This is a genomic window from Mycolicibacterium fallax (genome assembly GCF_010726955.1).
Classification (GTDB): Bacteria; Actinomycetota; Actinomycetes; order Mycobacteriales; family Mycobacteriaceae; genus Mycobacterium; species Mycobacterium fallax.
Window position 1 is genome coordinate 2,737,017 of record NZ_AP022603.1, and the last position, 111,708, is coordinate 2,848,724.

Annotated in this window: 109 protein-coding genes and 1 pseudogene (2 of these 110 running past the window's edge); 51 read left to right on the plus strand and 59 right to left on the minus strand. The window is 70.9% G+C overall.

What is annotated here, in order from left to right:
• Window positions 1–1,678 carry the 5' portion of a flavin-containing monooxygenase gene (locus tag G6N10_RS13045; RefSeq protein ID WP_234810433.1) on the minus strand. Its footprint begins 275 nt before the window's first position, so 1,678 of the gene's 1,953 nt are visible here — the first part of the coding sequence; it begins with the start codon at window positions 1,676–1,678; its stop codon lies beyond the left edge, outside the window.
• Between the two features lie 82 nt (window positions 1,679–1,760).
• Here G6N10_RS13045 and G6N10_RS13050 point away from each other — a divergent pair, with 82 nt between their 5' ends.
• Both G6N10_RS13050 and G6N10_RS13055 read left to right on the plus strand, forming a co-directional pair.
• Window positions 1,761–2,375, plus strand: a complete 615-nt coding sequence (locus G6N10_RS13050; RefSeq protein ID WP_163742432.1) for a TetR/AcrR family transcriptional regulator — start codon at window positions 1,761–1,763, stop codon at window positions 2,373–2,375.
• Window positions 2,376–2,401: 26 nt separating this feature from the next.
• Window positions 2,402–2,914: an SRPBCC family protein gene (locus G6N10_RS13055; protein ID WP_085093119.1), complete on the plus strand. Its 513-nt coding sequence runs from the start codon at window positions 2,402–2,404 to the stop codon at window positions 2,912–2,914.
• Here the strand turns inward: G6N10_RS13055 and G6N10_RS13060 are convergent.
• The 6 genes from G6N10_RS13060 to G6N10_RS13085 are packed head-to-tail and all read right to left on the minus strand — an operon-like array spanning window position 2,823 to window position 8,175.
• Window positions 2,823–3,767 (minus strand): alpha/beta hydrolase, encoded by a 945-nt coding sequence (locus G6N10_RS13060; protein WP_085093117.1) that lies wholly within the window; start codon window positions 3,765–3,767, stop codon window positions 2,823–2,825. The two genes, G6N10_RS13055 and G6N10_RS13060, sit on opposite strands and share 92 nt — an antisense overlap.
• Before the next feature lie 6 nt (window positions 3,768–3,773).
• Window positions 3,774–4,499 (minus strand): SDR family NAD(P)-dependent oxidoreductase, encoded by a 726-nt coding sequence (locus G6N10_RS13065; protein WP_085093116.1) that lies wholly within the window; start codon window positions 4,497–4,499, stop codon window positions 3,774–3,776.
• Window positions 4,496–5,269 carry an HpcH/HpaI aldolase family protein gene (locus G6N10_RS13070; RefSeq protein WP_085093114.1) on the minus strand — a complete coding sequence of 258 codons (774 nt, stop codon included), beginning with the start codon at window positions 5,267–5,269 and terminating at the stop codon, window positions 4,496–4,498. Before G6N10_RS13070 ends, G6N10_RS13065 begins: the two co-directional genes overlap by 4 nt.
• Complete coding sequence (locus G6N10_RS13075) at window positions 5,266–6,234, minus strand: zinc-binding dehydrogenase (protein ID WP_085093112.1); 969 nt, start codon at window positions 6,232–6,234, stop codon at window positions 5,266–5,268. Before G6N10_RS13075 ends, G6N10_RS13070 begins: the two co-directional genes overlap by 4 nt.
• A gap of 3 nt (window positions 6,235–6,237) precedes the next feature.
• A complete protein-coding gene (locus tag G6N10_RS13080) occupies window positions 6,238–7,413 on the minus strand; it encodes a cytochrome P450 (RefSeq protein WP_085093110.1) in 1,176 nt (391 codons plus the stop codon).
• 57 nt (window positions 7,414–7,470) lie between these two features.
• Window positions 7,471–8,175, minus strand: coding sequence for an NIPSNAP family protein (locus G6N10_RS13085; RefSeq protein ID WP_085093108.1), 705 nt, complete (start codon window positions 8,173–8,175; stop codon window positions 7,471–7,473).
• 55 nt (window positions 8,176–8,230) lie between these two features.
• Here G6N10_RS13085 and G6N10_RS13090 point away from each other — a divergent pair, with 55 nt between their 5' ends.
• Window positions 8,231–9,061: an SMP-30/gluconolactonase/LRE family protein gene (locus G6N10_RS13090; RefSeq protein ID WP_085093106.1), complete on the plus strand. Its 831-nt coding sequence runs from the start codon at window positions 8,231–8,233 to the stop codon at window positions 9,059–9,061.
• Entirely contained in the window at window positions 9,058–9,888 is an 831-nt protein-coding gene (locus G6N10_RS13095) for a thioesterase family protein (protein ID WP_085093104.1), read from the plus strand. The genes G6N10_RS13090 and G6N10_RS13095 overlap by 4 nt, the downstream gene beginning before the upstream one ends.
• A 70-nt stretch (window positions 9,889–9,958) precedes the next feature.
• On the opposite strand, the gene G6N10_RS13100 is transcribed toward G6N10_RS13095, so the two are convergent.
• Entirely contained in the window at window positions 9,959–11,212 is a 1,254-nt protein-coding gene (locus G6N10_RS13100; RefSeq protein WP_085093102.1) for a cytochrome P450, read from the minus strand.
• Window positions 11,213–11,438: 226 nt separating this feature from the next.
• Here G6N10_RS13100 and G6N10_RS13105 point away from each other — a divergent pair, with 226 nt between their 5' ends.
• Complete coding sequence (locus tag G6N10_RS13105; RefSeq protein ID WP_234810437.1) at window positions 11,439–11,954, plus strand: TetR/AcrR family transcriptional regulator; 516 nt, start codon at window positions 11,439–11,441, stop codon at window positions 11,952–11,954.
• On the opposite strand, the gene G6N10_RS13110 is transcribed toward G6N10_RS13105, so the two are convergent.
• The 4 genes from G6N10_RS13110 to G6N10_RS13125 are packed head-to-tail and all read right to left on the minus strand — an operon-like array spanning window position 11,946 to window position 15,030.
• Entirely contained in the window at window positions 11,946–13,088 is a 1,143-nt protein-coding gene (locus tag G6N10_RS13110) for a phosphotransferase family protein (protein WP_085093100.1), read from the minus strand. The genes G6N10_RS13105 and G6N10_RS13110 overlap by 9 nt on opposite strands.
• A 3-nt stretch (window positions 13,089–13,091) precedes the next feature.
• Entirely contained in the window at window positions 13,092–14,018 is a 927-nt protein-coding gene (locus tag G6N10_RS13115) for an LLM class F420-dependent oxidoreductase (RefSeq protein ID WP_085093098.1), read from the minus strand.
• An 11-nt stretch (window positions 14,019–14,029) separates the two neighbouring features.
• Window positions 14,030–14,515 (minus strand): VOC family protein, encoded by a 486-nt coding sequence (locus G6N10_RS13120; RefSeq protein WP_085093096.1) that lies wholly within the window; start codon window positions 14,513–14,515, stop codon window positions 14,030–14,032.
• Window positions 14,512–15,030: a nuclear transport factor 2 family protein gene (locus G6N10_RS13125; protein ID WP_085093095.1), complete on the minus strand. Its 519-nt coding sequence runs from the start codon at window positions 15,028–15,030 to the stop codon at window positions 14,512–14,514. Before G6N10_RS13125 ends, G6N10_RS13120 begins: the two co-directional genes overlap by 4 nt.
• Window positions 15,031–15,114: 84 nt before the next feature.
• Here G6N10_RS13125 and lipE point away from each other — a divergent pair, with 84 nt between their 5' ends.
• The gene (gene lipE / locus G6N10_RS13130) at window positions 15,115–16,386 is read left to right on the plus strand and encodes a lipase LipE (RefSeq protein ID WP_085093093.1); all 1,272 of its coding nucleotides are present in this window, start codon (window positions 15,115–15,117) and stop codon (window positions 16,384–16,386) included.
• On the opposite strand, the gene hrpA is transcribed toward lipE, so the two are convergent.
• Window positions 16,343–20,296, minus strand: a complete 3,954-nt coding sequence (gene hrpA / locus G6N10_RS13135) for an ATP-dependent RNA helicase HrpA (protein ID WP_085093091.1) — start codon at window positions 20,294–20,296, stop codon at window positions 16,343–16,345. The two genes, lipE and hrpA, sit on opposite strands and share 44 nt — an antisense overlap.
• Before the next feature lie 64 nt (window positions 20,297–20,360).
• On the minus strand, window positions 20,361–21,470 hold the full coding sequence (locus tag G6N10_RS13140; protein ID WP_085093089.1) for a DUF1214 domain-containing protein: 1,110 nt from the start codon (window positions 21,468–21,470) through the stop codon (window positions 20,361–20,363).
• A gap of 78 nt (window positions 21,471–21,548) precedes the next feature.
• Here G6N10_RS13140 and G6N10_RS13145 point away from each other — a divergent pair, with 78 nt between their 5' ends.
• Window positions 21,549–22,805: a sulfotransferase family protein gene (locus G6N10_RS13145; RefSeq protein WP_085093087.1), complete on the plus strand. Its 1,257-nt coding sequence runs from the start codon at window positions 21,549–21,551 to the stop codon at window positions 22,803–22,805.
• A 63-nt stretch (window positions 22,806–22,868) separates the two neighbouring features.
• Window positions 22,869–23,540 (plus strand): DUF427 domain-containing protein, encoded by a 672-nt coding sequence (locus tag G6N10_RS13150; protein WP_085093085.1) that lies wholly within the window; start codon window positions 22,869–22,871, stop codon window positions 23,538–23,540.
• On the opposite strand, the gene G6N10_RS13155 is transcribed toward G6N10_RS13150, so the two are convergent.
• From G6N10_RS13155 to G6N10_RS13165, 3 genes are read right to left on the minus strand one after another with little or no spacing between them, the layout of a single operon-like run.
• Window positions 23,532–24,704: an acyl-CoA dehydrogenase family protein gene (locus G6N10_RS13155; protein WP_085093083.1), complete on the minus strand. Its 1,173-nt coding sequence runs from the start codon at window positions 24,702–24,704 to the stop codon at window positions 23,532–23,534. The genes G6N10_RS13150 and G6N10_RS13155 overlap by 9 nt on opposite strands.
• Window positions 24,705–24,738: 34 nt before the next feature.
• Window positions 24,739–26,472, minus strand: coding sequence for an ABC transporter ATP-binding protein (locus G6N10_RS13160; RefSeq protein ID WP_085093171.1), 1,734 nt, complete (start codon window positions 26,470–26,472; stop codon window positions 24,739–24,741).
• A complete protein-coding gene (locus tag G6N10_RS13165) occupies window positions 26,469–29,114 on the minus strand; it encodes an ABC transporter ATP-binding protein/permease (RefSeq protein WP_085093081.1) in 2,646 nt (881 codons plus the stop codon). Before G6N10_RS13165 ends, G6N10_RS13160 begins: the two co-directional genes overlap by 4 nt.
• A 230-nt stretch (window positions 29,115–29,344) precedes the next feature.
• Between G6N10_RS13165 and G6N10_RS13170 the strand changes: the two genes are divergently transcribed.
• Complete coding sequence (locus G6N10_RS13170) at window positions 29,345–30,295, plus strand: PfkB family carbohydrate kinase (RefSeq protein ID WP_085093079.1); 951 nt, start codon at window positions 29,345–29,347, stop codon at window positions 30,293–30,295.
• A gap of 32 nt (window positions 30,296–30,327) precedes the next feature.
• Here G6N10_RS13170 and G6N10_RS13175 read toward each other — a convergent pair whose 3' ends face one another.
• The 4 genes from G6N10_RS13175 to G6N10_RS13190 form a co-directional block, all read right to left on the minus strand.
• The gene (locus tag G6N10_RS13175; protein ID WP_085093169.1) at window positions 30,328–30,702 is read right to left on the minus strand and encodes an acyl-CoA thioesterase; all 375 of its coding nucleotides are present in this window, start codon (window positions 30,700–30,702) and stop codon (window positions 30,328–30,330) included.
• Between the two features lie 89 nt (window positions 30,703–30,791).
• Window positions 30,792–32,102, minus strand: coding sequence for a hydroxyacid-oxoacid transhydrogenase (locus G6N10_RS13180; RefSeq protein ID WP_085093077.1), 1,311 nt, complete (start codon window positions 32,100–32,102; stop codon window positions 30,792–30,794).
• Window positions 32,102–33,310: a CoA transferase gene (locus G6N10_RS13185; protein ID WP_085093075.1), complete on the minus strand. Its 1,209-nt coding sequence runs from the start codon at window positions 33,308–33,310 to the stop codon at window positions 32,102–32,104. Before G6N10_RS13185 ends, G6N10_RS13180 begins: the two co-directional genes overlap by 1 nt.
• A gap of 21 nt (window positions 33,311–33,331) precedes the next feature.
• Window positions 33,332–34,504, minus strand: a complete 1,173-nt coding sequence (locus tag G6N10_RS13190) for an acyl-CoA dehydrogenase family protein (protein ID WP_085093073.1) — start codon at window positions 34,502–34,504, stop codon at window positions 33,332–33,334.
• Window positions 34,505–34,571: 67 nt separating this feature from the next.
• Between G6N10_RS13190 and fabG the strand changes: the two genes are divergently transcribed.
• The 3 genes from fabG to G6N10_RS13205 all read left to right on the plus strand — a co-directional run bounded on the left by fabG (window position 34,572) and on the right by G6N10_RS13205 (window position 37,179).
• Window positions 34,572–35,318, plus strand: a complete 747-nt coding sequence (gene fabG / locus G6N10_RS13195; protein WP_085093071.1) for a 3-oxoacyl-ACP reductase FabG — start codon at window positions 34,572–34,574, stop codon at window positions 35,316–35,318.
• Window positions 35,315–36,340: a CobW family GTP-binding protein gene (locus tag G6N10_RS13200; protein ID WP_085093069.1), complete on the plus strand. Its 1,026-nt coding sequence runs from the start codon at window positions 35,315–35,317 to the stop codon at window positions 36,338–36,340. Before fabG ends, G6N10_RS13200 begins: the two co-directional genes overlap by 4 nt.
• A gap of 161 nt (window positions 36,341–36,501) precedes the next feature.
• Entirely contained in the window at window positions 36,502–37,179 is a 678-nt protein-coding gene (locus G6N10_RS13205; protein ID WP_085093167.1) for a Crp/Fnr family transcriptional regulator, read from the plus strand.
• Window positions 37,180–37,193: 14 nt separating this feature from the next.
• Here the strand turns inward: G6N10_RS13205 and G6N10_RS13210 are convergent, their stop codons facing one another.
• The 4 genes from G6N10_RS13210 to G6N10_RS13225 all read right to left on the minus strand — a co-directional run bounded on the left by G6N10_RS13210 (window position 37,194) and on the right by G6N10_RS13225 (window position 40,670).
• On the minus strand, window positions 37,194–38,618 hold the full coding sequence (locus tag G6N10_RS13210; protein WP_085093067.1) for a glycoside hydrolase family 183 protein: 1,425 nt from the start codon (window positions 38,616–38,618) through the stop codon (window positions 37,194–37,196).
• A gap of 249 nt (window positions 38,619–38,867) precedes the next feature.
• Complete coding sequence (locus tag G6N10_RS13215) at window positions 38,868–39,335, minus strand: hypothetical protein (RefSeq protein ID WP_085093065.1); 468 nt, start codon at window positions 39,333–39,335, stop codon at window positions 38,868–38,870.
• A 5-nt stretch (window positions 39,336–39,340) separates the two neighbouring features.
• Entirely contained in the window at window positions 39,341–39,694 is a 354-nt protein-coding gene (locus G6N10_RS13220; RefSeq protein ID WP_085093063.1) for a VOC family protein, read from the minus strand.
• A gap of 64 nt (window positions 39,695–39,758) precedes the next feature.
• Window positions 39,759–40,670 (minus strand): cutinase family protein, encoded by a 912-nt coding sequence (locus tag G6N10_RS13225; protein WP_109750394.1) that lies wholly within the window; start codon window positions 40,668–40,670, stop codon window positions 39,759–39,761.
• A 170-nt stretch (window positions 40,671–40,840) separates the two neighbouring features.
• On the opposite strand from G6N10_RS13225, the gene G6N10_RS13230 reads away from it, so the two are divergent.
• A complete protein-coding gene (locus G6N10_RS13230; RefSeq protein WP_085093059.1) occupies window positions 40,841–42,223 on the plus strand; it encodes an aspartate aminotransferase family protein in 1,383 nt (460 codons plus the stop codon).
• A gap of 11 nt (window positions 42,224–42,234) precedes the next feature.
• On the opposite strand, the gene G6N10_RS13235 is transcribed toward G6N10_RS13230, so the two are convergent.
• A complete protein-coding gene (locus G6N10_RS13235; RefSeq protein WP_085093165.1) occupies window positions 42,235–43,512 on the minus strand; it encodes a cytochrome P450 in 1,278 nt (425 codons plus the stop codon).
• 137 nt (window positions 43,513–43,649) lie between these two features.
• On the opposite strand from G6N10_RS13235, the gene G6N10_RS13240 reads away from it, so the two are divergent.
• The 3 genes from G6N10_RS13240 to G6N10_RS13250 all read left to right on the plus strand — a co-directional run bounded on the left by G6N10_RS13240 (window position 43,650) and on the right by G6N10_RS13250 (window position 45,622).
• Entirely contained in the window at window positions 43,650–44,252 is a 603-nt protein-coding gene (locus tag G6N10_RS13240; RefSeq protein WP_085093057.1) for a TetR/AcrR family transcriptional regulator, read from the plus strand.
• Window positions 44,253–44,350: 98 nt separating this feature from the next.
• A complete protein-coding gene (locus tag G6N10_RS13245; protein ID WP_085093055.1) occupies window positions 44,351–45,190 on the plus strand; it encodes a mycofactocin-coupled SDR family oxidoreductase in 840 nt (279 codons plus the stop codon).
• Window positions 45,191–45,199: 9 nt separating this feature from the next.
• Complete coding sequence (locus G6N10_RS13250) at window positions 45,200–45,622, plus strand: nuclear transport factor 2 family protein (protein WP_085093053.1); 423 nt, start codon at window positions 45,200–45,202, stop codon at window positions 45,620–45,622.
• On the opposite strand, the gene G6N10_RS13255 is transcribed toward G6N10_RS13250, so the two are convergent.
• Window positions 45,615–46,802 carry a lipid-transfer protein gene (locus tag G6N10_RS13255; protein WP_085093051.1) on the minus strand — a complete coding sequence of 396 codons (1,188 nt, stop codon included), beginning with the start codon at window positions 46,800–46,802 and terminating at the stop codon, window positions 45,615–45,617. The two genes, G6N10_RS13250 and G6N10_RS13255, sit on opposite strands and share 8 nt — an antisense overlap.
• Window positions 46,803–47,062: 260 nt before the next feature.
• Between G6N10_RS13255 and G6N10_RS20605 the strand changes: the two genes are divergently transcribed.
• Window positions 47,063–47,617 carry a hypothetical protein gene (locus G6N10_RS20605; protein ID WP_263993501.1) on the plus strand — a complete coding sequence of 185 codons (555 nt, stop codon included), beginning with the start codon at window positions 47,063–47,065 and terminating at the stop codon, window positions 47,615–47,617.
• A gap of 14 nt (window positions 47,618–47,631) precedes the next feature.
• Here G6N10_RS20605 and G6N10_RS13265 read toward each other — a convergent pair whose 3' ends face one another.
• Complete coding sequence (locus tag G6N10_RS13265; protein ID WP_085093049.1) at window positions 47,632–48,492, minus strand: L,D-transpeptidase; 861 nt, start codon at window positions 48,490–48,492, stop codon at window positions 47,632–47,634.
• A gap of 104 nt (window positions 48,493–48,596) precedes the next feature.
• Window positions 48,597–49,067 carry a cupin domain-containing protein gene (locus G6N10_RS13270; protein ID WP_085093047.1) on the minus strand — a complete coding sequence of 157 codons (471 nt, stop codon included), beginning with the start codon at window positions 49,065–49,067 and terminating at the stop codon, window positions 48,597–48,599.
• A gap of 114 nt (window positions 49,068–49,181) precedes the next feature.
• On the opposite strand from G6N10_RS13270, the gene G6N10_RS13275 reads away from it, so the two are divergent.
• Entirely contained in the window at window positions 49,182–50,003 is an 822-nt protein-coding gene (locus tag G6N10_RS13275) for an SDR family NAD(P)-dependent oxidoreductase (RefSeq protein ID WP_109750393.1), read from the plus strand.
• Window positions 50,004–50,025: 22 nt separating this feature from the next.
• The gene (locus G6N10_RS13280; protein ID WP_085093045.1) at window positions 50,026–51,330 is read left to right on the plus strand and encodes a flavin monoamine oxidase family protein; all 1,305 of its coding nucleotides are present in this window, start codon (window positions 50,026–50,028) and stop codon (window positions 51,328–51,330) included.
• Between the two features lie 4 nt (window positions 51,331–51,334).
• Here the strand turns inward: G6N10_RS13280 and G6N10_RS13285 are convergent, their stop codons facing one another.
• Both G6N10_RS13285 and G6N10_RS13290 read right to left on the minus strand, forming a co-directional pair.
• On the minus strand, window positions 51,335–52,351 hold the full coding sequence (locus tag G6N10_RS13285) for a glycoside hydrolase family 6 protein (RefSeq protein WP_234810431.1): 1,017 nt from the start codon (window positions 52,349–52,351) through the stop codon (window positions 51,335–51,337).
• Window positions 52,352–52,427: 76 nt separating this feature from the next.
• Window positions 52,428–52,964 (minus strand): glutathione peroxidase, encoded by a 537-nt coding sequence (locus G6N10_RS13290; RefSeq protein WP_085093159.1) that lies wholly within the window; start codon window positions 52,962–52,964, stop codon window positions 52,428–52,430.
• A 303-nt stretch (window positions 52,965–53,267) separates the two neighbouring features.
• Between G6N10_RS13290 and G6N10_RS13295 the strand changes: the two genes are divergently transcribed.
• Window positions 53,268–54,647, plus strand: coding sequence for a serine hydrolase domain-containing protein (locus G6N10_RS13295; protein ID WP_163742684.1), 1,380 nt, complete (start codon window positions 53,268–53,270; stop codon window positions 54,645–54,647).
• Here the strand turns inward: G6N10_RS13295 and G6N10_RS13300 are convergent.
• Entirely contained in the window at window positions 54,644–55,357 is a 714-nt protein-coding gene (locus G6N10_RS13300; protein WP_085093041.1) for an IclR family transcriptional regulator, read from the minus strand. The genes G6N10_RS13295 and G6N10_RS13300 overlap by 4 nt on opposite strands.
• 95 nt (window positions 55,358–55,452) lie before the next feature.
• On the opposite strand from G6N10_RS13300, the gene G6N10_RS13305 reads away from it, so the two are divergent.
• Window positions 55,453–56,412: a TauD/TfdA dioxygenase family protein gene (locus tag G6N10_RS13305; protein WP_085093157.1), complete on the plus strand. Its 960-nt coding sequence runs from the start codon at window positions 55,453–55,455 to the stop codon at window positions 56,410–56,412.
• 248 nt (window positions 56,413–56,660) lie between these two features.
• Here G6N10_RS13305 and G6N10_RS13310 read toward each other — a convergent pair whose 3' ends face one another.
• A complete protein-coding gene (locus G6N10_RS13310; RefSeq protein ID WP_085093039.1) occupies window positions 56,661–57,098 on the minus strand; it encodes a rhodanese-like domain-containing protein in 438 nt (145 codons plus the stop codon).
• 69 nt (window positions 57,099–57,167) lie between these two features.
• Here G6N10_RS13310 and G6N10_RS13315 point away from each other — a divergent pair, with 69 nt between their 5' ends.
• Complete coding sequence (locus tag G6N10_RS13315) at window positions 57,168–57,563, plus strand: DUF2237 family protein (RefSeq protein ID WP_085093037.1); 396 nt, start codon at window positions 57,168–57,170, stop codon at window positions 57,561–57,563.
• A gap of 30 nt (window positions 57,564–57,593) precedes the next feature.
• On the opposite strand, the gene G6N10_RS13320 is transcribed toward G6N10_RS13315, so the two are convergent.
• From G6N10_RS13320 to G6N10_RS20460, 5 genes are all read right to left on the minus strand, one after another.
• Window positions 57,594–58,568 (minus strand): VldE C-terminal domain-containing protein, encoded by a 975-nt coding sequence (locus tag G6N10_RS13320; RefSeq protein ID WP_085093035.1) that lies wholly within the window; start codon window positions 58,566–58,568, stop codon window positions 57,594–57,596.
• Window positions 58,569–58,677: 109 nt separating this feature from the next.
• Entirely contained in the window at window positions 58,678–59,427 is a 750-nt protein-coding gene (locus tag G6N10_RS13325) for an SDR family oxidoreductase (RefSeq protein ID WP_085093033.1), read from the minus strand.
• Between the two features lie 94 nt (window positions 59,428–59,521).
• Entirely contained in the window at window positions 59,522–60,274 is a 753-nt protein-coding gene (locus tag G6N10_RS13330) for an isocitrate lyase/PEP mutase family protein (RefSeq protein WP_085093031.1), read from the minus strand.
• A gap of 82 nt (window positions 60,275–60,356) precedes the next feature.
• Window positions 60,357–60,584: a PNPOx family protein gene (locus G6N10_RS13335; protein ID WP_085093029.1), complete on the minus strand. Its 228-nt coding sequence runs from the start codon at window positions 60,582–60,584 to the stop codon at window positions 60,357–60,359.
• Window positions 60,581–60,865 carry a hypothetical protein gene (locus G6N10_RS20460; RefSeq protein WP_234810430.1) on the minus strand — a complete coding sequence of 95 codons (285 nt, stop codon included), beginning with the start codon at window positions 60,863–60,865 and terminating at the stop codon, window positions 60,581–60,583. Before G6N10_RS20460 ends, G6N10_RS13335 begins: the two co-directional genes overlap by 4 nt.
• A gap of 295 nt (window positions 60,866–61,160) precedes the next feature.
• On the opposite strand from G6N10_RS20460, the gene G6N10_RS13345 reads away from it, so the two are divergent.
• Window positions 61,161–62,375 (plus strand): YVTN family beta-propeller repeat protein, encoded by a 1,215-nt coding sequence (locus G6N10_RS13345; protein ID WP_109750392.1) that lies wholly within the window; start codon window positions 61,161–61,163, stop codon window positions 62,373–62,375.
• A gap of 12 nt (window positions 62,376–62,387) precedes the next feature.
• Window positions 62,388–62,879: a DUF6653 family protein gene (locus G6N10_RS13350; RefSeq protein WP_085093025.1), complete on the plus strand. Its 492-nt coding sequence runs from the start codon at window positions 62,388–62,390 to the stop codon at window positions 62,877–62,879.
• Window positions 62,880–62,885: 6 nt separating this feature from the next.
• On the opposite strand, the gene G6N10_RS13355 is transcribed toward G6N10_RS13350, so the two are convergent.
• Complete coding sequence (locus tag G6N10_RS13355; protein WP_085093023.1) at window positions 62,886–63,896, minus strand: AraC family transcriptional regulator; 1,011 nt, start codon at window positions 63,894–63,896, stop codon at window positions 62,886–62,888.
• 143 nt (window positions 63,897–64,039) lie between these two features.
• Here G6N10_RS13355 and G6N10_RS13360 point away from each other — a divergent pair, with 143 nt between their 5' ends.
• From G6N10_RS13360 to G6N10_RS13375, 4 genes are read left to right on the plus strand one after another with little or no spacing between them, the layout of a single operon-like run.
• Window positions 64,040–64,588: a hypothetical protein gene (locus G6N10_RS13360; RefSeq protein ID WP_085093021.1), complete on the plus strand. Its 549-nt coding sequence runs from the start codon at window positions 64,040–64,042 to the stop codon at window positions 64,586–64,588.
• Window positions 64,585–65,916, plus strand: a complete 1,332-nt coding sequence (locus tag G6N10_RS13365) for a Dyp-type peroxidase (RefSeq protein WP_085093019.1) — start codon at window positions 64,585–64,587, stop codon at window positions 65,914–65,916. The genes G6N10_RS13360 and G6N10_RS13365 overlap by 4 nt, the downstream gene beginning before the upstream one ends.
• Entirely contained in the window at window positions 65,913–66,920 is a 1,008-nt protein-coding gene (locus G6N10_RS13370) for a hypothetical protein (RefSeq protein WP_085093017.1), read from the plus strand. The genes G6N10_RS13365 and G6N10_RS13370 overlap by 4 nt, the downstream gene beginning before the upstream one ends.
• Window positions 66,921–66,930: 10 nt before the next feature.
• Window positions 66,931–67,782 (plus strand): bile acid:sodium symporter family protein, encoded by an 852-nt coding sequence (locus G6N10_RS13375; protein ID WP_234810429.1) that lies wholly within the window; start codon window positions 66,931–66,933, stop codon window positions 67,780–67,782.
• A gap of 32 nt (window positions 67,783–67,814) precedes the next feature.
• Here the strand turns inward: G6N10_RS13375 and G6N10_RS13380 are convergent.
• Both G6N10_RS13380 and G6N10_RS13385 read right to left on the minus strand, forming a co-directional pair.
• Window positions 67,815–68,750, minus strand: a pseudogene (locus tag G6N10_RS13380) (TauD/TfdA family dioxygenase).
• On the minus strand, window positions 68,741–69,094 hold the full coding sequence (locus G6N10_RS13385) for an Rv2640c family ArsR-like transcriptional regulator (RefSeq protein WP_085093013.1): 354 nt from the start codon (window positions 69,092–69,094) through the stop codon (window positions 68,741–68,743). The pseudogene G6N10_RS13380 and the gene G6N10_RS13385 overlap by 10 nt, the downstream one beginning before the upstream one ends.
• Before the next feature lie 93 nt (window positions 69,095–69,187).
• Here G6N10_RS13385 and G6N10_RS13390 point away from each other — a divergent pair, with 93 nt between their 5' ends.
• The 4 genes from G6N10_RS13390 to G6N10_RS13405 all read left to right on the plus strand — a co-directional run bounded on the left by G6N10_RS13390 (window position 69,188) and on the right by G6N10_RS13405 (window position 71,637).
• Window positions 69,188–69,691 carry an ArsI/CadI family heavy metal resistance metalloenzyme gene (locus tag G6N10_RS13390; RefSeq protein ID WP_085093155.1) on the plus strand — a complete coding sequence of 168 codons (504 nt, stop codon included), beginning with the start codon at window positions 69,188–69,190 and terminating at the stop codon, window positions 69,689–69,691.
• Window positions 69,692–69,711: 20 nt separating this feature from the next.
• Window positions 69,712–70,080: an ArsR/SmtB family transcription factor gene (locus G6N10_RS13395; protein ID WP_085093011.1), complete on the plus strand. Its 369-nt coding sequence runs from the start codon at window positions 69,712–69,714 to the stop codon at window positions 70,078–70,080.
• Window positions 70,077–71,153, plus strand: a complete 1,077-nt coding sequence (arsB, locus tag G6N10_RS13400; protein ID WP_085093009.1) for an ACR3 family arsenite efflux transporter — start codon at window positions 70,077–70,079, stop codon at window positions 71,151–71,153. Before G6N10_RS13395 ends, arsB begins: the two co-directional genes overlap by 4 nt.
• 127 nt (window positions 71,154–71,280) lie before the next feature.
• Window positions 71,281–71,637 carry a hypothetical protein gene (locus G6N10_RS13405; RefSeq protein ID WP_085093154.1) on the plus strand — a complete coding sequence of 119 codons (357 nt, stop codon included), beginning with the start codon at window positions 71,281–71,283 and terminating at the stop codon, window positions 71,635–71,637.
• A 48-nt stretch (window positions 71,638–71,685) separates the two neighbouring features.
• On the opposite strand, the gene dnaB is transcribed toward G6N10_RS13405, so the two are convergent.
• From dnaB to rpsF, 5 genes are all read right to left on the minus strand, one after another.
• Complete coding sequence (gene dnaB / locus G6N10_RS13410; RefSeq protein ID WP_085093007.1) at window positions 71,686–73,068, minus strand: replicative DNA helicase; 1,383 nt, start codon at window positions 73,066–73,068, stop codon at window positions 71,686–71,688.
• Window positions 73,069–73,566: 498 nt separating this feature from the next.
• Window positions 73,567–74,025, minus strand: a complete 459-nt coding sequence (gene rplI / locus G6N10_RS13415) for a 50S ribosomal protein L9 (protein ID WP_085093005.1) — start codon at window positions 74,023–74,025, stop codon at window positions 73,567–73,569.
• Between the two features lie 36 nt (window positions 74,026–74,061).
• Window positions 74,062–74,316 carry a 30S ribosomal protein S18 gene (gene rpsR / locus G6N10_RS13420; protein WP_085093003.1) on the minus strand — a complete coding sequence of 85 codons (255 nt, stop codon included), beginning with the start codon at window positions 74,314–74,316 and terminating at the stop codon, window positions 74,062–74,064.
• 33 nt (window positions 74,317–74,349) lie between these two features.
• On the minus strand, window positions 74,350–74,859 hold the full coding sequence (locus tag G6N10_RS13425; RefSeq protein WP_085093001.1) for a single-stranded DNA-binding protein: 510 nt from the start codon (window positions 74,857–74,859) through the stop codon (window positions 74,350–74,352).
• A gap of 74 nt (window positions 74,860–74,933) precedes the next feature.
• On the minus strand, window positions 74,934–75,224 hold the full coding sequence (rpsF, locus tag G6N10_RS13430; RefSeq protein WP_085092999.1) for a 30S ribosomal protein S6: 291 nt from the start codon (window positions 75,222–75,224) through the stop codon (window positions 74,934–74,936).
• A 146-nt stretch (window positions 75,225–75,370) separates the two neighbouring features.
• On the opposite strand from rpsF, the gene G6N10_RS13435 reads away from it, so the two are divergent.
• Window positions 75,371–76,261, plus strand: coding sequence for an alpha/beta hydrolase (locus G6N10_RS13435; protein WP_085093150.1), 891 nt, complete (start codon window positions 75,371–75,373; stop codon window positions 76,259–76,261).
• On the opposite strand, the gene G6N10_RS13440 is transcribed toward G6N10_RS13435, so the two are convergent.
• From G6N10_RS13440 to G6N10_RS13450, 3 genes are all read right to left on the minus strand, one after another.
• On the minus strand, window positions 76,215–77,888 hold the full coding sequence (locus G6N10_RS13440) for a glycosyltransferase family 87 protein (protein ID WP_085093152.1): 1,674 nt from the start codon (window positions 77,886–77,888) through the stop codon (window positions 76,215–76,217). The two genes, G6N10_RS13435 and G6N10_RS13440, sit on opposite strands and share 47 nt — an antisense overlap.
• A gap of 89 nt (window positions 77,889–77,977) precedes the next feature.
• Complete coding sequence (locus tag G6N10_RS13445) at window positions 77,978–80,299, minus strand: transglycosylase domain-containing protein (RefSeq protein ID WP_163742687.1); 2,322 nt, start codon at window positions 80,297–80,299, stop codon at window positions 77,978–77,980.
• A gap of 307 nt (window positions 80,300–80,606) precedes the next feature.
• Window positions 80,607–81,029, minus strand: a complete 423-nt coding sequence (locus G6N10_RS13450; RefSeq protein WP_085093146.1) for a DUF5318 domain-containing protein — start codon at window positions 81,027–81,029, stop codon at window positions 80,607–80,609.
• A 61-nt stretch (window positions 81,030–81,090) separates the two neighbouring features.
• On the opposite strand from G6N10_RS13450, the gene G6N10_RS13455 reads away from it, so the two are divergent.
• The 5 genes from G6N10_RS13455 (at window position 81,091) to G6N10_RS13475 (ending at window position 85,332) form a co-directional block, all read left to right on the plus strand.
• On the plus strand, window positions 81,091–81,939 hold the full coding sequence (locus G6N10_RS13455; RefSeq protein WP_085092997.1) for a DUF1707 SHOCT-like domain-containing protein: 849 nt from the start codon (window positions 81,091–81,093) through the stop codon (window positions 81,937–81,939).
• Between the two features lie 147 nt (window positions 81,940–82,086).
• Window positions 82,087–82,632: a PadR family transcriptional regulator gene (locus tag G6N10_RS13460; RefSeq protein WP_085092995.1), complete on the plus strand. Its 546-nt coding sequence runs from the start codon at window positions 82,087–82,089 to the stop codon at window positions 82,630–82,632.
• A gap of 49 nt (window positions 82,633–82,681) precedes the next feature.
• Complete coding sequence (locus G6N10_RS13465) at window positions 82,682–83,791, plus strand: inositol-3-phosphate synthase (protein WP_109750390.1); 1,110 nt, start codon at window positions 82,682–82,684, stop codon at window positions 83,789–83,791.
• 91 nt (window positions 83,792–83,882) lie between these two features.
• The gene (locus G6N10_RS13470) at window positions 83,883–84,773 is read left to right on the plus strand and encodes an Rv0045c family esterase (RefSeq protein ID WP_085092993.1); all 891 of its coding nucleotides are present in this window, start codon (window positions 83,883–83,885) and stop codon (window positions 84,771–84,773) included.
• Between the two features lie 70 nt (window positions 84,774–84,843).
• Window positions 84,844–85,332: a MarR family winged helix-turn-helix transcriptional regulator gene (locus G6N10_RS13475; RefSeq protein WP_085092991.1), complete on the plus strand. Its 489-nt coding sequence runs from the start codon at window positions 84,844–84,846 to the stop codon at window positions 85,330–85,332.
• 6 nt (window positions 85,333–85,338) lie between these two features.
• Here the strand turns inward: G6N10_RS13475 and ggh are convergent, their stop codons facing one another.
• On the minus strand, window positions 85,339–86,679 hold the full coding sequence (ggh, locus tag G6N10_RS13480) for a glucosylglycerate hydrolase (RefSeq protein WP_085092989.1): 1,341 nt from the start codon (window positions 86,677–86,679) through the stop codon (window positions 85,339–85,341).
• Window positions 86,680–86,741: 62 nt separating this feature from the next.
• Here ggh and G6N10_RS13485 point away from each other — a divergent pair, with 62 nt between their 5' ends.
• Complete coding sequence (locus tag G6N10_RS13485) at window positions 86,742–87,407, plus strand: SDR family oxidoreductase (protein WP_085092987.1); 666 nt, start codon at window positions 86,742–86,744, stop codon at window positions 87,405–87,407.
• A gap of 8 nt (window positions 87,408–87,415) precedes the next feature.
• Here G6N10_RS13485 and leuS read toward each other — a convergent pair whose 3' ends face one another.
• On the minus strand, window positions 87,416–90,286 hold the full coding sequence (gene leuS, locus G6N10_RS13490) for a leucine--tRNA ligase (protein ID WP_109750389.1): 2,871 nt from the start codon (window positions 90,284–90,286) through the stop codon (window positions 87,416–87,418).
• A gap of 242 nt (window positions 90,287–90,528) precedes the next feature.
• On the opposite strand from leuS, the gene G6N10_RS13495 reads away from it, so the two are divergent.
• Both G6N10_RS13495 and G6N10_RS13500 read left to right on the plus strand, forming a co-directional pair.
• The gene (locus G6N10_RS13495; protein ID WP_085092983.1) at window positions 90,529–91,578 is read left to right on the plus strand and encodes an LpqN/LpqT family lipoprotein; all 1,050 of its coding nucleotides are present in this window, start codon (window positions 90,529–90,531) and stop codon (window positions 91,576–91,578) included.
• Between the two features lie 42 nt (window positions 91,579–91,620).
• The gene (locus G6N10_RS13500) at window positions 91,621–91,965 is read left to right on the plus strand and encodes a hypothetical protein (RefSeq protein ID WP_085093142.1); all 345 of its coding nucleotides are present in this window, start codon (window positions 91,621–91,623) and stop codon (window positions 91,963–91,965) included.
• Here G6N10_RS13500 and G6N10_RS13505 read toward each other — a convergent pair.
• A complete protein-coding gene (locus G6N10_RS13505; protein WP_085092981.1) occupies window positions 91,962–92,567 on the minus strand; it encodes a YqgE/AlgH family protein in 606 nt (201 codons plus the stop codon). The two genes, G6N10_RS13500 and G6N10_RS13505, sit on opposite strands and share 4 nt — an antisense overlap.
• 125 nt (window positions 92,568–92,692) lie before the next feature.
• Between G6N10_RS13505 and G6N10_RS13510 the strand changes: the two genes are divergently transcribed.
• Window positions 92,693–93,967 (plus strand): MFS transporter, encoded by a 1,275-nt coding sequence (locus G6N10_RS13510; protein WP_085092979.1) that lies wholly within the window; start codon window positions 92,693–92,695, stop codon window positions 93,965–93,967.
• Window positions 93,968–93,976: 9 nt separating this feature from the next.
• Window positions 93,977–94,756 (plus strand): TIGR03084 family metal-binding protein, encoded by a 780-nt coding sequence (locus G6N10_RS13515; protein WP_085092977.1) that lies wholly within the window; start codon window positions 93,977–93,979, stop codon window positions 94,754–94,756.
• A gap of 66 nt (window positions 94,757–94,822) precedes the next feature.
• On the opposite strand, the gene G6N10_RS13520 is transcribed toward G6N10_RS13515, so the two are convergent.
• Both G6N10_RS13520 and G6N10_RS13525 read right to left on the minus strand, forming a co-directional pair.
• Window positions 94,823–95,347, minus strand: coding sequence for an FG-GAP-like repeat-containing protein (locus G6N10_RS13520; protein WP_085092975.1), 525 nt, complete (start codon window positions 95,345–95,347; stop codon window positions 94,823–94,825).
• Between the two features lie 7 nt (window positions 95,348–95,354).
• Entirely contained in the window at window positions 95,355–96,824 is a 1,470-nt protein-coding gene (locus tag G6N10_RS13525) for a CCA tRNA nucleotidyltransferase (RefSeq protein ID WP_085092973.1), read from the minus strand.
• 228 nt (window positions 96,825–97,052) lie between these two features.
• Here G6N10_RS13525 and G6N10_RS13530 point away from each other — a divergent pair, with 228 nt between their 5' ends.
• From G6N10_RS13530 to G6N10_RS13565, 8 genes are all read left to right on the plus strand, one after another.
• Window positions 97,053–97,832, plus strand: coding sequence for an NUDIX hydrolase (locus tag G6N10_RS13530; protein ID WP_085092971.1), 780 nt, complete (start codon window positions 97,053–97,055; stop codon window positions 97,830–97,832).
• Entirely contained in the window at window positions 97,829–100,186 is a 2,358-nt protein-coding gene (locus G6N10_RS13535) for a DUF6049 family protein (protein ID WP_085092969.1), read from the plus strand. Before G6N10_RS13530 ends, G6N10_RS13535 begins: the two co-directional genes overlap by 4 nt.
• Complete coding sequence (murJ, locus tag G6N10_RS13540) at window positions 100,183–103,560, plus strand: murein biosynthesis integral membrane protein MurJ (protein ID WP_085092967.1); 3,378 nt, start codon at window positions 100,183–100,185, stop codon at window positions 103,558–103,560. The genes G6N10_RS13535 and murJ overlap by 4 nt, the downstream gene beginning before the upstream one ends.
• Before the next feature lie 252 nt (window positions 103,561–103,812).
• Window positions 103,813–104,328, plus strand: a complete 516-nt coding sequence (gene sigM, locus G6N10_RS13545; RefSeq protein WP_234810435.1) for an RNA polymerase sigma factor SigM — start codon at window positions 103,813–103,815, stop codon at window positions 104,326–104,328.
• Window positions 104,329–104,414: 86 nt separating this feature from the next.
• Window positions 104,415–104,888, plus strand: a complete 474-nt coding sequence (locus G6N10_RS13550) for an RsmA family anti-sigma factor (protein WP_179962837.1) — start codon at window positions 104,415–104,417, stop codon at window positions 104,886–104,888.
• 83 nt (window positions 104,889–104,971) lie between these two features.
• Window positions 104,972–105,964 (plus strand): thioredoxin-disulfide reductase, encoded by a 993-nt coding sequence (gene trxB / locus G6N10_RS13555; protein WP_085092963.1) that lies wholly within the window; start codon window positions 104,972–104,974, stop codon window positions 105,962–105,964.
• Window positions 105,961–106,284 carry a thioredoxin gene (gene trxA / locus G6N10_RS13560; RefSeq protein ID WP_085092961.1) on the plus strand — a complete coding sequence of 108 codons (324 nt, stop codon included), beginning with the start codon at window positions 105,961–105,963 and terminating at the stop codon, window positions 106,282–106,284. The genes trxB and trxA overlap by 4 nt, the downstream gene beginning before the upstream one ends.
• A 143-nt stretch (window positions 106,285–106,427) precedes the next feature.
• Complete coding sequence (locus G6N10_RS13565; protein WP_085092959.1) at window positions 106,428–107,651, plus strand: N-acetylmuramoyl-L-alanine amidase; 1,224 nt, start codon at window positions 106,428–106,430, stop codon at window positions 107,649–107,651.
• A 31-nt stretch (window positions 107,652–107,682) separates the two neighbouring features.
• Here the strand turns inward: G6N10_RS13565 and G6N10_RS13570 are convergent, their stop codons facing one another.
• From G6N10_RS13570 to G6N10_RS13590, 5 genes are all read right to left on the minus strand, one after another.
• The gene (locus G6N10_RS13570; protein ID WP_109750388.1) at window positions 107,683–108,432 is read right to left on the minus strand and encodes an acetyltransferase; all 750 of its coding nucleotides are present in this window, start codon (window positions 108,430–108,432) and stop codon (window positions 107,683–107,685) included.
• A gap of 228 nt (window positions 108,433–108,660) precedes the next feature.
• A complete protein-coding gene (locus G6N10_RS13575; protein ID WP_085092955.1) occupies window positions 108,661–109,695 on the minus strand; it encodes a ParB/RepB/Spo0J family partition protein in 1,035 nt (344 codons plus the stop codon).
• The gene (locus tag G6N10_RS13580) at window positions 109,692–110,642 is read right to left on the minus strand and encodes a ParA family protein (RefSeq protein ID WP_085092953.1); all 951 of its coding nucleotides are present in this window, start codon (window positions 110,640–110,642) and stop codon (window positions 109,692–109,694) included. Before G6N10_RS13580 ends, G6N10_RS13575 begins: the two co-directional genes overlap by 4 nt.
• Window positions 110,639–111,325, minus strand: coding sequence for a 16S rRNA (guanine(527)-N(7))-methyltransferase RsmG (gene rsmG / locus G6N10_RS13585; RefSeq protein ID WP_085092951.1), 687 nt, complete (start codon window positions 111,323–111,325; stop codon window positions 110,639–110,641). The genes G6N10_RS13580 and rsmG overlap by 4 nt, the downstream gene beginning before the upstream one ends.
• Before the next feature lie 51 nt (window positions 111,326–111,376).
• Window positions 111,377–111,708 carry the 3' portion of a Jag family protein gene (locus G6N10_RS13590; RefSeq protein WP_234810434.1) on the minus strand. It continues 190 nt past the right edge of the window, so the window shows 332 of its 522 coding nt (coding positions 191–522); the start codon falls outside the window, past its right edge; its stop codon occupies window positions 111,377–111,379.

The window sequence follows — 111,708 nt, forward strand, 5'->3', positions numbered from 1 at the left end:
ACATCACGCTGCCGGCGTGCGCCAGCCCGGTTCCGGGGCCGGAGAAGATGAAGAGGTTCGGGAATCCGGGCACCGAAATACCGTTGTAGGCGGCGGGTTTACCGTCCCAGACCTCGCCGATCGACAACCCCTCCCGGCCGATGATCTCCATCGGGGCGAGCACCTCGCTGGCCCGGAATCCGGTGGCCAGCACCAGCACGTCGGCGTCGTGGCGTCCGGAATCGGTGACGATGCCGTCGGCGTCGATATCACGGATGGTCTCGCTCACCAGTTGGACGTGCGGGCGTTTGAGGCAGCGCAGCCAGCTGCCGTTGTCCTGCAACATCCGCTTGGCCATCGGCGGGTAGTCCGGGGTCACCCGGTCGGCGAGCTGCGGATCCTCGGCGAGTTGATCGGCGATCCAGTCGGCGAAGACCGCGCGCCGGGCGGCACTGGCGGCGTTCGCGGTGCGCGGGAAGTCCGGCCAATCCTCCTGGGCGCGAACCAGTTCCAGCATCTTGTCGCTCGACTGCAGCATCAGCATGAACCGGTACCAGCGGGAGTAGCCGGGCAGCGCCCGCATCGCCCAGCGCTCCCCCTCCCCGACCGCCGCGTGGTACCGGGGGTTGGGCGCCATCCACTGCGGGGTGCGTTGGAAGACGGTCAGCTCGGCGACCTCGTCGACGATTGCGGGGCCGATCTGAAAGCCGCTGGCACCGGCGCCGACCAGCGCGACCCGCTTGCCGGCCAGATCCACCGAATGATCCCAGCGCGCGGCGTGGAACACCGGCCCGGCGAAGGACTCCAGATTGGGCAGGTCCGGGATCAGCGGCCGGTTGAGGAACCCGACGCCGGCCAGCAGCACCGGCGCGCAACGTGTTTCACTGCGCCCGTGTGGGCCGACCGCGCTGACCTGCCAGGTCGCGGTGTCCTCGTCCCAGCGCGCGCGGGTGACCTCGTGGCCCCACCGGACGTGCTCGGCGATGCCGAATTCGTCGAGCAGGCCGCGGAAGTAGCGGTGCAGTTCGGGCTGTCGGGCGTAGTAGTCACTGAACTGATCGGTGTGGGTGAACGAGTACGAGTAGAAGTGGCTGGCCACATCGACCCGGCAGCCGGGGTAGGAGTTTTCGTACCAGGTGCCGCCGACGTCGTCGTTCTTCTCGAAGATCTCGAACGGGATGCCGGCCTCCTGCAGCCGCAGCGCGGCCAGCAACCCCGCCTCACCGAGGCCGATGATGAGTACCGAGAACCCCGCCGGCACCTCCCCGGGCGCCAACCCGATCGCCCGCGGATTGTCCCCGGCCAGGTCCATCTCCTCGGCGTAGAGCTCGGCGTAGTCCTCGGCGACGGGTTCACACGCGATCCAGTCGATGATCTCGCGGGTGAGTTCGGGCCCGGGCGGCTCCGCCCAGGGGCAGCCGGCGTCGCGCCAGGAAGTGATGGCCCGCAGCGCGCCGGCGCGCAGTTCGGCGAGCTCGGCGGCGGTCATCTTGCCCTGGAACTCGTTCTGAACGAACTCCCGCGGCCGGGCGGGGCCGCGCAACCAGCCCGGGTCGCCGGTGATCTGGACGACCGCGGCGATCAGCGCGGGCACCGACAGTTGCTGCAGGTGGGCGGCGATGGTGTCGTCGTCGGCGGTGATCGGCTCGACGGTCAGATGCCGTCGGCCCAGCCGGGTGTCGAGTTGCGTCGGATGCACGCCAACCCCTCTCTTGACACTCCACAGTGTCGAATATGGCACTCCTCAGTGTCAAGGGTGGATTTTCCGCTACGCTGCCCAGATGTCCGAACCGAGCCCGCGCCCGCTGGCCGAGGCCAAGCGCGCCGCGGCCACCGATCACGTGCTGGCCGCCACCCGGCGACTGGTGATCGGCTCGGGACTGGACGTCACGATGGACGCGCTCGCCGAGGTTTCCGGGGTCAGCCGCCGCACCCTGTTCCGGATGTTCGGCACCCGGGAGGCGCTGATCGCCGCCGCCTTCGACGCCGGGATGGCCGGCTACGGCCGGAAGCTGCCCGAGTTCGACGGCGACCTGAACGGTTGGCTGCGGGCCACCTGCGCCGAGGCGCACCGGATGAACTCGGTGATCGGGCCCGGCTTCTTCGAGCTGGCCTCCCGGACCGATCTGCCGCCGGACCTGGCTCGCTCGGAACGACGACGGCGCAGCGACTTTCGCGCTATGGCGGTTCGCACCGCCGAGACGGCCTGGCGCGCCGCCGGACGCGACGGGGCACCCCCACCGGAGCTCATCGACACCGTCGGCGCGCACCTGAGCCCGCACTTCACCGCGGCGGCCACGGTCGAGGGCGGCCGGGATTGGCGCACCGCCGCCGAGCTGGCGTACGCCGCGATCCTGGCGGCCCTGCAGCGGCTCCAGCGTGACACTTTGACGTAGGTCCGTAACGTCGCTAGCATCCGCGGATGGGCATCGTCACCACCTCCTCGGAGACCGCGTTTCACCAAAGCGCCGACGTGATCTGGGATTTCGTCACCAACCCGGCAAACTGGACCAAGACCTACCCGGGCAGCGAACGCATCGGTGAGCTGCCCGCGGTGCCGCTGCAGGTGGGCGACACCTGGACCGAGGCAGGCCCGGACGGTGAGCGCATCTACACCTGGCAGTGCGCGATCGCCATGCGGCCGCGGATGTTCGTGTTCAACTCGGTGGGCCGGCTCGGGCACCGGCGCGACGGCAGCGGCGGCCTCGACGGCCGGATGACCATCGAGTACCAGTTCAGCGAGCCGGGCCCGGGGGTCACGCTGTTTCGTCGCACCATGACCATCGAATCGCCCAAGGGCGCACCGCTGCCCGATGGCTTCTACCGGATCGTCAACCCCGCCTTCATCGATGCCTACCACGCCGCGGTGGCCCGGGAGCTGGAGCAAGAGCAGTCCGCAGCGCCGCGCCCTGCAACTCGAACAGCCGCCGGCTGACCGGCCAGTCCGGGGCAAGCGAATCGAAGCCGTGGCAGGTGCCCGGCCACAGGTGCAGTTCCACCGCGACGCCGGACCGGGCCAGCCGCCCGGCGTAGTCCAGCGCCTCGTCGCGCAGTGGGTCGAGCTCCGAGCAGCTGATGAACGCCGGCGCCAGGGCGGCCAGTCGCTCGCGCCGGGCCGGGACCGCGGCGGCGTCGGGGGCGTGCCGGCCCAGGTAGAGCTGCCACATCGCGGCCGCGGCCGGCCCGTCGAAACCCGGGGTGTCGACGAACTCGGCCTTGGCCGGGCTGCCGCGGTCGTCGAGCACCGGTTGGTGCAGCAGCTGGAACACCACGGCGGGGGCGGCGCCGTCGACGCTGCGCTGGGCCAGGGTGGCCGCCAGCCCGGCCCCGGCGCTGCTGCCCGCGACCGCCAGCGGCCCCGGCAGCCGCTCGGCCGCCCACACCAGCACCTCCAGGCAGTCCGCCAGCCCGGCCGGATAGGGATGTTCGGGGGCCAGCCGGTAGTCGACGGAGACGACGGTGCAGCCGGCCCCGCGGGCCAGCTGCACGCATTGGCGGTGATCGGTGTCGAGGTTGCCGAGCACGAACGCCCCGGAGTGGCAGAACAGCACCGTCGGCGCGTCGGGCCCGCCGCCGCGGTAGATCCGCACCCCGATGCCGCGGCCCTCCCCCGGCACCGTCTGCTCGGTGATCAGCACACCGGTGGTGTCGATGCCCGGCGCCGCCTCCGCGCGGCGCGCGTTGAGTCCGGCGCGCACCCGGTCCAGCGTGGTGCGGTCCACACTCGTTCGCGCCGAGGCAAATTCACGCAACGCCGGAGCCAGCCGGTCGGCGATCGAGGCGGCCATCGGGGCTCAGCCGATCGTCAGCGACTGACCGCCGTCGACGACCAGCTCGGCACCGGTGATGAAGGACGCGTGCTCGGAGACCAGGAAGGCGACGGCGTCGGCGACATCGCCGGGCACGCCCAGCCGGCCGGCCGGGATCCGCTCGGCCAGCCGGGACTGGGTGGTCGAGTCGAGCATCGGGGTGGCGATCGGGCCGGGCAGCACCGCGTTGACCCGGATGTCCGGGGCGAGCTCGGCGGCCAGAATCTGGGTCAGACCGCGCAGTCCCCACTTGGCGGTGCCGTAGGCGGCGTGCTGCGGGAACGGCCGGACCGCACCGGTGCTGCAGGTGTTCACCACCGACGCGCCGGTGCCGGTGCGCAGCTGCGCGAGCGCGGCCTGCACACCGAGGAACGGCCCCAGGCAGTTGATCCGCCAGCTGCGCTCGAAGGCCTCCTCGGTCTCGTCGGCGACGGCGGCGCGGTGCAGCACCCCGGCGTTGTTGACCAACGCGGTCAACCCACCGAAGGCCTTGGCGGTGCGGGCGACGGCCGCGGTCCAGTCCGCGGCCGAGGTCACGTCGAGGGCCAGCGGCAGCACCTCGGGACCGAGATCGGCGGTGCCGGCGGCAAGTTCGTCGGTGAGCACGTCGGCGGCGGCAACCCGGAACCCGTCGTCGAGCAGGCGCCGCACGATCGCGGCGCCCTGGCCGCGGGCCGCCCCGGTGACCAGGGCAATCTTGCTGGCGGTCATTGGTAGCCTCCGGCTGGTTTGGTCTGGCCCGTCGCGGTCTGGCTCGGTTCGGTCCCGGCCGCCTCGGCGAGGAATTCCGCGGCCCCGCGGCGCAGCGCCTGCGACTCGGCGGCCAGCGTCAACATGGTGTAGCCGCGGGCGGCCAGCATTCGGCCGGCCGCTCCGGTCCCGGCGTGAATGCCCGGGGTGATGCCCGCCGCGGTGGCCAGCGCCTGGATGTCGTCGATGGCCCCCAGCACCCGGGTGTCCGTCAGCCCGTCGGCCACCGCGACGCCCATCGAGATGGCCAGGTCGGCGGGTCCGACGTACACCCCGGCCAGTCCCGGCACCGCGCAGATCTCGGCGGCGGCCTGCACGCCGCGAACGGTTTCGATCATCACGTAGACGCTGGTGCGGGTGGCCAGCGTCGCCAGGTCGGTGCCGAGGTCGGCGCGCAGCGGCCCGAAGCTGCGGACCCCGGTCGGCGGGTAGCAGGCCGCGGCCACCGCGTCGGCGGCCTGCTCGGCCGATTCCACCAGCGCGATGATCACCCCGTCGGCGCCGGCGTCGAGCACCCGGCCGATCGGGGCGGGGTCGGCGCTGGGCAGCCGCACCAAGGTGGTGATCGGGACCCCGGACAGCCGGCGCAGCAGCCGGGCCGCGCCGGCGTCGTCGAAATAGCCGTGCTGGGTGTCGATGCCGACGTAGTGGTAGCCGGCGCGGGCGAACTCCTCGGGCCCGATGGCGGTCGGCCCGGTGATCCAGCCGCCCCAGCGCACCGCGGCGCTCACGGCACCAGCACGATCTTGATCCGCCCCGGGGTGGGGCGGGCGGCGAGCTCGAAGGCCTGCTGCACATCGTCGACCCCGAAGGTGTGGGTGACGTAGGCCGGCAGCAGCTCCGGGTGCTCGCGGGCGAACCGGTCGGCCTCGGTCAGCACCCGGCGCCGGTCCAGGGTGATGCCGGAGATCAGGGTCAGGTTGCTGCGCAGCATGTTCCGCATGCTGATCGGGTAGCAGTCATCGTCGGGAACCCCGAAGTAGAACACCGTGCCCCGCCAGCCGACCGCCTCGATGGCATGCCCGAGGGTGGCGACCTGGTGACCGACGGCCTCGATGACGATGTCGGGTCTGGCGCCCGGGTCGAGGTGGGCCAGCCAGCGGTCACTGGTGGCGCGCACCGCGTCGTCGACACCGAAGGTCGCCGCGACGGCGCTGCGGTCCACCGGGTCCACGCCGGTGACCCGGGCCGCGCCGGCGGCCTTGGCGACATAGCTGAACAGCAGCCCGATCGAGCCCTGGCCGATGACCGCGACGTGCTTGCCGGCCAGCGGCGGCAATTGTTCGACGGCGTAGAGCACACAGGCCAGCGGTTGCAGCGCCACCGCGTGCTCCGGCGCCAGCCCCGGGTCGTAGGGGGCCAGGCCCTCCCCGTCGGAGACCAGCTGGGCCTTGAGCCCGTCGAAGGCCGACGCCCAGCCGACCACTCGACTGCCAACCTGGTGTTCGGGGTGCGCGCTGGCCAGCACCTCGCCGACGATCTCGTGGATCGGGAAGCCGTCGATGTCGGCCGCGCACGGGCCGACGTCGGCGGGCAGCTTGCCCTGGGTGCCGCGGAATCCCGGCATGTCGCTGCCGCAGATCGCGGCCGCGCAGAACTTCAGCAGCACCTGGCCGGGTGCCAGTGTGGTCGGATCAGGTTCGGGCAGTTCGATCTTTTCGAAGGTGTACGGCGCGACGACCCGATGACACCACACGTTTCAGACCTCCACTGGGATGTTGTTCCAGCCCCATTGGAAGCTCGACGGCGGACGCGACGCGGCCATCTCGTCGATCCGGTAGTCGGGCACCCGCTTGAGGAACTCCTGCATCATGATTGTCACCTCGAGGCGGGCGACGTGTACCCCCATACAGAAATGTTGGCCGTGTCCGAAGGAGAGCAGTCGCTCGATCGGGCGGTCCCAGATGAACCGGTCCGGGTCGGGATATTCGCGCTCATCGCGGGCGGCCGAGGCCATCAGTGCGATGACCCGCTGCCCCGGCGCCATGGTGGTGCCGTGAATCTCGTAGGGCCGGCGCAGCGTTCGGGCGAACCACTGGGCCGGGGCGCTGTAGCGGATGATCTCCTCGCGGGCGACCGGGATGTTGGCGGTCAGGTCCTCGCGGACCGCGGCGAGTTGATCGGGATGGGCCAGCAGATGCCAGAGCCCGGTCGCGGTGATCTTCGGGACGGTTTCGGTGCCGCCGATGAACACCGCGAGCATCTGGGTGGCGGCCTCGGTGTCGCTCAGCGCCGAGCCGTCGGGCAGCCGGAAGTTGATCAGCGCGTCGGCGATCGGGTTGGCGCCGTCGGCGCCCGCGGCGCGGCGGCGTTCGATGATCGGGGTGAGGTAGGACAGGTAGCCGGGCCGGGAGTTCCCGATCTCGACGCCCTCGCCGGGCTGGGTCAGCGTGCTGGCGTTGATGGTGGCCAGCACCTCCGGTGCCAGTTCGGTTGGCAGCCCGAGAAAGTCACACACCATGGTGGCGGCGACGATGCCGCCGTAGTCCTGGGTGAGGTCGAAGCGGCCGCGGGGCAGCAATTCGTCGAGCCGCTCGTTGGCCAGCGTGCGGATCCGGTCGTCGAGTTTGGCCGCGGCCCGCGGCCGGAACTGCGCCGAGGTGCAGCGCCGGACGTTTTCGTAGATCGGCGAGTCGAAGTTGGCGTGAAAGGGCATGGGGTGCAACGGCGGGTCCGGAACCGGGCCATCGTTGTGGCGTTCCAGCACCGCGGCCGAGGGCAGGGTGCCCTCGGAGGCGACGAAGGTGCCGTCGGTGTTTCCGAGCACGGTCCAGATGTCCTCGAACCGGGACAGCGCGTAGGTGTCGAGTTCCTCGACGTAGTACACCGGATGCTCGTCGCGCAGCACCCGGTAGTACGGCAGCGGATCGGCCATCACGCCCGGGTCAAAGGGGTTGTAGCGAAAGGTCGTTGGGCTGCTCACCGGCTTCTCCTACTTCAGCGGGGAGGGCGGCAGCGCCGACAGGATGGAATCCTCCCAGCCGTCGCGCAGCGCGGGCGCCACGCTCATCCAGGTGACGATCTCCGCCGGCGGATCGCCCTTCCAGGACGGGTAGTGGTTCTCGAAGCAGTCCCAGTCCCCATCCAGCGCCCAATAGTGGATCACCTCGTTGAACCGGAAGGTGGTGATGAAGGAGCCGAGCCAGCGCTTGCCGGTGGACTCCGACCACGGCACGTAGAGCCGTTCGAGTTCGCGGATGTAGTCGTCCTGGCGGCCCGGTTTGGTCTCCATGATCTCCTGGATGACCAGACCGGCGCCGAAGCCCTCGGCGCTCAGCTGCGCCAGCGTCTTGTTGTACTTGCCCGCGTACATGATTCGGCCCTCGCCGGTGGCGCCGATGCCGCCGAGATAGCGCGACCAGGCGGTCGCGGCCCGCTCGTGGCTGCCGCCGCGGGCCTGCGCGGCACCGATCCGCGCATAGTCGGCGAACGCGTCGATCTCCCAGATCACGGTGACCTGAGGCCAGTGCCCGTTGTACCGGGTGGTCTCCCACAGCGCGAACAGCCGGGCCCCCAGCTCGGTCATCATCGGCTGGTAGATCTCCAGGAATTTCTCGGTGAACCCCGCACCGTCACCGGAGCCCAGCGATATCGTTTCGTGCAGATACAGCAGGGTGTGACCGTAAAACTTCTTCATCGACGGGTATCCGTCCTCGTTGACAACGCCACCCGCAAAGCGTGACACTTAAGCAATGATTTGTAAAGCGCCGCGGCCGCTGGCGGGCGGCTTCTGCTTCGGCGAGGGCCCGCGCTGGCGGGACGGGGCGCTGTGGTTCTCCGACATGCTCGGGGCGGCCGTGCACACCGTCGACCCCAGCGGCGCGATGACGACGCTGCCGCTGCCCGGACACCGCCCCTCCGGGCTCGGCTTCACCTCCGACGGGGCCCTGCTGATCGCCTCCACCACCGCGCGCACCCTGCTGCGCCGCGACGCCGACGGGCTGCGCGTCATCGCAGAGCTGGCCGAACTGGCGCCCGCCGACCTCGGGGACCTGGTCGTCGACAACCACGACCGGGTGTACCTGGGATCCCAGGCCCGCACCGACGGGGTGCTGATCCGGGTCGATCCCGACGGCGCCGCGGCCGTCGTCGCCACCGGGCTGGACTTCCCCAACGGCATGGTGATCACCGACGACGGCCGGACGCTGATCGTCGCGGAGTCCACCGGCCGGCGGCTGACCGCCTTCACCATCGCCGCCGACGGCGCGCTGCACGAACCGCGGGTGTTCGCCGGCGGCCTCGACGGCCCGCCCGACGGCCTGGCGATCGACGCCGACGGCGGCGTCTGGACCGCGCTGACACTGGCCAACCGCTTCGACCGGATCGTCGAGGGCGGCGCGGTCACCGATCGGGTCGAGCTGGGCGAGCGGGTGGCGATCGCCCCGGCGCTGGGCGGGCCCGACGGCCGCACCCTGTTTCTGTTGTCGAGCACCCTGGCCTATCCCGAGCGCCTGGTGGGCACCAAGCTGGCACGGGTGGACACCGTGACCGTCGAGATTCCCCGTGGAGGACTGCCATCGTGACGGACTGCTACTACGAACTGCTCGAGGACGACGCCCCGGTGGGCCCGGCGCGGGGGCAGCGGCTGCGCCCGACCGCGATGGCGATCAGCACCTGGACGTCCGCGATCCAGCACGGCGCCCCGGTGTCCGCGCTGCTGGTGCGGGCCCTGGAGCGGTGCGCGCCGCGGCCCGACACCCGGCTGTCCCGGGTGGTGGTGGACCTGCTCGGACCGGTGCCGATGGCCGAAAGCCTCTGGGTGACCGCACAACTGGAGCGCGGCGGCACGCAGATCGAACTGGTCGGCGCCACGCTGTGGGCACCGGGTCCCGATGGTTCGCCGCGCGCGGTGGCCCGGGCCAGCGGCTGGCGGCTGCAGACCCTGGACACCGCCGAGCTCGGTGCCGCGCCGACCGAACCGCTGCCCGGCCGGGAGGCGGGCATCGACCGCGAGCTGGCCGGTAAGTGGGACCCCAACTACGTGCACAGCGTGGACTGGCTGTGGCTCAAGGTTCCGCCGCACGACGGACCGGGCGAATCCTGGATGCGGCCGCGGGTGGCGCTGGTCGACGACGAACCGCTCACCCCGATCCAGCGGCTGTTCACCGTCGCCGACTGCGCCAACGGGCTGGGATCCAAGCTCGACATCCGGCGCTGGACGTTCATGAACACCGACATGTCGGTGCACCTGCACCGGGTGCCGACCGGGCAGTGGTCGGGCATCCGCGCCGACACCCACTACGGCCCGGACGGCATCGGCAGCACCGTCGGCACGCTGTTCGACGACCAGGGTCCGGTCGGCGTGATCGCCCAGTCGGTGCTGGTGCGGCCGCGCCCGCCGAAGCCGTGATCAGGGGTTGTTGAGCCCAGCGGCGCGCCGGCGGCAGCCGGGATCGGGCCGGCAATTGCCGCACCACGGCCTACCCGATATGCGCGGGCACCCGCTTGATGCCGTGGATGAAGCTGCTCTGCAGGTATTCCGGCTGGCCGAACTCCACCGTCTTCAGCCGGGTCAGCAGCTCCCGGAACAGATGGCGCAGTTCGGTTTTCGCCAGGCTCGCGCCCAGGCAGAAGTGCGGCCCGCCGCCGCCGAAGCCGAGGTGCGGGTTCGGGGATCGGCTCAGGTCGAATTCCCGAGGCCGCTCGAACACCGCCTCGTCGCGGTTGGCCGAGCAGTAGAACATGCAGATCTTGTCGCCTTCGCGCAGCTGCTGACCGCCCAGTTCGGTGTCGCGGGTGACGAACCGGGCGAACTGCATCACCGGGCTCGACCACCGAATGAACTCCTCGATCGCCGGCCCGATCCGGCCGTCGAAGTCCGCCATCAGCCAGGCCCGCTGCTCGGGGTTGGCGGCCAGCGCCATCATCGCGTGGGTGGTGGTCTGCTTGGTGGTGTCGTTGCCGGCCGAGGCCAACAGCACCAGGAAGGCGCCGACCTCCTCGTCGGTGAGCCGGTGCCCGTCCACCTCGGCGTTGACGATCGCGGTCATCAGATCGTCGGCCGGGTTGGCCCGCCGGTGCTTGGCCAGTTCGATGCCGGTGCTCGACAGCAGGATCATCTCGTTGATGGTGTCGGTGGCCCGCTCCTCCAGGGAGCTGTAGTCGTCGTCGCTCATCGAGAAGAGCTTCTCCGCGGCGTGCGCGACGGCCTCCCGATCGGCCGCGGGCACCCCGAGCATCTCCGAAATGGTCATCATCGGGAGCTGACTCGAGCAGGCGGCGACGAAGTCCACGTCGCCGGCGCCGATCAGGCCGTCGACCACCCGCACGGCGTTGGCGTGGATCTGCTCCTCGATCTTGCGGACGTTGCGCGGGGTGAACGCCGAGCTGACCAGCCGCCGGTACACCGTCTGCTGCGGCGGGTCCATCGTCAGGAAGAACGTCGCGATGCGCTGCATCTCCACCGGCATCGGATCCGGCGCCACGCCCTGGGCCGAGGAGAACACCTCGTAGTTGAGGCTGGCCTCAACAATGTCGGCGCGCCGGGTGACCGCCCAGTAGCCGGGTTCCTCCAGGTCGAACAACGACGAGAACGGCCGCTGCCAGGACAGCCCCGGTTGGGCGCGCAGCTGCGCGAAGGTTTCGTCGCGCGCGGTGAAGGGCTGGGCCCAGAACTCCCGGGCCGAAATGTCGAGTTCGCTGTGCTGCCGCTCGGCGGCATCGACGACGGTCATGCGATCAGCGTGACACTAACTACAATTGATGTAAAGCTATGCGGATGGTTTTCCGCACCGTCCGGTTCACTTCGGCCCGCGCCAACCCGGTCGCCAGCTACCATCTGATCGGCAAAGACATTCCGATGGGCATGAAGGTCGGTGGCTGGTGACGGCAAAGAAGACGGCGGGCGCCGCGGCGAATGGCGCCAGCTCCCGGCGGGGCGCGCCGGACCCCGCCGCCGCCGTGCACACCAGCCGGCGGATCCTGGACGCCACCGCCGAAGTGATGAGCCGCAACGGGATGAGCAAACTCAGCCTGTCCGACGTGGCGCAGGAGGCCGGGGTTTCCCGGCCCACCCTCTACCGCTGGTTCTCCTCCAAGGAAGAACTCATCGACGCGTTCACCCGATACGAGCGCGACCTGTTCGAGGGCGGCATCGCCAATGTCACCGCGGGCCTGCGCGGCGCCGAACGCCTCGACGCGGCACTGAAGTTCATCGTGGAGTTTCAGCAGTCCTACTCCGGCGTCCGGATGATCGACATCGAGCCCGAGCAGGTGATCGCCCGAATCGCCGAGGTGCTGCCGGTGATGCGCGACCGGCTCGAGCGGTTGATCCCGGGTCCCGACGCGGCGATCGCCGCGGCCACCGCGACCCGGGTCGCGGTGTGCCACTACGTCGTTCGCAGCGAGGACTCCGAGCAGTTCCTGGCCCAGCTGCGCCACGCGGTGGGGCTCAAGAACCGCAACGCCTCACACTGAGGATCGCAGCGCCGGCACGGTCTGCAGGTCATCGATCGCCGCCACCGCCCGGCGCAGTCCCTCCAGCGCGATGTTCTCGGTCTGCATGCCGCCCAGACCCGCCGTCGCCAGCGCCGAGACGTAGGAATAGACCGCGTTCTGTCGGTACCGCTCGAACAGTTCCGCGCCGTCGAGTTCCGGCCCGCCCGCTTCGACCAGGGCCTCGCGGTAGCTGTCCAGCAGTTCGCGCTGACGCTCCCGGCGTTCCTCGGTGGTCATCCCGAGCACCAGCGTGTAGGCCAGGTCGCGGGACGGGTGCCCGCGGCGGACCACCTGCCAGTCCAGCAGGCCGGCCCGCCCGGCGCGGAAATAGGTGTTACCCGGGTGCGAGTCGCCGTGCAGCACAAAGTGCCGGCCGCGATCGTTGAACACCGCGATCTGCTGCAGGTGCTCCCACAGGTACTGGCCCCGGTAGACGTCGATATCGGTGCAGCGGGAGAGCTTTTCGGCGGATTTGCGCATCAGCATCGGGGTCAGCGGGTTGGCCGGATCGGTCGACGGCGGCGACAGCCAGCCCAGCGGCCCGGCACCGCCGGGTTTGACCGGCATTCGGTCGGCGAACGTGCCGTGCAGCTGCCCAAGCGCGCGCATCACCCCGGTCATCTGGTCGGCGCTCAGCGGGTTGAGGGTGTCCGGGAAGACGCAGTCGGTGACCGACATATCCTCCAGCACCACAATGTAACGCCCGGTCAGGTCGTCGAAGGCGGTGCCGTGACAGCGCGGCACACCGTCGCCGAGGTCCGGGGCCAGCCAACGGTAGAACCGGCATTCGGTTTCGGCCAGCCGGGCCAGTTCGCCGAGCATCCGGGTGGCGACGGTGGCCGCGGGCATCTTCACGAACACCGTCTCGGGGACATCGTCGCCGACCAGCGCCAGCCGGGCCCGACACGAGGTGCCGTCGGCACCGTCCAGGCGCCGGACCTGCTCGACATGCCGGCGCAGTACCCGGGACAGGAAGGCGGCGTCGAGCTCGTCGACCGAGCGCGGGAACGCCCGCAGCCCACCCAGCGTCGCGTCGGTGGCAACCCGCAGCACCCCACCGGCGACGTGCGCGCCCAGCCGCGCGATCGGCGCAATCGCGTTGTTCTCCAGCACCTCTCAGCCCGCGATCCGCGCGATGACGCGTTCGCCGAACAGCCCGATCGCGTCGAGCACCTGGGCCAGGCTCTCCCCCGGCAGCGGGACCTGCAGCCAGCTGACCCCGGCGGCGGCCAGTTCGGTGGCACCGGCCAGGTAGGCGTCGGGGTCGAAGTCCGGCTGCCCGGGAGTGCCGCCGACCAGGTTGGTGAAGCTGACGTCGATGTCGGTGAATTCCCTTCCCGCCACATCGAATCGGCGACGCAGGTCGTCGATGCCGGATCGCAGCGCCGCCACCGAGTCCAGCGCGGCGGTGCCGGCGGCCTTGGCCAGCCCGGGCGGTGCGGCGAACGGCGCCCACCCGTTGCCGTGCTCGGCCACCCGCTGCCGGGCCGCACCGGTGTTGCCGCCGATCCAGATCGGCGGGTGCGGGCCGCTGACCGGCCGGGGGTGCGCGGTGATGCCGCGCGCGCTGAAGTGCGCGCCCTCCACGGTCACGTCGTCGCCGGACCAGACCGCCCGGATCACCGCGAGCGCCTCGTCGAAGCGCTCCGCGCGGGTGTCGAAATCCACGCCCAGCGCAGCGAATTCGCGCTTGAGATAGCCGACGCCGACGGCCAGGGTGAATCGGCCGCCGGACAACCGGTCCAGGGTCGCGCCCTGCTTGGCCACCACGAACGGACTGTGGTAAGGCAGCACCACAATGTTGGGGATCAGCCGCAGCTCGGTGGTGCGCGCGGCGGCATAACCCATCGCGGTGAACGGATCGAGGCTGTCGTGGCCGCCGGCCTCCAGCCAGCGCTGCGGCGGGGCGGGATGATCGGTGAAGCCCAGCGCACCGAACCCGGCGGCCTCCAGCGCCTCGGCGACCGCCGCCACACCGGCTCCGTCGACGAGCTCGGGGTTGGCGGGGTGGCTGATGATCGGGTGGGTACAGGCGAATCGCATCAACGGGCTCCTCACGACGTGCTCAACTGGGCCAGGAAACCGGGCCAGTCGGGGAACAGGGCACGGTCGACGATCTCGATGCGCACCCCGGAGGGGTCGATGAAATAGCCGAAGGTGTGCAGGGTGTCATCGGCGGGCGCCGCTTCCAGGGTGTAGCCGGCCCGGCGCAGGCCCGCGGCGGCCGCGGCGATGTCGTCGACCCAGTAGCCCAAATGGTGCACCGCCCGCCCCGGGGTTTCGGTCCAGACGGTGCCCGGTACCGCGGCCACCAGTTCCAGGTGCGGGGCCCCGACCGTGAAGGCCACCCGGAATGGCATGTCGACGTCGACGGTCTCGCCGCCGGCGTCCCAGATCCGCACCGCGACGGTGTATTCCAACGGCCGGGTCCAGCTGCAGCCGGTGGCCGCGGTCAGCCGGGCCGCAGCCCCGTCGAAGTCGTCGACGACGATGCCGCTGTGATACAGGTCGGCCGCCCGCAGCGGCGTCGTCGCGGTCATGACCGCCGATTCTTCCGCGCCATCGCCCGGCCGGCGGCGGCGCGCATCCGGTCCGAGACGAACAGCGTGCCCACCGGGGTGTGGATGTCCTCGCGCAGCCGGGTCAGCGTCGAGGTGGCGATCTGCCACCCGGCGTCGGATTTGCGGTAGGTCTCCCGGTAGTGCCCGTAGCCCACCAGGGTCGCCAGCCGGCCGAACCGCACCACGTCCTGCAGTGCCCACACCCCGGTGGCGGTGGTCGGCGTGGTGATCTCCAGTTCGGGGGCGTGCACCTGGTGCACGGTGGGGCGGGACGGCCGGCCCAGGGTGGCGCGGGTGAACGCGACGAAGTCGTCGGCGCCGGCGATCCGCAGCCCGCCGGCCCGGGAGGTGTCGCTGATGAAGTCGTCGGTGAACAGCGTCCGCCAGCGGGTCCAGTCCTTGGCGTCCAGGTAGCGGCAGTACCGGGCCTTGAGGGTTTTGAGCGCCTCGAGCTCGAGCAGCGAGTCGTCGGCGTCCACCACCGGCCTTCCCATTGATTACAGATTCACCTTGCACTGTAATGCGCGACGGTCGTCGGTGCCACGGTTCGGTGATCTCGGGGTCGTAGGCTGGGCGGCATGACTTCCGACGGCCGGATCCGGGTGCCCCGCGACCTCGACGCGGTGACCACGATCGGCGCGGAGTCGCGCGGCCCGATCGACACCGCCCCGGTCGAGCGGATCTGGGAGTCGGTCCGGCGCTGGTACCGCGCCGGGATGCATCCGGCCATCCAGGTGTGCCTGCGCCGCGACGGCGAGGTCATCCTGAACCGCTCGATCGGGCACGGCTGGGGCAATGCGCCCACCGACCCGCCGGACGCCGAGAAGATTCCGGTGACCCCGGCGACCCCGTTCTGCGTCTACTCGGCCGCCAAGGCGATCTCCTCGACGGTGGTGCACATGCTCGTCGAGCGCGGCGCCTTCTCCCTCGACGACCGGGTCTGCGACTACCTGCCGAACTACACCAGTCACGGCAAGCACCGCACCACCATCCGGCACGTCATGACGCACAGCGCCGGGGTGCCGATCCACACCGGCCCGCGCCCGGATGTCACTCGGGTCGACGACAGCGAGTACACCCGCGACCAGCTGGCCGCGATGCGCCCGGTGTACCGGCCGGGGCTGCTGCACATGTATCACGGGCTGACCTGGGGGCCGCTGATCCGGGAGATCGTCGCCGCCGCCACCGGCCGCAGCATCCGGGAGATCCTGGCCACCGAGATCCTCGACCCGCTGGGCTTCCGCTGGTCGAATTACGGTGTCGCCGAGGCGGATGTGCCGCTGGTGGCACCGAGCCACCCGACCGGCAAGCCGCTGCCGCCGGCGATGGCGGCGGCGTTCCGCCGGGCGATCGGCGGCACGCTGTATCAGATGATCCCGTACACCAACACGCCGTTGTACCTGACCAGCGTGCTGCCGTCGTCGAACACCGTCTCCACCGCCGAGGAGCTGTCCCGGTTCGCCGAGTTGCTGCGTCGCGGCGGGGAGCTCGACGGGGTTCGGGTGCTGCGCGCGGACACCCTGGCCGCGGCGATCGCCCCGGTCCGGCGACTGCGCCCGGACATCGCCACCGGGGGCTGGCCGATGCGCTGGGGCACCGGCTACATGCTGGGCGACAAGCGGTTCGGACCGTTCGGCCGGGACACCGCCGGCGCGTTCGGGCACACCGGCCTGGTCGACATCGCGGTGTGGACCGACCGGGCTCGCGGCCTGTCCGCGGCGATCGTCAGCAGCGGCAAGCCGGGCAGCAATCCCGATCCCCGGCTCTATTCGGGGGTGCTGAGCACCATTTCGGCGTCGATCCCGGTCATTCGACCGCGTCGAGAGCCCGGTAGATCCGCTGCTCGCTGACCGGGCGCGGGGTGCCGAGCTGCTGGGCCCACAGGCTGACTCGCAACTCCTCGATCTGCCGGGCGATGTCGACGACGTCGTCGGCGGCCGCGCGTTGCGGCGAGATCGCCGCCCGCAGTTCGTCGTAGGCCGCCGACACCGCGAGCACCCGGTCCATCCGGTCCCGGTCGGCCCCCGGCGCCTGGCCGAGCCGATCCAGCCGTCGTTCCACGGCGGTGAGGTAGCGGGTCAGATCGGCCAGCCGGGCCGCGCCGGTGCCGGTCACGAATCCGGCCGGCAGCAGCCGGTCCAGCTGGGCGGTGATGTCGGCGACCGCGGCGCGCTGGGGCGGGATCGGGTTGTCCGGCAACGCGATCCGGACCCGGTGGGCGACGGTCAGCACCCGGGTGACCCGGCTGGCGATGTCGGCGGTGTGCGACGCCAGCGCGGCGGCGACCCGGGTCTTGGCGGCGGTGAACTCGGCGCGGGTGCGGATCTGCCCGGGCACCAGCAGGTCGATCGCGGCGTCGGCGCAATCCTCCAGCAGCGCGGTCAGCGAGCCGTCGGGATTGTTGCCCAGCAGCAGCCGGGTACCCGGATCCAGCGCCCGTTCGGCGGCCTTGACCGGCGAGCCGACCGCCAGCCGCAGCAGCCGGCGCTGGCCCGGGCGCAGCGCGGCGGCCTGCTCGGCGGCGGTGGCGAACACCCGGATGTCCACGGCCGCACCGGCATCGACGAACGCCGGGTAGCCGCGGACGGTGTGCCCGCCGCTGTCCTGTTCAACAATCCGCGGGAGTTCGTCGAGGTCCTCGGGCCAGCCGCGCAGCCCGGTGTGCTGCAGGCCGGTGGCGACGGTGGCGGCCACCGCGGTCGCCACCGGGGCGGCCAGTTTGTGCTGCAGGGCGGCCAGATCCTTGCCGCGGGCGACCTCGGCGCCGTCGGTGCCCGCCACCGCGAAGGTCAGCCGCAGGTGCGCGGGGATCTTGTCCGGGTCGAACGCGCCGACCGGAACCCGGATGCCGCTGCGCCGGTGCAGTTCGGCGACCAGCGCATCCAGCAGCGACCCGTCGCCGGGATCCAGCGTGCTCAGCAGTGCCCGGGCGGTGTCGGGGACCGGGACGAAGTTTCGCCGCAGCCCCTTGGGCAGCGATTTGAGCAGCGCGGTGATCAGCTCGAGCCGCAGCGCCGGTACCTGCCAGGCGAACTGCTCCCCGCCGAGCCGGGCGAGCACCTCGACGGGGACGTGCACGGTGACGCCGTCGTCGGCGGCGCCGGGCTCATAGCGGTAGCTCAGCGGCAGGTCGAGATCGCCCGAGCGCCAATGGTCGGGGTGCCCGGAGTCCGGATCGACGCCGTCGCGCAGCAGGTCGGCGCGGGTCATCGTCAGCAGCTCCGGGCTGCGGTGCCGCTGCTTCTTCCACCAGCCGTCGAAGTGCCGGGTGGAAACCACCTCGGCGGGGATCCGGGTGTCGTAGAAGGCGAAGACCTCGTCCTCGTCGGCGAGCAGGTCGCGGCGCCGGGAGCGTTCCTCGATCTCGGCGAGTTCCTCGCGGAGCCGGGCGTTGTCGGCGAAGAAGTGGTGCCGGGTCTGCCACTGCCCCTCGACCAGGGCGTGCCGGATGAACAGTTCCCGGGCGAGCACCGGGTCGACGGCGGCGTAGCTCACCCGGCGTCGCGGCACCAGCGGCAGCCCGTAGAGGGTGACCCGTTCGAAGGCCAGCACCGCGCCGCGCCGCTCATCCCAGTGCGGTTCGCTGTGGTTGCGGACCACCAGATGCCCGGCGGCGCGCTCGATTTCGGCGGGATCGACGCGGGCGGCGATCCGCCCGTACAGCCGGGAGGTCTCGACCAGCTCGGCGACGACCACCCACTGCGGCGGGCGCTTGGCCAGCGCCGATCCGGGTGCCAGCACGAATTTGGCGTTGCGGGCGCCCTGATACTCCCGCGACGGCCGGCCGGAATCCTTGCCGCGTTCCTCACGCAGGCCGATGTGCGAGAGCAGCCCGGGGATCAGCGCGGCGTGGATGCGCGCCGGATCCGGCGCCTCGGCCGAGCGGTCCGCCCGGATTCCGATGTCGCGGGCGATGCTGCGCAGCTGGCCGACCAGGTCCTGCCATTCCCGGATCCGCAGGTAGTGCAGGAAGTCGTCCCGGCACATCCGCCGAAATGAGCTGCCGGACCGCTCGTTTCGCTGCTCACCGAGGTAGTTCCACAGGTTCACCAGGCTCAGGAAATCCGAGTCCGGGTCGGTGAACCGGGCGTGTTTGGCGCGGGCGGCCTCTTCCTTGTCGATCGGCCGTTCCCGCGGGTCGGGGATCGACAGCGCGGCGGCGATCACCAATACCGGCTCCACACAGCCCAATTCGTCGGCGGCCAGGATCATCCGGCCCAGCCGGGGGTCAATCGGCAGCCGGGCCAGCCGTCGACCCAATCCGGTGATGGCGCCGCCGTCGTCGACGGCGCCGAGTTCGACCAGCAGCGCGGTGCCGTCCCGGATGCTGCGGGCATCGGGCGGGTCGAGGAAGCCGAAGTCCGCGATGTCGCCGAGCCGCAGCGCCGCCATCTGCAGCATCACCGCGGCCAGGTTGGTGCGCAGGATCTCCGGGTCGGTGTAGCGCGGCCGGGCCGCGAAGTCGTCCTCGGCGTACAGCCGGATGCAGATGCCCGGCGCGGTGCGCCCGGCCCGGCCGGCGCGCTGGGCCGCCGAGGCCTGCGAGATCGGTTCGATGGGCAGTCGCTGCACCTTGGTGCGCCGGCTGTACCGGGAGATCCGCGCAGTGCCGGGGTCCACGACGTAGCGGATGCCCGGCACGGTCAGCGAGGTCTCGGCGACGTTGGTGGCCAGCACCACCCGCCGGTTGGTGTGCGGGGCGAACACCTTCTGCTGGTCGGCGGTGGGCAGCCGGGCATACAGCGGCAGCACCTCGACGCCGAACGTGCGATCGGCCAGCGCTGCGCGCAGCGCCTCGGCGGTGTCCCGGATCTCGCGCTCCCCGGACAGGAACACCAGCACATCGCCGGCCGTCTCGTCCTCCAGCCCGTTGACCGCGTCGAGGATTGCCTCGGTCTGGTCGCGCACCTGGGTTCGGATCACCTCGTGGTCGGGGTCGTCGGCCTCGCTGTCGTCGTCGCCGACGACCGGGACCTCCAGCGGGCGGTAACGGATCTGAACCGGGTAGGTCCGGCCGGACACCTCGACGATGGGGGCCGGGCCGGCCGGGCCGGCGAAGTGCGCGGCGAACCGTCCGGGTTCGATGGTCGCCGAGGTGACGATGACCTTGAGGTCGGGCCGCCGCGGCAACAACTCGCGCAGGTAGCCGAGCAGGAAGTCGATGTTCAGGCTGCGCTCGTGCGCCTCGTCGAGGATCAGGGTGTCGTAGCGCAGCAGCCGGCGGTCGCGCTGGATCTCGGCGAGCAGGATGCCGTCGGTCATCAGCCTGATCAGGGTGGCGTCGCTGGCCTGGTCGGTGAATCGGACGGTGTAGCCGACCGCGCCGCCCAGTGGGGTGTGCAGTTCGTCGGCGATGCGCTGCGCGACGGTGCGGGCGGCCAGCCGCCGCGGCTGGGTGTGCCCGATGGTGCCGCGGATGCCGCGGCCGAGTTCCAGGCAGATCTTCGGCAGCTGGGTGGTCTTGCCGGAGCCGGTCTCCCCGGCGATCACCACGACCTGGTTGGCCCCGATCGCGGCGGCGATCTCGTCACGGAACTCGCTGACCGGCAGATCCGGGTAGTCGATGACCGGAACGGCGGCCTGCCGGGCCGCGATCCGGGCCTCGCCGGCGCTGACCTGTTCGGCGAGTCTGCGCAGCTGTTCGGGGTCGAGGTCGCCCGCGCCCCGCAGCCGCCTGCCGAGCCGGGCGGCGTCGGCGATGCTCAGCCGATCGAGGCGCCCGCGCAGCGCGCGGATCTGCGGGCGCGACGATTCGGACACCGTGGCAAGGATACTGACCCGCCGCGCGAGGCACCGCTTCGCGGGCCCGACGCCGCCGCCGCGCTCAGCTCACCGTGCGCGGCGCCTCGCCGACCGGGACCACCGCCAGGGTGGGCTGTTCGGGCAGCTCGTCGGCGTGAAACCAGCGGAACGACATCAGGCCCTCGGCGTGGTCCTTGGTGGACAGCGCGTTGGGGTGCTCGAGCTGCTCGCGGGCGATCACGATGGTGACGGTGCCGTCGCTGTTGGGCACCGCGGTGCCGATGTTGAGCCCGCCGCGGCCGTACTCGACGTCCAGCGCCGCCATGTACTGGTTCCACAGGGTGAAGTTCCAGAACCGCGCCGCCGGGTGCCGGCCGGTGATCACCAGCGCCTGGCCGGGTTCCAGGTTGAAGCCGCCTAGGCCGTAGCAGGCATCGGCCATCGAGTAGCCGTGGGTGGCGTCACCGGCCCGGTACGGCGGGGCCAGGAAGTTCTGGCCGGCCAGGATCAGCGGGGTCAGCGCGTAAACGTCCTGGGCGAACCGCAGGGCGGCCCGCAGCGACCGGGCCACTCCGGCATCGGTGTGCTCGGGGGTGGGGTCGCAGCCGGCGTGGTCGATCACCTCGATGTCCCAGTCCACCCGGCGGCCCGCGGCCGGGAACCGGTGGTAGTCGCGGGTGAGCACGCCGTGGGCGTCCGGGGACAGTTCGATGAACGGGCCGTGGTAGCCGTCGGGTCGGCGGGGCCCCAGCACGCAGGAGAATCGGCCGTCGGCATCGCGGGGCAGGTCGGTGTCGTAGAGCAGTCCGACGGTCCGGTTCGGCCAGGCACCGGGCTCGGGTTCGTTGTAGACGGTGACCGAGTACATCGCGCTGTCGTTGGGGATGCCGCTGACCCGGTAGCTGCGGCGCGGGTCGACGACGGCGTAGCTGTAGTAGCAGTCGGTGTTGTCGCCGCCCCACCTGCGGTCCGGCCGGGTGGGGGTGAGGTTGTCGATGAACCGGGGCGCCACCGGGTCGGCGAACAGGTTCATGTCCAGCGCGACGCCGAGGATGGTCGCGAGGTTGCGGTAGCCCTCGGCGACGGCGGTCTGCCCGCGCACCGCCTTGGGGCCGGTGAGAAAGTTCTGGTCGAGGTCGGCGAACGCGGAGAGCAGTTCCCGCCAGGCCTGGGCGCTTTCGGAGCTGGACATACCCGCCATGATAGGCCCGCGCCATTACACAAAAACAGATCCTTGTAAAGTTTGGCGTCCGCGCGTAGCGTCCGGCGGATGAGTTCAACCGCAGCCCCCGCCGGCCGCATCCACATCGACGACCTGGCCGCGCCGCGGTTCTCGCCGCAGGCCCAGAGCATCATCGACGCGATGTCGGCGATGGCGGACCACTGCCCGTTGACCGCCGAGGCGCTGCACGAGCAGGCCACCGCGCAGACCGGTCTGACCGACTTCGGCGACCAGGACTACCGGGGGCGGATGTCGGTGCTGCTGCAGGCGTTTGAGGAGCTGCCGAACTTCACCTCGTTCGGTCGCACCTACGCGTTCTCGCTGATGCTGACGTTCCTCAAGGGCCGGCTCCGGGTGATCGATCACCTCAACCGGCACCCCGAGGTGTTCGACGTTCAGATCGCCGCGCCGTTGGTGATCGCCGGGCTGCCGCGCACCGGCACCACCCACCTGCACAGCATGCTGGCCGCCGATCCGGCGCTGCGCGCCCTGCCGTACTGGGAGGCCCAGGAGCCGCTGCCGCCGCCCGGCGAGGAGGGCACCAGCGCGGGTCGTCGGCAGCGCACCGGCGACGCGCTGAACATCTCGGCCACCCTGATGCCGTACTTCCAGCTGATGCACGAGATGACCATCGACCACATCCACGAGGACATCGGGCTGATGGTCCAGGACTTCGCCAGCGGGTTTTTCACCACCCTCACGCACCTGCCGCGCTGGAGCGATTACCTGCGCGATCACGACCAAACCCCGGGGTATCAGTTCCTGCGGATGATGTTGCAGGTGCTCAGCCACCAGGACGGCCGGTCGCGGCGCTGGGTGCTCAAGAGCCCGCAGCATCTGGAGCAGTTCGTGCCGATCATGAACGTCTTCCCCGACGCCACCATGATCGTCACCCACCGCGATCCGGTCGATGTGGCGGTGTCGATGGCGACGATGATGACCTACACCATGCGGATGAGCGTCGATCGGGTCGATGTCCCGACGGTCGCCGGGTACTGGATCGGCCGGATCGACGAGATGCTCTCGGCGTGCCTGCGCGACCACGACAAGCTGCCGGCCGACCGCACCATCGATGTGCGGTTCGATGAGTTCATGGCCGATGACCTGGCGATGGTGGCGCGGGTGTGGGACGTCGCCGGGTACTGTCCCGACGCCGAATCCCGCGCCGCGGTCGCCGATTACCTGGCCGGGCACACCCGGGGCCGGCTCGGCGCGGTGGACTACCGGCCGGCCGACCTGGGCCTGGATCGCGATGAGCTGCGCGCCCGGTTCGCCCCGTATGTCGAGCGTTTCGTTAATGTCTGAGTTTGGTCGACAGCCGAGTTTCGTCGGCACCCGAGTTTCGTTGACAGCCGAGGAGGAGCGCCGATGAGCCTGGTCGCCGGAGCCGGCCCGCACGGCCCGGAGCGGGCCGGGTGGTTCTCCGCCCCGGTGCCCGACAGGCTGGTCTACATCGAACCGCATCGCCGGCGGGTGCAGGCGGTGCGCGACGGCGTCGTGGTCATCGACACCGAGGCGGCCCTGCTGGCCCATCAGGCCGGCCGGCCGCTGAGCTTCCTGTTTCCCGCCGATGCGGTCGGCGACCTGCCCTCCGAGCCCGAACCCCTTGCCCCGGGCCATGTTCGGGTGCCCTGGGATGCCGTCGACGGGTGGCTGGAGGAGGGCCGGGCACTGGTGCACTACCCGCCCAATCCCTATCACCGGGTGGACTGCCGGCCGGGTGCCCGACGGCTGCGGGTGCGGCTGGCCGGTCAGACGCTGGTCGACTCCGCCGACACCGTGATCCTGTTCGAGACGTCGCTGCAGCCGCGGCTCTACGTCGCTCCGGAGCACATCCGGATGGACCTGCTGCGCCCGTCACCGACCACCAGCTACTGCAACTACAAGGGTTGGGCGAGCTACTGGTCGGCGGTCGTCGGCGACACCGTGGTCGAGGATGTGGCCTGGAGCTACCCGGACCCGCTGCCCGAAAGTTCGCCCATTGCCGGGCTTTTGAGCTTTGACGCCGAGCGCACCGAGCTGTTCGCCGAACTACCGTAACGCCGGGCGGGGCAGGCCGAGCAACTGCTGGGCGATCATGTTCCGGAACACCTCCAGGGTGCCGCCGTAGATGCCGGTCGGCCCGGCCAACCGGAAGACGTATTCGGCGGCGCCGTCGCCGGCGGCACCGGCGGTGCCCGCGGGCAGCAGCGCCGCCGGGCCGAGCAGGTCCATCAGTTCCGGCGCGACCTCGCGCATGGTCGCCGCGATCGCGACCCGGCCGCACATCTCCGAGCTGCTCATCGCCGCCTCGGTGCGCGCGGCGGCCCGGCCCAGCCGGTAGCCGACCGCACCGTCCTGCCCGGGTGCCGCGCCGCCGGGGTCCCGGCGTCCGACCACCGCGGCGGCCTCGTCGAGGGCCTCGCCGAGCAGCAGCACGTGCTCGGTCATGGTGGCCAGCTTCGACAGGCCGGCCGAATCACGTTCGAGCACGCCATGTTCGGCGGCCAGCGCCTCGCGCATCACCGCCCAGCCGCCGTCGACCTCGCCGATCCGGTTGCGGTCGGGCACCCGAACATCGCTGTAGTAGACGATGTTGGTGCGGTCCCCATCGACGGTGCGGATGCCCTGGATTTCGATTCCCGCAGTGTCCAGCGGCACCAGAAACATGGTCAGGTTTCGGTGCTTGGGCGCACTCGGGTCGGTGTTGGTCAGCAGGAAGACGAACCGGGCGTTGTGCGCGTTGGAGGTGAACATCTTGGCGCCGTTGATGATCCAGTCGCCTCCGTCGCGGACCGCGCGGGTCTTGCAGGTGGCGACGTCGGAGCCGCCCTCGGGTTCGGTGTAGCCCAGGCAGAGCCGGACCTCACCGGTCAGCACCGCGGGCAGCACCTCCTCGCGCAGGCCCGGTTCGGCGAACCGCTCAACCAGCCGCGCCACCATGGCGGTGGTGCCCCAGTGGAACCACGGGGTGCGGGCCCGACCGATCTCCAGCTCCCAGATCCGGCGGCGCACCGCGCTGAAGCCGCCGTCGCTCTCGGTGCGGTAGTCACCGGCCAGGTAGCCGGCCGCACCGAGGGCCAGGTGCACGCCCTCGTCGAAGTTCTCGCCGGTGATCCGGTCCCGCTCGATCACCTCGTCGGTGACCACCTCGGCCAGGAAGTCGCGCAGCTCACGCTGGAACGCGGCATCCTCCTCGGACAGCTCCACCGGCGAAAAATCCATGTGACAGTTTTACATACTTTTGTAATGTCTGCGATCAGTGCCCGATCTGCCAGTCGACGGCGGCGCGCTGCTGCTCCCAGAACGCGGCGAACCGGCCGCCGGCCGCCCGCAGTTCCTCGATCCCGCCGTCCTCGACGATCCGACCGTGCTCCAGGAACAGCACCCGGTCGGCGCCGCGGATGCTGGCCAGCCGGTGCGCCACGATGACCCGGGTGCGCGGCCGGGCGTCCCCGGTCAGCGCGGCGACGACGGCGGCCTCGTTCTCGGTGTCCAGCGCGCTGGTCGCCTCGTCGACCAGCAGCACCGGCGCGGACTTCAGCAGGGCGCGGGCGATGCCGACCCGCTGCCGCTCCCCGCCCGACAGGGCAGAACCGGCCTCCCCGACCGGGGCGCGGCGCCCGGCCGGCAGCCGGTCCACCAGCTCGTCGACGCGGGCCAGCCGGATCGCCTCGTCGAGCGCGTCGGCGTCCGCGTCCGGCGCACCGACCAGGATGTTCTCCTCGATGGTGCCGTCGAACAGGTAGGAGTGCTGGAAGACCATGCTGACCGCCGCGCGGCGGGCGGCGGGGTCGAGTCCGGCCAGGTCGACGCCGTCGAAGCGGACCCGGCCGCGGTCGGGTTGCTGCAGCCCGGCGATCAGCGCCAGGACGGTGCTCTTGCCCGAGCCGGACGGCCCGACGATGGCGGTGGTGCTGCCCGGCTCCAGGGTGAAGTGCAGGTCGTCGAGCAGCGCTTCGTCGTCGGCGTAACCGAACCCGACGCCGTCGAACTCGATCCGCGGCGGGGCCGCCGGAGCCGGCAGGATCCCGGTCCCCGCGGTCAGGGTGGGCGCGTCGAGCACCGCCTGGATGCGCCCCAGGGTGGCCCGGGTGGTGTCGATGGCCGGGGTCAGCTCGCTCAGCGCGGTGAACGGCTCCAGGTAGCGGACCAGCACCACGATCAGCGCGACGGCTTCCGCGGCGCCGAGCGTGCCGCGCACGGTCAGCACGGTGGCCACGCCCGCGAACAGGATCAGCGCCAGCTGGCTGGCCATGCTGAACAGCAGTTGGCCGGGGATCTGCATGCCGAGCAGCCGCACGGTGGCGCCGTGCTGGGCGTCCAGCGCGGCGCCGGCGTGGCTGCGGGCCGGGGCGACCCGGCGGGCGGCGCGCAGGGCCTGCTGGGTGCGGGCGAATTCGATGATGCGTTCGGTCAGTTCGGCGTTCCTCGCTCCGGCCAGCCGGTCGGCGCCTCGGCTGAGCCGAATCGAGGCCCACATCGCGGCGAGCAGCACCGCCACCCCGGCCAGGCCGGCCAGGCCCAGCGGCACCGAGATCACCAGCAGCCCGGCGGCGATCGCCACGGGCAGCAGGATCGCCCCGATCAGCGGGCCGAGCAGGTAGACCATCAGGCCGACGAGTTCGGGGCCGGTGGCGGCGATGGCCTGCCGGGTGGTGGCGGTGTGGTCGGCGTCGAACCACCGCAGCCGGACCTCGGGAAGCCGTTCGGCCAGGTCGCGCTGACTGTGTTCGAGCAGCCCGAAGCCGAGGCGGAAGCCGATCCGGGCGGCGGCGCCGTCGACCAGCCAGCCGGCCACCGTCGCGGCGGTCAGCCAGCCCAGCCAGGGCAGTGCTCCGCGGGGGTCGGGGCCGAACAGCGCGGCGACCAGCGGCACCAGCAGCACGGTGGCGGCCGCGCGCAGCAGCACCGACAGCAGGTTCGCCGCGGTGTAGCCGGCGGTTGCCCGGCGGCTGCCCGGCGGCAGCAGGGCGAGCAGGGTGCGGATCACGGCTGGCTCCTTGCGGCGGTGCTGGCGATGCCGGCGGCGCGCCCAGATTCCCACAGCGCGCGGTACCGGCCGTCGGCGTGGAAAAGTTGTTCGTGGGTTCCGGTTTCGACGATCGCGCCGCCGTCCAGGACGACGATCTGATCGGCCCCGGTGATGGTGTGCAGCCGGTGCGCGATGACCAGCACGGTGCGGTCGCGGGCGAGCTGGTTCAGCGCCTGCTGCACCAGGTATTCCGATTCCGGGTCGGCGAAGGCGGTTGCCTCGTCGAGGATCAGGATCGGGGTGTCGGCCAGGATCGCCCGGGCGATGGTCAGCCGCTGGCGTTCGCCGCCGGACAGCGCGGCATCGGGCCCGAGCACGGTGTCGTACCCGTTCGGCAGCGCCATGATCCGGTCGTGGATCTGGGCGGCGCGGGCGGCCTCCCGGATCCGTTGCGGGTCGGCGTCCGGGTCGGCCAGCGCGATGTTGTCCGCAACGCTGCCGTGCACCAGTTGGGTCTCCTGCAGCACAAACCCGACCCGGCGGTACAGCTCGTCGGCCGGCAGGTCGCGGATGTCGGTGCCGCCGATCCGGATCGCACCGCCCTGCACGTCGTGGAACCGGGCCAGCAGCGCCGCCAGGGTGGACTTGCCGGAGCCGGACGGCCCGACCAGCGCGGTGACGGTGCCCGGCCGCAGCGTGAGGCTCACCTCGCGGATGACCGGCACGTCCGGCCGGTAGCCGAACGTCACGCCGTCGAACACCACCGCGCCGTTGTGCTCGGCGCGCTGGCGGCCGGGGCCCGCCGGGGCGGTGAGTTCGGTTTCCTCCAGGGTGTTCTGGATCCGGCGGGCGGCCTCCCGGCCCCCGGCGATGCCGCCGAGCCCGTAGCCGATGCCGAGCAGCCGTGCCCCGAAGGTGGTGCCCAGGAACAGGAACGGCAGCAGGTCGACCGGGTCCATCCGGTCGGCGAGGATCAGCGCGGTGCCCACCGCGACGATCAGCCAGAGGAACGTCGACGGCCGGGTGATCAGGTCCATCAGGGTCTTCTTCCCGACGAACGGGCGCTGCCAGTTGACCAGGAAGCCCAGGTATTCGTCGAGCTTGCGGCGGAATCCCGAGGCCGCGGCGCCGCCGAAGATCCGCACCACCGGCTGGCCGTCCAGGTATCCGCCGGCCGCGCCGGTCATCCGCTCGGTCCAGCGTTGCGAGGCCAGCACCTTCGGCCCGGACTGCGCGGACATGCTGATCATCACGATCACGTAGAGCAGCACCGGTATCAGCAGCACCAGCGCCAGCCGCCAGTCCACCACGAACAGGTAGACCAGCACCGCGACCGGGGCGAGCACGGCGTTGACGGCGTCCGGGATGGCGTGGGTGACCAGATAGTGCAGCGTCATCGGGTCGTCCTGCACGAGCTGTTTGACGGTGCCCGAGCCCCGGTCGGTGAACCAGCCGAGCGGCAGGCGCGACATCTTGTCCAGCAGCCGGCTGCGCAGTTCGCGGGCGAATCGGGCGTCGACGAAGTGCAGCCAGAGGGTCAGCCCCGCGCCGAGCAGGGTGCCGGTGCCCAGCAGCGCGCCGGCCCAGAAGCCCACCGTCTTGAGCCGGTCCGGGTCGGCGCCGGCCAGCAGCAGCCGGGCCAGCTCCACCAGCAGCAGGTACGGCGCCAGTTGCAGCAGCGTCACCAGCGCCTGCAGCACCCCGGACACCACCAGCGGGGTGCGCAGCGGGCGCAGCAGCCGGCCCGCACCCTGGGCGCGCCAGTTGCCGCGCGGCTCGCCGGTCCGGGCCGGGGCGGCGTCGGCCGTCGGCACCCGCGCGGCGGTCGGTACGGCGTTCGGTACGGCGGCGGGCGCGGCGGCGGGCGCGGCGGCGGGCACGGTGGCCTGCGCGGGGGCCGGCTCGTCGCGGTTGGGCCCGCGCCGGGTGCCCATCGCCCGGCCGTGGGTCCAGTACGCCTGCGCGTGCAGCTCCGATTTGGGGAAGCCGAACTCGCCGCGCAGCCGGGTCCGCAACTGCTTGAGCGAACCCGCCTCGCAGCCGACCCAGGCGTACCAGTTCGACCAGTCCCGGGCGTCCAGGGCGGCCGCCAGCGAGCCGGTGTCGACTCGCGGCACCCGGTGCAGCCGCAGCCGCGGATGCTCGACGATGGGGATGAGCGCATCGTCGGCGTGGTGCTGTTCGAGGTAGCACTCGATCGGCACCTCGGCCGGCAGCACGGCCAGGATTGCGTTGATCGCCGGGGTGGCGGCGGCGTCGCCGATCAGCAGGTAGCCCGCCGGGGGCTCCTCGGACAGCCGGAATCCGGCCGACCCCATCGACATCACCGCGATCCGGTCGCCGGCCGCGGCGTCGCGGCCCCAGCGGGTCGCCGGGCCGGCCGGCTCGTGCAACACCATGTCGATGGCGAAGGTGCCCGCGTCGGGGTCGGCCTCGGAAAGGGTGTAGGCGCGCTGGAACTCGGCATCGCCGCCGTCGGGGTCGGGGAACCAGAACCGCAGCCAGGACGTCGGTTCGGCGGTGGCGTCCTCGAATACGGTCGGGCTGGTCATCCGGATCCGCAGGAAGTTCGGCGCGAGCTGCTGGGTACCGGTGACGGTGACGGTGTGGTCCCGCGCCCCGAAGCCGCGCAGCAACGCCCCCTGCAGTCCGCGTGCCATCGCCGGTCCTTCCGTTCGACCGCACGTCGCGGCGGCCGTCGCCACGCGGTCGCCATAAGGTTAGCCTTACTTTGGCCGAGTCGGTGACGGCCCCGGGGCGCATCGGAGGATCGCCGCGGTCGCCCCGCCCGGTTCGGGGCGCGGTCAGTATCTTCGTCAGTGCCATCTTCGTCGGTGCCGCTGCTTCGGCGGCCCGATCGGGCGGCCGAGTCGGAAAGGCGGGCGCAGCGATGCCGGAGCGGATGCTGTGCCTGGGCGAGGGCCTGATCGACATCGTCACTGGGCCCACATCGTCCTCCGAGCGGGTCGGCGGCAGCCTGCTCAATGTCGCCGTCGGGATCGCCAGGCTGGGCCGACCGGCCAGCCTGTGCGCGCACTGGGCCATCGACCCGCGCGGCCGGATGCTCGGCGAGTGGGCCCGGCTCGCCGGCGTCGACCTCATCCCGGGCACCGAGTCCGCGCCCCGCACCCCGGTGGCCTACGCCCGGATCGACGACGAGGGCCGCGCCAGCTATGAGTTCGACCTCGCCTGGGCGGTTCCGCAGCCGCCGGATCTGGCCGGTTTCGGGCATCTGCACACCGGCAGCCTGGCGGTCACCCTGGAGCCCGGCGGCAGCACCGTGCAGGCGCTGACCAGCCGGATGCGCGGGCACGGCACGGTGTCCTACGACCCGAACATCCGGCCGGCGGTGATGCGCAAGCCCGCGGCCGTCCTCGAGCGGGTCGAGCGGTTGGTGCGGATGTCCGACGTGGTCAAGGCCAGCGACGAGGACCTGCGCTGGCTGTATCCGGGCACCCCGGTCGCAGACGTGCTGCGCCGCTGGCTGGCCACCGGGCCGTCGATGCTGGTGCTCACCCGCGGCCCGGCCGGCGCCGATGCGCTGCTGGCCGGCAACCGGGACATGCTGCACCTGGACCCGATCCGGGTCACCGTCGCCGACACCGTCGGGGCCGGGGACTCGTTCATGGCCGGGCTGCTGACCGGGCTGTGCGACGCCGGCCTGCTGGGCTCACCGCGGGCCCGCGAACGGTTGGCCGCGGCCGACTGGCCGGATGTGCAGCCCGCGCTGCACCGCGCGGTGATCAGCGCCGCGCTGACCGTCGGCCACTCCGGCGCGTACCCGCCGACCATGGCCGAGGTAGAGGCGATCCGGGCCACCGACCCGCTGCTGCGGGACTGACCCGCCCGGTTGCGGCCGGCGAGGGCGACGGTTCAGCCGCCGCGCTGGATGCGCGCCAGCGCCGCCCGGATGCGGTCCGGGATCGGGACCGCCCGCCGGGTCACCCGGTCCACGAACACGTGCACGAAATAGCCTTCGGCGGAGGGTGTTTCGGTCTCGGCGGCGAAGATGCCGATGCCGTAGCGGACCGACCGGGTCGACAGCCGGTCCACCCGCAGGCCCGCACGCAATTGCTGCGGGTAGGCCAGCGGCGCCCGATAGCTGCAGTTGGATTCGACCACCAGCCCGATCACCGGCGCGGTCTCGATGTCCAACCCGCCCTCGGTGATCAGGAAATGGTTGGCGACGGTGTCGAAGTAGCTGTAGTAGGTGACGTTGTTGACGTGCCCGTAGACGTCGTTGTCCATCCACCGGGTGGTGATCGGCAGGAAGTACCCGTAGTCACCCGCGGTCGCGGGCTCTTGGGGGGTGGCGGGATCTGGGGGACTCACGGTGCTCACCAGTATCGCAGTGCCGCACCGAAGAAGCCGGCCAGATCGTCGCGGTCGATGTCCCGCGGCGCGTTCTGCAACAACCGCTGCTGCGGCCAACTGCCGTCGACCAGTGCGGCGCAATCGGTTTCGCGGTAGCCGAGCCCGGTCAGTCCGTTGGGCAGCTCCAGGGCGCGGATGATCCGGACCAGCTCGGCGGCCAGCACCTCCCCGGCATCCTCGGCCCCGGCGTCCGGGTCGCCGCGGCCGGCGAGCAGCCCGGCGGCCGCCAGGTGCCGGGCCGGATCGGTGTCGGCCAGCGCCCGGAACACCGCGGGCGCATTGACGATGACGGCCATCCCGTGCGGCACCATCGGTGCGCTGCCCGGGTAGTCGGCCGGGTGGAAGTCCCGGACCAGACCGGCCACCGCGTAGGCCATCGCGTGCGGGACATGCACCCCGGCGTTGCCGAACGCGATACCGGCCAGCGTCGCGGCCCACATGGTCTGTTCGCGCGCCCGCCGGTCGGAGCCGTCGGCGACCGCGCGCTGCAGGTACCGGCCGAGCAGCCGCAGTGCCTCCCGGGCGCCGAAGTCGCTCCACGGGTTCGCACCCTGGCTGGCCGGCCGTCGCTCCGGCGGCCCGGTCACCGGGCGGCGGGTGTAGGGCCGGGCGGTGTAGGACTCCAGGGCGTGCGAGAGCACGTCGAGTCCGCTGCAGGCAACCACCGTGGACGGCAGGGTGTCGGTGGCGTCCGGATCGATCAGCGCCTCGGTGGGCCGCAGTGCGGGGTTGGCGATACCGGTTTTGGCGGCCATCGACAGCAGGTCGAACACCGCGATGCCGGTCACCTCGCTGCCGGTGCCCGAGGTGGTCGGGCAGGCGATGTGCGGGGCCAGCGGGCCGGGTACCGCGCGACCCTCCCCCACCGGCGCGTTCACATAGGCCAGCAGGTCGGCCGGGTGGCTGGCGTAGAGGTTGGCGGCCTTGGCGGTGTCGATGACCGATCCGCCGCCGACCGACACGTAGCCGTCGGGCCGCGCCGCGGTGGCGAAGGCAACCGCATCGGCGAAGGACGCATCGGTGGGCTCCACCCGCACGTCGGTGTATTCCACGACGTCGAGCCCGGCGGCGCGCAGCGAGGCGCGCGCCGCGGCGAAGATCGGCAGCCCGGCGACCGTCGGATCACCGAACAGCGCCACCCGGGACAGACCGTGGCCGCGGGCCCGCGGGCCGAGCTCGGCGATGCAGCCGCGGCCGAAGGTGATCCGGGACGCGTCGACGGTGAACGCGGTGTCCCCCGCCGCGGCCGGGGAGTCCAGGTGACAGCAGCTCATCACCGGCCACCCAGGATGCCGGCGTCGTGCAGCCGGCCCAGTTCGGCGGCGTCCAGTCCGAGCACCTCGGCGAGCACCTCATCGGTGTGGTGTCCGAGCCCGACCGCGGCGGTCGACGGGCCGTACTCCCCCGATGCCCGCAGCGGACCGCGGGCCGAGAGCACCGGCCCGATGCCGGGCTGGTCGACCTCGGTGATCACCGCGGCCCGTCCCACCTCGACGTCGGCGACCACGTCGCTGAGCGTGCGGTACCGGCTCCACAGCACCCCGGCCGCGGTCAGCCCCTCGGCGACCTCGGCGCCGCTGCGCGCCGCGAACCACGGCCGCATCAGCGCGGCGAGCACCTCCCGGTGGGCGTAGCGCTGCGCCTCGTCGGCGAAGTCCGCCGCCAGCGCCGCGCCGACGGCGGCCACCGCGTCGGCGACCCCGGTGGCGGCGCACAGCGCCTGCCACTGCCGACCGGTCAGCGCGACGACCATCACCCGATCGCCGTCGGCCGCAACGAAGTCCACCCCGAAGGTCCCGTACATGTAGTTGCCGTGCCGCGGCCGGTCGCCCTGCTCGCGGGCCTCGGTCAGCCAGCCCATGTTGGCCACCCCGGCCAGGGCGACGTCGGCCAGCGCCAGCGCCAGGTCCGCGCCCTCGCCGGTGCGGTCGCGGTGCCGCAGCGCGGCCAGCAGGCCGGTGGTCGCGGTCATCCCGGCGATCAGGTCCCAGGCCGGCAGGACGTGGTTGACCGGGGTGTCGGTGTCGGCCGGCCCGGTCAGCGCGGTGATGCCGACCTCGGTGTTGACCGTGTAGTCGACCGCGGGTCCGCCGTCGGACTTCCCGCCGATGTGCATCCGGATGACGTCGGCGCGGCGCTGGGCCAGCGCGGGATAACTCAGCCACTCCCGGCCCACCGCGTTGTCGACGACGATGCCGGCGTCCGGTCCGGGCGCGGTGGCCAGCGCCAGCACCAGCTCCCTGCCCTGCGGTTCGCGCAGGTTGAGCTCCACCGAGCGTTTGCCGCGGTTGAGCGCCGACCAGTACAGGCTGGCGCCGGTTTCACGGGAAACCGGCCAGCGGTGGAAGTCGGCGGCCCCGCCGATCGGGTCGATCCGGATCACGTCGGCGCCCAGCTGGGCCAGGGTCATGCCCGCGGACGGGCCGGCGACGAAGCTGGCGAACTCAACGATCCGAAGGCCGGCCAGCGGTCGGGTGCTCATCGGGCCACGGTATCGCCCGGCTCAGATCCGGTTGCGGGCAATCAGCTGGGCGGCGATGACGTTGCGCTGAATCTCGTTGGTGCCCTCGCCGACGATCATCAGCGGGGCGTCGCGAAAGTACCGTTCCACGTCGTACTCGCGGGAGTAGCCGTAACCGCCGTGCACCCGGATCGCGTCCAGCGCGATCGCCATCGCGGCCTCCGAGGCGAACAGCTTGGCCATCCCGGCCTCCATGTCGGCGCGCTCCCCGCGGTCCAGCTTGGCCGCCGCGTCCAGGGTCAGCAGCCGGGCCGCCTGTTGCTTGGTGGCCATGTCCGCCAACAGGTTTCCCACCGACTGGTGCCGCCAGATCGGCTTGCCGAAGGATTCCCGCTGCTGGGCGTAGCGCACCGCGTCGTCCAGGGCGGCCTGCCCGACGCCCAGCGCCCGGGCCGCGACCTGGATGCGGCCCACCTCCAGGCCGCGCATCATCTGGGCCCAGCCGCGGTTGGCCTGCCCGCCCAGGATCGCCGCGTCGCCGACCCGGCAGCCGTCGAACAGCACCTCGCAGGCCTCCACGCCGCGGTAGCCGAGCTTGGGCAGCTTGCCGGAGACCCGCAGGCCGTCGCCGGGTTCCACCAGCAGCACGCTCATGCCGGCGTGCGCGGGCTGGGCGTCGCGGTCGGTGCGGCACAGCAGACCGAACAGCCCGGCGTGCCCGGCGTTGGAAATCCAGGTCTTGGCCCCGTCGATCACCCACTCGCCGGCTCCGGTCGGGACGGCGACGGTGCGCATGGCCTGCAGGTCCGAGCCCCCGCCCGGCTCGGTCAGCGCCATCGTCGCGCGGATCGAGCCGTCGGCCATCCCCGGCAGGTAGCGGTCGCGCTGCTCGGGGGTGCCGTAGCGGCGGATCAGGTAACTGATCACCGAGTGGCCGCCGATCGCCCCGGCCAGGCTCATCCAGCCGCGGGCCAACTCCTCGGTGACCCGGGCGAAGCAGGTGGTGCTGACGTCCACGCCGCCGTACTCGGCGGGCACCAGCAGCCCGAAGAAGCCCAGCGCCTTCATCTCCTCGATGAAGTCGTGCGGATAGATGTCGTCGGCCTCGAACTCCCGGACGTGCGGGCGCACCCGCCGGTCGACGAAGTCGGCGACCAGCTCCACCAACTCCTGCTCGTCGCTGCTGTGCTGCCGTTGCCCGCCGTCGTGGCCCATGTCCGAACACCTTTCCGTGCGCAGTAGCTTGAATTGTGCTCGACCGACCAGAACCAGGGAGACAGACATGAGCGAGCCGCTGCTGGCCGGCAAGACCGCCGTCATCACCGGAGCCGCGCAGGGGATCGGCTTCGCGATCGCCAAGCGGTTCATCGACGAGGGCGCCCGGGTGGTCGTCGGCGACATCGATGGGGCGCACGCCGCGGCCGCCGCCGCCGAACTCGGCGGGGCCGGTGTCGCCGTCGGGGTGCGCTGCAACGTCACCGAGTCCGCCGACGTCGAGGCGCTGCTTGCCGCGGCCGCCGAGCATTTCGGCCCGGTCCAGGTGATGGTCAACAACGCCGGCATCACCCGCGACGCCACCATGCGCAAAATGACCGAGGAGATGTTCGACGCCGTCATCGCGGTGCACCTGAAGGGCACCTGGAACGGCACCCGGCTGGCCGGCGCGGTGATGCGGGAGAACGGCGGCGGCACCATCGTCAACATGTCGTCGCTGTCCGGGAAGATCGGGCTGGCCGGCCAGACCAACTATTCGGCGGCCAAGGCGGGCATCGTCGGGCTGTCCAAGGCCGCGGCCAAGGAACTCGCGCACCTCGGGGTGCGGGTGAACGCGATCCAGCCCGGGCTGATCCGCACCGCGATGACCGAGGCCATGCCCGAGCGGATCTGGGCGCAGAAGATGGCCGAGATCCCGATGGGCCGCGCCGGTGAGGTCGACGAGATCGCCAAGGTCGCCCTGTTTCTCGCCTCGGACCTGTCGTCGTACATGACCGGGACGGTGCTCGAGGTGACCGGCGGCCGGTTCATGTGAGCACCGCGGTCCCGGTCATCGCGCTGACGGGCTACCTCGGCGCCGGTAAGACCACCCTGCTCAATCACGTGCTGCGACGCCCGGATGCGCGAATCGGCCTGGTGATCAATGACTTCGGCGAGATCAACGTCGACGCCGGGCTGGTCACCGGGCAGATCGACGAGCCCGCGTCGATCGCCGGCGGCTGCATCTGCTGCCTGCCCGACGACGGCGGTCTCGACGTCGCCCTGGCGAAGCTGGCCGATCCGCGGTTGCAACTGGACGCCATCATCGTCGAGGCCAGCGGCGTCGCCGAGCCGGCCGCGCTGGCCCGGATCATCCGGTTCTCCGGGGTGGACAACGTCCGCTCCGGAGGGGTCCTCGACGTCGTCGACGCGGTCAACCACTTCAGCACGGTGGACACCGAAACCCTGCCGCCGGCACGCTATTCGGCGGCCTCGCTGGTGGTGGTCAACAAGCTCGATCAGCTGCCCGAGGCCGACCGCGCCGCCGTGCTGGACCGGGTGCGCGAGCGGGTGCGGGCAGCCAATCCGGACGCCCAGGTCATCGGCACCTCCGGCGGCCGGATCGACCCGGGCCTGCTCTACGACATCGCCGGCACCGCGGAGCAGACCGGGCAGCTGTCGCTGCGCGATCTGCTCGTCGAACAGCCCGAGCCGGGCCGGCCCCACGACCACCCGCACGCCGATTCGGTCAGCGTGCTCGGCGAGGGCTGCGCGGACCCGGCCGCGGTGTTCGACCTGTGTGAGCACCCGCCGCGCGGGGTGTACCGGATCAAGGGCACCTTCGCGGTCCGGTACCGCTCCGGCGTGCGCAGCTACGTCGTCAATGTGGTCGGCGCGGCCGTGCACATCGCGGCGGCGCCGTCCCCGACCCCCGACCCGGCGCTGGTCGCCATCGGGATGGATCTGGACGTCGAGGATGTCCGCGCCCGGCTGCGCGCCGCGCTGGCCCCGGTGCCCGGCGCGGCCCCCGCGGCCGGCGTCAAACGATTGCAGCGCTACCGCAGGCTGAGCATCTGAGCACCGTTCCGGGCGGCGCGGCGGCCTGTGGCACTGCTCACCCCAAGCCGGTCGAGGTGATGAGGTTCTCTGTAGGCTGGCCCTCGTCCGATCGCCGCGCGTAAGGGGACCCCATGGATGCATCGCCGACCAAGGTCGATCCCCCCGCGCCGAAAACCGCGATGGACGAGGTCCTGTCCCGGGCGAGCATCTTCCAGGGCGTCGACGCCGACGCCGTCACCGCGCTGGCCGCGCAGCTGCAGCCGGTGTCGTTTCCGCGCGCGCACCGGGTGTTCCGCGAGGGCGAGCCCGGCGACCGGCTGTACATCATCGCCTCCGGCACGGTGAAGATCGGCCGCGCCGCCCCCGACGGCCGGGAGAGCCTGCTCGCGCTGCTGGGCCCGGCGGACATCTTCGGCGAGCTGGCCATCTTCGACCCGGGTCCGCGCACCTCCACGGTCACCACCCTGACCCCGGTGGAGGCGGTCAGCATGGACCGCGAGGCGCTGCACAGCTGGATCGTCGGCCGCCCGGAGATCGCCGAGCAGCTGCTGCGGGTGCTGGCCCGCCGGCTGCGCCGCACCAACAATGCGCTGTGCGACCTGATCTTCACCGACGTGCCCGGCCGGGTCGCCAAGCAGCTGCTCGACCTGGCCAACCGGTTCGGTTCCCCCGACGACGGCGCGATGCGCATCGACCTGACGCTGACCCAGAACGAACTCGCCCAGCTGGTCGGCTCCTCCCGGGAGACGATCAACAAGGCGCTGTCGGACTTCGCCCAGCGGGGCTGGATCCGCCAGCAGGGCCGCGCGACCTGGATCACCGATCCGGCCAAGCTGGCCCGCCGCGCCCGGATGTAGCCCGGCTCGGACTTTTAGGGAAGCGTCGTCTTCATCAGCATCACGTTGTAGGCCGACCACAGCGACAGCGTGTAGTAGAGCTCCTTGCCCGTCGACCACGGATGCAGGTAGGGCGCGTAGGCGCCGCCGGGGGTCTGCTGGGCGGCGACCACCAGCTGCGGCGGGCTCCACGGGCCCTGCGGCGCCGGGGCGGTGCTCATCAGCACGTCGCCGTTCAGGTTGCCGTACATCACCAGGAACTGCCGCAGGTAGGTGTTGTACTGCGCGGACATCTCACCGACCGAGCCGTGAATCACCGGGGCGGCGGCGCCGGGATTGTTCGGCACCCAGGTGCCGCCGTCCCAGTATTCGTACCTGCTCAGGTCCGGCACCGCGTTCTGCGGAACCCGGGAGACATAGGCGGGGCCGGTACGCCCGGCCGGCGTGCCGAACGAGTAGACGTAGCCGTCGTTGGTCTTGAGGAACGCGCCCTGCTGGAACTTCTCGTTGCCGGGCGTGTACTGGGTGTTCTTGGTGTCATTCGGGTTCGGGGTGCGCACCGAGCCGGGGTAGACGCCCCAGTGCTGGCCGTTGTCCGGGGACACCGCGATCGCCGAGAAGTTCGTGGTCCACGCGCCGGGGCTGTCCCAGTTCCGGATCGACATGATGTTCATGTACTGCACATTGCCGACGGACACCCCCGCGGTGGGGATGATGCCCTTCTCGATCGGCGCCCACTTGATGCTGTTGACGACCTGCTTGGAGTACCCGGTGGCGATCTCCGGGGTGCCGGCGTACCGGTTGGTCATCGAGCCGCTCTGCACGTTGATGCCGCGGGCCAGGGTCCGGTCCTGGGTGCGGAACAGCACGTTGTAGCGCCACTGCTGGCCCTTGACGCCGCAGTAGCCGAAGGTGTCGCCGAACGCCATCAGCACCTGGTTGTTGGCCCGGTCGCCGTTGTCCCACATGATGCCGAGGTCGGTGCCGGAGACGCCGAACCGGTTCAACGTGTTGGCGGCGCTGTCCACCCCGGTCACCCAGCCGACGATCGAGGTGCCCGGCGTCGAACCCATCGCGGGGTGCGGAACGTCCTGGGCCGGCACGGTCGGGGCGATCGCGCGCCGCGGCGCCGGCTGCGGCGCGGGTTGCGGCCGCGGCACCGGGGTGACCGCGGCCCGGGAGCGGGCCTTGGTCGGGTTGAAGGCGTCGATCAGGTCCCGGGACAGCTGACCCAGCTTGGGCAGCGGGGCATTGGGATTGGCGTTGGCCGGCCGGTGCCCGACGGGCGGCTGGTAGTTCCCGCCGGTGTCCGCGTTGGGCATCGGCTGCGGGGGCATCGCCCCGGCCGCGGGCCCGGTGCACGGATCCGCGGACGCCTGGGGCGAGACGCCGACCACGGCGTTGAAGCCCAGAACGGCGACCGAGGCGGCCGCAGTGGCAATTCGGATACGCGACGGCATCGCTTACCTTTCGGAGGGGGACGCCGCCGGGGACCTGGCTTCGACGTCAGCAGTTGCTGCGTGTGACGATAGTGAAGCGTGAGGTTTTTGTGACTGTTGATGCGGAATGGCTACGGAGCCGTGATCGTGTCGCAATCATGAATAACAACAATGTAAGCCCGGGGTGTGCATGCCGGGGCGGGGCGCACCGCCGCTCGGCGCCGGGGCGTCACCCCGGGGTGCTGCCCGGCAGCCATTGGCCGCCGAGGATCACCACAGCACCGCGTACGGACTGGCCAGCACGAAGCCGTGACCACCGGCAACCTGGCAGGTGACCGCCCCGTGATTGCCGACCGCGCAGCTCGAACCCCAGTTCTCCAACCGGTGTCCGGCGGGCAGCACGTCGACGTCACGGGTGAAGGTCGGGCGGTCGGACTGCCGGTACCCGGCCGCCGCCCACCCGCTCGCGACGGTCTGGTTGGTGCCCGCCGGCGCGTCGATCGGGACCGAATCGCAGCCCACCTCGCCGCCGTTGGGCGCGATACCGCAGGCCCGGCCGTCGGGCGTCTTGAAGAACACCCAGTAAAAATCCCGAATGTCCGGGGAGCGGTAGTTTCCGACGGCCAGCGGGTAGTCGTTCAGTTCGTCGAGGCCGACCGGCGGGTCGGCGGCCGCACTGGGCGCGCAGAGCAGCGACGCCGCAGCGACGCCGAGGGCGAGCCGCGCAAATCCGGCCACCGGCGCTACCGCTTCAGCGGGCTGTAGAACACCAGCCCGTTGCCCTTGTTGTCATAGACGACGGCGCGACGCTCGTGGGCGTCGTCGTAGGGGCCCCGGACAATCGCCCCGCCGCTGGCCTCGATGGCCCTGGCCGCAGCGTCGACGTCGGCGGTCTTGATCCCGATGACCACCTGGCCCGGGATGGGGTGGTCGATCTCGGTGGCCAGCGCCAGGGTGATCGGTCCGCCGTCGAGCGCGGCGAAGTGCGCGCCGTCTCGGAACTTCAGCGCCATCCCGAGGGTCTCGCCATAGAACCGGATCGACTCATCCAGATCGTCGGTGGACAGGATGACCATCTTCACTTCGTGGTCGCTCATGCGGTGCCTCCTCGGTAGCCGGGTCGCTTCCACCTTAAAACGACACCGGGCAAGTCCGCCCGGCTCAGGAGCCGGTGCCGACAACCAGCCTGGTGGCGGTGCCCGGGGCCGGAGTCCCGGCACCCGGCGCGGTGCCGTCCGGGGCCGGTGCGGCGGCATCCGGGCCGAAGCTCAGCGTGGTCGGCAACTCGGCGGCGACCAGTCCGTAGAGCGGGCCGTTCCAGGCGTGCAGGCCACTGCCGGCCGGCGCGTACCCGGTGTGGATGGCCAGTTCGGTGGCGGTGCTGCCGCTGACGTCGGGGTCGTAGTCGCAGACCGGGTCGCCGACGTCGCAGACGCTGATGGTGCGCGCGCCGAGCGCCGCGGGCAGCGTGTCGGTGTTGGTGCCGGCCAGGATGTGATGCTCCTGCGCGACGCCCATCCGGGTGCCGGGTGCGCGCAGCGCCGTCGAGCCCATCTTGATGGTGGTGTCGGTGGGAATACGGTCACCGTCGGCGACCAGCAGCACCGCCGCCAGTTGCGGGCTGTCGGCCAGGCCGTGCAGGTTGCGGTGGATCACCATCGCGCCCTGGGAGTACCCGGCCATCACCACCTTGCTGGCGGGGCAGCGCTCGACGTAGGCCCAGTACTGCTGGCCAGTCGCCTCGGCGCCGGTGCGCACGCTGCCCATGAAGTCCATCCAGCCGCCCAGCCCGCCGTCCTCGGGGACCGGCACGGCCGGGTAGTTCACCGCCTCGGCGGACACCGTGTGACCGGCGGACACCAGGTCCGAGCGCAGCCGCTGGTAGGACTGGTAGACCACATCGCCCATGCCCTGGTTGGCGACCAGGCTGGCGCCGTCCCGCTGGCCGGAGCCCGCGGCACCGATGTAGTGCACGTCGGCGCAGCTCGGTTCGGCGGCGGCGGCGGCGGTGCTCAGCCCGGCCAGCGCCAGCCCCGCGGCCGCGGCGGCCAGCCCCAGGCGACGAATCTTCATGCGGATCCTCCCACTCGGTGCGACAGCCATTAGATCGCCGCGGCGCCCGCGCGGTGTTACAGACCAGTCCCCCGGCCGACCGGGATCGGCCGCGCGGCGGGCCGCCCGGTCACGGTGCATTCACCCTCGGATTTTTCCGAGCACGGCCGATCGACCATAGGATTCGGTCCATGACGACAACCTCCGCCCGCACCCTGCCGACCGGGCAGGACATCGACGCCGCGATCGCCGAGGGGCGCCGGGCCTACGAGCTGGACCGCAAGCACGTGTTCCACTCGTGGTCGGCCCAGGCCCAGATCACGCCGATGACGGTGCTGGCCGCCGAGGGGTCCTACGTCTGGGACGGCGACGGCAACCGGCTGCTGGACTTCTCCAGCCAGCTGGTCAACACCAACATCGGTCACCAGCACCCCAAGGTGGTCGCCGCGATCGCCGCCCAGGCGGCCAAGCTGTGCACCGTCGCGCCGCAGTACGTCAACGACGCGCGTTCGGAGGCCGCCCGACTGGTCGCCGAGCGGACCCCGGGCGACCTGAACCGGGTGTTCTTCACCAACGGCGGCGCCGACGCGGTCGAGCACGCGGTCCGGATGGCCCGGTTGCACACCGGCAGGCACAAGGTGCTGGCCCGCTACCGCGGCTACCACGGCGGCACCGACACCGCGGTCAACCTCACCGGTGACCCGCGGCGCTGGCCCAACGACCGGGGCGCGGCCGGCGTGGTGCACTTCAACGGTCCGTTCCTGTACCGCTCGTCGTTCTACGCGCAGACCGAAGAGCAGGAATCCCAGCGGGCGCTGGAGTACCTGGACCGGCTGATCGAGATGGAGGGCCCGTCGACCATCGCGGCCATCATCCTGGAGTCGATCCCGGGCACCGCCGGGATCATGGTGCCCCCGCCCGGGTATATGGCCGGCGTGCGGGAAATCTGCGACCGCCACGGCATCATGTTCATCGCCGACGAGGTGATGGCCGGCTTCGGCCGGTCCGGGAAGTGGTTCGCCATCGACCACTTCGATGTGGTGCCGGACCTGATGACCTTCGCCAAGGGCGTCAACTCCGGGTACGTGCCGCTGGGCGGGGTGGCGATCAGCGACGCCGTCGCCGCGACCTTCGCCGATCGGGCCTACCCGGGTGGGCTGACCTATTCGGGTCACCCGCTGGCCACCGCGGCCGCGGTGGCCACCCTCAACGCCATGCAGGACGAGGACATGGTCGCCAACGCGGCCCGGATCGGCGAGCAGGTGCTCGGGCCGGGGCTGCGTGAGCTGGCGGCCCGTCACCCGTCGGTCGGCGAGGTCCGCGGCGTTGGGGTGTTCTGGGCGATCGAGCTGGTCGCCGACCGCGAGACCCGCGAGCCGCTGGCGCCCTACGGCGGCACCAGCGCGGCGATGGGTGCGGTGGTGGCCTCCTGCAAGGCCAACGGCCTGCTGCCGTTCGCCAACTACAACCGGATCCACGCCGTCCCGGCGTGCAATGTCACCGACGCGGAGGCCGCCGAGGGGCTGCGCATCCTCGACATCGCCCTCGGGGTCGCGGACGGCTACCTGGGCTGACCCGGCGCTGATCAGCCCGCGTCGAACTCGATGTGCAGCTCGGTCAGCCCGCGCAGCAGGAAGGTCGGCTCGTAGCCGAAGTGCCGGTCGCCGGCCCCGCCGTGGTTGGCCGGGTCCAGCCGGATGTCGCTCATCCGGTCCAGCAGCCGGTTGAGGGTGACCCGGCCCTCGACCCGGGCCAGCGGCGCCCCGGCGCAGGTGTGGATGCCGCGGCCGAACGCCAGGTGTTCCCGGACGTTGCGGCGGTCGGCGTGGAACTCGTTGGGGTTGTCGAACTTTCGCGGGTCGCGGTTGGCCGCGCCGAGGCAGAGCATCAGCGTGGTGCCGGCCGGGATCCGCACCCCGCCGAGGGTGGTGGTCTTGCGGGCCAGCCGGAAGTCGATCTTGGTCGGACTCTCGAAGCGCAGCGACTCCTCGATGAACGGTCCGATCAGGTCCCGGTCATCCCGCAGCCGCTGCTGCAGCTCGGGCCGCTCGCAGAGCACCTTGACCGCCGAGCTCAGCAGCTTGGTGACCGTCTCCTGCCCGGCGGCGAACAGGAAGGTCGCCGGCCGGACGACCTCCAGCAGCGGCGGGACCGACCCGTCCGGGTACCGAGCGGTGGCCAGACCGGTCAGCACGTCCTGCCCCGGGTTCTCCCGGCGGTCGGCGATATAGCCGGAGAACAGCTCGTCGAGGTACTGCAGCGGATTGCTGCCGACCGGTTCATGGTCGAGCGCCCCGACCCGGGACCCGGGCGCGTTGCCGGCGCCGAGGTTGCGCCGGATCTCGTCGCGGTCCTCCTCGGGCACCCCGAGCAGGTCGGCGATCGCCAGGGTGGCGAACGGTTTGCCGTACTCGGCGAGGAACTCGCACCGACCGTTGGCGATGAACTCGTCAAGCTGCCGATCGGCCAATTCCCAGATGTAGTCCGCGTTTTCGGAGAGCCGGCGCGGGGTGAGCAGCTTGCTCAGCAGCGAGCGGGCCTTGTCATGCTCGGGCGGGTCCATCACCACCATGTGCTCGAAGATCGGGAACTCGTGCCGATGCGCCTCGATCTGCGCGGAGATGTCGTCGCCCTCCGGGGTGAACGGCAGCGGCGGGAACGGCCCGCCGATCGCGTTGACCGCGGAGAAGGATTCGACGTCCCTGAACGCCGCCTGCACCTCCGCATACCCGGTGACGGCGACGACCCCGTAGTGCGGCTCGGCGACCACCGGTCCCTGCTCCCGCAGGTACTCCCAGTAGGCGTAGGGATCCTGGGCGGTCGCGCCGTCGGTGAAGTAGTCGGTCGCGGCGAAGTCGGTCATCTGCTCGGTCGGCCTTTCGGTGCTCACGCGAGATCGATCCTGTTCAGTCGATCAGTTTCCCGATCCGCCTATGGGTACCACGGGCACCGGGGACGGTCAAGCATCCCGCCCGCGGTCGAGCGCGTAGAGTGCGGTGAATGAGCCCCGCCTCGCCGAAGAACGCCGCGGGCAATGCGCGTGACCGACTGCTGGAGGCCACCGCCCGGATCATCCGGGAGGAGGGTTACGCGGCCGCGACGTCGCGGCGGGTGGCCGCCGAGGCCGGGGTGAAGCAGGCGCTGGTCTACTACTACTTCCCCACCATGGACGATCTGTTCGTCGAGGTGTTGCGCAGCGGCGCCGACGCCGCACTGGCCCGGATGCGGGGGCTGCTCACCGACGACGATCCGCTGCAGGCGTTGTGGCTGATCAACGGCGATCCCCGGTGGTCGGTGCTGAACACCGAGTTCATGGCACTGGCCAACCACCGGAAGGCGATTCGCGCCGAGTTGAAGAACTACGCCGAGCGGGTCCGCGACATCGAGACCGCGGCGGTCACCCTGGTGCTGCGCGCCAACGGGATGGATCTCGATCGCTACCCCCCGGTGGCGGTGTCGATGCTCATCGCGCAGACCGCGCGCAGCCTGAGCAACGAGGCCGCGGTCGGCGTGACCGCCGGCCATGCCGAGCTGCGCGCGCTGGTCGAGGGACAACTGGCCGCGCTGCGCCGACCGGCCCCCGCGGTCACCGCCGCCGACTAGACCCGCCCGGCCGGGTGCGACCAGCCGTTGACACCGCGGCGCCGTGATGGCAATCTCCCTGATCGACCGATCAGATTCAACAGGAGAGTGGGGACGTCATGGCCGGACGCGTCGAGGGCAAGGTCGCAGTCATCACCGGGGCCGCGCGCGGCCAGGGCCGCAGCCATGCGGTCCGGCTGGCCAGTGAGGGCGCCGACATCATCGCGGTCGACGTCTGCCGTCCGGTCACCGACACCACCGCGATCCCGGCGGCCACCCCCGACGACCTGGCCGAGACCGTCGACCTGGTCAAGGGCCTGGGCCGCCGGGTGGTCAGCGCCGAGGTTGACGTGCGGGACTTCGACGCGCTGCGCGCCGCGGTGGACAGCGGCGTCGAGCAGCTCGGCCGGCTCGACATCGTCTGCGCCAATGCCGGCATCGGCAACGGCGGGGCGACCCTGGACCGCACCACCGAAGCCGACTGGGACGACATGATCGGCATCAACCTGTCCGGGGTCTGGAAGTCCGTCAAGGCCGCGGTCCCTCACCTGATCGCCGGGGGCCGGGGCGGCTCGATCATCCTGACCAGTTCGGTCGGCGGGCTGAAGGCCTACCCGAACACCGGGCACTACATCGCCGCCAAACACGGTGTGGTGGGGCTGATGCGGACCTTCGCCGTGGAACTCGGCCAGCACAGCATCCGGGTGAACTCGGTGCACCCCACCAACGTGAACACCCCGATGTTCATGAACGAGGGCACCATGAAGCTGTTCCGCCCGGACCTGGAAAGCCCGGGCCCCGACGACATGGCCGTCGTCGCGCGGTTGATGCACGTGCTGCCGATCGGCTGGGTGGAGCCCGAGGACATCAGCAACGCGGTGCTGTTCCTGGCCTCCGACGAGTCCCGCTACATCACCGGCCTGCCGATGACCGTCGACGCGGGCAGCATGCTGAAATAGCATCGCGGGGTGAATTCCACCGATTTTCAAGAGATCTCGGCGCTGCTGTACCGCTACGCGCGCGCCGTCGACGGTCATGACTGGGACCTCTACCGCAGCGTGTTCACCGCCGAGGCCACCATCGACTACCGCTCGGCGGGCGCGATCGCGGGCAGCCGCGACGAGGTCGCCGACTGGCTGGCCGCCGGATTCGCCGCGATCCCGATGTCGATGCACTACATCACCAACATCGAGATCCTGTCCGCGACCGCGGACACCGCGTCGGTGCGGGCGATGTTCTACAACCCGATGCAGCTGCCCGGGATGACCGAATTGTCCTACTGCGGCGGGTATTACCACCACGAGTTGGTGCGCACCGGCGACGGCTGGCGCAGCCGGGCACTGCGCGAGGAGAACCTGTGGTTCACCAACCGCCCGTCGGGCGCTAGCTGAGTCCTCGGTACGCGGTGACGACGACGGCCCCGCCGAGGCCGATGTTGTGCTGCAGCGCGACCTTCGCGCCGGCGACCTGACGGTTGTCGGCGGTGCCGCGCAGCTGCCAGGTGAGTTCGCTGCACTGCGCCAGCCCGGTCGCGCCGAGCGGATGCCCCTTGGAGATCAGGCCGCCGGACGGGTTGACCACCCAGCGCCCGCCGTAGCCGGTGTCGCCGGCGTCGACGAGCTTGCCGCCGTCGCCCTCCGGGCACAGTCCGAGCGCCTCGTAGGTCAGCAGCTCGTTGGTGGAGAAGCAGTCGTGCAGCTCGATGACGTCGACGTCGTCGGGACCGATGCCGGCCTGGTCGTAGACCTTGGTGGCGGCCGCCCGGGTCATGTCGGCACCGACCAGGGTGATGGCGCTCTGCGCGGTGAAGGTGTGCTCCAGATCGGTGACCATGGACTGGCCGATGATCTCGACGGCCTGACCGGCCAGGCCGTGCCGGTCGACGAAGTCCTCCCCGGCGAGGATGACCGCGCCGGAGCCGTCCGAGGTCGGCGAGCACTGCAGCTTGGTCAGCGGACCGTAGATCTGCCGGGAGGCCAGCACCTCCTCCAGGGTGTAAACGTCCTGGAACTGCGCGTACGGATTGTTCGCGGAATGCTGGTGGTTCTTCACGCCGATCTTGGCGAACTGTTCGGCGGTGCTGCCATAGCGCGCCATGTGCTCCAGGCCGGCGGCCCCGAACATGTACGGCGCCGGCGGCATGGCAAATTCGTAGAGCCCCGACAGCGCCATCAGGTGCCGCGCCATCGGTTGTTCGCGGTCGGTGTAGGTCGACCCGAGCGACCCCTTCTGCATCTTCTCGAAGCCGAGTGCCAGGGCGCAGTCGACCTGACCGCTGCGCACCGCCTGCGCGGCGAGGAACAGCGCGGTCGATCCGGTCGAGCAGTTGTTGTTGACGTTGATCACCGGGATGCCGGTCATGCCCAACTCGTAGACCGCGCGCTGGCCCGAGGTCGACTCGCCGTAGACGTAGCCGACGTAGGCCTGCTGCACCTCGCGGTAGTCAATGCCCGCGTCGGCCAGCGCCGCGGTGCCGGCCTCCCGGGCCATGTCCGGGTAGTCCCAGTCCCGGGCACCGGGCTTCTCGAACTTCGTCATGCCGACGCCGACCACAAACACCTTGCCGCTCACAAACCACTCCAGTCAGATCTCGCCGGATACCGTGCGGTCAACATACCCGGAACGGAGCGTCGGCACGGCGGCGATCTGCGGCGCCCGCGGGGCCGCAACGTCACCGCCGGGCCACGTCGGGATCACGGCGCGGCTCGTTTTCGCCTCGACCCGATAACCATTCCGTACCCGTCTAGACACCCCTCTCACAGAAGTCTTATGGTCCGCTTAACCGAGACTTCGGATTCGGTTCCCCCCTCGCACAATCCAGGAGTCCGGCGATGACCTTCGCCCTTGCTACGTTCCGTCTCACCACCATTTTCGGCGCGGGCGCGCTCGCCTGCGCACTGACCCTGAGCCCCTTGGCCGCGGCCGACCCCGACGGCCAGACCGACACCGTCGCCTCCGGCAAGGGTGTCCCGGTCGCCGCCACCATGGCCGGCGACGGGCCGATCGCCGGGGTCCCGGTGGCGCCCGGGCCGCCGGTCCCGCTCGCACCGCCGGTGCCCGTGGTGCCGCTCGCTCCCCCGGTCCCGCCGGTCCCGCTCGCACCGCCGGTTCCGGTGGTCCCCGCGCCGGTGGCCGCACCGGTGCCGGTGGCCGCGCCGATCGTGGCCCCGGTGGCCGCGCCGGTCGCCGGCGGCAAGGGCGTGCCGACCAGCACCGTCAACACCGGTGGGCCGACCCCGGGCGTGGCGGCGCTGCCCGGACCGGCGAATTCGGCGCTGCCCGGTCAGGGCAATTCGGCGCTGCCCGGTCAGGGCAATTCGGCGCTGCCCGGTCAGGGCAATTCGGCACTGCCCGGCCCGGAGGTGCCGACCCTCGTCGTGCGCTGACCGGGCGGCTCGGGCTACTCCTGCACGATGATCGGGTCGCCGACGTTGACGGTGTGGAAGTACCACTCGGCGGCCGCCGGGATCAGGCTGACACAGCCGTGGCTGACGTTGTCGAACCCGATCGAGGGCACCGCCCACGGAGCGGAGTGCACGAACAGGCCGCGGTGGGTGAACCGCACGGCGTAGTCGACGTCGAGCAGGTAGCCGTCCGGGTGATCCTTCGGGATGCCAACGCTGCTGGAGTCCATCACCACGTCGCGTTGTTTTGCCAGCACGGTGTACTTGCCGACCGGGGTGGCGTACTCGGGCCGGCCCATCGAGGCGAGCAGCACCCCGGCCTCGCCGGCGTGCGGCAGGTGGTGCGGCGACGGCAGCTCGATGGCACCGGGCGGGTCAATGCCGTCGGGGGTGCCGCCTGGGGTGGCGTCCATCCCGTCGGCGGTGGCACCGATGCCGTCGATGGTGACGGTGAAGGTGTGCTCGGAGATGTCGGCGACGCCGATCACCGCGGACCCGGTGCTGAACTGGGTTTTCTTACCACCCACCGAGAGCAGCACGGTGGCGTGCGCCGGCCAGTACCGATCGGGCACCCACTGCACGGTGCTGGCGTCGAGCCACTCGTAGCTGCCCGACCTCGGCGGCCAGGAGGCCACGGCCATGGCGTCCTGCACGGCCGCCCGGCTGCCCACCGGATCCTGAAAGCTCACCACCACCGGATGCCCGACGCCGACCGGCCGGCCGGGGTCCGGCGAGATCGACCGCACCGCCGGCAGCTGCGGATGACTGGCCGCGGCGGGCTCGATGCCCGCCGAGCCCGACGCGATCGTAGAGACAACCACAGCCACGGCAAGACTCGACTGAACAACCGTCCGCATCGATCCATTCCTCTGACGCCCGACCCACCCCTGCGGCGCCCATGCTAGGACGCCCGGCCGATGCGAACGTCCCGGCGCGCCTTGCGATTTCGGTCAAGGATTCGTCACGGTTTGGGCACACCCACCATCACGGCCAGCATCCGGACCGGGTGGTCGTTGTGATTGCGCCAGGCGTGCATGGCCGACTGCTGCACGACGACGTCGCCGGCGTTCACCTGCACGGTGCTGCCGTCCTCCAGCGCCAGTTCGACGGGGCCGTCGAGCATCAGCACGTAATCCAGGGTGGTGGTGGCATGGAAGCCCGCCCCGTCGGTGACGTCCTGCTTGATCTTGGCCAGCATCTCCAGCACCACCCGGTAGGGCGGCAGCTCGATCAGCCGCAGCGCCGTCACGCCCGGGTCCAAGTTCGGGTCGGCGGCGACGGCGGCCGGGTCGGGTGCACTGCCCTGCGGATTGTCCGGCCCGGCGGTCCAGAGCTCATGCCAGAACTTCGGCGCGTCGGTGTTGACCTGCCCGTCGGAGATGAGGGTGGATCGGCCGTCCACGATTCCGGTGACGATACGGCGGGGTCCCATGGGATTCGGTGCTCCTTGCGGCTGGGCGACTGTCGGTACCGCCCAGCCTGCCAGCGACTACTGTCCTAGCCGAGCGCCGCCCCAACCGACCCGCCCGCCGCGCAGGAGCCCGCAATGACCGCAGCCGATTCGCCCGCCCTCCGCCGCTACGCCGGACGCCGGGTGCTGATCACCGGCGGCGGATCCGGCATCGGGCAGGCCTGCGTGCACCGGATCCTGGCCGAGGGCGCCCGGGTAGTCGCCGCGGACATCAGCGAGGCCGGGCTGGCCGACACCGTGGCCAAAGCCGGCGAGCACGGCGCGCGGCTGAGCACCGTGGTGCTGGACGTCGGCGACGAGCCCGCGGTGCGCCGCGGCGTGGCGGATGCCGTCGAGACGCTCGGCGGATTGGACACCCTGGTCAACGCCGCGGGCATCCTGCGCTCGGCGCACCTGGAGCAGACCACGCTGGCCGATTTCGAGCGGGTGCTGCGGATCAACCTGACCGGCACCTTCCTGGTCACCCGGGAGGCCATCGCCGCCCTGCGGCTGGGCAACGGCCCGTCGGTGGTCAACTTCAGCTCCACCTCGGCGCAGTTCGCGCACCCGTACATGGCGGCCTACGCCGCCTCCAAGGGCGGCGTGCTGGCCATGACGCACAGCTGGGCGATGGAGTTCGCCAAGGCCGGTATCCGGTTCAATTGTGTTCAGCCCGGGTCGATTTCGTCGGGCATGACCGACGGGTCCGGGGCCTCCCGGCAGAGTGTGGGCCCCGGCCTGCCCGAGGACGTCGACTTCGCGCTGTTCGGCAAGGTGGCACCGATGTTGGCGCGCGAGGGTGGCGCATTCTTTGCCGCACCCGATGCCGTCGCGGGTGCGGTCGCGATGCTCGGCGGACCCGACGCCTACTTCATCACCGGCACCGAGATCCGCATCGACGGCGGCGCGCACATGTAGCACTCCCCGGGAGGAGCGACGGATGCAGCAAGACACGGTCACCACGGTGGCGGTGGTGGGCGCCGGACTGGCCGGGCTCAGCGCCGCCCGCGACCTGCACCGGGCCGGCATCGACGTGCTGGTGCTGGAGGCCGCCGACCGGGTGGGTGGCCGGGCGATGGCCGTCACCACCGCGCTGGGCTCTCGGGTGGACCTCGGCGGACAGTGGCTCGGCCACGATCACCACCGGATCATCGCGGCGGCCGACGAACTGGGGCTGCACCGCTACCCGATGCGAACCCAGCCGCTGCCGAGGGTGCTGGCCGGATCCCGCCGGCTGCACCCGGCCGGTGCCGCGATGCTCACCGCGGGCCTGGCCCTGGCCGGCGTCGAACTGCTCTCGCGGGTGGGCACCCCGGCGCGGTGGAACACCGTCACGCTGGACCGCTGGCTGAGTCGGGTGCCGGGGCCGACCGCCCGGCGACTGTTGGAGGTCCTGGCGGCGGTGTCCTGGACCGCCGACCCCGATCGGCTCTCGGTGCACGCGGTGGCCACCATGCTGGCTCGTCAGGGTGGCCTGCGCACCATCCTGTCCACCACCGGCGGGGCGCAGGAATCGCTGCTCGTCGAGGGCATCGGGACACTCGCCGACCGACTCGCCGAGGGCCTCGGGCCGCGGATCCGGCTGGCCGACCCGGTCACCGCGATCAGCCACACCGACGACGGCATCACGCTGCACACCCGCACCGGCCGGGTCCGCGCGACCAAGACCATCATCACGGTGCCCGCCCCGATGGCGGCCCGGATCGACTTCCGCCCGGCGCTGCCCGCCGACCGGGCCGCCATCGGGCGAGCGAGCTATATGGGCTCGGTCTACAAGGCGCTGGCGATCTACCCGCGGCCGTTCTGGCGCGGTCGCCACGGCGCGGAGTTCATCGTGCTCGACCGGCCCGGCCGGGCGGTGTTCGACTCCGGCCCGCCCGGCGGCCCCGGTCACCTGTGCGTGCTGGTCGGCGGCCCGGAGGCCCGCGAACTCGACGCGCTGGACCCCGGCACCCGCCGGGCCGCGCTGCTCACGCCGCTGGCCGATTACCTTGGCCCCGAGCTGCTCGAGCCCGCGGACTGGCAGGAAAAGTCTTGGCACCGCGACGAATTCACCGGCGGCGGGTACCTCGCGATGCCGGCGCCGGGCAGCATCGCCGGGTTTCTGCCGGTCGACTCGGCACCGATCGGCGACCTGCACTGGGCCGGCACCGAGACCGCCGAGGAGCACCCCGGCTATCTGGAGGGCGCGCTCCGCTCGGGTGCGCGGGCCGCCGCAGAGGTCATCGCCGCGTTGGCGCGGTAGCCGCTCAGGAACCCTGCTGGCCGGCGTTGCGGGCCAGGTCGATGGCGTACTGGTTGACGAACACACCGGCGGCGGGTTGCCCGCTGGCACACGACCCGTCGGATTCCCCGACCCGCTTGATCCACAGGTAGGCGTCGGCGTGCGGGCCGGCGGTGGCGGTGGTCGGCGGGGTCCCCAGCGCCCGGCCGGCCGGGTTGCACCAGTTCATCGGGGAGTCGTCGATCGGGCCGGCACCGTTGCGGGAGGTGTCCACCACATAGTGCGCGCCGCCGGTCATGCCGGAGACGGCCTCGCCGTAGCCGATGGATTCCTCGGTGGTGTAGTAGTTCGTGGTGTTGAGGCTGAAGCCGCGGGCCCGGTCGATACCGGCCTGCTGCAGTCCGGCGGCGGCATCCTCGGCGCTGAGCCAGCGCGGATGCCCGGCGTCGATGTACACCGCGGCCGCCGGGTTGCGGGTCAGGGTCTCCACGGCGTAGCGGATCAGCGCGAACCGCTCGTCACGCTGCTCGGGCCCCAGGCAGCCGGCCATCGCGATCGCGTCGGGCTCGACGATGAACGTCGCAGGTCGGTCACCGACCCCGGCGGCGATCCCGTCGATCCAGGCCCGGTAGCTGTCCCCGGATCCGAACCCGCCCGCGGCGTAGCTGCCGCAGTCACGGTTCGGCAGGGCGTAGATCGAGAAGATCGGCATTGCACCGGCCGCCTGGGCCGCGCCGGCGTAGCGCGACACCGTGGTGCCGACCGAGCCGGCCGGGAAGGCCTGGTCCAGCCAGTAGGCCTGCGGCGTGTTGGCCACCGCCTCCAGCTCGGGGCTCGGCGAGTTCTTGGCCGCCACCATCGCCTTGGAGCTCGGGTCGACGTAGAACGGCATCCCGGCCAGCGGGTTCCCGTCGTTGACCAGGCGGACGTCCGCGGCATCGGTCGGAACTGGGCCGGCCTGCAGGGCCCCGGCCGCGACGGCGGCCACGGTCAGCGCGGGGCCGACCCATCGAACAAACGCGTTGGCGGCAGAGGAGATCACCCTCGGACGCTATCGGCGCGGCCCGCGATCCACCAAACCGCGGTCAGCTGCGCACCCCGCCGATCCGTTTCGACGCTCAGCCCAGCAGTGGCTCGATCTCGGCCGTGATCTGTGCCGGCGTCACCGCCGACTCGAATCGCCGGAGCACCGCGCCGTCGCGGCCGACCAGGAACTTGGTGAAGTTCCATTTCACCTCGTCGCTGCCGATCATCTCCGGGCGCCTGGCCTTGAGGTAGTCGTACAGCGGGCCGTGCTCGGGGCCGAAATCGCCGGGTGCCTGTTCGCGCAGGTAGCTGTAGAGCGGGTCCGCGCCGGGCCCGTTGACGTCGATCTTGGCAAAGACCGGGAAGCTGACGTCGTAGTTCGATGCGCAGAACTCCTGGATCTCGGCATCGGTGCCGGGTTCCTGGGCACCGAACTGGTTGCAGGGGAACCCGAGTACCGCCAGGCCCCGATCCCGGTTCTGCCGATACAGGGTTTCCAGGCCGGCGTACTGCGCAGTGAACCCGCATTTGCTGGCGACGTTGACGATCAGCGCCAGCTGCCCGGCATAGTCGTTGAGCGATGTGGTTGAGCCGTCGGCGGCCCGCACCGAGAAATCATGGACGGTCATCGGGCCATCCTCTCGGAAGCGCCGTCGCGGAGCCCGCGCGGGCCTCCGCGTCGGCCAATTTCTTTCCGGCGTCCCGGCTCCCGCGGCGCGCCCGGCGCCACCGCATTCCGGGCGGGGTCTACCGTCGGCACGGTGACGGTGTCGGCGCTGCGGATCGCCCGGTGCTGCGCGGCGGGCGCGCTGGCCGTTGCGCTGGCCGCGACCTCGGCGTGTTCGCCGGCCGGCCAGCCGCCGCCGGGCTCCGACGCCGCGGGCAGCGCCGCCCCGAACTCCCCAGCCGCGGTCCCGCGCACCCCACACCCGATCCCGGCGGCCCCCGCGCCGGCCCTGCCCGCCGTCGGCGACATCCCCGCGATCACCCAACTGGTCAACCAGGCGATCGCCGCGCCGCGGTTGCCGGGCGCGGTCGTCCAGGTCGGGCACGCCGGGGAGGTCGTGCTGCGCCGGGGGTTCGGTGAGCGCAAGCTGGCCGGCGAGCCCGGGCTCGACGGGCGGCCCGCACCGCCGGAGCCGATGACGGTGGACACCGTCTTCGATCTGGCCTCGCTGACCAAGATTCTGGCCACCACGACCGCCGTGCTGCAGCTCTACGAACGGGGCCTGGTGCACCTCGACGACCTCGTGCAGGACTACCTGCCGGAATTCAACGCGGCCGACGACCCGGTACGCGCCCGGGTGACGCTCCGGATGCTGCTCACCCACACCTCCGGCATCGGCGGCGACCTGAGCCACCAGGGTCCGTGGGGGCTGACGGCACCCGACAAGGCCGACGGGATCCGGCGTGCGCTCACCGCGCCGCTGGAACTCCCACCCGGCGAGGTGTTCCACTACTCGGACATCGGCTTCATCATTCTCGGCACCCTGGTCGAGCAGATCACCGGCCAGCCCTTGGACGAGTACGTCCAGGCCAAGGTGTTCGACCCGCTGCAGATGACCGACACCCGCTATCTGCCCGCGGCCAAGGTGTGCGGTCCGCATCAGATCCGTGGCACGGCAGTGGCTTTCGACAAGGACGCCTCCGATGTCGCCGCCTGCCCGCCGGATTCCTGGAGCACCGACCTGTTGGCCCGGATCGCCCCGACCGCCCTGGACGAGGACACCCCCGGGTTGAACCCGGACTTCGGCCGGCCGCTGCGCGGCACCGTGCACGACCCGACCGCGCGCCGCATGGGCGGGGTGGCCGGCAGCGCCGGGGTGTTCTCCACCGCCGACGACGCCGGCCGGTACGCCCAGGCGCTGCTGGACCGGCTGGCCGGTCGACCCAGCGCGTTCCCGCTCCAACGATCGACGCTGGAGTTGATGACCACGCCGCAGCAGCCCGGCCACCACCCCGGCCAGCTCGAGGCCGCCAACGCCGCGGATCGCCGCGCGGTGGCGCTGACCCCCAATCGGGCCGATCCGCTGGCCGCGCCCCGCTACCCGGCGATCCCCGGGCAGAACCTGCGCGGCCTCGGCTGGGACATCGACACCCCGCACTCCCGGCCGCGCGGCGTGGTGTTTCCGATCGGCAGCTTTGGTCACACCGGGTTCACCGGCGTGACGATGTGGATCGACCCCGGATCGGACACCTACGTGATCGTGCTGGCCAACGTCATCCACCAGCGCGGCGGCCCGCCCATCACCACCCTCAGCGGCGACGTGGCCAGCGCCGCCGCCCAGGCCCTGGGGTTGTACGGCAGTTAACCGGCGGACAACTCCTCGGCGGCGCGGCACACCAGCGCGGCCAGCCGCGGATGCTCGTGGGGCGTCATCCGCTCGGCGGGGCCGCTGATCGCCACCGCGCCGATCGGGTGCCCGGTCGGTCCGAGCACCGCGGCGGCGATGGTCATGCTGGGGGCGTCCACCTCGCCGCTGGCGGCATAACCGCGCTCGCGGGCCTGCTCCAGCAGGGCGCGCAGCCGGTCGTCGGGTTGACCGCCAAGCAGTTCGGCGCGCCGCTCGGCGGTGAGCAACGGCAGCAGCACCCGGCCGGTGGCGCTGGCCCCGGCCGGGATCCGCGCGCCGATCCGCGGCACCATGCGCAGCGGCCGGCGACTCTCGGCGACCTGGGAAACCACCAGGTGCGGGCCGTCGGGCTCGTTGAAGATCGCGGTCTCGCCGGTGTCGACGGCCAGCCGCTCCAGCACCTGCTGCGTCCGGCGACGCTGTTCGGCCCTGGCGTGTGAGCCGCCGAGGACCGCGAGGATCCGCGGGGCGGTCTCCCACCGGGTCGCCGGGTCGTCGCGCGCCTGGATCCAGCCCTGCTCGGCGAGGGTGACCAGGGCGCGCTGCACCGCACTCTTGTCGAGTTCCAGGGTCCGGGCCAGCGCGGCCACGCCGATCGGCTGGTGCGCGGCGACCGCCTCGAAGACGGTGAGCACGCGGGCCGCCGTGGAGCTGCCCTTGACGGCCATCCCACCTCCTCGCTATGTTGAATATTGATATATGCGTATCAATTATTGATATAGCAGTCAAGTTGTGCGGCCGGATCATCCGGGAGGAATCAGCCATGTCAGCCATTCACGTCGCGCCGCTTCGCGCCGACCTCACCTTCGGCGCCCGGGTCACCGGCGTCACGCTGGACACCCTGGCGGACCCGGAGGTCCGCTCGCTGCTCCGCGACACCTTCGAAGAGCGCGGGATGATTCTGTTCGAGGACGTGGAACCCGACGGCGGGCTACAGGTCGCGATCAGCACGGTGTTCGGCCCGCTCAAGGACCACCCGATCCCGACGGTGCCCCGGGCCGGCGGCGCGCTGCACCCCGGCGTCATCGAGATCGGGCAGGAACCGCGCGAGGGCAACATCGTGATTGTCGACGGCAAGGAGGTCACCTCCTGGCTGCCCTGGCACTTCGACCACTGCTACAACAACAAGCTGAACCGGGCCGGCGTGCTGCGGTGCATCACCGGGGTGCGCGAGGGCGGGCAGACCGGCTTCGCCGACGGCATCGATCTCCACCGCGCACTGTCCCCCGAACTGCGCCGGCAGATCGAGGACCGCAACGTCCTGTACAGCCTGAACCTGCGCTTCCGGGACATGCGCTTCGGTCTGGCCGAGGGGTTCCGCGAGATCCAACCGCACAAGCGGCTGCAGGAGACCATCGACTACGGCAAGAACAACCTGCCCCGCGCCGTGCACCCCGCGGTGTGGACCCGCGACGACGGCGCCAAGGTGCTGCACATCTCACCGTGGATGGCCGAGGGCATCGAGGACGCCGAGACACCGGCCGGCGACGCGCTGCTGGAGGCCGTCTGCCGGGAGATGCTGGCCACCATCACCCCGTACTTCCACACCTGGCGGCCCACCGACATGGTGATCTGGGACAACGTCCGGATGCTGCACGCCGTGAACGGGCACGATCCCGACGAGCGTCGCGTCATGCACCGCACCACCATCGAGGGCGACTACGGCCTGGGTTACTTCGAGAACAACGCCGAGGGCCACCGGCTGCTGGAAATGACCGTCTGAGCGCCGCGAGCCCCAGCTCGGCGTGCCCGCAGCCGGCGTCGAGGACCTCCCCGACGACCGCGCCGTCGTTGTCGATCAACGCGGCGTACTCCGGTTGCGGGGCACCGATGTTCCAGGCCGGCGCGGTCTTCGCCCGGTAGGCCTGGTCCCAGTCAATGCGGTGCGTCATGACGATTCCGTCTCCCTGCCCTGGTGTCTGCTGCCTTGGTGTCTGCTGCCTCCGGTGTCTGCCGGCTCCACCGATCCGCTCAGCCGCCGAGCATGTCGCGGCCCTCGGCCCGCCACGCCTTCATCCCGCCGCGCAGCTCCACCACATCGGTGTAGCCCAGCGCGGTGAGCGCCGCAGCGGCGGTCGTGCTCATCGGTCCGGTCCGGCAGTAGATCGCCAGCGGGGTGTTGCGATCGGCGGGCAGTTCCGCGCGCCGCTGCTCGATCTGGTCGAACGGCACCGACAGGTCGGTGCCGGGAATGTCCCCGTCGAACGGCACGTGCACGTTGACGGTCACCCGATCGGGTTCGGCGATGACCGCGGCGAACTCCTCGGGATCCACCAGCCGGTGCGCATCGGCGACGGCCGTGCCGGCGCTGGCCGCGGCCTGCGGGTCCGGCTCGGCGGCCCCGCAGCCGGACAGCCCGATCATCGCCGCACCGGCCGCCGCCACCACCATCAACGCCCAGTGCCTCATTCCTCCATGCTAGCCAGCTCGCCGCGCGGTAACCCGGTGCGCGGACGCCGGCTCGGCAATACTGGGACGATGCCCGACCGCCTCGACCGCAATGTCCTCGGCGGCCGACTGGAACCGTGCGGCACCGACCCGCTGACCGGGTTCCACCGCGACGGCTGCTGCTCGACCGGCCCGGAGGACCTCGGCCTGCACACCATCTGCGCGGTGGTCAGCACCGAGTTTCTGGCCCATCAACGGTCCATCGGCAACGACCTGTCGACCCCGATGCCGGCCTACCGATTTCCCGGGCTCAAGCCCGGTGACCGCTGGTGCGTCACCGCGCGAAACTGGTTGCGCGCCCACCACGCCGGATGTGCCGCGCCGGTGGTGCTGGCCTGCACACACGAGCGGACACTGGAGGTTGTCCCGTGGGAGACGCTGCGGCAGTACGCCGTTGACGTTCCCGATGACCCCGGCGAGCTGTGACCGGCTCGGCGGGGCCGGGCCACGGATCGGTCAGTTCACCGTGACGTGAACGTGGTCGAAGTGCGCGGCCACCCGCCACATCGTGTAGCTGATGCCGAAGCGGCCCGCCTGCTGCTGCAGGTCGGCGTTGATGGCGTCGCCCAGCCCCATGTTCGAGCCGATCATGATGTCCAGCGCGCGCCCGCTCGGGTGATCGGGCAGCGCATCCCCGCGCACGCCACCGATCGACTGCACCCCGGGATAGGTGAGCTGGATGTAGTCCAGCAGGATCCTGGCGCTTGGGACCAGGCCGCCGGTGCCGACCGTCGGGATCGGGCCGGCCGGACCGAGGGCCGCCAGCGCGGCATCCGTCGGGAGCGTCACGCCGGCCTGCTGATCGGGCGGCAGCAGGGCGTAGCTCCGGTTCAGTTCGGCCATCCGCTCCCGCAGCTCGTCCCGCTTGGCCTGCAGGTTCGACCGCACGGCAACCGCGGCGTCGACCGCCGCCTTGGCCTCGAGCGCGGATTTCGCCGAGGCCGCCTCGACGTTCTGCGCCTCCAGGTTCGCTCCGCGCAGACCCTTGAGCTGTTCGTTGAGTTCGGCGCCGATCACCCGGGCGGTGGCCAGGCTGTCGATCAGGTTCGACGGCGACGTGGCGGTCAGCACCGCGCTCAGGCTGTCGGTCCGCCCGCCCATGTAGACCGCGACCGCGTACTCGTCGACGACCTGCTGGTAGCCGGCCAGCGCCGCCCTGGTCTCCTCGAGGAGGGCCAGGTCCGCGGAATGCTGCTGGTCCGCCGCGCCGAGCAGCTTCATCTTGTTGTCGAGATCCGGTTGCGCGTTGACGATGGTCTGCGAGAGCTCTTCGACCTGGCGGGACAGTTCGGTGATCTGCGCCAGGTTGTCCTGGTTCGGGTCGGCGACGGCGACTCCGCCCCAGACCAGGCCCAGCATCGCGAGCCCGGCGATCACCCCGACCATCGGCCTGCGGGCGGCGAACCTCGCCACCACCGGGTGAACCTTCACGACCACGCATCCTTCAACGACAACGCACCCCCGCCCCCGGGCTGTCCTGAGGTTACGGAAGCGGCCTCGACCCTGTCCAACCACCCGGGCCTCGCCCCGGCCGGGCCGGTCAGCCGAACGGAATCGAGGCGATCGTCGCACCGTCCGCGGTGACCAGGCTGTTCTTGGTCAGTGTGGTACCGAAGTAGCGCGCCTGCGGATCGATCGCCACCCGCCGATGGTCGCGCTGTTTGGCCAGCACCTCCCGGGCCAGCGCCGCGAACGCCATCTTCTCCGGCCCGCCGATGTTGACGACGTGGTTGCGCGGCGGGGACACCGCGACCTCGGCCACGAAGGCCGCCACCTCGTCGGCCGCGATCGGCTGAATCAGTGCGTCCGGCACCCGCACATCGTGCTCGTCGTCCACGTCCAGGTCGGTCTCGCGGACCATCGACTCGACGATCGCCGGCGCGAACTCGTGGAACTGGGTGGCCCGGACGATGGTGTACGGCAGACCGGAGGAAGCCACGATCCGTTCCTGGGCGACCTTGGCCCGCATGTAGCCGCTGTCGGGCAGCCCGTCGACGCCGACGATCGACAGCGCGACGTAGTGGCCCACGCCCGCCGCCCGCGCGGCGGCCACCAGGTTGGTGCTCGTGCTGGAGAAGAAATCCAGCACCTCGTCATCCTCGAACGACGGCGCGTTCAGGACGTCGACGAGCACATCGGCCCCCGCCAGCGCGGTGGCCAGGCCCGCGCCGGAGCAGGCGTCCACGCCGGTGCGCCGGGACGCGGCCACCACCTGCTCGCCGGTGCGGGTGAAGATGTCGACGAGCAGGGTTCCGATCAGGCCGCCGGCCCCCAATACCGTTACTTTCACTGTGCCAACGCCTTTCGCCACCGTCGCCGCTGAACTCCGAGGCTGAGCGTCAGACTACGCCCGATGCGGGTGCGGGACGGCGGTTCGCGGCGGCTCAGTGCCAGCGCGCGAGCAGCTCGTTTGATCGCTCGGTGAGCGCGCCCTGCCACGTCGGTCCGAAGCTGATCCGGCCCGCTCCCGCGGCGGCCAGCGCCGCCAGCTCGCCGGTCGCCGGATGCGCGATCGCGTTGACCGGCAGCGGCAGCTCACCGGTCAGCCGCCGCAGCGTCGCGTCGTCGTGGAACCCGACCGGGTACAGCGCGTCCGCGCCGAATTCCGCGCAGAGCCGCAGTCGCGCGATGGCCCGGTCGACCCGATCGGCCTCGTCGCCGATCTTCTTGAGGATGACGTCGGTGCGGGCGTTGATCACCACCGGCACCCCGGCGGCGTCGGCCGCGGCCCGCAGCGCCGCGACGAAGTCGGCGTGCTCCTGCGGTTCGCGCAGCCGCCCGCCCTCGGAGTGCACGGTGTCCTCAATGTTCAGTCCCACCGCCCCGGCCCCGAGCAGACCCTCGATCAGCCGCTCGGCGGGCAGCCCGTAGCCGGCCTCGATGTCGACCGACACCGGCACGCCCGCGGCGGCGGTGATCTGCGCGACCCGGGCCATCGCCTCGTCGTAGGTCATCCCCTCGCCGTCGGTCCGGCCGAGCGAATTGGCCATCGGATGCGAACCGACGGTCAGCGCGGCGAACCCGGCGGCAACCGCGGTGCCCGCGGACCAGGCGTCCCAAGCGGTGGGCAGCACGACGGGGTCGCCCTTACGGTGCAGAGCTTTGAGGGTGGCGGCGAGATCGGCGAGGGAGGTCATGCCCCATTGTGGACCGGCGGGCGCCGGCGAACGTCGCTATCGCCATCTTGGCGCGAGCCGCGGCGCGACGCACGCCGCCGGCTCAGCGGGGGTCGACGATGAAGGCAACCTGCGGTTCGCGAATCACGTTGCGCCACTTCTGCGTGTCGGCCAGGACGTGGCCGACCACATCGATGGTGACGCCATCCGGCCCCAGATGCACCCCGACCGGGCGGATCTGCGGTTCGCCGGCCGGCCCGATCGTGCACAGCCGCCCGATCGGTTCGGCGCTCAGGTAGTCCAGTTCCGCGGCGGTGAACGTCGGGCTCATTTGTGCGCGATGACCAGGTAGGCGGGCAGTTCGACGCGCCCCTGCGCGTCCGGTTCGACGGCGGTCACCACGGTGCCGTCCGGCAGTTTCGCCGCGGCCGAGAACAGCGACGCCGGCCGGACCTCGTCGACGTGCCAGTGCCGGGAAACCTCGTCGCGCAGTTGCTCCGCGGTGAACTGGGTCGGGCCGGGGCCCTCGTGGTCGATGAAGGATCCGGTGCCGAACGCCAGCGGGCGCCCGTCGGCTTTCCACGCCTTCATGCCGCCCTGCAGTTCCACCACATCGGCGTAGCGTGCCGGGGATATCGCCCTCGAAGGGCACGTGCACGTTGATCGTCACCCGGGCCGGTTCGTCGACCGCCGCGGCGAACTCGGCCGGGCCGGTGAGCCGGGCCGCGGCGGGTGCGCCCTGCTGGTCGTCCGCCGGGGCGCAGGCCGCAAGAGCCAACCCGCATATCACGACCAGAGTCCGCATCGTCGCTGAGAGTTTTACGCGCCCCAGGATAGGGCCAAATACCCCTGGGGTATCTGCCGCAAGCGCCCCTTGGGAACCTGCCGGCGAAGCTATGATTGGGCCATGTCAGCGGTAACACCTGCCACCTCGGTGCGCTCCCAGCTTGTTGGGGTTCTGTCGGCGGTGCTGCTGACGGCGGTGTCGGCAGGTTGCTCAGGCGGTGACACCGAGACCGCCGGGCAGTCCTCCACCGGTCCCCTCCCGCCGGTATCGACCGCGGTGGCCGGGTCGGTGTGGGTGGCAGACGAGACCGGCAACAGCCTGACCGTCCTCGACGCCGCGGGCAACACGGTGGCAACCACCCTGACCGGCATCCACGGGCCGCACAATGTCCAGGTCGGCCGGGACGGCGCCACGGTCTACGCGACCAGCGTCGGCGCCGACGCGGTGGTGGCCATCGACGCCGCTACCTACCAGGTCGCGGCGACCGCACCGACCGGGTCGCACCCCGCGCATGTGATCGAGGCACCCAACGGCAAGGTCTATGTGGCCGATTCCGGGGACGGTACCGTGTCGATCTTCCAGAGCAGAACCCTGCAGTCGCTGGGACGAATCGAGGTCGGCGGGATGCCGCACGGCCTGCGCGCGGCCGCCGACGGCTCGGTGATCGTCGTCGCCAACCACATGACCGGCGCCGTGGACGTGATCGACGCCCACACCGATCAGATGCGGTTCTCGGTGCCGGTGGGCACCGGGCCGGCCCAGGTGGCGGTCAGCGCGGACGGACGCTACGCATATACCGGAATCACCGAGCCGGCCGCGGTGGTGAAGGTCGACCTCGATTCGCGCGGCGTGGTCGGCAGCGTCGCGGTATCGGCCCCACCGGTGCAGGTGTACCTCACCCCCGACGACACCACGGTGATCTCGGCCGACCAGGGCACCCCGGATGCGCCCGGGCATGCGGCGTCGCTGATCGACACCGCGGCGATGACGGTGAGCGCCACCGTGCCGACTGGGGCGGGGCCGCACGGTGTGGTGATCGATCCCACCGGCGCGCTGGCGTGGGTCACCAACAGATACGACGACAGTGTCTCGGTCATCGACGTGGCGAGCCGGGGAGTGTCGGCCACGATCCCGGTCGGGACCGGCCCCAACGGCATCAGCTACTCACCGCGACCCCCCGCCGAAGGCCCGGCCAGCATTGCGCTGAACCTTCCCGCACCGACCACCGTCGATGACGGGGACCACGGCGGCCAACCGCCGGCGCATCATCCGGGCGGCCACGCTCCGGCGCCGACTCACCACCCCGAAGCGCCGCATCCGTCAGGACATCCGTGACCTAGTGGAGTCATGAACGTCCTGCAACGGTATGCCCGCGCGGTCGGCATGAACACGGATGCGTGGCGCCGCCACGCCAATCCGTGGAGCGTCTGGACCCGGTTCGCTACGCTCCCGTTGCTCATCGTGGCGATCTGGAGTCGCGCCTGGATCGGTTGGTGGGCGCTGGTGCCGCTGGCCGTGCTCGTGATCTGGCTGTGGCTCAATCCCCGGGCGTTCGGCCCGGTCGACACGCCGACCGCATGGTCATCGAAAGGCATTTTCGGCGAACATCTTTGGGTGCAGGACCGATCGCAGATGCCAGCCGGTTTCGCCGTTGTCCAGCGGTTCTGGATGGTCGGCGGTTTCGCGGGCGCCGGGATGTTGGTGTGGGGACTGATCACCTTTGCGATCTGGCCCACCGTGTTCGGCGCGACGCTCATCGTCTACGGCCAGCTGTGGCGCATCGACCGGCTCGGCATCTTCTTCGACCAGCACGTGACACGCGGGGATGTGGCGCGATAGCTCAGCTCATTCCTTCTGCTTACTGCGCCACGCGCGGGGGCTGACGCCGAAGTGGCCGCGGAACCAGCGCGAGAAGTTGCTGGGCGAGGAGAACATCAGCATCTCGGTGACATCGGTCAGCGAGTTGTCTCGATTGCCGACGAGGTGTTGCGCGAGGTCCACCCGGGTGGCGTCGAGCAGTTCGGTGAAGGTGGTGCCGGCCCGCTGGAGTTGGCGGTGCAGGGTTCGTCGGCTGACTCCCAGACTCCGGGCGACGTGTTCGATTGAGCAGCGGCCCGCCGGCAGCAGCATCTCGATGATTTCCCGGGTGTCGTCGACGACGGTGGCCGTGTCGGCGCGGGTCGGCGCGGCGAGCAGACGCTGCGCATAGGGCAGCAGCAACGGATCCGCCATGGTGTTGCCGGCGTCGAGATCCGCGGTGCGCATGAGGATCCCGTCAAGATCCTGATCGAAGGTCACCGCGGCGCCGAAGACCCGATGGTGCACGGAGAGGTCCGACGGCGGCGCGTTGCTGAAGCACACCGCGAGCGGGCGCCAGCGATGACCGGCCAGATTGGCGAGCACACCAAAGAGGGTGCCGACGGCGAGATCAATGGCCTGCCGCGCCCGCCGGCCGTCTCCGACACTCAGTTCGACCCGAATGGTCGCGGTTTCGTCGATCTCGATCAGTCGGGTTTGGACGGCCTCGTTGTACATGTGGTTGTAGCGCATGAGGGTGTGCAGGGCGCCGCGCAGGCTGGGCTCTTCGCGGATCACCATGCTCAGCGGCCCCAGGTTGGCCAGCCGCCGGTTCTCCGCCAGTTGCAGACCGAAGTTGTCCTGCCCCGACAGCCTCGCCGCCTCCTCCAACAGCTCGGCGACCGCGTCTGCGGCGATCCACCGGTCCTGCTGGCTCGCCCCGGTCAGGTCGAGCCCCGACCGCCGGAACAGCTCGTCGACGTCGAGGCCGAACTTGTCGCTGAGCTCGACGAACCCGCTGAGTGCGGCGTATCGGGCCAGGGGCCGCCGATCGGACATGAGTGTCCCCAAATGACTAGAAAGTTGTCTCCTGAGGATAAGTATTGCAGCTCGACCGGGTCTATCGTCGAGATTGCCGCCGACCTGCGCGCGGGCGTCTCCCACCACCGGTCGGGCCCTCAACGTCGATTAGGAGAAGACTCATGACCGATCCGATCACGCCGGCCGCAATGGCCATCCCGAAGGAGGGCTACTTCGAACTGACGCGTGGGCGCTACGGGCCGACCTTCCCCCGCACCCCCGCCTGCTACGGGTTCAACATCATCGCCAAGGTGCTCGACGGCCATGAGCAGGCGATCCGGGACTACGGCAAGCAGTTGGAGGCAGCCGTCACCGCCCAGCCCGATGTCCTCGCCCCGCTGAAGCTGCACTACCTGCGCTGGCAGCTCTTCGATGTCGGGTCCGGCCTGCACTTCCAGTACCAGGGCATCTTCGACACCGACTTCGACAAGTACACCGAGGACGCCGTCAAACTGTTCAGCTCGACCGGCATCACCACGGCATTCACCCACCTGGTGGGCTTCCCGGAGGATTGGAAGACCAATCCGGAGGCGTTCATCATGTTCGTCCGCGAGCACCAGGTGCCCAGCTTCCTGGAGTACGGCGAGTACCCGTACGTGACCTCGGAGGAGGTCAAGAAGGCGCTCCGCCTGAAGGCCGCCTTCTCCGAGATGCTGGACCAAATGCAATGACAGCACTGGAATTCGACGACATCCAACACATCATGCTGACCGGGACGCCACACCTGACCGGCCGGTATGAGTTCCTGTCCTTTGACACCCCCGAGGCCGGCCAGGCCTGGCTGACCGAGATGGTTCCGCTGGTGCAGTCGGCCACCGACGTCCGCGAGACGGTCAACGTGTTCAAGCGTTGGGTCAACCTGGCCTTCACCTGGAATGGGTTGCGCGCCTTGGGGGTTGACGAGGAAACCCTGGCGAGTTTCCCGGACGAGTTCCGCGAGGGCATGGCCTCGCGCGCCGACATCCTCGGGGACACCGGCGCGGCCGCACCCGAGCACTGGCTGGGCGGGCTCGCCGGTGACGATCTGCACGCGATCGTCATCCTGTTCGCCCGGGACGAGCCGGAGCGGGTGCGGTGCGTCGGTGAACACGACGCCCTGCTGGCTCGCTGCCCGGGGGTGCGGGCACTGTCGCATCTGGACCTCGCCGCCACCGCGCCGTTCGAGTACGACCACGACCACTTCGGCTACCGCGATCCGGTGTCCCAGCCGCAGATCGCGGGTTCGGGTGAGGTACTGATTCCCGGCGCGGGTGGCTACCTTGCCCCCGGCGAGTTCCTCCTCGGCTATCCGGACGAGGAGGGCCTGGTTTCGAACGAGCCGATCCCCGGGGCACTTTCGCGCAACGGCAGCTACCTCGCCTACCGCCGGCTGGAGGAACACGTCGGGGCCTTCCGCGACTACCTCAAGCAGAACGCCGAGGATGCCGTAGGCCAGGAACTGCTGGCCGCGAAATTCATGGGCCGCTGGCGCAGCGGGGCTCCGCTGGTCCTGGCGCCCACCCACGACGATCCGGAACTGGGCGCAGATCCGATGCGTAACAACGACTTCGACTACGGCGAGATGGACCCGATCGGCTATGCCTGCCCGCTCGGTTCCCACGCCCGCCGGCTGAACCCGCGCGACACGGAGCCGAATCCGAATCGCCGCAGGCTGATCCGACGCAGCGGCACCTACGGCCCGGCGCTGCCCGAGGGCGCCGCCGACGACGGGGTGGAGCGCGGCGTCGGGATGTTTCTGATCTGCGCCAGCCTGGTCCGCCAGTTCGAGTTCGCCCAGAACGTCTGGATCAACGACGCGATGTTCAAGGAACTCGGAAATGAACACGACCCGATCTGCGGCACCCAGGACGGCACGCTGGACTTCACCATTCCGAAGCGGCCGATCCGCAAGGTGCTCAAGGGATTACCGGCATTCACCACGCTGCGCGGCGGGGCCTACTTCTTTCTGCCCGGCCTGAGCGCGCTGCGTTACCTCAACACGCCAAAGGAGACGGCATGACCACCCCAGCCCGCACCTACAACCAGGCTCACATCGCCCGCCCGGACAACGGCAAGCGACGCGTCTCGATCTACTGGTCGTGGAGCTATCCGTGGGAGGTGCAGCGCGACCCGGCGCTGCTGTACAACCGGTTCTCCACCATGACCGAGGTTCGCCTGGCGACCTGGCCCGCCTATGCCGGACCCGAGTACGACGCGCACGAATTCCTGCAGGGCATCGACGGCACGCTGGAGCTGTTTCACCGGTCGGCGTTGACGTTTCAGGAAGTGGCCGCGGCGACGACCGGGCATCCCGTTGCGGTGTTCCAGCGCGTCGATCAGGCCGGCTACCGGCTGCCGATCGATGAACGCGTCCTGGACGACACCGACACCCTGATGATCTTCGGCCTGGACCACCTGCTCGGCGAGGAGGAGGCCGCCCCGGCGGAAATCGAGGCGCTGCAGCAGTGGTTGGGGCAGGAAGGCAAGTGCCTGGTGCTGGCGCCGCACCACGATGTCGGGTTCACCGATGACAAAGCCCAGCAGCAGATGGAGTACCTGCACCACGGCGACCCGCTTACGCCGCGGGTCCAGCGCTTCAGCGGCTTCGCGCGTTCGCTGCTGACCGGACTGAGTATCCCGGTGCACAACACCTGGGGCCTGCGGCCGGCCACCATCGAGGGCACCAGAGAGGTGGTGCCGCTGACCCGGTTCCAGGATCTGGATTCCGCCGGCCTGCTGCGCGACGTCACGTCCCTGTCCCTGCATCCACACCTGCCGCACTATGAGCTGACCGCGCCGGAGGGACCGGACCTGCGGGTGCTGGGCCGGCAGTTGATCGACCAGACCCGGCCGCATCCGTTCACCTTGGCCGGCAACACCGAGTTCAACGCTCTGGTCCACCTGCCGCCCGCCGCTGGCCGCGCCGGTGACATCGTGGTCGTCGACTCAACCCACTTCACCACCCTGTTCGGCGCGAGCGACAGCCTGAAGTCGTTCTGGCGCAACCTGGTGACGATGGCGTAGCGGGTTGCCGATGACGGAGATTCTGGTCCGCGGGGCCGATATCGCAGTCGTATTCTTCGTGGTCTCGAGCACGCTGGGTGTCGGCCTGAGCCTGACCGTCGGTCAGATCCTGGCGCCACTGAAGAATCCGCGATTGGTCGCGGTGGCCCTGGCGGCGAATTTCGTGCTGGCACCGTTGACCGCGTTGGCGCTGTGGCGGCTGTTCGACCTCGAAGAGCCACTCGGAATCGGGTTGCTGCTGGCGGGTTTGGCGGCCGGCGCACCGTTTTTGATCAAACTCGCCGAGTTCGCCAAGGCCAATGTGGCGCAGGCCGTGGGCCTGATGGTGCTGCTGATGGTCGTGACCGTGGGCTACCTGCCCGTCGCACTGCCCCTGTTCGTCCGGGGAACGGCGGTCAATCCCGGGCAGATCGCGGCCTCGCTGGTCGTGCTGATGCTCATTCCGCTGGCCGCCGGACTGCTGCTCCGCGCTCGCCTGGCGGGCCTGGCGGGGCGCATCCGGCCCGCCGTCGGCTGGATATCGAACATCAGCATGATCCTGGTGGTGGTGTTGACCATTGGCGGCCACTTCAACAGTGTGGCTTCGATTTTCGGCACGTTCGGCTTCCTGACTGCCATCATCTTCACCGCGACCTGCATCGGGATCGGTTGGCTGGTCGCCGGATCGGAGGCACGCGTTGCGCTGTCCCTCGGTACGGCACAGCGCAACGCGGCCGCGGCCTTTGTGGTGGCCGGCCAGAACTTCACCGACCCGAAGGTCGTAGTGATGATCACCGTGGTGTTGATCGTCAATTTCGTGATGTTGCTGCCGTACTCACGATTCCTCGCCAGGGGTCGCTCGAAGGTTCCGATGCTGCGTTGAGGTAGCACCACGGTGGCCAGGGGACGGCGGGGTCATTGCCGCGGTATGCCTTGGCGCAGCAGTTCGTGGGCGGCGGGGGTCGGTGCGGTCAGCCAGAGTCGGAGCAGGTGTCGGCGACGGTCGGGCTCGGGGTGGTCGGTGTACTGCTCGCGGGAATGCAACACGGTGGTGTTGTTGAGGATCTGTACGTCGCCGGGATCGAAGGTCATCCGGATGTGGAATTCCGGGTCGTTGGCGATGTCTTCGAAGAGTGCGAGGGCGGCGCGTTGCTCCTCGGTCAGGCGCGGGGCGTCCGGGTGGCGTTGGGAATCGCGGATGTACCAGGCGATGAAGAAGACCCGCGGGGTGGCGTCGATATCGATGATCGGTGGCAGTTCGAAGTAGGGCGGTTGGCCGGCGGGTTGTTCGTCGTTGCGGTCTCAGGGCATCGAGTTGTACATGACATCGACGAGGTGCGGTGCCCGGCGCAGAGCTTCGTTGTAGACGGCGTGCGCGCTGACAATTTTGGATTCGCCGCCGCTGCGCGCGGGGTGTAGGCAGAGCAGGCTGACGAGGTCGGAGCCGTCGCTGTGGAAGTCCTGGCGTTGGTTGGTGCGGTATTTACGCACCCCCGGCGTTGATTCGATGTGTTCGTCGCGGATGTGGGTGAGCAGGTTGGCGTCGCGGTCTTGCCCGACCGGCGTGCCGAGCAGGGTGCCCAGCGCGAGGTAGGCCCGTTCGGTCTGCTCGGGGGTGAGTCCATCTCGGGGGAAGCCGCGCAGGCGCAGGAACCCGGCGCCGCGGTGCGGAAGTGTTCGGCGAGGGTCTCGGGGGGTCCGCTCCCGGCGGCGATGATGGCGGCCCGGTCGGCTGGGCCGAGGTCGAAGGACCAGGCGTGTTCCCGGGGGAAGTCGGCGGGAGTCCAGACGCTTGCGGCGGTGGCCGGTACCGGTGATCGCATCGATCGCTCCAACGTGGGCTAGCAGCAGGTGGCCAGGACGGCGCGCAGGGCTTCGATGGCGACCGTGTCGGCGCGGTAGAAGATGTTGACGCCGCGGCGTTCGGAGGTGGCCAGGCCGGCCTTCTTCAACCGCGCGAGGTGGTGGCTGACGGTGCCGGGCGACAGTCCCACGGCATCGGCCAGGTCGCACGCGCAGACGGCGTCCGGACGCGCGCCCATCAGGATGGCGATCAGTTGGATCCGGGCCGGGTCGGCGAGGGCCTTGAGCCGCAGGGCCAGTGCGAGGGCGACGGCGGGTTCCACCGGTCCCGCCCCCAGCGGTGCGCAGCACACCGGCGCACTGATGTCGACGACGGGCAGTGCCTTCGGCATGGCTCCACGCTACCTATCCTTTGACATATATCAAAGTATTGATCAACATTGAGTTGCCGAAGACGCCGCCCCGTCTCCCCCATGGAGGTTCCCGTGTCCCGCGTGCAACTCGCCCTCAACGTCGACGACCTGGAGGCCTCGATCGCCTTCTACACCAAGCTCTTCGGCGTGGGGCCGGCGAAGGTGAGGCCCGGCTACGCCAACTTCGTCGTGGCCGACCCGGCGCTGAAGCTGGTGCTGCTGGCAAATCCCGGCGCGGGCGGGACACTCAACCATCTGGGCGTGGAGGTCGAGTCCAGCTCGGCGGTGCACGCCGAGATCGCCCGGCTGTCCGGCGCGGGGATGTTCACCGAGGAAGAGATCGGTGCCACCTGCTGCTTCGCGACCCAGGACAAGGTCTGGGTCACCGCACCCGATGCCGAACGCTGGGAGGTCTACACGGTGCTCGCCGACTCCGAGACCTTCGGCGCCGAACCCCCAGCCGCTTCCGGCCTCGACGTCGGTGCCGTCGGTGACGGTGGCGCATGCTGCGGCTCGGCGGGCCCAGGCGGGGAACCGCAAGGCACCGGCGAGAATATCGGGTTGCCGCCCAAATAGATGCCTGTCAATATCGACGGATGTCGATATTGACAGGCTCGGTCGATCCGGGCTGCTGCCCGCCGGGCGCGCTGCTGCGTGAGCCCCTGACCGCCGCGGCCGCTGCGCAGTTGGCGGTCGCACTCAAGGCGCTGGCCGACCCGGTGCGGCTGCAGCTGTTCTCCGCCGTCGCCAGCCGCGCCGGAGGCGAGGCCTGCGTCTGTGACATCGCGGCCGGAGTGGAGGTTTCTCAGCCCACCGTCAGCCATCACCTCAAGGTGCTGCGCGAAGCAGGATTGCTGACCTCCCAGCGCCGCGGCTCCTGGGTGTACTACGCGGTGGTCCCCGGCGCGCTGACCAGACTCGCCGCGCTGCTCGGCGTCGACGCGGCGGCCGGGGCGCCGGCATGACCGACACCGCCGCACCACCGGCCGCGGGCAGGTTGTCGACCCTGGACCGATTGCTGCCGGTGTGGATCGGCATCGCGATGGCGGCCGGGCTGCTGCTGGGCCGGCTGGTCCCGGGGCTGAACACCGCACTGGGCGCCGTGCAGGTCGACGGGATCTCGCTGCCCATCGCCGCGGGTCTGCTGATCATGATGTACCCGGTGCTGGCGAAGGTGCGCTATGACCGCCTCGACACCGTCACCTCCGATCGCGCGTTGCTGTTCGCGTCGCTGGTGCTGAACTGGGTGGTGGGCCCGGCGCTGATGTTCACGCTGGCCTGGGTGATGCTGCCGGATCTGCCCGAGTACCGCACCGGCCTGATCATCGTCGGTCTGGCCAGATGCATTGCCATGGTGATCATCTGGAACGACTTGGCCTGCGGGGACCGCGAGGCCGCCGCGGTCCTGGTGGCGCTGAACTCGATGTTCCAGGTGGTGATGTTCGCCGCGCTGGGCTGGTTCTACCTGTCGGTGCTGCCCGGCTGGCTCGGCCTGCCGCAGACCAGCATCGACACCTCGCCGTGGCAGATCGCCAAATCGGTGCTCATCTTCCTCGGCGTCCCACTGCTCGCTGGCTATCTGACCCGCCGCTGGGGCGAGCGGGCCAAGGGCCGGGATTGGTACGAGCAGCGGTTCCTGCCGCGGATCGGGCCGTGGGCGCTGTACGGGTTGCTGTTCACCATCGTCATTCTGTTCGCGCTGCAGGGCGAGCAGATCACCGGCCGGCCGTGGGATGTCGCCCGCATCGCACTGCCGCTGCTGGCCTACTTCGCCATCATGTGGGGCGGCGGATACGCCCTCGGGGCCGCGCTCGGCCTCGGCTACCCCCGCACCACCACCCTGGCGTTCACCGCCGCCGGCAACAACTTCGAACTCGCCATCGCCGTCGCGATCGCCACCTACGGCGCCACCTCCGGGCAAGCGCTCGCCGGCGTCGTCGGCCCGCTCATCGAAGTGCCGGTGCTGGTCGCGCTGGTGTACGTCTCCCTGGCGCTGCGCCGGCGATTCTCATCAGGCACCGCCGACGGAGGCCACTAGCCGCGGCGTTGCAGGACCGCACGCGTGCTGGCCTCGGGGCTGAGGTTGTAGCCGGCCGCCCACCAGACAAGTTCCAGCGCCGCATTGTTCGCAGCCTGGCAACTCTGCGAGGTCTAGCGTGGGCGGAATGGGTTTGTTCAGTCATGAGGAGTTCCCGGATCCGGCCGGCGGCGCCAGCGGTGGGGCCGTTGAGCGGGTTCGGCGTGCCGAGCTGGGCGAGTACGGGGTGGATGAACCTGCGGTGGTGGGCCCGGGGTTGCCGCCCGAGGATGGTTCCTGCGGCCAGTTCGCGGTGCAGTTTCACGTGTCCACGTCAATGCTGGTCGGGCTGAAACGCATTGCGGACCTGCGTGGGGTGAGCGTGCCGGAGGTGTGCCGGCAGGTGATCGGAGTGTTCGTTGCCCAGCAGGAGGGTGAGCTGGCCGCATTGCTTGCCGCCGAGGCCGAGGCGGCCGATTACCGGCCGAGTTTGGACCAGGCGTAGCCGTCCGGCCTAGGCCGGGGACGCGGTGCGCACACGAACCTCGGCGGTCTACCGCGCCATGTTGGTGAAGCGCGACAAATGCAGCTGGTGCGCCACCGTGATGGTGGCGGTGGGGCCGTTTCGGTGCTTGCCGAGAATGATGTCAGCCTCACCACCGCGCGGGTCGTCCCGGTCGAAGGCGTCCGGGCGGTGCAGCAGCATCACCATGTCGGCGTCCTGCTCCAGGGATCCCGACTCGCGAAGGTCGGAGACCTGCGGCCGCTTGTCGGTGCGCTGCTCGGGCCCGCGGTTGAGCTGACTGATCGCCACCACCGGGACGTCGAGTTCCTTGGCCATCAGCTTCAGGCTTCGGGAGAAGTCCGACACCTCCTGCTGGCGGGATTCGTACTTCTTGCCCGAGGTCATCAGCTGCATGTAGTCCACGACGATGAGCCGCAGCTCCGCCTTCTGCGCCAACCGCCGGGCCTTGGCCCGGATCTCCATCATGGTCAGGTTCGGTGAGTCGTCGATGTACAGCGGCGCCTCGCTGATCTGGCTCATCCGCCGGGCCAGCCGGGCCCAGTCGTCGTCGCTCATCTTGCCCGAGCGCATGTCGCCGAGCTTGATCTTCGCCTCCGCCGACAGCAGCCGCATGACGATCTCGGACTTGCTCATTTCCAGCGAGAAGATGACGCTGGCCATCCCGTGCTTGATCGAGCAGGACCGCATGAAGTCCAGGCCCAGCGTGGACTTCCCCACGCCCGGACGGGCGGCGATGATGACCATCTGGCCGGCGTGCAGGCCGTTGGTGATGTCGTCGAGCTCGGTGAACCCGGTCGGCACGCCGCGGGCGATGCCGCCGTTGGAGGCGATGGCGTCCATCTCGTCCATCGTCGGCTGCAGCAGCTCCTCCAGCGGCAGGAAGTCCTCGGAGGTCCGCCGGTCGCTGGTGACCTCGTAGATCTCCGCCTGGGCGCGGTCCACCACGTCGTAGACGTCGGCGCCGTCGGCACCGGCGTAGCCGTACTGGACCACCCGGGTGCCGGCCTCCACCAGCCGCCGCAGCAGAGCCTTCTCCGCCACGATCTCGGCGTAGTAGCCGGCGTTGGCGGCGGTCGGCACGGTGGAGATCAGGGTGTGCAGGTAGGGCGCCCCGCCAATTCGCCGCAGCTGGCCGCGGCGCTCCAGCTCGGCCGCGACGGTGACCGCGTCGGCGGGCTCACCGGCCCCGTAGAGGTCCAGAATCGCGTCGTAGACGTTCTGGTGCGCGGGCCGGTAGAAATCGCCCGGGCGCAGCTTCTCCAGCACGTCGGCGATGACGTCCTTGCTCAGCAGCATGCCGCCGAGCACCGACTGCTCGGCCGCCATGTCCTGCGGGGGTTGCCGGCCGAATTCCTCGCTGGGCGGGGGAACATCCACGTCGGGCTGGCCCAACTCGTCCATGATGGACATTCCGCCTCCTCCTACCGAACCTGCGTTCGATCCAGTCCCCGGTGACGTTACGTCCGGCCACCGACAGAGCCCGCTCGCGACTGCCGTCGGGCCCGGCACGCACCGCGCGCCCGCTAGACCGTAGGACGTTGCTGGCGGCCACGCCAGTGGGCCCTGTTAGCAAGCCTGTGAGCGCAATGTGGATAGTTCAGGTCAGCCGTGTTGAGCCCTTGGGGAGAACTTGTGGACGAAGCACCGAAATCTTGATGAATACGCAGGTCAAACGGCAATAGACGGACTTAGGTGCTGTGGACAATCATCGCGTCGGCGTGTCGGGAAACCTTACATTCTCGGGCGTGTTGGGCAGATTTGTGCTGTCCTGCGGGTTAACGGCGCGTGCGGTTGCCCGCTTAACCTACTCGCGAGTCACTTCGCCAGCGCGGACAGCAAACGCCCCGGCGGAGCCGCTATGGCTCCCACCGGGGCGTTGTGTGCTGTGCGCCGGACTCCGGCGACGATTTAGCCTTCGGCGACGACGTTCAGGACGACGGTCGCGTTCAGGTCGGGGTGCAGCGCGACGGCGATCTTGTGCTCGCCGACGGCCTTGATGTGCGCCTTGGGCAGGTGCACCGAACGCTTGTCCAGGTTCGGGCCACCGGCCTTCTTCACCGCGTTGACGATGTTCGCGGCGGTGACGGAACCGAAGAGCTTGCCGGAGTCACCGGCGGTGCGCACCGGCAGGGACACCGTGCCCAGGCCCTCGATCGCGGCCTTGATCTCACGGGCGTGATCGAGGTCGCGGACGGCCTTGGTCTCGCGGGACCGACGGATCTCGTCGGCCTGACGCTGGGCGCCCCGGGTGGCCAAGATGGCCAGCCCGCGCGGGAGCAGATAGTTGCGGCCGTAACCGTCCTTCACCTCGACGGTGTCACCGGCCGCGCCGAGGTGGTCGACCTCGGTGGTCAGGATGAGCTTCATGTTCGTACTTTCGTTGTGTGCCGAGCCCGCGACGGGCTAGCGGGTGGCGGACGTGAACGGCAGCAGGGCAACCTCGCGGGCGTTCTTCACGGCCACCGCGATGTCGCGCTGGTGCTGGACGCAGTTGCCGGTGACCCGACGGGCCCGGATCTTGCCGCGATCGCTGATGTAGGTGCGCAGCAGCGAGGTGTCCTTGTAGTCGATCTCCTGCCCCTTCTTGGAGCAGAACACGCACTTGCGAGTCTTGACCGGCTTCTCGGGAGCCGGGCGCCTCTTGTTGGCCTTGGCCATGGATCTATCTCTTTCTCAAAAATGTTTTGGTTGTCAGAACGGCGGTTCGTCGTCGCCGCCACCACCGAACGAGCCCGAGGCCGGGGCGTTGCCCCACGGGTCGTCGGCCGGTGCCGACGCCGGGGCGGACGCCGGCCGGGGCGAGCCCCCACCGAAGCCGCCACCGCCGGAACCGCGGCTGGCCTTGTTGACCTTGGCCGTCGCGTACCGCAGCGACGGCCCGATCTCGTCAACCTCGACCTCGACGACGGTGCGCTTCTCGCCCTCACGGGTTTCGAAGGACCGCTGCTTGAGCCGGCCGGTCACGATCACGCGGGCACCGCGGGTCAGGCTCTCGGCGACGTTCTCGGCCGCCTCACGCCAGATGTTGCAGCGCAGGAACAGCGCCTCGCCGTCCTTCCACTCCCCGCTTTGGCGATCGTAGATCCGGGGGGTGGAGGCAACCGTGAAATTGGCGACCGCGGCACCGGACGGCGTGAATCGCAGTTCCGGGTCGGCGGTCAGATTTCCGACGACGGTAATGGTGGTATCACCAGCAGCCACGGGATCCTCCTGGGAATTGGGATGCTTTGCAGGTCAGCCTACGGAAGGCCGCCGACAGGCAACCCGCCTTTGGCTCAGTGCTTGTCGGTCCGCATCACCTTGGTGCGCAGAACGGACTCATTCAGACCCAGCTGACGGTCCAGTTCGGCCACCGAGGCGGGCTCGGCCTTGACATCGACGACGGCGTAGATGCCCTCGGCGTGCTTGGCGATCTCGTACGCCAGCCGGCGACGGCCCCAGATGTCGACCTTGTCGACCGAACCGCCGTCCTTGCGGATGACGTTCAGGAACGTCTCCAACGACGGGGCTACGGTGCGCTCGTCAAGAGTGGGGTCAAGGATGACCATGATTTCGTATGGACGCATGGGAACCTCATCACCTCCTATGGTCGTAGTGCGGCCGCGGAGGATTCCGCGACAGGAGGGTCGCCTGCGTCGGCAACCGCCCCAGGCTACAGGTAGGTCCGCCAACCGGCGAAATCCTCCCGGCCGGGTCCGTAGGGTTGGCCGTCATGACCGAACGCATCGATGTGGAGTTCCCCAGCGGCTCGCAGACCTGCCGCGGCTGGCTGTATCGGCCCGACGGGCCCGGACCCGCCCCGGTGCTGGTGATGGCGCACGGGCTCGGCGCGATCAAGGAGATGCGCCTGGACGCGTTCGCGCAGCGCTTCGCCGACGCCGGCTACGCCGCCCTGGTCTTCGACTACCGGCACTTCGGGGACAGCACCGGCGAGCCCCGCCAACTGCTCGATATCACCCTGCAGCGCCAGGATTGGAGCGCCGCGGTCGACTTCGCCCGGACGCTGCCCGGGGTCGACGGGTCTCGGATCGTGCTGTGGGGCACCTCGTTCTCCGGCGGCCACGTGATCGCGACGGCCGCCGGGCGCACCGACATCGCCGCGGTGATCGCCCAGTGTCCATTCACCGACGGCCTGGCCTCCGTGCTGGCGATGAACCCGGTCACGCTGGCCAAGCTGGTACCGCGAAGCCTCGCCGATCTGCTCGCCGCCCGGCGGCAGCGCCCCCGCATCCTGGTGCCGCTAGCCGGGTCACCGGGGTCCCTGGGCCTGATGACGGCCCCGGACGTACTGCCCGGCTACCTCGGCCTGCTGCCCGACGGGGTGCCGTTCCGCAATGAGGTCACCGCAGGCGTCGGGCTGATGATCGCCGCCGCGTTCCCCGGCCGTTCGGCCCGCCGGGTGAACTCCCCCATCCTGTTCTGCATCTGCGACACCGACAGCGTCGCGCCCGCCAAGGCCACCGTCCGGCATGCCCGCACCGCCCCGCGCGGCGAGCTCAAGCACTACCCCGTCGGGCACTTCGACATCTATGTCGGCGACGCCTTCGAGCGGGCCGTCACCGACCAGCTGGATTTCCTGCGCCGACACGTTCCGCTGCCATAGCCAGCGCCTCGTAGTCCTCGTCGGTCGGCGGCCCGGGGCGCGCCGGCACCGGTCGCGGCCGCAGCCAGCCGGGCAGCCAGGACGGCGGATCGTCGGGCGCCCGGTCGAACACGCCCCCGGCCGGGTCGTCGACCCGGCCACCCCAGCGCACCAGGTCCTGGCCCGGCCGGTAGATCTGGCGGACCACCAGCACACACAGCCCGAGGACGGCGATGTCACGCAGCAGCACGGTGGCGGTGAACCACTGCTCGGGCAGCCCCTTGTTCTGCTCGCCGTAGAGGTAGAGCATTCGCGGCACCCACACCAGGGCGTCGATCGTCATCCAGGCCAGCAGGATCCGCCGATGCGGCAGCGCGAGCACCGCCAGCGGCACCAGCCACAGCGAGAACTGCGGGCTCCACACCTTGTTGGTCAGCAGGAACGCCGCGACGACGAGAAATGCCAGCTGGGCGACCCGGGGCCGCTGCGGCGCGGTCAGCGCGAGGTAGCCGATGCCGGCGCAGGCCAGCACGAACGCCGCAGCGACCACCGCGTTGAGCACCGTCGGCGGTTCCCAGAACCCGAGCTGCGGGTCGAAGCCGGACCACCCGGTGAAGGACTTGTACACGTTGTACAGCGAGTCCATATCGTCGCCGCGCCGGGCGTTGAGCCGGAAGAACTCCGACCAGCCGCGCGGAAAAAGCAGCGCGATCGGCAGGTTCACCGCGACCCAGGTGGCCAGCGCCGAGCCGGCGGTCAGCAGCGCGGGGCGCAACCGGCCGCTGCGCAGCGCCAACAGCAGCAGCGGCACCAGCAGCAGCGCCGGGTACAGCTTGGCGGCGGTGCCCAGCCCGATCAGCACCCCGGCCCAGCCGGGCCGGCGCCGCGCCCAGGCCAGCAGCCCGCCCATCGCGAACGCCGTGGCCAACGCGTCGAAGTTGGTGAAGATCTGGAAGATCAGGATCGGTGAGGCGGCCACCAACACCGCGTCCCAGGGCCGCCGCCCGGACAGCCCGGCGGTCGCCCACACGGTGACCAGCCAGGCCAGCGCCAGCCCGAACGCCGCGATGTTGAAGAACATCACCACCTCGGCGGGCACCGGCAGCGCCGGGACCGCCTTTGTCATGGCGGTGTAGGTCTTGGCCAGCGCCATCGACACGTACTGGTACAGCCCGGTGAGCACCGGGTACTCCATGTACCGGATGGCGGGTTGGCCGTCGTACTGCAGCCGCGGCTCACCGGCACTGTCGGTCTCGACCCAGCTGGACTTATACGGGAACTTGCCCTCGCTGAGCAGTTCGGCGCCGTAGAGCGGGACGGTGTCGGAGTAGCAGAGCTGGAAGTAGGCGCGCTGGCCCGACCAGTTGGCCACCTTCTGTTCGGCGCTGCCGGTGCCCACGGTCTGCAGGCAGGCGGCCTTGGTGCTCGCGCCCAGCGCCAGGAAGACCAGCGCGATCAGAAACATCACCCGCAGCGGGGTGAGGAACCGCTGCCGCCCGATCAGCGCATGCCGCCCGACCGGCCCGCCGATCGTCCCGGACAGCGCGTTGCCGAGGACGTCGGTGCGGCTGGGCAGGTCCCGGTCGGTGACACTGCGCCGGTCATCGGCCAGCGGCAGCGGTGCGACGGCCGGGGCGGCCGCAGTGATCTCCGGCTTGGTGCTCTCTGCCTCGGTGATCTCCTCCCCGGCGGCGGCCTCGGTGATCTCCTCGGGCTGCGAGTCGCGGTCCTCGTCGGTCACGGGGGCGGCGGTGGCAGGCCCGGGTCACCCGGCGGCGGCGGAGGGGGCGGAGGCGGCGGCGGGGGCGCGTTGGGATCCGGCGGCGGTGGTGGCGGCGGCAGGCCGATGGTCGTCGGCGGGCCCCACGGGATGCTGACCCCCGGCGCGATCTCGATGGTCGGCTGGATGACCTCGACGCCCGGCGGAAGGCCCGGGGCGGCCGGCGGCGGCGCCTCGACCGGCCGCGGCGGCGGCGCGTACACCGGGACGCCGGCGTAACCGCCGATCTCCGGCGGCTTGGGGAAGGACTCGTTGTCGGTGCCCGACAGGGCGCCGTCCATGGTGGCCTTCCAGATGTCCGACGGCAGGCCGGACCCGTAGACCGGGCCGCCCCACTTATTCACCAGCGGTTTGTCCCCGCCGGTGGTGCCGACCCACACCGCGGTCGACAACGACGGGGTGTAACCGACCATCCAGGCGTCCCGGTTGGCGTCGGTGTCGCCGAGCTGGTTGGTGCCGGTCTTGGCCGCCGACGCGCGGCCGCCGGCCAGGTTGTGGCCGCGGGACCAGCCGGCGATCGGCTGCATCGCGGAGGTGACGTTGTCGGCGACGGCTGCCTCGATCCGCTGCTCCCCCGGGTTGTCCTCGCCGCCGGCGTCGAACAGCACCTCGCCGTCGGCGTTGACGACCTTGGCGATGAAGTGCGGCTTGCGGTACACCCCGGAGGCGGCCAGCGTCGCGTACGCCGAGGCCATGTCGATCACCCGGGACTGGTACTGACCCAGCACGATGCCGTTGTTGGGCGGACCGCCCTCGCCGTCCTCGCTGAGGGTGTGCGCAACGCCCGGGAAGCTGGTCGCGACACCGGCCCGGTGCGCGGCGTCGGCGACGTCCTCCGGACCGTTCTTGAGCTTCAGCATCAGCCGGTAGTAGCTGGTGTTCAGCGAGCGCTTGAGCGCCTCGGCAATGTTGCAGACGCCGCAGCCCTCGCCCTCGACGTTGCTGATCTTGATGCCGTCGACGGTCAGCGGCGAGCTGTCGATCTGGTAGCCCAGCCCCATCCCCTGCTCCAGGGCTGCGACCAGGCCGAAGACCTTGAACGACGACCCGGTCGGCAGGCCGGCCTGGGCGAAGTCGAAGCCGTTGGCGTCGGAGCCGCCGTAGTAGGCCTTGACCCCACCGGTCCGCGGGTCGATGGCCACCGCCGCGGCGCGCATGTCGGCGTCCTGGCCCGACAGCGCCTCGGTGACGGCGTCGACGGCCGCGGCCTGCGCCTGCGGATCGATGGTGGTGGTCACCTGCAGGCCCTCGGTGTTGAGCAACTGCTCACTGATGTTGAAGATCCCCATCAGTTCCTTGATGACCTGGCGCTCGATCAGCCCGTTGGGGCCGGTGGTCTGGTTCGCCTGGCTGGCTCGCTCGGGGGCGATGGTCTCCGGGAACACCTGCGCGGCACGGTCCTGCTCGGACAACGCGCCGATGGTGACCATGCCGTCAAGCACCCAGTTCCAGCGCTCCTGGGCACCCTCCAGGTCGACCGCCGGATCCAGGGTGGACGGGCGCTGGATCAACGCCGCCAGCAGCGCGCCCTCGGACACCGTGAGGTCCTCGACGGGCTTGTCGAAGTAGGCCCTCGACGCCGCCGAGATCCCGTAGGCGCCGCGGCCGAAGTAGATGATGTTGAGGTAGGCCTCCAGCACTTCGTCCTTGGACCATTCTCGCGACATCTTGGTGGAGATGACCAGTTCCTTGGCCTTGCGCACCAGGCCGCCGAACCCGCTGCGGGCGTCACCGACCAGCGCGTTCTTGACGTACTGCTGGGTGATGGTCGACCCGCCCTGGGTGTCCCCGCCGACGATGTTGTTCTTGATCGCGCGGGCGAACCCGGTGAAGGAGAAGCCGGGGTTGCTGTAGAAGTCGCGGTCCTCGGCGGCCATCACCGCGTCGCGGACGTGCTCGGGGATCTGGTCGATGCCGACGTCGATCCGGTTGCCCTCCGGCGGCACGATCTTGGCGATCTCCGAGCCGTCGGAGGCCAGGATCGTCGAGACCTGCGCGGTCCGGATGTCGCCGGGCTTGGGCACGTCGACGATCGAGTAGGCCATCGCGAATGTGACGAACGGCAGCAACAGCAGCAGCACCGCGGCGACCACGGCGCCGCGGCGCACCCAGCGCCAGTTGATGCTGAGCCCGGCCAGCGGGCGCCGCGGCGGCCCGTCGCCGCCGGCGGCCGGCGGCTCAGCGGGTTTCTTGGGGGCCGGGACGCCGTCCAGCGCGGCCTTGACCACGTCGATCGGGTCCCGCAGCGACGGGTCCAGCTCGTCGCGGACCGGCGGGATGACGGCGGTCGGGCGGGGATCGGGGCGGGTCGGCGGGGCCGGCCGCGGCGGGCCGGGGCGATTCGGGCCGCCGGTACCGGGGCCGGTGCTGCCCGGGCCATTACTTCCCGGGCCGTTGCCCCCGGGGCCAGTGCTGCCCGGGCCGGTGCGGTCTGGTTCGGGGCGCTCGGTCCGGGCCCGGTCCGGTCCGGGACGGTCCGTTCCCGGACGGACCGGCTCGGCCGGCTTCTGGGCATGACGCGGCGCGCCACCCGTGGGTGGCGTGTTGGCAGCGTCGCTCGGGGTCGGCTCCGGGCCGTTGACGGGGTTATTCACTGGCGGTCCGCGCGCCCTTCCGCGCGGTCCGGGTACGCGGCGACTTGGGCTTCTTGGGCAGCCCCAGCACGTACGACTTCACCAGGTGGTTCCAACTGCAGGTCCGGCACACCTCGACGACATGAACGGCAAACTCCTCGTAACGGGTGGCCAGCAGGACCAGCTCCTCGGCGGTGCGCGCCGACCCCGAGACCGGACCCAGCTGATCACCGAAAACCCAGGAAACCAGCGTCAGTGGTTCCTTGCGGCAAATCGGGCACATCACCGAGCTTTGTTTCCCGTGAAACTTCGCGGCACGCAACAGATACGGATTCGCGTCGCACACCTCGGTGACCCCGGTTCGCCCGGAATACACCTCGGCCAGCAGGGACCGGCGCCGGAGCGCGTAGTCCACCACCTGTCGCTGCAATCGCACGGTCACCAGAGTACGTCGCCATCACCGGCCGGGCGGCGGGACGGCCCCCTACCATCTAGCTGTGGCGACCCGCCGAACCGCGCGAACCCGCGCCAAGGACAGCGATCGCAATGACGCTTGCGCGGTGCTCGACGGCGCACTGGCCGACGGTCAGCTCTCCGGCGAGGAGCACCGGCAGCGGGTTGCCACCGCCACCGCGGCGACCACCCTCGGCGAGTTGCAGACGCTCGTCGCGGACCTGCAGACCGACGGCGCCCCAGTGCGACTGCCCGACCTCAACCAGGGGCCACCACGGCCGGCACCGGGCTGGGGCCTGCGCGCGGCGATCGCCGGCGCGCTGGTGCTGCTCGGCATCGGGATCGGCTGGGGCCTGTACGGCACGTCCTCCTCGCCGCTGAGCCGCGCCCCCGATCCGGGCGCCGCGCCCGACGGCGTCGCACCGGTGGTGCTGACCCCGCCGCGGCAGCTGCATTCACTCGGCGGGCTGACCGGCTTGTTCACCCAGATGCGCGAGCGCTTCGGCGACACCACCGGCTATCGGCTGGTGGTCTATCCCGACTACGCCTCGCTGGACTTCCCGGACCGCGCCGACGAGCGCCGCAAGTTCAGCTCCGTCTACCGCGGCGGCTGGGACGATCCGCGGCCGAGCGCCCGCAGCTCGGGGGACCGAGTGGTGGATCTCACCAAATTCGACACCGCGGCGATCGTCGGGGTGCTGCGGGGCGCGCCGGAAACGCTGGGCATCGCCCCCGCCGAGGTCAACAACAGGTATCTGATCATCGAGCCGTCCGGTGACCCGCAGACCCCCGAGGCGGTCCTGATCTCGGTGTATGTCTCCGCAGAGTTCGGCAGCGGCTCTCTCACGCTGCATCCCGACGGCACCCTCACGCGGATCAACTACCCGGGCTGACGCCCCCGGCGCGCCGGCGCCGGGGTTCGCCGGCCGCCGGGTCGCACTGGCCTGCCGTTTTGCGGCCGAATATATCGGCGCGATACAATTCTGCGACGTGTCGGTCCGCCGTAACGGTGCGACAAAATTCTGCAGGAGGTGAATCGAGTGCTGGAACTGGCCATCCTCGGCCTGCTGCTCGAATCCCCGATGCACGGCTATGAGCTGCGTAAACGGCTCACCGGTCTGCTCGGCGCCTTCCGGGCGTTCTCCTACGGTTCGCTGTACCCGGCGCTGCGCCGGATGCAGGCCGACGGGCTGATCGTCGAGGACGCCGCACCCACCGGGACGACCAAGGTGCGTCGCGCTCGGCGGGTGTATCAGCTGACCGACGCCGGGCGGGAACGGTTCAGCGAACTCGTCGCCGACACCGGCCCGCAGAACTACACCGACGACGGCTTCGGGGTACACCTGGCCTTCTTCAACCGCACCCCTGCCGAGGCCCGGATGCGGATTCTGGAGGGCCGTCGTCGTCAGGTCGAAGAACGCCGGGAGGGGTTGCGTGAGGCCATCGCGCGCGCCAGCGGCTCGATCGACCGCTACACCAAGCAGTTGCACCAGCTTGGTCTGGAGTCCAGCGAACGCGAAGTGAACTGGCTCAACGAGTTGATCGCCGCCGAGCGCGGCGCACAGGGCCAACCCGAAACACCCTGAAACACCCACGGCCCACAGACAAACAGCAGTACCGATCGGAGGAGAACCCATGAGTGAGAACAACGTGACCGCGTCGACGGATGTGCGGGTCGCCATTGTCGGCGTCGGGAACTGCGCGTCCTCGCTTGTGCAGGGCGTGCAGTACTACAAGGACGCGGACGAGAACTCGAACGTGCCCGGCCTGATGCACGTCAAGTTCGGTCCGTACCACGTGCGCGACGTGAAGTTCGTCGCCGCGTTCGACGTCGACGCCAAGAAGGTCGGCTTCGATCTGTCCGAGGCCATCTACGCCTCGGAGAACAACACCATCAAGATCGCCGACGTCCCGCCGACCGACATCACCGTGCAGCGCGGCCCCACCCTTGACGGCATCGGCAAGTACTACGCCGACACCATCGAGGTCTCCGACGCCGAGCCGGTCGACGTCGTCAAGGCGCTGCGCGACGCCCGGGTCGACGTGCTGGTCTCCTACCTGCCGGTGGGCTCCGATGAGGCCGACAAGTTCTACGCCCAGTGCGCGATCGACGCCGGGGTGGCCTTCGTCAACGCGCTGCCGGTGTTCATCGCCTCCGACCCGGTGTGGGCCAAGAAGTTCGCCGACGCCGGCGTGCCGATCGTCGGCGACGACATCAAGAGCCAGGTCGGCGCGACCATCACCCACCGCGTGATGGCCAAGCTGTTCGAGGACCGCGGCGTCACCCTGGACCGCACCTACCAGCTCAACGTCGGCGGCAACATGGACTTCAAGAACATGCTGGAGCGCGAGCGGCTGGAGTCCAAGAAGATCTCCAAGACCCAGGCCGTGACCTCCAACCTGACCGGCTCGCTGGCCGGCAAGGTCGAGGACAAGAACGTGCACATCGGCCCGTCCGACCACGTCGCCTGGCTCGACGATCGCAAGTGGGCCTACGTCCGGCTGGAGGGCCGCGCCTTCGGTGACGTGCCGCTGAACCTGGAGTACAAGCTCGAGGTGTGGGACTCGCCGAACTCGGCCGGCATCATCATCGACGCGGTGCGCGCCGCCAAGATCGCCAAGGACCGCGGCATCGGTGGCCCGATCATCCCGGCCTCGGCCTACCTGATGAAGAGCCCGCCCGAGCAGCTCGCCGACGACGTCGCCCGTCAGCAGCTCGAAGAGTTCATCATCGGCGCCGACTAGCACCGCCGCTCTACCGCCGACGAAGGTGCGGCGGGAACGCAGATCCGGACCGGATCTGGGCTCCCGCCGCACCTTCGTCGTATAAAGAGATGTGCTCACCGACGACGAACTGCTGCGCCTCGACGAGTTCGCGCTGCTGCCCGAGAACGCCACCGCGGCCGGGGTCCGCTCGCCGCTGCCGCCGGTCGGCCGGATCGAGCTCGGTACCGTCAGCGCGCTGACCTGGGGCGCGGGCCCCGCCGAGGTGGTGTTCCTGCACGGCGGCGGCCAGAACGCCCACACCTGGGACACCGTGGTGCTGGGCCTGGGACTGCCGGCGCTGGCCGTCGACCTGCCCGGACACGGCCGCTCGGCCTGGCGCGAGGACGGCGACTACGGGCCCAAGCTCAACGCCGAGACGCTGCGGCCGGTGCTGCGCGAGCTCGCGCCATCGCCGCGGCTGGTGGTCGGGATGTCCCTCGGCGGACTGACCGCGCTGCGGGTGGCGGCCACCGAACCGGCGCTGGTGCCCGAGCTGGTGCTCGTCGACGTCACCCCGTCGGCCCCGGCCCGGCACAACGAGATGACCAAGGCCCAGCTCGGCGCGGTGGCCCTGGTCCAGGGCGAACGCACCTTCGACAGCTTCGCCGCGATGCTGGACGAAGCGGTCACCGCCGCGCCGCACCGCAGCCGGGAATCGCTGCGCCGCGGCGTGTTCCACAATGCCAAGCAGCTCGACGACGGCCGCTGGGCCTGGCGCTACGACGCCTTCCGCAAGGGCGACGGCTTCGACGGACTCTGGGACGATGTTCCGGCGATCACCATGCCGACCACCCTGGTCCGCGGCGCCAACTCCTACTTCGTCAACGACGACGACGCCCAGCAGTTCGCCCGGGAGGCGCCCGGGTTCCGCGAGACCATCGTCGTCGCCGACGCCGGCCATTCGGTTCAGGGCGACCAACCGCTCGAGCTGATCCGGATCCTGCGGCAACTGCTGGGGTGAGCCGCGACCCGTTCAGGGTTTTCTCAGCACCCGCAGGCTGGGGCGAGCAGACAGGTTAGACTGGCAAACTATGGCGGAAGGCGAAGCCGGCACGGCCGTTGAGCCGCACCTGGCGCGGATTGCAGAGGACCTGCAGCGCACGCTGGGCAAGTTGTTCTCGGTGCTGCGTCGTGGCGATACGCCACGCGCCGCCTCAACCGCCGGTGAGCTCACCCTGGCCCAACTCTCGATCCTGGTGACGCTGCTGGAGGTCGGACCGATCCGGATGACCGAACTGGCCGCGCGCGAGCGGGTCCGGACCCCGACCACCACCGTCGCGATTCGCCGGCTGGAAAAACTCGGCCTGGTCAAGCGGACCCGGGATCCCTCGGATCTGCGGGCCGTGCTGGTCGAGATCACCCCGAAGGGGCACGCCGAGCACCGTGAATCGTTGGCGCACCGGCACGCCGCGCTCGTCGAGTTGCTCAACAACCTCACCCCAGAGGAGATCGACGCCCTCGATCGGGCGATCGGTCCGCTGCAGCGGTTGGCCACCGGGGAGCCCGAGAAGGCCGGCTGAGCCGGCTCAGCCCAGCCAGTCCAGCACCGCCGCCGCCGTCCAGGACTGCTGCATGCTGCCCAGCGGCCGACCGGTGAACGGCTCGTAGTACTCGGCGAAGCTGCCCTCGCTGACCTGACGTAAACCCTCCTGCCGCAACACCTGTGACCGCTCGGCCCAGCCCCGTCGGGCAAAGGCCCAGGCGAACAGCCAGGTCATCACCGGCCACACCGGACCGCGCCAGTACTGGGTGGCCCGGAACTCCCGGGACACCGGCGAGGTGGACGGGATCAGGGCGTAGCGCAGGTCCGGGTGCCCGGCGAACCGCGGCCCCTCCAGTCGGCGCAGCAGGGCCCGCTCGGTGTCGTGCGGCAACCCCCCGCACAGCAGCGGGGCGAACTGCGCGATCGTCTCGGCGGTGATCCAGCGCTGCGCCTTGAGGTCGTAATCGCGTGCCACCCCGGTTCTTTCGACGGTGGTCGCCAACACCCCGGCCCGGAACCGCTCTGCCCAGCCGTACAGATCGCGGATGTCGGAGTTCGGCCGGTTGTGCTCCTCACCGATCTCGGCCAGCACCGTGCAGGCCACCGAGAAGATCGCCGAGACGAACACGTCCTCGACCGCCAGGCTCATCGTCGCCGGCAGCAGCTCGTCCTGGTAGCGAACCGATTTCATCTCCTCCAGCAGCCACAGGTAGCGGTCGTACTCGCCGTCGGACGGGCGCTGCGCCGGGTCGGTGACGATGTGATTGTCGGCGCGCTGGTAGGCGGGCAGCGGGCCGGGAACAACGTTGGCGTAGGCGCCATCCCAGCGCGGTGAGTTGTCCATTCCGGATTCCCACCCGTGATAGAGGGTGATCCGGCCGCGCTCGTCGGGGTCACGCGCCTCGGCCAGCCAACGATGCCACCGGACCAGGTCATTCCACCGGCGGTCCAGAAACGCGTTGGCCACCGCCCGGGTGCTGCGACCCCGCGAATGGGCACGCTCCAGGATCCGTTGCACCGCAATGGCATGCACCGGCGGCTGGGTGATCCCCGAGGTGTGCCGGCCCGGTGGAGCGTTGTCGGCCAGCGCCGCGCAGGCCCAGCGCGCCGGGCCGGGAAAGTAACCGTCCACGCCGTTGGCGAAGACGATGTGCGGGATCATCCCGTTGCGCCACTGCGCCGAGAGCAGCGTGTCGAGTTCGACGACCGCGCGTTCCACCGACAGCGGCGCCAGCCCGATCGCCACGAACGCCGCGTCCCAACTCCACATGTGCGGATACAGCAGCGGGGCCGCCGTCGTCATCTCACCGAGGTCGTTGCCGCGCAACAGATAGGCCGCCCGGGCCGCCAGCGCGGTGGGCGAAAAGTTGGGGTCGCGGGCCACCCGTACATTCTGCGGGGCCAAGACCGGATCCGCGACCGGACGACACGCTCTAGGGTGACACCATGCCCACCGCCCTGATCACCGGCGCGTCCCGCGGACTCGGCGCGGCGATCGCCGCCGCGCTGGAACCCAGCCACACCCTGCTGCTGGCCGGCCGGCCGTCACCGGAGTTGGACGAGGTGGCCGCCCGGCACGGGGCCACCACCTGGCCGATGGAGCTGACCGACCCCGACGGCATCGCCGCAACCACCGAGGTGCTCACCGAACTCGATGTGCTGGTGCACTGCGCCGGGGTGGCCTACCCGGGCCGGGTCGCGGAATCCACCGTCGAGGAGTGGCGGGCCACCCTGGCGGTGAACACCCTCGGGCCGGTGGCGCTGACCCTGGCGGTGCTGCCCGCGCTGCGGGCCGCCCGCGGGCAGGTGGTGTTCATCAACTCCGGGGCCGGGCGCAACCCCTCCCCCGGGCTGGCGTCCTATGCGGCAAGCAAGTTCGCGTTGCGCGCGTTCGCCGATTCCCTGCGCGTCGACGAACCCGAGCTCCGGGTGACCACCGTCTACCCGGGCCGGATCGACACCGACATGCAGTACAACCTGGTGGCCTACGAGGGCGGCGAGTACCGGCCCGAGCGGTTTCTGCGCCCCGCCACGGTGGCCGCGGCCGTCGCCGATGTGGTCGCCACCCCGGCCGACGCCGTCGTGCACGAGGTGGTCATCCGACCGCGCTGACGCCGGCCTCAGGCGACGATGTTGACCAGCTTGCCGGGCACCACGATGACCTTCTTCGGCGTCGCCCCGGCCAGGAAGTCGCTCACCTTCTCGTCGGCCAGCGCCGCGGCCTCCATCGCCGCCCGGTCGGCGTCGGCGGCGACCGTGATCCGGCCGCGGACCTTGCCGTTGACCTGAACCGGGTACTCGACGGTGTCCTCGGCCAGGTAGTTCTGGTCGGCCTGCGGCCACGGGCCGTGCGCCAGCGAGCCGGTGTGTCCAAGCCGGCGCCAGAGTTCCTCGGCCAGATGCGGGGCCAGCGGCGCGGCCATCAGCACCAGCGGCGCCACCGCCGCCGCCGGCGGTCCGTCCGGGAACGCCTTGGTCAGGTGGTTGGTGTACTCGATCAGCTTGGCCGCGGCGGTGTTGTTGCGCAGCCCGGCGTAGTCGTCGGACACCCCGGCAATGCAGCGGTGCAGCGCCCGAAGCGTCGATACATCGAGATCGCCTGCGCTGCAACGCAGTTCGCCGCTCTCCTCGTCGACGACGAGCCGCCACAACCGCTGCAGGAAACGCTGCGCGCCGACCACGTCCTTGGTGGACCAGGGCCGCGAGGCCTCCAGCGGGCCCATCGACATCTCGTAGACCCGCAGCGTGTCGGCGCCGTAGCCGTCGCAGATCTCATCCGGTGAGATCGAGTTCTTCAGGCTCTTGCCGATCTTGCCGAACTCCTGGGTGACCTCGATTTCGCCGTCGGGCCCCGGGTGGTAAAAACGGCCGTCGCGCTCGATCACCTCGGCGGCCGGCACGTAGGCACCGCGCGCGTCGGTGTAGGCGAACGCCTGGATGTAGCCCTGGTTCACCAGCCGGCGGTAGGGCTCCCGCGAGCTCACGTGACCGAGGTCATAGAGCACCTTGTGCCAGAACCGGGAGTACAGCAGGTGCAGCACGGCGTGCTCGACACCGCCCACGTAGAGATCCACCCCGCCGGGATCGTCGGCGCCGTGCTGCGCCGGCCGCGGTCCCATCCAGTAGGCCTCATTCTCCAAGGCGCAGAACGCATCCGGGTTGTGCGGATCGGTGTAGCGCAGCTCGTACCAGGAGCTGCCGGCCCACTGCGGCATCACGTTGGTGTCGCGGGTGTAGGTCTGCGGCCCGTCGCCGAGGTCGAGTTCGACGTGCAGCCAGTCGGTGGCCTTGCCCAGCGGCGGGGCCGGTTCGCTGTCGGCGTCCTCCGGGTCGAACATCACCGGCGAATAGTCGGCGATGTCGGGCAGTTCCACCGGCAGCAGTTCCTCGGGCAGCGCGTGCGCGCGGCCGTCGGCGTCGTAGACGATCGGGAACGGCTCGCCCCAGTACCGCTGCCGAGCGAACAGCCAGTCGCGCAGCTTGTATTCCACCCGGGCCCGACCCCGGCCGTCGGCATCGAGGCGCTCGGTCATCGCCGCCTTGGCCTCCACGACGGTCATCCCGTCCAGGAAGCCGGAGTTCACCAGGACGCCGTCGCCGGTGTAGGCGGCCTGCGAAACATCGCCGCCGGCAACCACTTCCACGATCGGGAGGCCGAATTCGGTGGCGAAGTCCCAGTCCCGCTGGTCACCACCGGGCACCGCCATGATCGCGCCGGTGCCGTAGCCGGCCAGCACGTAGTCGGCGATGAACACCGGCACCCGGCGCCCGTCGGCCGGGTTGATCGCGTAGCCGCCGAGGAACACCCCGGTCTTGGTCTTGTTCTCCTGACGTTCCAGGTCCGACTTGGCCGCTATCGCCTGCCGGTAGGCGGCCACCGCCGCGGCCGGGGTCGACGCGCCGTAGCTCCAGCGCGGGTCGGTGCCAGCCGGCCACGTCTCGGCGGTCAGCGCGTCGACCAGCTCGTGCTCGGGGGCCAGCACCAAATAGCTGGCGCCGAACAGGGTGTCGGGCCGGGTGGTGAACACCTCGATGTCACCGGCCCCGGGGAGGTCGGCGGCGAAGTACACGGTGGCCCCGGTGGAGCGCCCAATCCAGTTGCGCTGCATGGCCTTGACCTTGTCCGGCCAGTCCAGCACATCCAGGTCGTCGAGCAGCCGGTCGGAGTAGGCGGTGATACGCATCATCCACTGCCGCAGCCGCTTTCGGAACACCGGGAAGTTTCCGCGTTCACTGCGCCCGTCGGAGGTGACCTCCTCGTTGGCCAGCACGGTGCCCAGCCCCGGGCACCAGTTGACCACCGAGTCGGCGTGGTAGACCAGCCGGTATCCGTCGACGACGTCGGCCTTCTCGCCGGCGCTCAGCGCCGCCCAGTCCCCGCCGTCGTCGAGGGTCCGCGCGCCGGAATCGAATTCGGCGATCAGCTCGGCGATCGGCCGGGCGCGGTTGAGGTCCGGATCGAACCAGGCGTTGAAGATCTGCAGGAAGATCCACTGCGTCCAGCGGTAGTAGTCGACGTCGGTGGTGGAGAAGCTGCGCCGGCTGTCGTGGCCCAGGCCCAGCCGGCCGAGCTGCCGGCGGAAGTTGACGATGTTGGCCTCGGTCCGAATCCGCGGATGGGTTCCGGTCGAGATGGCGTACTGCTCGGCAGGCAGCCCGAACGCGTCGAAGCCCAGGGCGTGCAGCACGTTGCGGCCGGCCATCCGGTGATACCGGGCGTACACGTCGGTGGCGATGTAGCCCAGCGGGTGCCCGACGTGCAGTCCGTCGCCGGACGGGTACGGGAACATGTCCTGGACGAACATCTTGTCCGCGGGCACCGCGGTGCCGTCCGCCGGCGCCAGCGCACCGACCGGGTTGTCCACGTTGAAGGTGCCCGCCCGCGCCCACTCGGCCTGCCAGGCGGCCTCGATCGACCCGGCCAGTTCGGCGGTGTACCGGAACGGCGGGGTATCGGAGTCCGGTGCGGCGGAGGAAGCGGAGTCGGTCACCCAAACAGGGTATAAGGGCACGTGACGGCGCCGAACACGCAGTTGGGCCGGAGCCGGCCGCCGGCCGCCTTGATCTCGGCCGCGCTGTCGGCGTTGGTATCGATAGCGTCGCATCCCGGTCAGAGCTTGGTCCCAGCTCGGCCGCGAGCTGCCTCGGAGCTGGAGCCGGGCCCGGCAATCGCGATAAAGTCGCAGGACCGGCGCGGGCTCACCGCCCCGCCGACCGTGCGGAAGGACAGCTGGTGCGTAACGACAACACCCGAAGGTGGCGGGTTCTGGGCGGCCTGGCGGCAGGTGTCGCGGGCGCGCTGAGCCTGGCCTCGCTGGGATCGACGACCGCCTCGGCCGATCCGATCACCCCCGAACCCGCCCCGGTCACCGTGACCCAGACCGTCACCGTCGCGCCAGGTGCAACCGCCGCCCCCGGTGCGCCCGCCGCCCAGCCGGTCGGCACACCCGCGACCCCCGGCACCCCGGGATTGCCCGGACAGCCGATGATCGCCGCCCCGGTGCAACCGGTCGCCCCGGCACTGCAGCCCGCCACCTCCGGCACCATCGCCGAGTACCTCGCCTCGCACGGGGTCAAGATGGAGCCGCAGCGGGCCGCCGACTTCAAGGCGCTCAGCATCACCCTGCCGATGCCGGCCGGCTGGTCGCAGGTGCCGGATCCGAACGTGCCCGACGCGTTCGCGGTGCTGGCCGACCGCACCGGCGGTGACGGCCTCTACACCTCGAACGCGCAGCTGACCGTCTACAAGCTGGTCGGCGACTTCGATCCGAACGAGGCCATCACGCACGGCTTCATCGATGCCCAGCAGCTGCCGAGCTGGCAGACCACCGACGCGTCGCTGGCGCCGGTGGGCACGTTCCCGTCCTCGCGCGTGGAGGGCACCTTCCGCGAGAACGACAACGTCGTCAACACCTCTCGTCGGCATGTCATCGCCACCAGCGGCAGCGACCGGTACCTGGTGTCGCTGTCGGTGAACACCGCCGTCAACCAGGTGGTGGCCAGCGCCACCGCCACCGACGCCATCATCAACGGCTTCCAGGTCATCGACCCGGCGGCGGTGCCCACGGCGCCGCTGCAGTTGCCCGGCCAGCCCACCGCCCCCGGCGCGGCCCCCGCACCCGGAACGCTGCCCGGCCAGCCGGGCGCGGCCACGGTGCCCGGTGCGACCGCGCCGGGTGTCACCACCCCGGGTATCACCACCCCGGGTGCCGCGGCGACCGCGCCGATCGGCACCGCGCCGGTGCCGCAACTGGTACCGGTGGCGCAGACGCCCGCCCGCTGACCGATTGGCCTGCACGGCACGTCTGCTCGTAATGTGCAGGTCATGCAGATCGCCGGTGTGGTCCTCCTACTCGCCGCCCTCTCGGCCGCAGTCGCGGGGCTGCGCAACCGTCGGGTCACCGCCGGCCACGACGCCCCGATCCGCCAGGCGGTGGCCCCCAGCCAGCTCGTCGCGGCGGTGCTGCTGGCGGCCGGTGGCATCGCCGCACTGATCAGCCCGCCCGGGACGGCACTTCTGCTGCTCATCGTGTGCGTGGTCGGCGCGCTCGCCACCATCGGCGCGGGTTCCTGGCGCGGCGCCCGGCTCGCGGTGACCGAACCGCAGTCCGACGGCCAGGGCTGCGGCGGGGGTGGCTGCGGCGGCTGCGGTCAGGTCTGCGGGAGTTAGTTGCGGCTGACGTCGATCGGGTGGGTGGCCAGCATCGACAGCGGCAGCGGCTGACGACGCAGCACCCGCGACCACAGATCGACCCCCGGTTCCACCAGCACATCCGACGGCAGCGCCGACAGCACGATCCAGTCGTCGCGCTCGATCTCGCCCTCCAGCTGACCGGTGGTCCAGCCCGAGTAGCCGGCGAACACCCGCGCGGCCTCGACATGCGGTGCCACCGACTCCGGGTCGGCATCCAGGTCCACCATCGCGATGCGGCCCTGGACGTGCCGAAGCCCGGGCGCCCCCGCGGTGTCGTCACCGGCCCGCAGGATCGCCAGGCACAGCGCCGAATCCCGCTTGACCGGCCCGCCGACGAACATCGTCCTCGGCTTGGACACCACCTCGGCCCACCGCGGCAGCACGTTGTAGACGGCCGTTTCGCTGGGCCGGTTCAGCACCACTCCCAGCGTCCCGCCGTCGTTGTGCTCGACGACGTAGATGACGCTGCGCCGGAAGGTCGGTTCCAGCAGCTCGGTGTTGGCCAGCAGTAGGGTTCCGGCGCGCACCCGCTGCGCCGCGGGTGCGACGAAGTCCTCGGGGTCTTCCGGGTGCGCCACCGTCCCATCATCGCATCAGCGGGTCCCGGCCGTGCCGATCGGCGTCAGGCCGACCGGAATTCTTTGTAGGCTGCAAGGCGCGGCGCGGAGCGCACGTCGCGCTGTCCCGACGAGGAAGTGGTCCCTTGGCCGACGCACGGGCCGCCGCCTGGCGGCGGTCGGTGCACGAGCTGCCCGATTTCCGCCGGCTGCTGCAGCTGCGGATCGCCAGCCAGTTCGGTGAGGGGCTGTTCCAGGCCGGGCTGGCCGGGGCGCTGCTGTTCAACCCCGAGCGCGCCGCCACCCCGTGGGCGATCGCCGGGGCGTTCGCGGTGCTGTTCCTGCCGTATTCGCTGCTCGGCCCGTTCGCCGGCGCGCTGCTGGACCGGTGGGACCGCCGGCTGGTGCTGGTCGGCGCGAACGTCGGCCGGCTGCTGCTGATTCTCGGCATCGGCGTGCTGCTGGCGGTGCGGACCAGCGACATCGCGGTGCTGTGCGCGGCGCTGGTGGTCAACGGGCTGAGCCGGTTCGTGGCCTCGGGCCTGTCCGCGGCGATCCCGCACGTGGTGCCGCGGGTGCAGGTGGTGTCGCTGAACTCGCTGGCCACCGCGACCGGCGCGCTGTCGACGTTCCTGGGCGCCAACTTCATGCTGCTGCCGCGCTGGCTGTTCGGCGCCGGCGACACCGGCGCCGCGGCGATCATCTTCCTGGTCACGGTGCCGATCGCGGTGGCGCTGCTGCTGGCGCTGCGGTTCGCGCCGCGGGTGCTGGGCCCCGAGCACACCGCCCGGGCCATCACCGGCTCGGTGTTCTACCTGGTGGCCAGCGGCTGGCTGCACGGCGCCCGCACCGCGCTGACGGTGCCCAGCGTCGCCGCGACACTGGCCGGGCTGGCCGCCCACCGGATGGTGTTCGGGATCAACACGCTGCTGGTGCTGGTGATCATCCGGCACACCGACACCCCGTCGATGGCGGTGGCCGGGCTGGGCACCGCGGTGCTGTTCGTCGCGGCGACGGGCACCGGCTCGTTCCTGGCGACGATCTGCACCCCGGCGGCGATCCGGCGTTGGGGGCGGTACGCCACCGGCAACGGCGCGCTGGCGCTGGCCGCGGTGATTCAGCTCGGCGCGGTGGGGCTGGCGCTGCCGGTACTGATGCTGTGCGGGCTCTTCCTCGGCGCCGCCGGTCAGGTGGTCAAACTCTGCGTCGACGTGTCGATCCAGCTCGACGTCGACGACGCGCTGCGCGGCCACGTCTTCGCGGTGCAGGATTCGCTGTTCTGGCTGTCGTTCGTCGCGGCGGCGACCGCCGCGGCCGCGGTGGTGCCCGCCGACGGGCACTCCCCCGCCCTGGTGCTGGCCGGCGCCGCGGTCTATCTGATCGGGCTGGCCTGCCACGCCTGGACCGCGCGCCGCGTTTAGGGTTGCGGGATGGCCGATACCGCCGCCGTCGCCGTCGTCGCCGACCTGCGGGCCGAAAGCGACGAGCTTGACGCCCTGGTCGCACCGCTGCCCCCGGACCGTTGGGCTGATGCCACCCCGGCCCCGGGTTGGTCGATCGCGCATCAGATCGCGCATCTGTGCTGGACCGACCGGGTGTCGCTGATCGCGGTCACCGACCCGGACGGATTCGCCGCGATCGTCGCCGAGGCGATGCTCGATCCGCTGGGGTTCGTCGATGCGGCGGCCGAGGAGCTGGCCGAGACTCCGCCGGCGGAGCTGCTGGCCGCCTGGCGCGATGCCCGCCACCGGTTGCACGCGGCGTTGCCCGCGGTGCCCGACGGGCAGAAGATCCCCTGGTTCGGGCCGCCGATGCGGGCCGCGTCGATGGCAACGGCTCGGCTGATGGAGACCTGGGCGCACGGCCTCGACATCGCCGACGCGCTGGGCGCCGACCGGCCCGCGACGGTTCGGTTGCGCTCGATCGCGCACCTGGGGGTCCGCACCCGCGACTACGCCTACGTCATGAACGGCCTCACGCCGCCGACCGAGCCGTTCTACGTCGCGCTGTCCGGCCCCGGCGGTGAGCCCTGGACCTGGGGTGACCCCGACGCTCCGCAGCGGGTGACCGGCTCGGCCGCGGACTTCTGCGCGCTGGTCACCCGGCGCCGGGCGCCCGCCGAGCTGGATCTGGTGGCCGTCGGGCCCGACGCGCAGCACTGGCTGACCATCGCCCAGGCCTTCGCGGGCCCGCCCGGCGAGGGGCGTTGAGCGCGAAGCGCGGAGACGCCTCCTCGCCGTAGAGACAGAGCGCGGGCCGTTGAGCGCGGGGCGCGGCTAATCCAACTCGGCCGCGGAGTCGGCGGACCCGTCCCCGTCGGCGTCGACGAGCCGGACATCCCAGCCGCCGTCACCGTCGGTGTCGACGAACGCCGCCCGGTAGCCGCCGGCCGGGTCGGCGCCGGCGCACATCACCCGGTCGGCGATGCCGTCGCCGTTGTCGTCGTACAGCGCGTCGGCGGCCACCCCGTCGCCGTCGAAATCGACCACCGTCCCGGTGTGTTCGGCGCCGTCGAGGCCGAACCAGCGCAGCGGCTCGCCGCGGATGACCGGGTCGGCGGCCAGCGCCCAGGTGCCTGCGCCGTCGTCGGTGAACCAGTGCGGTGCCGGCGACCCGACGTCGAGCACCGCGTGGTCGGCGTGACCGTCGCCGTCGAAGTCGGCCAGCGCGTCGTCGCGCAACCCGTCGCCGTCGAGGTCCAGGCCGACGGCGTCAAGCACCCCGTCCCCGTCGGCGTCGAGGTCGAACGGGGCGTCGAAGATCGAGGCGGTCCCGTCGCCGGGGCCCAGGCAGTACTGCATACCCCGGTCAGACGCCGGCGGAGCCCTCCCGGTTCCACCAGGCCAGCAGCTCGGCGCGGGCCTGCTCGGGCTCCAGCGGCCCGCGCTCCATCCGCAGATCCTTGAGGTAGTTCCAGGCCTTCCCGACCTGCGGACCGGCCGGGATGCCGAGCAGTTCCATGATCGCGTTGCCGTCCAGGTCGGGGCGCACCCGCGCGAGATCCTCGCGTTCGGCCAGCTCGGCGATCCGCGCCTCGAGATCGTCGTAGGTGGCCTGCAGCCGGGCGGCCCGGCGCTTGTTGCGGGTGGTGCAGTCAGCCCGGACCAGCCGGTGCAGCCGGTCCAGCAGCGGGCCGGCGTCGGTCACGTAGCGGCGCACCGCCGAATCGGTCCACCGGCCGTCGCCGTAGCCGTGGAACCGCAGGTGCAGGTACACCAGCGCCGACACGTCGTCGACCATCTGCTTGGAGTACTTCAGCGTCCGCATCCGCTTGCGAGTCATCTTCGCCCCGACCACCTCGTGGTGGTGGAAGCTCACCCCGCCGGCCGGCTCGTGGCGGCGGGTGGCGGGCTTGCCGATGTCGTGCAGCAGCGCCGCCCAGCGCAGCACCAGGTCCGGGCCGTCGTCGCCCTCCAGGTCGATGGCCTGGCGCAGCACGGTCAGCGAGTGCTGGTAGACGTCCTTGTGTTGGTGGTGCTCGTCGATGGCCATCCGCATGGCCCCGACCTCCGGCAGGATCTGCTCGCCGAGCCCGGTGGCCACCATCACGTCGATCCCGGCGACCGGATCCGCGCCGAGCAGCAGCTTGTCGAGTTCGGCGGCGATGCGTTCGGCGGTGATCCGGGTGATCTGCGGCGCCATCTCCTCGATCGCGGTGCGGACCCGCGGCGCCAGCCCGAAGCCCAGCTGCGAGACGAACCGGGCCGCCCGCAGCATCCGCAGCGGGTCGTCGCCGAAGGACACCTCCGGCTCCGACGGGGTGTCCAGGATCCGGGCGCGCAGCGCGGCCAGCCCGCCGAGCGGGTCGACGAACTCGCCCGGCCCGGCGGCGGTGATCCGCACCGCCATCGCGTTGACGGTGAAGTCGCGGCGGATCAGGTCCCCGGCCAGGGTGTCGCCGAACGCGATCTGCGGGTTGCGGGAGACCTGGTCGTAGCTGTCGGCGCGGTAGGTGGTGATCTCCACCTGCTGCCCGGCCCGGGCGGCGCCGACGGTGCCGAACGCGATCCCGGTGTCCCACATGGCGTCGGCCCACGGCCGCAGCAGCCGCTGGACGGCATCCGGGCGCGCGTCGGTGGTGAAGTCCAGATCCGTGCCCAGTCGGCCCAGCAGGGCGTCGCGGACGCTGCCGCCGACCAGGTGGAGTTGGTGCCCGGCCTCGTCGAACAGCCGGCCGAGATCCCCGAGCAATTCGCCGTGGGCGTTGAGCGCGACCAGCGCGCGCGCCAGCAGCGGTGCATCGGCATCGGCGGGGGCGCTGGATTCGGCGTCGGACACGGACGATCAGCCTAGTTGCCCGGGCCGGCTAACCCCACCTCCGCGGGGCGCAATCGGCTGGCGTCGGGCCCGCAACGCAACTGGGTGCGGGGGCGTGGAATACCCATTGCTCGAGGTCGTGCTGCTGATCACCGCTGCGATATCGGGTTGAGCGCGACCCGGTAACGGCCGCCTCACACCGGCGAGTGCCGGCCGGGCACCGCGCCGTCGGCCGCTACTATCGCATGGGTGTCGGACGGTGAACTGGGCAAACCGCGGCGTCGCCGCGGTAGGCGGCGCGGCCGCCGACCCGTCGGCCCGCCGCGCGCCGATCAGTCACCGGCAGGTTCGGCCGGCGCCGAGCCCGCACCCGCCGAATCTGCGCCGCCGGCGCCGCGCCCCACCGACCGGCCCCGACCGACACGGTCCCGCCGCCGCAGCGTCGATCGATTGCGCACCGTGCATGAGACCTCGGCCGGCGGTTTGGTCATCGACGGCATCGACGGCCCCCTGGAGGACGCGCTTGCCGCGTTGATCGGACGGCTGGACCGGCGCGGGCGGATGCTGTGGTCACTGCCCAAGGGGCACATCGAACAGGGCGAGACCGCCGAGCAGACCGCGGCCCGGGAGGTCGCCGAGGAGACCGGCATCCAGGGCAAGGTGCTCGCAGCGCTGGGCAGCATCGACTACTGGTTCGTCACCGAGGGCCGTCGGGTGCACAAGACCGTGCACCATTACCTGCTGCGGTTCTCCGGCGGCGAGTTGAGCGACGAGGACCGCGAAGTCGCCGAGGTCGCCTGGGTGCCGCTTTCCGAACTGTCGTCTCGGCTGGCCTACGCCGACGAGCGCCGGCTGGCCGAGGTGGCCGGCGAGCTGATCACCCTGCTGCAGACCGACGGCCCGAGCGCGCTGCCGGCACTGCCGCGCAGCACCCCCCGGCGGCGCCCGCAGACCCATTCCCGCAGCCGTAACCACCGACCCGAGGACCCCGAGCGGGGCCGGGCGAGCGGCTACGGTCCCCAGCCGTGACCCGCGCCCGCCGCGGTGCCCCGTGGGCGCTGCTGGCCACGCTGCTCCTGGCCCTGGTCCCCGCCCTGTTCCCGATCGCCGCCAACGGCGAACCCGACCGCACCGCGTTCCTGGTGGTCGAGATCGACCGGGTCACCCCCGACATCGTCGCCACCGCCAGCGAGCCGTTCGTCACCGTCGACGCCGCCGTCACCAACGTCAGCGACCGTCCGGTGCGCGAGGTGGTGGCCCGGCTGGAACGGGCCGATCCGCTGGTCGCCACCAGCGGGCTGCGCACCACCCACACCGAGGCCGCCACCTCCGGCTACCAGCCCGTCGGGCCGTTCCTGAACGTCACCAGCGAGCTGCGGCCCGGCCAGCGCGCCGCGGTGAGTTTTCGGTACCCGATCCGGCCGAGCGACGATCCCGGCCTCGGCATCGAGCATCCGGGGATCTATCCGCTGCTGATCAATGTCAACGGCACCCCCGACTACGGCTCGCCGGCCCGGCTCGCCGACGCCCGCTTCCTGCTGCCCGTCCTCGGGGTGCCCCCACCGCCCGAACCCGACACGGACGCCGCCCCGCCGGCACCGGGGGACGTCGTCGCCCCCGACACCGCCCGGCCGGTGCGGCTGACCATGCTCTGGCCGCTGGCCGATCGGCCCCGGCTGGTGCCGGGCATCGCCGGCGGCACCACCCCGGTGCGGTTGCTCGACGACGACCTGGCCGGCGAGCTCGGTCCCGGCGGCCGGCTCGACGGCCTGCTCGGCGCCGTCGAGTTCGCCACCGGCGCGAACCTCGACCCCGGCGGTGAGCTGGCCCGCACGCTGTGCCTGGCCGTCGACCCGGACCTGCTGGTCACGGTGAACGCGATGACCACCGGGTATGTGGTCGGCGACGCCCCCGGCACCGGGCAAACCGTCGCCGCGGCCTGGCTGGAGCGGCTGCGCGCGCTGGCCGCCCGAATGTGCGTCACGGCGCTGCCCTACGCGCAGGCCGACCTGGACGCGGTCGCCCGGGTCGGCAACGCGCCGCTGTTCAGCTTCGCCACCGTCGGCGCCCAGAATCTGGTCGACCAGTTGCTCGGGGTGACCTCGGTGCGCGGGGTGACGCTGTTCGGCGACCGGCCACTGACCAAGGAGGTCCTGCCGCTGCTCGACGGGAACGGGCAGACCGTGGCGATCGCCCCGGCCGCGGCCGCGACCGACCCGGCGACCGGTGCCCCGAGCACCGCCGACGTGACCGCGCACCGGGTCAGTGACCGGGTGGCCGTCGCCCCGTTCGACCCGGCGGTGACCGCCACGCTGGGCGCCCTCGGCGGCGCGAAGAATCCGCCGTCGTACCTGGATCCCTCGCTGCGGGTGCCCCCCGCCGCCGGCTCACCGACCGCCCTGCGCCAGGACGCCCTGGGGGCCCTGCTGTGGCGCGGACTGCATCCGGACACCGAGCCGCGCACCCAGACGGTGCTGCCGCCGCCCAACTGGCAGGTCGGCGCCGAGGACGCCGGCGCGCTGCTGACCGCGCTGACCACGCTGCTGCATTCGGGGCTGGCGCAACCGTTGCCGCTGCCGGAGCTGATCGGCCAGACCGTGGTGGTGCCCCCACCGCCGGTGCCGCTGGCCGCCGCGCCCGACACCGGCCGGTTCGACACCGAGGTGATCGGCACCATCGCCGACGAGGATGCCCGGCTGTCGGGGCTGACCGGATCGCTGGGCACCAACATGCAGACCGGCCTGACCGGGACCGCCTACACCGCCCCGCTGCGGGAGGACATGCTGCGGGCGCTGAGCACCGCCATCCCGGCCGATCAGCGTGCCGACCGGGCCCGGGCTGATCTCGCGCTGGTCGGTCGGACCATCGATGACCTGTTCGGGGCGGTGACGATCGTGAACCCGGGCGGCTCCTACACCCTGGCCACCGAGCGCAGCCCGCTGCCGCTGGCGCTGCGCAACGACCTGGCGGTGCCGATTCGGGTGCGGCTGCAGGTCGACGGCCCGCCCGGAATGACGGTCACCGACCCCGGGGTGCTGGAGTTGCCGCCGGGCTATCTGCCGATCCGGGTGCCGATCGAGGTGCACTTCACCCAGCGGTTTGCCGTCGACGTCGCGTTGCACACCGCCGACGGGCTGACGCTGGGCGAGCCGGTCCGGCTGTCGCTGCATTCCAACGCCTACGGCAAGGTGCTGTTCTTCATCACCCTGATCGCTGGGGCCACCCTGGCCGTCCTCACCGGGCGGCGGCTGTGGCACCGTTTCCGCGGCCAGCCCGACCGGGCCGATCTGGAGCCACCCGAACCCGACCATCTGCATCGCCGGCCCCCGCCGCCGAACCCCGATCCCGAAGTCCCCCCGTCCCGGCCGGAGTCCGCACCATGAGCAGCACCGAGCAGTCCGCCGCGGTGCCCGGCGGGCCGGTCCGCAAGGAACTCACCGACGCCGCGGTGGTACGGCGGTCCTGGGGGATGGCGTTTGCGACGCTGATCAGCCGGATCACCGGCTTCATCCGGATCGTGCTGTTGGCCGCGATCCTGGGCGCCGCACTGTCCAGCGCGTTCACCATCGCCAACCAGCTGCCCAACCTGGTCGCGGCCCTGGTGCTGGAGGCGACCTTCACCGCCATCTTCGTGCCGGTGCTGGCCCGCGCCGAACGCGACGATCCCGACGGCGGCGCGGCCTTCATTCGCCGGTTGGTCACCATCACCACGGCGCTGCTTGCGGTGGTGACCATCGCCTCGGTGGCCTCGGCGCCCCTGCTGGTGCGCCTGATGCTCGGCAGCCATCCGCAGGTGAACGAGGCGCTGACGACGGCGTTCGCGTATCTGCTTCTCCCGCAGGTGATCTTCTACGGGTTGACCTCGGTCTACATGGCGATCCTGAACAACCGCAACATCTTTGGCCCGCCGGCGTGGGCGCCGGTGGTCAACAATGTGGTCGCCATCGCCACCCTCGGCCTGTACCTGCTTGTTCCGGGCGAACTTTCGCTCGACCCGGTTGAGATGGGCAACGCCAAGCTGCTGGTGCTGGGCATCGGCACCACCCTCGGCGTGGCGGCTCAGGCCGCGGTGCTGCTGGTCGCGATCCGCCGCCAGCGGATCAGCCTGCGTCCGCTGTGGGGCATCGACGAGCGGCTCAAACGCTTCGGGGCAATGGCCGCGGCGATGGTGCTGTACGTGCTGATCAGCCAGATCGGTCTGGTCGTCGGCAACCAGATCGCAAGCACCGCAGCGGCATCCGGTCCGGCCATCTACAACTACGCCTGGCTGGTGCTGCAGCTGCCGTTCGGCATGATCGGCGTGACGGTGCTGACCGTGGTGATGCCGCGGCTCAGCCGCAACGCCGCCGCCGACAACACCACCGGAGTGCTGGCCGACCTGTCCCTGGCCACCCGGCTGACCATGATCACCCTGATCCCGATCGTGGCGTTCATGACCGTCGGCGGCCCGGCGATCGGCACCGCGCTGTTCGCCTACGGCAACTTCGGCCAGGTCGACGCCAACTACCTCGGCATCGCGATCGCCTTGTCCGCGTTCACGCTGATCCCCTATTCGATGATGCTGCTGCAACTTCGGGTCTTCTACGCTCGCGAGCAGCCGTGGATCCCGATCGCCATCATCATTGCCACCACCGTGGTCAAGATCGCCGGGTCGCTGGCCGCCCCGCACCTGACCGACAACCCCGAACTGGTCGCCGGCTACCTCGGCGCCGCCAACGGCCTGGGCTTCGTTGCCGGCGCCCTGCTCGGCCACCTGCTGCTGCGCCGAGAGCTGCGTCCCGGCGGCGGCGGGCTGTACGGGTCGGTGGAGATCCGCACCGTCGCGCTGACGGCGCTGGCCGCGACGGCGGCGGGCCTGTCCGGGTACCTGGTGGACCGGGTCTTCGGGCTGTCCGGCCTGACCGAACACGGCGGCGGGATGGGTTCGCTGCTCCGGCTGATGATCATCGGCGTGGTGATGTTGCCGATCGTCATCGCGATCCTGGTGGCCACCAAAGTGCCCGAGGCGCAGGCCGCCCGTGCCGTGCTGAGCCGCCGACTGCAACGCGGCCAGCCGGCTGCCGGCCCGGCCGTCGTGCCTGCGCCCGCAGGCGATTCCCTACCGTATTCTGACCAACAAAGTTTGCCCGCGCCGGAATTGCCGGTGGCCCCGGCAGCCGTTGCCGGGCCGTGGACAGCGAAAGGATCCGCGGTGACCGACACTCGCTCAGCTGGCTCGGAGGGCGACCCCACCGCCCGGGTTCCGCTCCCCGGCCCCCGCCCGACCGACCCAGCATCCACCGCCGAGGACGGCGCATTGGTGGCCGGGGCGTTGATCGCCGACGGGCGCTACCGGCTGCTGGCGTTTCACGGCGGCGCGGCCCAGTTGCAGTTCTGGCAGGCCCTCGACACCGCGCTGGATCGGCCGGTGGCGCTGACCTTCATCGACCCCGAGCATCGGTTGCCGGCCGCCGAGGTGGCCGAAGTCCTCTCCCGCACTTCGCGACTGAGTCAGGTCGGCGGTCCCGGGATCGCCCGGATCCTGGATGTCTCCGATGTCGTCGGCGGGCTGGTGGTCTCGGAGTGGATTCGCGGCGGGTCGCTGCGGGAGGTCGCCGCGACGGCGCCGTCGCCGATCGGCAGCGCCCGCGCCATCCAATCGCTGGCCGCCGCCGCGGGCGCCGCACACAAGGCCGGTGTCGCGATGGGCGTCGACGATCCGGCGCGGCTGCGGGTCAGCATCGAAGGCGATGTGGCGCTGGCCTTCCCGGCCACGCTCGCCGACGCCACCCCCGAGGGTGACATCCGTGGCGTCGGGGCCGCGCTGTACGCGCTGCTGGTGAACCGCTGGCCGCTGCGCGAAACGGGCGTCCCCAGCGGGTTCGAGCCGGCCGAGCTGGACGCCGACGGCCAGCCGCTGGAGCCGCGGGTGCTCGACCGCGGCATCCCGTTCCAGATTTCGGCGGCAGCGCTGCGGTCGGTTCAGGACAACGCCGGGATCCGTACCGCACCGACCATGCTGAACCTGCTGCAGCAGGCGACCGCGGTCGCCGACCGCACCGCGCTGCTCGACTCGGTGGAGACTCCGCCGGAACCGGAGCCGCGCAAGTCCGACGCGGAGTCCGCCACCGACGCCGCGACCAAGCGCAAGCGCGCGCTGATGATCGGTATCGCCGCGGGCGTGGCGATTCTGCTGGTGGCCCTGCTGGTCTTGGCGTCGATCCTGAACAAGATGTTCGGCGATGTCGGCGGCGGCAGCATCGGCGACCAGCTCGGGCTGAACGCACCGTCGCTGTCGCAGTCCGCCGAGCCCACCGCGGAGGTCGGCGGCGCGGTGAAACCGGTTCGCGCGACGGTGTTCTCCCCCGACGGCGGCGCGGACAATCCCGCCGACGCCGACAAGGCGATCGACGGGAACCCGAACTCGGCGTGGTCGACCGACATCTACACCGACAACGTGCCGTTCCCGAACTTCAAGAGCGGCGTCGGCCTGATGCTCGAGCTGCCCGAGCCGACCACCGTCGGCACGGTGACGGTGACGGTGCCGAGCACCGGCACGGTGGTGCAGGTGCGCTCGGCGTCCAGCCCGGATCCCGCCGCACTGGCCGACACCACCGAACTGACCCAGCCGACCACGCTGCAGCCCGGGAAGAACACCATCACGGTCGACGCGAGCGCGCCGACGTCGAACCTGCTGCTGTGGATCAGCACCATGGGCACGACGGCGGGCAAGAACAAGACCGAGTTCTCCGAGATCGTCGTCAACGCGGTCAAATAGCCCACGCAGCACGGCGGCCGAAAAGCCCGCCATCCACAGCCGCCGTTCATCCACAGCCGCGGTGCCGACTGAAGTGCCCGGGGAGGCCGCGCTGGATACGTTGCGGCCGTGGATGCGCTACCCGACCAACGAACCGACGCCGACCAACGAACCGACGCCGACCAACGAACCGACGCCGACCAACGAACCGACGCCGACCAACGCAGCGATGCCGGCCAACCAGCCGACGCCGACCGACGCAGCGATGCCGAACTGCTGGCGGCCCACGTGGCCGGAGACCCGCGGGCATTTTCGGCGCTCTACGCCCGGCACCGGCCGCGGCTGAACCGGCTGGCCACCGCGCACACCCGCAGCCGGGAGGACGCCGCGGAGGTGCTGCAGGAGGCGATGCTGGCCGCCCACCGCGGCGCGCCGAGGTTCCGTCAGCAGGCCGCCGTCGGCAGTTGGCTGTACCGGATCGTGCTCAACGCCTGTCGGGACCGGCTGCGTCAGCGCCGCCACCAACCGGCCGACCCGCTCGATGAGACGCTCCTCGCGGTGCCCGACCGCAGCGCCGAGATCACCACCGCGCTGACCGTTCGCCGGGCACTGATGCAACTGCCCGTCGAGCAGCGCGCCGCAGTGCTGGCGGTGGACATGCACGGGTTGTCGGTCGCCCGCACCGCCCGCCTGCTGGGGGTCGCCGAGGGCACCGTCAAGAGTCGCTGTGCACGTGGGCGCCGCCGGCTCGCGGTGGTGCTCGGCCCCGGCCGGGCCGAGCTCGGCTGACCGCCGCCGCACCACGGATGAGAGACACCTCCGCCACCACGGATGAGAGACACCTCCGCCACCACGGATGAGAGACACTGTCCGGCATGGCCGACGTCCACGAGCCCGGGCACGCCGCCCGCCCGCCCGGGTGGCCGCGCCGGTGGGTCGCCGCTGCGGGTCTGGCGGCCATCGTCGTCGCCGCGCTGGTGGCGGTTCCCGCGTTGCTGCGGCCACCGCCCGACCGGGCGCCCCGCGCGCTGACCACCATCGAGCAGATCACCGTCGACCCGCTGGCGATCCCGCTGTCGGCCACCGAGATCCTGGCGCTGCTGGACCGCCCCGCCGACCTCGGCCCGCTGTCGGATCCCCGGCGCCGGTCGGCCTGCTTGGCCGCCCTCGGCTATCCCGGCGGCAGCGCGATCCGAGGCGCCCGTGAACTCACCATCGCCGGCCGACCCGCGGTACTGCTGCTGCTCGACGGCGAGGAGCCCGGCCGGTACGCGGCGATCGCGGTGGCACCGTCGTGCAACGCCGCCGATTCCGGGCAGCTGACCCAGACCGCGCTGCGGCGGCCGTAGCGCAGCGGGAACAACCACGGCCTACCCTTGGTTTGACATCATGACCGCACCGGCGCCACGCCGGCCCCGCCAGAAAGGTCCGCATGAGCTCCGCCACATCGTCCGGCTCGGACACCGTTCACGACGTCATCGTCATCGGCTCCGGCCCCGCCGGTTACACCGCAGCGATCTACACCGCCCGCGCGGAGCTGAACCCGATGGTGTTCGAGGGCACCTCGTTCGGCGGCGCGCTGATGACCACCACCGAGGTGGAGAACTTCCCCGGCTTCCGCAACGGCATCATGGGCCCCGACCTGATGGACGAGATGCGCGAGCAGGCACTGCGCTTCGGCGCCGATCTGCAGATGGAGGACATCGAGGCGGTGTCCCTGGAGGGGCCGATCAAGACGGTCACCACCGGCTCCGGCGACACCTTCTCCGCGCGCGCGATCATCCTGGCGATGGGCGCGGCTGCCCGATACCTCGGCGTCCCCGGCGAGCAGGAACTGCTCGGCCGCGGCGTGAGCGCCTGCGCGACCTGCGACGGCTTCTTCTTCAAGGACCAGGACATCGCGGTGATCGGCGGCGGTGATTCGGCGATGGAGGAGGCCACCTTCCTCACCCGCTTCGCCCGCAGCGTCACCCTGGTGCACCGGCGCGAGGAATTCCGCGCCTCCCGGATCATGCTCGACCGGGCCCGCGCCAACGAGAAGATCACCTTCCTGACTAACACCACCGTGCTGGGCGTCGAGGGCACCGACACGGTGACCGGGCTGCGCGTGCACAACACCGTCACCGGCGAGGACTCCACCCTGCCGGTCACCGGCGTCTTCGTGGCGATCGGCCACGATCCGCGCTCGGAGCTGGTTGCCGGCGTACTGGACCGCGACGACGACGGCTACGTGCTGACCCGCGAAGGCAGCACCGAGACCTCGCTGCCGGGCGTGTTCGCCGCCGGCGACCTCGTCGACCGCAGCTACCGGCAGGCGATCACCGCCGCCGGCAGCGGCTGCGCGGCCGCGATCGACGCCGAGCGCTGGCTGGCCGACGCCGCCGAATCCTCCCCCAACACCGACCTGATGGGAGCCACCCAGTGAGTGCCACCGTGACCGTGACCGACGCCTCGTTCGCCGACGACGTGCTGGCCAGCAGCAGCCCGGTCCTCGTCGACTTCTGGGCCAGCTGGTGCGGCCCGTGCAAGATGATCGCCCCGGTGCTCGAGGAGCTCGCCGCCGAGAAGGCCGGTGAACTGACCGTCGCCAAGCTCGACGTGGACGCCAATCCGAGCACCGCGGAGGCCTTCCAGGTGGTGTCGATCCCCACCCTGCTGCTGTTTCGTGACGGCAAGCCGGTGCGGCGCATCGTCGGCGCCAAGGGCAAGGCCGCGCTGCTGCGCGAACTCGCCGACGAATTGTGAGGCGCTCGGCGCCCCGTGGTGAACACACCCCGGGGCGCCGCGGTTTCCTTAATTCCGGCGCGGAGTGCGACAATTGTGCCCAGCCAGCCTCCCGCACGGGAGGCAACGCCGGCCGCTGACCGTACGTGACCGAAGGGCGTGAGATGCCAGACCAGCCTCGCGGAGATGCCGAACAGCTGGTGCGGGTGGGTACCCGCGGGGTGGCCGTACTGCGGATCCGTGAGGCGCTCATCGGCCTGGGCCTGATGAACAACCCCGAGGTGCAGCCGGTCACCGGTCAGCACCTCGCGCTGGACATCTTCGACGCCGAGCTTGACCACGCGGTCCGTGATTTCCAGCAGCGCCGCGGTCTGCTCGTCGACGGGATCGTCGGCCCGGCCACCTTCCGCGCGCTGAAGGAAGCCTCCTACCGTCTCGGAGCCCGGATCCTGGCGCATCAGTTCGGCAGCCCGATGTACGGCGACGACGTCGGCACCCTGCAGAGCCGACTGCAGGATCTCGGTTTCTATTCCGGCGTGCTGGACGGCTATTTCGGTCTGCAGACCCACAATTCGCTGATGTCGTATCAGCGCGAGTACGGCCTGTCACCGGACGGCGTCTGCGGTCCAGAAACCCTGCGCTCGCTGTATTTCCTGGCGTCGCGGGTGTCCGGCGGCTCGCTGCACGGCATTCACTCCGAGGAGATGGTCCGGCGCTCCGGCCCGCAGCTCTCCGGCAAGCGGATCATCATCGATCCGGGCCGCGGCGGTAGCGATCACGGCCTCATCTCCCAAGGCCCGGCCGGTCCGATCAGCGAGGCGGACCTGCTGTGGGATCTGGCCAGCCGGCTGGAGGGCCGGATGACGGCGATCGGGATGGACACCTTCCTGTCCCGCCCGAGCAACCGCTGTCCGGCCGATCCGCAGCGCGCCGCCTTCGCCAACGACATCGGCGCGGACCTGATGATCAGCCTGCGCTGCGAGACCCAGGCCAGCCCGGCGCCCAACGGTGTGGCGTCGTTTTACTTCGGCAACTCGCGAGGCTCGGTGTCCACGATCGGGCAGAATCTCGCCGACTTCATCCAGCGGGAAGTGGTGGCGCGTACCGGTTTACGCGATTGCCGCAGTCACGGCCGGACCTGGGATCTGCTCCGGCTGACCCGAATGCCCACCGTCCAGGTCGACATCGGCTACATCACCAATCCCCGGGACCGGTCGCTGCTGGTCACCCCGCAGACCCGCGACGCGATCGCGGAGGGCATCCTGGCGGCGGTCAAGCGGTTGTACCTGCTCGGCAAAAACGACCGGCCCACCGGAACCTTCACCTTTGCCGAACTGCTGGCCCACGAGATGTCGGTGGACCAGGCCGGCCGGATCAGCGGATCCTGAAGGCCGTTTCGCAGTTGAGCTGACGTGCGAGTCAGCTGACCTGCGAGTCTTCCCGCGCGCCAACGCCTTCCACCAATCCCGCGCCGACCGTCTCGAGACGGTCACGCTCCAGCAACATTTCGAGCGCGGCCTCGACCTCGGCCTTCCAGCCCAGCCCCTTGTCGAGCTCCAACCGCAGCCGGGGGAAGTACTGGTGCGGGGAAACCACCTCGAACCCGACGTCTTGCAGGAACTCAGCCTCGATCATGCACCGGTCGAATCGGCAGTCCCCCAACGACTTCACCGCGTCGGCCGACTCGCCGGACAGCCCGGCGACGCCGAGTTCCGTTGCGGCGGCGGTGCGCCCAAACGCCTCCAGTGCGCGTACGCCGCGCCGCATCAGCCCGGTCACCACGGCCGACACCAGATCCTCGGCCAGTCCGTCACGCTGACCGGGTTCCACGCCGAACGAAGTCAGCAGCACCGCGTCGGCGCTCACCGGTCCGGTCGAAAAACGCTGCGCGCGGGGTACCGCGTGCGGCGGGGAGTAGAGCGCGAACCCACTGCAGGCCGGTGACTCGATCCGGCCCGGTTGCCCGGCGGCGGGCACGGCGACCTGGCCGCAGGATCCCCACTCCAGCATCACCATCGAGAGCCAGGCTTCCTTCTCGAACTCCGGATCGCTCAACCGATCCTCGGCGCCGAGGGTGTCCGGATCGACCTCCCAGAACACGCACCGCCGGGCATGCTTGGGGAGTCGCTCGAACGCCTCGAGTGCCAGGGGCACAATGCGAGCCGACACTTGGAATCCGGGCCTTTCCATCACGTTCTCGGGCGACGGCGCGACCGCGCCCGCGCACGACAACTCCTCCAGGATAGGAGAGCGCACCGGGGTCCTGCCAGCGGAACGGCGCCCCGAATCGGTGAGATGTGTCCCGATTCAGGGGCCGTCACAGTGACGTAACCGCCCCGGGTGACCGGATCGGGGTTCGCACGGCGTAAAAATGCCGAAATCGCCCCCCGCATCCGGTCATTGGCCGGCTTGATCCATCAACTCGACGATCCGCTGGAGGTCGTCGACCGAGCCGAACTCGACGACGATCTTGCCCTTGCGCTTGCCCAGGCTGACCGTCACCCGGGTGTCGAACGCACCCGACAGCCGCTCGGCGACGTCCTGCAGGCCGGGCATGTGAATCGGGTTGCGGCGCTTGGGCGTCGGCGCGGCCGGACCGGACTGATTCGCCACGGTCACCGCCTCCTCGGTCGCCCGCACCGAGAGCCCCTCGGCGACGATCCGCGCGGCCAGTTCCTCCTGCGCCTCTGGGCCGGCCTCCAGGGCGAGCAGCGCGCGGGCGTGGCCCGCGGACAGCACACCCGCGGCCACCCGGCGCTGCACCGGGATGGGCAGCCGAAGCAACCGGATCATGTTGGTGATCAGCGGCCGGGACCGTCCGATTCGGGTGGCGAGTTCCTCGTGGGTGACCCCGAACTCGTCCAGCAGCTGCTGGTAGGCCGCCGCCTCTTCCAGCGGATTGAGCTGTACCCGGTGAATGTTCTCCAGCAGGGCGTCGCGCAGCATGTTGTCATCGGCGGTTTCCCGCACGATGGCGGGGATGATGGTCAGCTCGGCGACCTGCGAGGCCCGCCACCGCCGCTCCCCCATCACGATCTCGTAGCGCACCGGGTCGGCGCCGTCGATCGGCGCCGGGCGCTCGGCCTCCGGAATCTCCCGGACCACGATGGGCTGCATCAGCCCGAACTCGCGAATCGAGTGCACCAGCTCGGCGAGCGCCTCGTCGTCGAAGACCTGGCGGGGCTGGCGCGGGTTCGGCCGAATCTCCGCCGGTCCGAGCTCGCGGTACACCGCCCCGACCAGCTCCTCGGCCGGGACGGTCTGCGCGGCGCGCGCGGCCTCGGCCGCCGGCCCGCCAATCACCACGTCGGCGGCGGCCGCGCCCAACCGGGGCCCGGTGGTCGCGGCATCCCCCGGATCGGCCGGCCCGGTCGGAATCAGCGAGGCCAGGCCTCGGCCCAGGCCACCCTTGCGGCGTGACGGACTGCTCATGGTCGTCCCTTCCCCTCTGACACGGCCCGTTCCGCGAGTTCGCGGCTGGCGTCGAGATAGCTCATCGCGCCCCGAGATCCGGGGTCGTAGTCGATGATCGTCATGCTATAGCCCGGCGCCTCAGACACCTTCACGCTGCGCGGGATGACGGTGCGCAGCACCTTGTCGCCGAAGTAACGGCGGACCTCGTCGGCCACCTGGTCGGCGAGCTTGGTCCGGCCGTCGTACATGGTCAGCACCACGGTGGTGACCTCGAGTTGCGGGTTCAGGTGCGCCTTCACCAGATTGATGTTGTTCATCAGCTGCGACACCCCCTCCAGCGCGTAGTACTCGCACTGGATCGGGATCAGCACTTCGCGGGCCGCGACGAGCGCGTTGATCGTGAGCAGGCCCAGCGAGGGCGGGCAGTCGATGAACACGTAGTCGAAGTCGGTGCCCTCCAGCGCGGCCAGCGCGCCGCGCAGCCGATTCTCCCGCGCCACCATGCTGACGAGCTCGATCTCCGCGCCGGCCAGGTCGATGGTCGCCGGTACGCAGAACAGCCTCGGATTGTGCGGGCTGGGGAGGATCGCCTCGTGCAGCGCCAGCTCGCCGATCAGCACCTCATACGACGACGGGGTGCCCGGCTGGCGACGATCGATGCCCAGCGCGGTGCTGGCGTTGCCCTGCGGATCGAGGTCGATCACCAGCGTCTTGAGTCCCTGCAGCGCCAACGCGGCGGCGAGGTTCACCGTGGTCGTGGTCTTACCGACCCCACCCTTTTGATTCGCCACGGTGAACACCCGCAGATGCGGGGGCCGCGGCAGCCGCCGGTTCTTGTGCAGAACCTGGGTGGCCCGCTGCGCCGCCGCGGCGATCGGGGTGTCGAACTCCGATTCCCCTGTCCATGTTTCACGTGAAACACGGTCCCCGCGCTTGCCCGCGCGGCCTCCGCCCGGTGCGCTCATCGTTGTCTCCTCGCCGTCCCTCGGGACTGCCGTTTACCAACCGGACTCCGGCCGGAACGCCGCGCAACCACCACGGTTGCCGGCGGATCAAGAAGTTCCCCACCACATTGATGCACTGCCAGATCGACCGCGCCGAGCGCGGTCATCGCCGCCCGCTGCTCTTCCAGCTCCAGGCCGGCCCGCTCCCCCTTCATGGCCAGCATCCGGCCGCCCACCCGCAGCAGTGGCAGCGACCACGCACAGAGTTTATCCAGCGCCGCCACCGCGCGCGACGTCACCGAATCGAAAGGCTCCAGACCGGCACCCGCCTCCGGGGCCCGGCCGCGGACGACCTCGGCGCTCAGGCCGAGTTCGGCAACAACCTCCTCCAGGAAGGAGGTTCGCCGGGCCAACGGTTCGATCAGCACCACCCGCAGATCCGGGCGCGCGATCGCCAGCGGGATTCCGGGCAGACCGGCGCCGCTGCCGATGTCGGCGACCCGCTCGTCCTCGGCGATCAACTCTGCCACGACGGCGCTGTTGAGCACATGGCGTTCCCAGAGCCGGTCCGCCTCCCGCGGGCCGATCAGCCCGCGTTCCACACCGGCGGTCCCCAGCAGCTCGACATAGCGCTCGGCCAGCTCCAACCGGCCCCCAAATAGCGTCGCCGCCGCGTCCGGTGCGTCGTGTTTCACGTGAAACATCTCCTGCTTTCTCCGGTCCGCGGCGGCGAACTACAGCTATGTAATTCTGCGTCAGTCGACGAGGATGACGACCCGTCGTGCCGGCTCAACGCCCTCGCTCTCGCTGTGCACCCCGTCAACGACGGCGACCGCGTCGTGAACGATCTTCCGCTCGAACGGCGTCATCGGAGCGAGCCGCTCACGCTCGCCGGTTTCCAGCACCCGACGCGCCAGCTTATCGCCCAGCGCCGCCAGCTCCTCACGCCGACGACGGCGCCACCCGGCGATGTCGAGCATCAGCCGACTGCGCTCACCGGTCTTCTGATGCACCGCCAGCCGGGTGAGCTCCTGCAGGGCGTCGAGCACCTCACCCTTGCGGCCCACCAGCTTGCCCAAGTCCTCGC

What these genes read in the sequence shown, in the direction of transcription:
- G6N10_RS13465 (WP_109750390.1), top strand. Translation starts at nt 82,682, where the DNA reads ATGAGTGAGAACAACGTGACCGCGTCGACGGATGTGCGGGTCGCCATT.
- G6N10_RS13170 (WP_085093079.1), top strand. Translation starts at nt 29,345, where the DNA reads ATGCCGGAGCGGATGCTGTGCCTGGGCGAGGGCCTGATCGACATCGTC.
- G6N10_RS13580 (WP_085092953.1), bottom strand. Translation starts at nt 110,642, where the DNA reads ATGAGCGCACCGGGCGGAGGCCGCGCGGGCAAGCGCGGGGACCGTGTT.
- G6N10_RS13360 (WP_085093021.1), top strand. Translation starts at nt 64,040, where the DNA reads ATGACCGATCCGATCACGCCGGCCGCAATGGCCATCCCGAAGGAGGGC.
- G6N10_RS13565 (WP_085092959.1), top strand. Translation starts at nt 106,428, where the DNA reads ATGCCAGACCAGCCTCGCGGAGATGCCGAACAGCTGGTGCGGGTGGGT.
- G6N10_RS13355 (WP_085093023.1), bottom strand. Translation starts at nt 63,896, where the DNA reads ATGTCCGATCGGCGGCCCCTGGCCCGATACGCCGCACTCAGCGGGTTC.
- G6N10_RS13240 (WP_085093057.1), top strand. Translation starts at nt 43,650, where the DNA reads ATGAGCCCCGCCTCGCCGAAGAACGCCGCGGGCAATGCGCGTGACCGA.
- G6N10_RS13485 (WP_085092987.1), top strand. Translation starts at nt 86,742, where the DNA reads ATGCCCACCGCCCTGATCACCGGCGCGTCCCGCGGACTCGGCGCGGCG.
- G6N10_RS13275 (WP_109750393.1), top strand. Translation starts at nt 49,182, where the DNA reads ATGACCGCAGCCGATTCGCCCGCCCTCCGCCGCTACGCCGGACGCCGG.
- rpsF (WP_085092999.1), bottom strand. Translation starts at nt 75,224, where the DNA reads ATGCGTCCATACGAAATCATGGTCATCCTTGACCCCACTCTTGACGAG.
- G6N10_RS13370 (WP_085093017.1), top strand. Translation starts at nt 65,913, where the DNA reads ATGACCACCCCAGCCCGCACCTACAACCAGGCTCACATCGCCCGCCCG.
- G6N10_RS13090 (WP_085093106.1), top strand. Translation starts at nt 8,231, where the DNA reads ATGATTTGTAAAGCGCCGCGGCCGCTGGCGGGCGGCTTCTGCTTCGGC.
- lipE (WP_085093093.1), top strand. Translation starts at nt 15,115, where the DNA reads ATGACTTCCGACGGCCGGATCCGGGTGCCCCGCGACCTCGACGCGGTG.
- fabG (WP_085093071.1), top strand. Translation starts at nt 34,572, where the DNA reads ATGAGCGAGCCGCTGCTGGCCGGCAAGACCGCCGTCATCACCGGAGCC.
- G6N10_RS13310 (WP_085093039.1), bottom strand. Translation starts at nt 57,098, where the DNA reads ATGAGGCACTGGGCGTTGATGGTGGTGGCGGCGGCCGGTGCGGCGATG.
- G6N10_RS13225 (WP_109750394.1), bottom strand. Translation starts at nt 40,670, where the DNA reads ATGAAGATTCGTCGCCTGGGGCTGGCCGCCGCGGCCGCGGGGCTGGCG.
- trxB (WP_085092963.1), top strand. Translation starts at nt 104,972, where the DNA reads ATGAGCTCCGCCACATCGTCCGGCTCGGACACCGTTCACGACGTCATC.
- G6N10_RS13315 (WP_085093037.1), top strand. Translation starts at nt 57,168, where the DNA reads ATGCCCGACCGCCTCGACCGCAATGTCCTCGGCGGCCGACTGGAACCG.
- G6N10_RS13060 (WP_085093117.1), bottom strand. Translation starts at nt 3,767, where the DNA reads ATGGCCGCCTCGATCGCCGACCGGCTGGCTCCGGCGTTGCGTGAATTT.
- G6N10_RS13520 (WP_085092975.1), bottom strand. Translation starts at nt 95,347, where the DNA reads ATGCAGTACTGCCTGGGCCCCGGCGACGGGACCGCCTCGATCTTCGAC.
- G6N10_RS13220 (WP_085093063.1), bottom strand. Translation starts at nt 39,694, where the DNA reads ATGAGCGACCACGAAGTGAAGATGGTCATCCTGTCCACCGACGATCTG.
- G6N10_RS13515 (WP_085092977.1), top strand. Translation starts at nt 93,977, where the DNA reads ATGGCCGATACCGCCGCCGTCGCCGTCGTCGCCGACCTGCGGGCCGAA.
- G6N10_RS13300 (WP_085093041.1), bottom strand. Translation starts at nt 55,357, where the DNA reads ATGGCCGTCAAGGGCAGCTCCACGGCGGCCCGCGTGCTCACCGTCTTC.
- G6N10_RS13350 (WP_085093025.1), top strand. Translation starts at nt 62,388, where the DNA reads ATGAACGTCCTGCAACGGTATGCCCGCGCGGTCGGCATGAACACGGAT.
- G6N10_RS13305 (WP_085093157.1), top strand. Translation starts at nt 55,453, where the DNA reads ATGTCAGCCATTCACGTCGCGCCGCTTCGCGCCGACCTCACCTTCGGC.
- G6N10_RS13395 (WP_085093011.1), top strand. Translation starts at nt 69,712, where the DNA reads ATGTCGATATTGACAGGCTCGGTCGATCCGGGCTGCTGCCCGCCGGGC.
- G6N10_RS13100 (WP_085093102.1), bottom strand. Translation starts at nt 11,212, where the DNA reads ATGACCGTCGTCGATGCCGCCGAGCGGCAGCACAGCGAACTCGACATT.
- G6N10_RS13345 (WP_109750392.1), top strand. Translation starts at nt 61,161, where the DNA reads ATGTCAGCGGTAACACCTGCCACCTCGGTGCGCTCCCAGCTTGTTGGG.
- G6N10_RS13165 (WP_085093081.1), bottom strand. Translation starts at nt 29,114, where the DNA reads ATGGCACGCGGACTGCAGGGGGCGTTGCTGCGCGGCTTCGGGGCGCGG.
- G6N10_RS13245 (WP_085093055.1), top strand. Translation starts at nt 44,351, where the DNA reads ATGGCCGGACGCGTCGAGGGCAAGGTCGCAGTCATCACCGGGGCCGCG.
- G6N10_RS13280 (WP_085093045.1), top strand. Translation starts at nt 50,026, where the DNA reads ATGCAGCAAGACACGGTCACCACGGTGGCGGTGGTGGGCGCCGGACTG.
- rpsR (WP_085093003.1), bottom strand. Translation starts at nt 74,316, where the DNA reads ATGGCCAAGGCCAACAAGAGGCGCCCGGCTCCCGAGAAGCCGGTCAAG.
- G6N10_RS13270 (WP_085093047.1), bottom strand. Translation starts at nt 49,067, where the DNA reads ATGGGACCCCGCCGTATCGTCACCGGAATCGTGGACGGCCGATCCACC.
- G6N10_RS13290 (WP_085093159.1), bottom strand. Translation starts at nt 52,964, where the DNA reads ATGACCGTCCATGATTTCTCGGTGCGGGCCGCCGACGGCTCAACCACA.
- G6N10_RS13175 (WP_085093169.1), bottom strand. Translation starts at nt 30,702, where the DNA reads ATGGACAACGACGTCTACGGGCACGTCAACAACGTCACCTACTACAGC.
- G6N10_RS13575 (WP_085092955.1), bottom strand. Translation starts at nt 109,695, where the DNA reads ATGAGCAGTCCGTCACGCCGCAAGGGTGGCCTGGGCCGAGGCCTGGCC.
- G6N10_RS13065 (WP_085093116.1), bottom strand. Translation starts at nt 4,499, where the DNA reads ATGACCGCCAGCAAGATTGCCCTGGTCACCGGGGCGGCCCGCGGCCAG.
- G6N10_RS13140 (WP_085093089.1), bottom strand. Translation starts at nt 21,470, where the DNA reads ATGTCCAGCTCCGAAAGCGCCCAGGCCTGGCGGGAACTGCTCTCCGCG.
- G6N10_RS13210 (WP_085093067.1), bottom strand. Translation starts at nt 38,618, where the DNA reads ATGCCGTCGCGTATCCGAATTGCCACTGCGGCCGCCTCGGTCGCCGTT.
- G6N10_RS13230 (WP_085093059.1), top strand. Translation starts at nt 40,841, where the DNA reads ATGACGACAACCTCCGCCCGCACCCTGCCGACCGGGCAGGACATCGAC.
- G6N10_RS13335 (WP_085093029.1), bottom strand. Translation starts at nt 60,584, where the DNA reads ATGAGCCCGACGTTCACCGCCGCGGAACTGGACTACCTGAGCGCCGAA.
- G6N10_RS13330 (WP_085093031.1), bottom strand. Translation starts at nt 60,274, where the DNA reads ATGACCTCCCTCGCCGATCTCGCCGCCACCCTCAAAGCTCTGCACCGT.
- G6N10_RS13185 (WP_085093075.1), bottom strand. Translation starts at nt 33,310, where the DNA reads ATGAGCACCCGACCGCTGGCCGGCCTTCGGATCGTTGAGTTCGCCAGC.
- G6N10_RS13405 (WP_085093154.1), top strand. Translation starts at nt 71,281, where the DNA reads ATGGGTTTGTTCAGTCATGAGGAGTTCCCGGATCCGGCCGGCGGCGCC.
- G6N10_RS13085 (WP_085093108.1), bottom strand. Translation starts at nt 8,175, where the DNA reads ATGAAGAAGTTTTACGGTCACACCCTGCTGTATCTGCACGAAACGATA.
- G6N10_RS13125 (WP_085093095.1), bottom strand. Translation starts at nt 15,030, where the DNA reads ATGGGAAGGCCGGTGGTGGACGCCGACGACTCGCTGCTCGAGCTCGAG.
- G6N10_RS13435 (WP_085093150.1), top strand. Translation starts at nt 75,371, where the DNA reads ATGACCGAACGCATCGATGTGGAGTTCCCCAGCGGCTCGCAGACCTGC.
- G6N10_RS13080 (WP_085093110.1), bottom strand. Translation starts at nt 7,413, where the DNA reads ATGGCCGATCCGCTGCCGTACTACCGGGTGCTGCGCGACGAGCATCCG.
- G6N10_RS13155 (WP_085093083.1), bottom strand. Translation starts at nt 24,704, where the DNA reads ATGGATTTTTCGCCGGTGGAGCTGTCCGAGGAGGATGCCGCGTTCCAG.
- G6N10_RS13190 (WP_085093073.1), bottom strand. Translation starts at nt 34,504, where the DNA reads ATGGGCCACGACGGCGGGCAACGGCAGCACAGCAGCGACGAGCAGGAG.
- G6N10_RS13550 (WP_179962837.1), top strand. Translation starts at nt 104,415, where the DNA reads ATGGCCGACGTCCACGAGCCCGGGCACGCCGCCCGCCCGCCCGGGTGG.
- G6N10_RS13385 (WP_085093013.1), bottom strand. Translation starts at nt 69,094, where the DNA reads ATGCCGAAGGCACTGCCCGTCGTCGACATCAGTGCGCCGGTGTGCTGC.
- murJ (WP_085092967.1), top strand. Translation starts at nt 100,183, where the DNA reads ATGAGCAGCACCGAGCAGTCCGCCGCGGTGCCCGGCGGGCCGGTCCGC.
- G6N10_RS13475 (WP_085092991.1), top strand. Translation starts at nt 84,844, where the DNA reads ATGGCGGAAGGCGAAGCCGGCACGGCCGTTGAGCCGCACCTGGCGCGG.
- G6N10_RS13050 (WP_163742432.1), top strand. Translation starts at nt 1,761, where the DNA reads ATGTCCGAACCGAGCCCGCGCCCGCTGGCCGAGGCCAAGCGCGCCGCG.
- G6N10_RS13205 (WP_085093167.1), top strand. Translation starts at nt 36,502, where the DNA reads ATGGACGAGGTCCTGTCCCGGGCGAGCATCTTCCAGGGCGTCGACGCC.
- G6N10_RS13235 (WP_085093165.1), bottom strand. Translation starts at nt 43,512, where the DNA reads ATGACCGACTTCGCCGCGACCGACTACTTCACCGACGGCGCGACCGCC.
- rsmG (WP_085092951.1), bottom strand. Translation starts at nt 111,325, where the DNA reads ATGTTTCACGTGAAACACGACGCACCGGACGCGGCGGCGACGCTATTT.
- G6N10_RS13265 (WP_085093049.1), bottom strand. Translation starts at nt 48,492, where the DNA reads ATGCGGACGGTTGTTCAGTCGAGTCTTGCCGTGGCTGTGGTTGTCTCT.
- dnaB (WP_085093007.1), bottom strand. Translation starts at nt 73,068, where the DNA reads ATGTCCATCATGGACGAGTTGGGCCAGCCCGACGTGGATGTTCCCCCG.
- G6N10_RS20605 (WP_263993501.1), top strand. Translation starts at nt 47,063, where the DNA reads ATGACCTTCGCCCTTGCTACGTTCCGTCTCACCACCATTTTCGGCGCG.
- G6N10_RS13150 (WP_085093085.1), top strand. Translation starts at nt 22,869, where the DNA reads ATGAGCCTGGTCGCCGGAGCCGGCCCGCACGGCCCGGAGCGGGCCGGG.
- G6N10_RS13115 (WP_085093098.1), bottom strand. Translation starts at nt 14,018, where the DNA reads ATGCGATTCGCCTGTACCCACCCGATCATCAGCCACCCCGCCAACCCC.
- G6N10_RS13365 (WP_085093019.1), top strand. Translation starts at nt 64,585, where the DNA reads ATGACAGCACTGGAATTCGACGACATCCAACACATCATGCTGACCGGG.
- G6N10_RS13375 (WP_234810429.1), top strand. Translation starts at nt 66,931, where the DNA reads ATGACGGAGATTCTGGTCCGCGGGGCCGATATCGCAGTCGTATTCTTC.
- arsB (WP_085093009.1), top strand. Translation starts at nt 70,077, where the DNA reads ATGACCGACACCGCCGCACCACCGGCCGCGGGCAGGTTGTCGACCCTG.
- G6N10_RS13120 (WP_085093096.1), bottom strand. Translation starts at nt 14,515, where the DNA reads ATGACCGCGACGACGCCGCTGCGGGCGGCCGACCTGTATCACAGCGGC.
- G6N10_RS13180 (WP_085093077.1), bottom strand. Translation starts at nt 32,102, where the DNA reads ATGAGCTGCTGTCACCTGGACTCCCCGGCCGCGGCGGGGGACACCGCG.
- rplI (WP_085093005.1), bottom strand. Translation starts at nt 74,025, where the DNA reads ATGAAGCTCATCCTGACCACCGAGGTCGACCACCTCGGCGCGGCCGGT.
- G6N10_RS13055 (WP_085093119.1), top strand. Translation starts at nt 2,402, where the DNA reads ATGGGCATCGTCACCACCTCCTCGGAGACCGCGTTTCACCAAAGCGCC.
- G6N10_RS13145 (WP_085093087.1), top strand. Translation starts at nt 21,549, where the DNA reads ATGAGTTCAACCGCAGCCCCCGCCGGCCGCATCCACATCGACGACCTG.
- G6N10_RS13500 (WP_085093142.1), top strand. Translation starts at nt 91,621, where the DNA reads ATGCAGATCGCCGGTGTGGTCCTCCTACTCGCCGCCCTCTCGGCCGCA.